Raw genomic sequence first — 115,343 nt, 5'->3', positions numbered from 1 at the left:
GTTGAAGAGTGGATCAATGTGCTCCAGGATGATCCTTCTGAGCTCCAGAAGGCAGCGGCAGATGCACAGAAGATTTATGATTTTGTGCTGGACATCGAGCAAAAAATAGAACTGAAACAACAGGCTGAACAAAAGCCTGAATCTAAATTCCTGATCAAGGGTGATGAGATCAGCTACAACAATACCAGCTACAGGGTCAACGAAATACTTAAAGGTAAACAGGTGAAGATTGAGGACATGAACTCGGGTGAGCAGATCAGGCTTTCCCATAGTGATGGCCTGTATAAATCTCTGCTGGTTGCTAAAAACTACCCCCTCTTAGCTCCTGAAGTAAAAGTAGACAACAGCAAAGCGCTGGTCATCCAACAGGAAGCGGAGTCAGACTCTTTTAAAATCAAGCGATAACCGATCCCTATTTAAATCAAATGAGAAGAGAAATATTTAGAGAAGAAGAATTACCCATGGCTGAGCTTGAAAAGATAGGTCTTGCCCGTAATGGCGAGTTGTTAATGAGCGATGAGAATAGACTCGCCCTGCTATTTGGCAGAAGAACCAACTTAATCAGACTCCAGAATCTTGAAGACAAGAATGTTAAAATAGGCGAATTGGAGGCCAAAATATCTGTGGAAAGAAACCCTAAAGGAAAGCTTGAGCTCCGGGCGCATCCCATTTACCATCAGGCAGTATTTCCTGTTGATTTAACCGATGCAGAAGCGGAAATGCTCGAGCAGGGTCAAATCCCAGGTGTCTATAAAAAGCTAAAGGATGAGGACAAAAAGGAGCGTGAGTATCTTTTTGAGTATGATACCGAAACCCGTGAATATGTCAAGACAGATACCGGGAAAATCGAAGAGCCGCTACTGGTCAATAATGAGATTCTTAGCGATCAGCAACGGGAATCATTCCGCAAGGGTAAAGAGGTACAACTTTCCGATGGTGCTACCTTTCGCTACACCGGTATTGATACTTCGCCTTTTCGTGCCAATCGAATTGCACTCGCGGTATCGCTCTTACTGGATGGTGGTTTATCCTATGTGATCTACCAGGGCATTAAATCGCTGACAGGCAAATCCCAACCCGCTGAAGCTGAAGTGTTGGGTGCTGGTTTTCAAAAAAGTGTTGATAACCTCAAAAAGGCTATTGAATACCTTGAATTCAGGATAAAGGAGCAATCGGCAAATGACCAAAATAAGCTTGATCTGGGCCTTCGAAACAACAGAAGCCTCAGAAACAGGTAAAAAAATGCCTCAACTTAAGCATTCCATTAGCGCTACAGGAATGCTTAAGCGGTGGTAAATCGCAAGCAACTCACTTCAAGAGCACATCCTTTTCAACCCATCCAATGGCGCTACAGACCCATGGTATTTCTATTTCCGTCCATTTATTTGTTTTTGAGGACCAGACTTTGATACCCTGCTTATGACTCATGTCAAGTCCCCGACCACTATATTCCCCTGCAATCATTCCCTTAGTGACCTGGTAACTTTCCAGCCAATGCGTCCCCAAACTGGTTTCCCCATACCGTAACTCCATACCATTTCTACCACTGCTAAAATTTACGACAGAAAAATCATGGCCCAATCGATAGTATGGGTATTCCAAAAACCTTTTGTGGAGGGTATCAACCAGATGGTAACGTTTGGGATGACCGTTGTGGTAAATCAATTGTCCGATCCGGTCCTTCTTAAAGGTATCATTAGGATATAAGGAACCGGACTTAACCGAATCCAGTACCGCAATTACCGTGTCTTTTTTATGGCGGATATCATACAGATGTACGTCTACGCGTGATAACTCATCACGCCAACTTAAGCGATTGTATTTGGTATAGAGAAAAGAATGGTCATCTAACCAGCACGTGGTAATCTTCGGGCGTTGAAAGCCATTGGCAAAGGGTCCGGCACCCGCATCCTGTACCAGGGTTTGTTTGCCGTTTTCTGCGCTGTTTAAGTTGATTTTGTAAGGAAGTGACGACATATCGATGGTCAGACTGAGCTTCTTGTTCGGAGAAAATACCCGGTCTCTTTCCAGTCTGCTGACTGTATCGACAAATTTATAGGTACCTGCCTTTAAATTCAGGTGCAAATACCCTCTTCCTGTATATGCATTGTCACGGTAAAAAACAAGGGTATCACCACGTCCTTCGATAAAATCATCTGCAGTTTCAGTAACAAATATTTTTTTGTGCAGGTCGATTACGTTGCCAGCAGCTGAAACTACGTACCGATTGCCATAGATGAAGTTTCTTCCGAGATCAAACCTGACCGGAGGGCTTAAAGGTTCTTTTTTAAATACCACATGCCCGATAATGGTATCCTTTGAGACCAACTCCCCGTCTGAGAAATTATAAGAAACCAGATAGGTATAGTTACCGACACGCGGGGTATCAATCCTATATTCGGCAACGATAAGACACTGGTACTTTTGGGCAAAAGTCTCGCTCAGCAAGGCAATAAAGGAAATCAATAAAAATAACCTCATAGATTCGGTGTAAGCAGCAGTGCTAAAGTCTGTTTACTGATAAACAATATAGCATTATCTTCTCAGATTCTACTTAACTACCGGAGTTGCTAAAGGAAGTAACATCAATCCTTTGATTTTAATATCCTGTTCAACAGGATGTTTAACATCTTTTCCCTGCTTCTGCGTTCCCTGGCTCTCTTTTGCCTGGTATCAAAATTCCAGGCAAACCAAATCCATACCGCAAAACCAATCAAATAACCCGGCCATATGCTAGGGCTGTTCAATCCACACATAAACGATCCTGTCGAAATAAAACAGGTAAATACCAGATACACAAAAGTCTTCATCACGATAAAATTTTAAGTAAAAGATGTGATCAGGCCTGCGGAATCTGGCTTCTTCGGTTCACATTAAACCCCTTTGATTGTGACTTTTAATATACGAAAAAAGCTGGAGTTGACCAAACATTTTCAGGCTCAATTTTGCTGATGATGCCCATCACCATGCTGAGCTTTTCGTTGAATTGTTCCTGAAAAACATCCAAAAACTGTCATTTTAATAGAAAATAGCTGAGTTTTTTCTCAGTTAGTGATACAAGTAAAAAAGATTTTTTTTATGTTTATCGCCTGCTAAGTACATTTAAAGGCAGATTTATATTAATTAACTTTCAAAAAAAACATGGAAAAATTTTCAAAACTTAAAGAATTGGTAGCCTCAGTAGAAGCTGATGTAGAAAAATTTTATAATGCAAACAATGGCGCCGCTGGTACCAGAGTTCGTAAAGCAATGCAGGATTTAAAAGTATTGGCTCAGGAGATCCGTACTGAAGTTACAGAAAAGAAAAACGCGAAGTAAGCTTCAATAACCTTTTCTAAAATTAAGGAAGCCCGGCATATCCAGTGCCGGGCTTCTTGTTTTAGCGGCATCTGAAAGGTCCGCTAATTGGCTTTATGTCCAGATAAATCAATGCATTCTCCATTTTCGGATGAGGTCAGGGCGGTCTTGTTCTGTCGCGAAATGGATTCATTTCCTGTTTCATTTATGCTTCGATACAAACCATGTTAGGAATCAGGGACTCAGCTATATGATTGGGAAACAAGCTATTTCCTATTCGCAATAAACAACAAAATCTTTGCAGATTTTGCAAAGATTCCTTATATTTGACTATGTATGTTGTTCATAGGGCCAATAATGAAAAGCATTCCGTTCTTATAAAAGAACTGGAAGATCAGGATTGGAAAAAAATAACAAAAAAACAATTTGCATTTGATTGGAAAAAACTAAAGGGTACTTATAAAATTTTTAAGCTGAGTTTAGACAGTGAAGTTTTAGGATTGATTGCCCTTAACATCGTTGAGCCAGAAGAAAGGATTGAAATCGTCCTATTGGCCAGTTCCACTGAAAACACTGGCAAGAAAAAGAAATTTGACAGGATTGCGGGCACACTAATTGCATTTGCCTGTAAAGAGGCAATCAGGAACTATAACTGGGAATTTCCATGTGTATCCCTGATACCCAAAACAGAAATTAGAACGCATTACATTAAAAAATATGGCATGCTGGATGGCGGCAGGCAACTGTATCTGGAAGATGCCCCATTGCACAAAATTATAAAAGAATATTTATCATGAGCGTAAAGAAAATATTAACTGAATTGACCCCTGAAGAGATCGCAGATGCTTATGTATTACCCGCAGATCTGACTAATGAAGAGCAAAAATCAGCTAATCATGAACTTGCTTTAGCACGTGCCAAACGCAGGAATGAAATGTCTGATAATAAAAGGCTTTATAATAATCTTCTTCTGCTAAAGGAACGACTAGAAGATTATGTCAATAACTCAGCGTATAAAGCTGATTTCACGTTCGGCTATTTCCTTCAGGAATATCTTCAGTTGCAGAATAAAAAACAAAATGAATTTGCCAAAGAGATTAATGTAAATTCTACCGTACTAAACCAATATATTCACGAACATCGGGTTCCAAACGAGAACATTTTCGTCAGATTTGAAATTCATTCGGGTGAACTCATTAAAGCTGTGGATTTACTGCGGTTGGTAGACAAAGAAAAAGAATACCAGATTAGCCACGATTTAGATTTAAGGAAAAGAGAAGCTCAATATGTTTCAAAAAAACTGGAATTCGCATTCTAGCCCTTATTTAGCCAGAAAAGGAACCCAATTATCCCAAAGATGCTGTTCTGGGGAATACTGACATTAACCAGATCAACTGGAGCGGGCAAACACCCGAAAATTAAAGACCTTGATTGTTCTGATCAGGATAACAAAGATAAGAAACTCCTATAAGATCGTTCTTGTTGTCTTTGACATCAACATCTTTTCTCTTGCATCAAGACCAGCATATTGCCCAATGTTTCGGCTGTTCTTGCAAGGTTGTCTGCGGTAGATGCCAACGCAGTTGCCAGATCCTGGGGCTGGTTACCGATAGGCATCAATACATCAAAATACGCCTGTAAATTCACATTCGGTTCCAGTGGCACCTTTCCCGCGAAGGCAACCACAGGCAGTCCTTTGAGTTTGGCATGGTAGGCTACGCCGAAAGGTCCTTTTCCCTGTAAGGTTTGCTCATCAATACTCCCTTCCCCGGTAATGACCAGATCTGCCCGCTCCAGTGCCGAATTAAAATCTGTAAGTGAAAGAAAATGGTCTATCCCATTGACCAGTCTGGCATTCAGAAAAGCATATAGGCCGGCAGCTGCCCCTCCTGCTGTCCCTCCGTACTTTATTGTAGCCATATCCCTCCCTGTATGGTGTAAGGCCAGGGCCGAAAGTTTGTGGAGTGCCTGGTCCAATTTTTTCACCTGTTCGGGGGATGCACCTTTCTGGGGGCCAAATACAGCTGCAGCTCCTTGGTCACCTAACAGCATATTGTCTACATCGCACAAAACAATCACTTCACATTTCAATATTCTTTGGTCCAGTGCGGATAGGTCAACCCTAACTAATTTTCCAAGATCTTCAGGAAGGACGCTCACCTCCTTGCCGTCGGCTCCTAAGAAACGAATACCAAGGGCACGCAAAATACCGGTACCGCCATCGACAGTAGCCGAGCCGCCCATGCCAATGATCATTTTTTTGACCCCTTGGTCAAGTGCTTTTCTGATCATCTCTCCTGTGCCGAAAGAATTGCTGCGCAAGGGGTTAAGCTCTTCGGGTTTAAGTAATCTTATACCTGATGCGTCTGCCATTTCTATCACGGCAGTTGTGCCATTGTCGATCAGGCCAAATACCGCATTTATTGGTCTGCCCAGTGCATCATGTACTGCTGCATCCAACAAGGTGCCTTTACATTTTTTTATAATTAAGGTTCCTGTACCATCCCCGCCATCTGCTACCGGGAAACACTCAGTGGTCACATTGGCCTTACTTCGTCTTAAACCTTCCTCAATAGCAATCGCTGCTGCTTCGGCATTCAGACCGTGTTTAAAAGCATTGGGGGAAATCAGGATATGCATCATGTCTTCTTTAATGGTTCACTACGTTTACAGGACTTCCATTTTTATAGGCACTCAGGTTGCCGACAGCAATCTCCATTAGCCTGGCTCTCGCTTCTTTTGTTGCCCAGGCGATGTGTGGGGTGATGATGCAGTTTTTTGCACCAAAAAGCGGGTTGTCTTTTGCAGGTGGTTCAACAGAAAGCACATCCAGGCCTGCTCCGGCAATTTTATTATTGTTCAATGCTTCAGCAAGATCCTCTTCAATAATGATAGGGCCTCTTGAGGTATTCAAAAGAAAAGCGCTGCTTTTCATTCGCTGTAAGTTCTCTTTATTGATCAGTCCTTTGGTTTGGTCTGTTAAAGGGCAATGGATACTGACCACATCTGACTGTTCCAGCAGTTCGGGGATTTCTGCCCACTTAAAATTACTGCGATGAGACTGATCTGTCCGGTTCCGGCTTGTTCCGATAACTTTCATCCCAAATGCAGTGGCTACATCAGAAACCTGTCTGCCTATATCGCCAAATCCGATAATCCCTATTGTTTTTCCTGTGAGTTCAACTAACGGATAGTCCCAGAAGCAAAAGTCAGCGGCGGAAGCCCAGCGGCCGGAGGTCACTGCATCACTGTGGCGTTGCACACGCAGGCAAAGTTCCAGTAAAAGGCCAAAGGTCAGTTGTACTACAGATGGTGTGCCATAACCTGGTACATTACTTACTGTTATCCCTTTTTCCCTGGCCACTGCGGTATCCACTACATTATAACCGGTGGCCAGGACTCCAATGTATTTTAAGTCCGGAAGACTGTTTAATGCTGCTGCGTTTACCGGTGTTTTATTGGTGAATAGGACATCCGCCCCTTTTGAACGTTCAACAACTTTATCTACCGGGGTGCGCTCGTACAGAGTTACTTCACCGAATTGTTTTAACCCCTCCCAGCTCAGGTCCCCTGGATTCAGTGTATATCCGTCTAGTATTACGATTTTCATATACAATATTTAAATAAGTGATGAAGCTATCATAAACTTACATTTTTCACAAACTTATTGTTAAGTAATCTTAAAAATAAAAATCAACAGGAAAGTTAAGGGGGTAACGATACCGCTACCGGATTAATGATGAAGAATCTAAAGAATACGTTTATTTCAAAATGCCAAATACATCAGCAATAGTATTTGCTATTTCAAAGAAGTCCACACATTTTAAAAAATAGCCTAGTTTTTTAATGACATATCTATGCTGCCACTATTGTCATGTAATTTCTGAAATTTGCATGATATTTCATTCAAAATAAACAATAAACACCTGTAATGTATGAAATATCATTCATTATTTTATAAACTATATTTTTCATATATTTGAATGATATTTCATACATTAATCATTAAAATCAATCATTATGAATGATATTTCATACATACATAGTAATAGTGACATTGCTATATTAAAGCAAATCGGTCAGTTTATTAAAGAAAAAAGGATTGAAAAAAATATAAATCAGAATTCACTTGCGGATAATGCAGCGATCAGCAGATCTACATTAAGCCTTATAGAACGAGGAGATAGCATATCTTTAGTTAACTTAATAAAAATTTTGAGAATTTTGGATACTTTATATGTATTGGAACGGTTCAGAACAGAACCACAAATCAGCCCAATGCTACTGGCAAAAGAAGAACAAAAAAAGCGTAAACGAGTATTGCGAGCTAAGAATAACCCAAAAAACGAAGATTTAGGATGGTAAGAACTGCATATGTGAAATTATGGGGTGAACTGGTAGGCGCAGTTGCCTGGGAAGAGCAGCAACAAATTGCATTTTTCGAATATGATTCGAAATTTCTGCAATCTCAATTAGCAATCTCTCCTATTAAGATGCCTCTGGAAAATCGAATTTTTTCGTTCCCAGAACTCAGAGACATTCCAACTTTTAGAGGCTTACCAGGGCTACTGGCAGATGCGCTTCCTGACAGGTATGGAACCGATTTGATTAATATTTGGTTGGCACAGAACGGAAGACCTGAAGGGTCATTGAATCCGGTAGAACTACTTTGTTTTATTGGTTCAAGAGGAATGGGAGCTCTGGAGTTTGAGCCTTCCACTGCGCCAAAAACAAAAATGCACACATTAGAACTCTCTAGCTTAATTGAAACCACCCAAAAGCTTTTGAACAATAAAGAAGCATTTCGGATCCATACTGATTACGATATGAGGGACGTATTGCTTGAAGTTCTAAAAATGGGAACTTCTGCTGGTGGTGCCCGTCCTAAGGCGATCATTGCATATAATGAAAAAACTGGGAAAATAAGATCAGGACAAACATTGTCTAAAGATTTTGAACACTGGCTTCTGAAATTTGACGGAGTAAATGACACACAGTTTGGTGCAAGTCATGGCTATGGAAGAGTAGAAATGGCCTATTACCGAATGGCAACTTCAGCAGGACTGGAAATGATGGAATCACGACTAATTGAAGAAGAAGGTCGTGCCCACTTTATGACAAAACGATTCGACAGAATTGGTGGTAACCAAAAATTGCATGCACAAACCTTGTGTGCAATAGCTCATTACGATTTTAATCAGATACTAAGTTATAGCTATGAACAACTATTTCAGACTATGCGCCTACTGAAGCTGACTTATGTGGAAGCCGAACAAATGTTCCGAAGAATGGTTTTTAACGTTCTCGCTAAAAACTGTGATGATCACACTAAAAATTTTGCTTTTCTAATGCATCCAGATGGCAAATGGACTTTAGCTCCTGCATATGATATTTGTTTTGCTTACCGACCAGACAGCGAATGGGTGAGCCAACATAACCTCGGCATAAATGGCAAACGGGCAAACATAACAAGAGAAGATCTTCTGGCTGTTGCTAAACAAAACTCTATTAGAAAACCTGAACAGATAATCGATGAGGTTCAATCATCAATTAATAATTGGCTTCAGTATGCAGGTGAATTTAAAGTAGATGAAAAGCTTGCATTAGCAATTGATACTACTTTAATCAAAACCTTATAGAATACTGACGATAGGTAATTTCTAACTATTTTCCCCATTCAAGGAAACTTACAAAAGCAAATGCGATAATTCACGATCAGATTATCGCATATTGTAAAAGTAAGACTTTATAGCAGCTTCGAACTATTCAGCCGAGATGGGCCTTTGGAAAAGAATGCAGATCATTTTTTTACACACAAACACCAAGGGTATGCACTGTTTGAGACCGCAGTAATGGATCGTAAGTTGAGGATCTTTTAGGGAAAGGAATGTCTCGAGGTGTATTATTGAATCCTCAGAGTGATAAATTCAATTTATTGTATCTTTCCAGAAAAAATAAATGAAGAAAATCAAACTACTAATTCTAATCCTTTTTATTGCCAATTTCAGTTACGCACAAACCACATTAATGGATAGTTTAATCCAAAAAAACTACTCCACCTTTAAAAAAAACAATAACAACGCTTTCGAAGGTAAAGGTTGGATTACCCTGCTGGATGAAATCAGCAAAAACAATTCTGTGTTATTGGGGGAGCTACATTTCACCAATGAAGTCCCTTACTTCACAAACGCGATTGTCAATAATATTAAGTTCGACAACTATATTCTGGAAATTGATCCATATACAATCAACACAATATCAACAAAAATTAAATCCTTATCCCCTACTGAACTGGATAAATTCCGTAATGAATCAGGTTCAGCTTTGTCTTTTTTACAAGGTGAGGCTGAGTTTGATTTATTCAAAAACATAGTTCAGCAGCATATCAAACTATATGGGGCTGAGCAGATCAGTTTATTTTCAGACCGGTTACTGCTTTCGGAATTGCGTGAACAATCCAAAAATGCTAAAGCAAAAGAAATTTATAAGCAGATGATCGCTAATTCCGCTGCTTATGACACAAAAAACAACACCACTTTCTATTTGTTCTCTGAGGATTGTCTGGCAAAAATGAACACATTGAGCGCGCTGAATTTATCACCCAACGAGAAAGCGCAGCTTGAAGCACTAAAATTAAGCAGGGAACTCTATTTAAATCGAATTCATCGTTTAAGAATTCAATACCTGAAACACCTGGTTCTTGAAAAACTCCCTGAATGGAAAGACAAGAAGAATCTTTTCAAATATGGTGCTAATCACATGCCTAAAGGAGAGAGTTTAATGGAAGTATTCGATATTGGCAACCTGGTTTCCAATATTGAAGAGGCAAATTACCGGAAGTCATTACACATTATGGTCTTCGGAAAGCAAGAAGGTGAAACATTGGCTGATTTAGGTCAATATAAATCTTTCTTAACGGTCGTAAAAGACGACAATTGGTATGCCTTTGATTTAAGCCCTTTGAAGCAAGCAATCTCTAAAAAGAAGCTTAAAGTAGATGATTTGGAGCTGCAAAGAATTATCAAAGGTTACGACTATTTGGTTTTCATTCCAAATATGACTAAAACCGCAAAAACAGGTAAAATAGACCATTAAATCTGCCCAAGAGCCGGCTTTTTCAAAGCGCAAACGGCTTGCTTGTGTAATTCATACGGATCCTTTTAGCAACTTTATGTTAGAATGATGAAAAAGCCTCTGGTTTTATCACATTCTAACATCCTGTAGATGCATACCCCACCTCTGTTAAGGACACATTGCCAGTTGCAATCAGATGTATCGCTCTTTCCACTTTCAGCTGTCGCCGGTATTTGCCAAACCCCATACCAAAATATCGGTTAAAATATTTTGATACCGTAACGGGGTGTACTCCTGCTGACATGCAGTCTGCCGAAATGAGTAAGGAACCGATTTCAAACCTGATATGGTCCTTTTACGGTTTAACAACAGAATCTCCTATGAGTCTTTCGTTCTTGATCTTTTCTCTATGTTGCATGCCCCACCTGGTCATCGCCTCTACTAATTCCTCTAGCGTCTGGCTATAAGGCAAAAGTTCATATTCGATCGTTACCGGATATCCTGCAGTTACCTTTTTGATGATAAAACCATTGGCTTCCAGTTCCTTCAGTTCACTGGAAAGTACCCTGGCTGAAATCCCTGTCACCTGCCTTTGCAATTCGGTAAACCTGCTGTTGCCCCTTGCCATCGCAATGATAATCATCAATTTCCACTTCCCCCCGATCACATACAATGCATCGCTCACCGCAAGCAACACCTTGGTGCATTCTTCGGTAAATCCCTTGCCCGCTCCGGGTATCAATTTCTTTGCTGCCATAATTTGAAGTTCAAAACAATAAGTAACTAACCTTTAGGTAACGACTAATAAAAGGTTAGCAAATATACCCTAATTTTGCTGTCAACAAGAACATTTCACTTAATTACAAAAGACATGACATTAGAAAATTTGAACACCAGACAAGAACTAAGGGATTTAATCGATGCATATGCCATCCTTGGAGATGAAAGAAAAATTTCCGAACAGATGAACCTGTTCACCAAAGATGCCAACTATAAAGTCTACATGAACGGCCAGTTGTTAGCCAATACATTAGGTACCGATACCTTGGAAAAAGAATTCAGGGGACATGCTTCCCAGGTGAAAACCTATTTTACCCTGAACGGACAACATACAGTTGCACTTAAGGGAGATACAGCAACAGGTGTTTCTTTTACACAGATCAAAATGATCAGGGAAACAGAAGGGAAAGATGTACTTACCGACTATAGTGTAAGATATGATGACAACTATGTGCACCGCGATGGAAAATGGTTGATCAAAGCGCGTACTGGACATTTTATGATCATTGAGGCAAGGTCAATTTCAAATTAACAAGGCGAGCAGACCACAATGAAGCAACTACAAAAACACAGGTCCGTTACCCTTCGGTAACCGGCTTGTGTTTTTCTGGATAAGGATGAAATAACTTCTTTTTTCGCAGACCGGTTAAGTAAAAGCAACGCAATCTCTTCTCCAATTGTTGAAATTAGAGGTTTTGCCCAGCGCTCTAGCCCAGTTTTTTTAATCGGACTCCCTCTTTTGTCTGGCATCCAAACCGCATTTACACGACCATACCAAAAGAGAGGCGCTCATAGGGATCATGATATGGAATGTATTTTCCTGTACGATTTACATTTAATTGCCAATTCACTCGACAATTGAATTTTGTTTACCCTTGTATAGATGGTTCCCCTGATTTATTTCAGATTTCAGGGGAGATTGAGCCGCCAGAGTATATCGTAAAAAAATCTTTTTTGTAAACCTCTCCTAAAGGCAGTTCATTTGTGCCCATATAAATGGTATGGTGGTCGAAAGATTCTATGTGATTCTTGTTCACCACATAGGATTTGCTTACCCGCAGAAAGATCTCCTGAGGAATTTTTTGGTGAAAGGTTTTCAAGTTCATAGCAGTAATGAGCTTTTGACCAGACAGGTGGATTACAACATAGTCTTTTAATCCTTCAATAAATCTGATGTCCTCAAATTTGATCCTGTGAAACCTTCTGTCTGATTTGATCAGCAGGAAGTCCGCTGTATTACCTTCAAGAGTATTCTTTTCAGGGCTATCTGACAATAACTTTAGGTAGGATTCGACTTTTTTGATCGCTTTATCCAGCCTCCATTTGTCTATGGGTTTCAACAGGTAATCAATGGCATCCAGCTCGTAACTTTTTAAGGCATATTGTGGGTAGGCTGTTGTGAAGATAACCAATGCTGATGCAGACAATTGTGCAGCAAAATCAAGTCCGGTAACCATGGGCATTTCGATATCCAAAAAAACTAAATCGACCTTATTGGATTTCAGAAAATCAAGGGCCGTCCAGGCGTTTGAAAAAGTACCCAATATTTTGGCAGAAGATACTTCATTAATCAGTGCTTCCATTTCAGCTCTGGCCAGAGGTTCATCATCTACAATGATACAGTTCATAAGGGCAATTTTAATAGAATTAAAAATTGGTTTTCTGTGGAATTTATGGTTAAAGAATAATTCTCCTGATAGAGCAGTTCTAGTCTTCGTTTAATGTTTGCAAGTCCCAGGCCACTATTCTTTTGATCGTTAGGGGTAAACAACGGATCTTTGGAGTTTATACAGAAGAAATGAAGCTGGCTATCAACGATTAAAAATTTGATCCGTATAAAAGGCTCAGCACCACTAACATCCACACTATGTTTAACGGCATTTTCAACGAAAGTGGTAAACAAATTAGGCGGTAAAAAGATACCGTTTAAGATCCCTATGTTGTCAGGAGCGCTAATGTCAATGGAAAGCTTGTCTCTCCTGAGCATCTCCAGATTCAGGAAATTCGATAAAAAACTGATCTCAGATTTTAGCGGTGTTTTCTCTTCATTATTCTCATAAATCTGGTATCTTAAGAACTCTGAAAGATTCATAATGACAAGATTAGCTTTCTCAGGATCACTGCGCACTAATGCCTTTATGCCATTGAGCATATTGAAAAGAAAATGCGGATTGATTTGATTTCTTAGCTCGTTGAGTTCCATTCGCAAGGTAATATTTTTCAACTCGGCAATCCTTTCATTGTCTCTGGTCCACCTTTGAAATAGTTTGATCATTGTGGTGATCAGTATGATAGATATTGTTATAAAAAAGCCCTCTACCAAACCTTTATCATGTTCCATATAATTCTTTCCTTCTGGCATCAGATAAGCGTCAAATAAGCTGGATAAAAAAGTCAGACTAAGTAATACCAGGATCGAAAGAAGAGCCAGATAAAACAAGTACTTGCCGGTAAAAAAGAAAACGGGAACCAATATATACATATTGATGTAACACATGGCAATCAGTACTCCATAAACACATAGCAACCTGTAATATTTAAAAAGTCCGGAATATTCAGACTGCCAGCTGGAACAAGAAATCACCACCAGACTGGCGAGTAACAGTACTGCATGTCGCAATATCCGGTACCGGTCATTGACCATTACCTGTAATAGGTTTGTATTCTTAAGTTCCAGATCTGCTTTCATTTAATTTTCTATTGCAGCAAAGGTAAGACTATGCGCTGGCCCGCTTTGTGAAATTATACCAAATGGTCTATGTAATATACCAAATTCAGTTTTATGGTTTGGTATGGCGTTGAGGGGATCTGGTATATTAATCAGCGGGTCTGGTATAATAACAAAAAAGTGTGTTTGCATTCAGTATTTCTTTGCATCCGGATTTACCCAATCCAATCAAAATTTTAAGATAACTTATGTATAGGATTAAAAGAACCCTGGTAACATTGAGTATGCTCACGCTGGCAATCAGCGGCTTTTCTCAGACTCAAGATACGATCCCCAAAGGCAAGCGGGATAGCCTGAACTTTCCTAAAAGAGTGGCTACTTTTGCTGCTGACAAATTTGCAATAACACGTCCATTAAATATTGAGTTTACCCAAAGTGCACCATTCAACTTCAAGTCAGAGAAAGATGGAAACCGCTTGCCTGAAAGCAGGATCAACCGGTTTCAACAGGTTAAGGTGAGTGCCAATATCAACCTGATTAAACGCAAGACCTGGCTTTTCGGAACTACGCTCGGATACAGGTTAACTTCAACAGATGCGGAAATTGGTCAGACTGGGGCATCAAACATTGCTTCCAGCAATGATTTCCATTATTTATTTTCATCGCTGAATCTGACCTACTTTTCGTCTTTGTTTGGAAAACGGATGGTCTATAGTTCCAGTGTCATAGTTGATGGGAGCGACAAGCATTTTGAAAGGGTAAAGGGAATATTTACAGGAACTATGGTATTGAAAGCAAACCAACGTACAAAAATGACAGCTGGTTTGCTGATCAGTATTGACCCCAGTGCTCCGACCCCATTTGTCCCGACATTCTCTTATGAACATAAATTCAAGAATGGGCTGATAGCGGATATTGTACTTCCCCGAAGCGTGTATCTGAGGAAATTTGTTTTTAACCACAATGGGAGAATTTCATTCGGATCTGAATTGGACAGAACTGCATTTTACCTGTATCGCCTGGACGGCACTAACCAAAAATATGAGTATGGGCAAATGGACATCAATTCTGGGCTGACCTATGAGCATGCAATTGGCAGACACTTTATGCTAACGGCAAAAAGCGGAATGAAATACACGCCTTCTGGGAGAATATTTAAAAAGGAGGATTCATTTACCGATCCTGTTTACAAAGTCACACCAGATCCTACATTCTACTTTAACATAGGTATTTCATTTAATCCTTTTTCTATCCTGGGAAAGAAGAATTAGAACGCTTAATACGAAACAATCATGGTCGCAATTTTCAAAACAAATGTTAAACATCCTGCAGCTGCAATGAATGTGATTAGCCAGCTGTTGTACGTATATCCTGCGTTTCGGATTTCATTAGATCTTGAGGATGAGGATAAGATACTCAGAGTTGAAGGAAATTCCTTCCATGTGGAAGATGTAATTCTTTCTCTGTTGGGCAGTGGTTTTATCTGTATTCATCTTCCTTATGATCCTGACTGCCCAGTTTAGTATGGTATACTGAATGTATCAGTTAGAAGTTTTAACTTTGATATTGTAGTAAACCGGAAATGCTTATGAATGATGATTTGATACAAGCCTCTATAACACCATTGCTCCATTATTTCAATCATTTAATCCGCTTGAATAAGGAGGAGACGACCTTGGTTACTGAGCTTTTTAAGCCACGATTATACAGAAAAAGACAATATATTTTACAGCAGGGCGACGTTTGCTCCCAATTCAATTTCGTAGTGCGCGGTTGCTTACGTTTGTATAAGATTGATGAGAAAGGCAATACGCACATCCTGCAGTTTGCCCCAGAAAACTCCTGGCTGATGGACATTGGCAGTTTTCATGAAAGAACAGCTTCAGAATTGGATATTGATGCTCTGGAGGACACTATGGTATTGCAGATTAGTTATGACAACCTAATTAAGCTTTACACTCATCAGCCAAAATTTGACCGTATTTTTAGAGTTTTAATGGAGAACAGTTTTGTTGCACTACAAAAAAGATTGTTGCAAAACATCAGTTCAACGGCCGAAGACAGGTATTTATCATTTATCCAAACCTATCCACAGCTTACCAATCGGCTGTCACAAACTCAAATAGCCGCCTTTTTAGGCATTACTGCAGAGTTTTTAAGCCGCTTGCGAAACAAGCAGGTTAAGGTGAATTCTTAAACCAGATCAAGACTATTTCTTGATGTAGTTCATTGGAACATTCCTCCATTCCTATGCAACTTTGTGTTATCAAATAATTATAAAAACACTAAAGAAAATAGTTATGACAACATCATCAAAAGTAGCCATCATTGGCCTAGGAAATATCGGACAGGCAGTTGCTGCCAATCTTTCCAAATCAAATCGCGAATTTATCGTGGCTGATAGAAATCTGGCAAAAGCTAAAGAACTTGCTGCAAATTGGGGAGTCACATCTAAGCCAAGCGATATACCTACCGCTGTTAAAAATGCGGATATTCTTGTATTGGCCATACCATTTGAGACAATTGCAGAATTTGTAAACCATTATGCATCTGATCTGGAAGGAAAAATCATCATTGATCCTTCTAACCCTATTGCACCGGACGATAAAGGTGGTTTCAAAAAAATTATTGGCACCAACGAATCGGCAGGAGAAATAAATAGAGTTGCTCTCGGTCAAAATGCAAAACTAGTGAAAGCGCTGGGCACGCTTGGTGCGGGTTCGCTAACCGCAGCGGCTTACCAATCGCCAGAAAGATCTGTTCTATTTTATGCCAATGATGACCAGAATATAAATGAAACTGTAGAACAATTGATTAAGGATAATGGTTTCGAACCACTCCGCATTGGCGGACTTGACCAATCTATTAGAATTGAAGTTTTTGGCGATCTGCACGAATTTGGTGCACTAGGGAAAACCGTTACTATTAGTGAGGCAAAGACTCGTATTTAATCGCTTACCTAATCAAAAGCTTTTTTTAAATAGAAAAGACATGAAGATCAACCTGATTTTATTGAGCCTGCTATCAATTGCTTCCAAAAATTTGTCTGCTCAGCAGATTACTTTTAATAAAAGTCATCTTGAAGCAGTTAATGTTTTAATGTCCGTTGATAGTTTAGATGGTAAGGCAGTTGTAAAAGTGGTAAAAGACGTTACGGTAAAAAAGTTTGACGAACCTACATTTGTTAAACTAACTGAACATGATTTCACAAATGGCACAATAGAGCTTAAGGTGCTAAGTAGGCTCCTAAAGGATGCCCCGGAATTTGCCAGAGGTTTCATAGGAGTAACATTCCATATCAATAAAAACAACTCAAAATTTGAGGGTATTTATTTGCGCCCTACGAATGGAAGATCGGAAAACCAACTCAATAGAAACCATTCCATTCAATACTTTTCATTTCCTGATTTTAAGTTTGACCATAGCAGGAAAATTGCACTAGGTCAATATGAATCCTATGCCGACATGACGTTGAATGAATGGATCACAATGAAAATAGAAATAAAAGGACATCGGGCAAAATTGTTTCTAAATGGCGAGAATCATGCTTCATTAGTTGTTAATGACCTCAAACTGGGAGACAACAAAGGTGGTGCTATTGGACTCTGGGTAGATGTTGGTACAGAAGGATACTTTTCGGATATAAAGATTAGTAAAGAATAAAAAAAGACATCGCTCTTTTAATCCAAGTTTGATTCTAAGTAAATAATACGTTTAGAAACGAAAATAGCCGTTCTTCTTATCGAAAAACGGCTATTTTCGTTTGTGGTCACTAGTGCACAAATCTCGAACTTTTTCTTGTCTGATTTGGCTTTAATTGCCGATTTAGTAAAAAAAAATGTGTAGACCTTGCTACGGGTAATCTTGCATATAGTTATAGAAAGCGAACTTAAAAATGTATAATTAAAAAGAATTCAAATTATCAAATACTCATTATCAAAAACACAAAAAGTGATTTGATAAATGGAATGAGTTTATGATAATCCATTAATAAAAAAGAACGTTGGAGAGATTATACAGTCACATGACTTCACTTATTTCTTAAGTAAAGCTCCTATCGACAAACGAGGGAATTGTGAGGTTTTTAATTGGTGTGTAATTAACCATTGGCAGTGTAAGAATTTGCGTTTTTTTTTTGCAAGAACTTGTCTGCCCGCACTAACTTAATAAAAAGTGATGGACATATTTAGAGCACTTCACCCGCAATTTTTTACACCCGTGGTTAGCAGAGGGGATTTCACTTGTAGGTATGTCTTTCCTTTTGTATTCCATCGCTTTCATAAAACCTGATGTTGTGTGCTGTGGCTTTTTCTGTCCTTGGTATGCAGTCGTAAAATTATTGGAGTCGTTGATAATATATAAAGTCCAAAGATTATTTGTAAAACTATTTTATAATCATCAGAATTGCCAAATCTTTCAAATGTCAACCCGTTTGTATTTATTAGTACGTCTGAAACAATGATTAAATTAGAAATTATTAAAGCTGGAACAATACTTCTTAAAATTAAGATAATAGCTAAAAAATCTAAGAAAGTTAACGATACCCAATATATGTTTTTCCACGTAGGCACATTTTTATTAAGTATTAAGCCATGATTTAACAAGTCCAATACATGAGTAGTTGTCCCAATGGCAAAACCTAAAACATAGATTGCTAGCAATATTTTTATTGTCTTAGGATATTCTAAAAAGTCAATTTTCAATTATTTTCGTTTTTTTAGTCAAAAGCCTTAATGTCTAGTCGGTGTCGATAGTGCCATTGCACACAACTTATATATAGGTCTGGCGAGGTCAGACCTATCCACCCAACACTGGGCCTATAGGCCTAATTGAGTAGATCCTTTCAATAAATTAAATCTAAGAATAATCCTGTAAAATTACTTCTTTTAGAAAAACGGCTTTTTTGTTTGCGGGCCCAACTGGGCGTTTCTCGAATCATTTCCTATCTGAGTTATGTTAAATCGCAAATTAGGCTAAAAAGACGCCCTGATAATTTTACAGAATATTTTCATTAATATTGGTTACTTATTACTAACGGGCGAAAGATGAATGAGTTTTACAATGAGGTTTCAACTAAAGATTGTTACAAACCATACATTCAAAAATTCTGGATACTAAATAATCTGCTGAGTCCGTTAACTACGCCTGCTAGTTATGCGCTGCCTAATGGGTGTTGTACAATTGTGTTCGTTAGTGGTAACGGGGTCTCGCTAAATTTAGCAGGTAAAACAATTGAATTACCTCCGGGTGCTTATCTATCGGGTCAGATAAGTAAACGCGCTAGCATATCATTGAAGCCCTATTCGAAGGCGATCATGGCACAGGTAAAACCCTGGTTACCGCCACTCATTACAAAAATTTGTATGGATGAATTGGTGAATGATGTAGTGAGTTTGGAATATATCAATCATTCCTTACATGAACAGCTTACAGACACTGATTTAACAAACGACATCACTGTAATCCCGATGTTGTATAAGGCTTTGGATGCTTACCTGCATGTAGACCTTGACGCCCGTTTTATTCAATGGGCATATAATAGACTGAGTGTAGGCCCATCAACACCATCAAACATCGCCGCTATCGCCGTCGCCTCTGGTTATTCACAACGACGTGTTGAACAGAAATTTAAAACTTTGGTCGGCCTTACGGCCAAAGAAATTCAATCTATTTTACAACTAAGGAAATTAATAGATGATTTGAGTAATCCAGTTTACAACCGTAATTTAGGTGCGCTTGCACTCCGCTATGGTTATTATGATCAGTCTCACTTTATCAGATCCTATCGCGGCATTTTTTCGGAAGCACCTTCCAGATTTAATGTAAGCGAATACATTTTGCCGCTAACCGGACATTTCGATTTTTTACAATTATAGTACCCTCCTGTCAGCTAATTTTGTGACCTGACAAAGATTAATCATTATGAACAGATGGAAACAGATTATTATCGGAAGCCTATTATTTTGTGTTTATACGCAAATTGCTCAGGGGCAATCTAGATTTGATACCCTAACAACATCACTAGGGCAAATAGTCAAAAAAGACAGCTTAACCGGAATCTCTGTGGTGCTCGTTAATTCAAAACAAATCTTGTATGAACACAATTTTGGCTACGCTGACGTTGCAAAAAAAACCAAATACACATCGCAAACTATACAGAACATTGGTTCTGTAAGTAAAACTTTTATTGCTATTGCTTTGATGAAAGCGGTTGAGTTGGGCTATTTTAAATTAGAAACCAGTGTCAACGAAATACTCCCTTTTAAAGTAGTGAACCCCAATTATCCAATGACTGATATTACAGTAAGGCAATTGAGTAACCATACCTCCAGCATCGTGGATAATCCTGCGATTTTTCCTGACACCTATCAATTTGATGAAGGGCTTGCTGAGTATGATGTTTCTGCATACAGCGTATTACAAAATATGGGATATCGTGAGAAGATTAAGGACACCCCACTCAAAACATTCTTATATGACTACCTTTCGGGTGATGGAAAATATTACAACACAAACAATTTTGTTGGCGACAAACCAGGTAGTTCATCACATTACAGCAACATTGGTTCTGCACTCGCGGCCTATTTGATAGAGGTCAAATCAGGTATGACTTACGCTGAGTTTACAAAAAAGTATATCTTGAAACCACTTAAGATGCAAAATTCCAGCTGGTTTTTAAATGCTCAAAAATTAAATAAATACGCCAAACCCTATTATGATCTTGTTGCGTCATTCCCCTTTTATAAGCTGATCACTTATCCCGATGGGGGGCTCAGAACAAATACAGCTGACCTAAGCAAATATTTGATAGCGCTGATTAATGGTTATAACGGCAGCCAAAGTCTTTTAAGCAAAAGGTCATACCAAGCGATGTTCAGTCCGCAATTCTCAAAGGAGAACCCACCTAAAGGTATTAGTTTAGCTTATCGAAATAAAGGCATATTCTGGAATCTTTATAACAATGGTACTGTTGGTCATGACGGGGATGACCCTGGAGTGAGTTCTTTTCTTTTCTTCAATCCTGCAACCGGTCAGGGTGGAGCATTTTTGTGTAATCGGTATTTAGCCGATAAAACTGAAATCATCGCCTTACTTGTAAAATATACTAATGAGAGATCATTGTGAACAATATTGGATTTTTCGGATCAACAGCATTCCTATTTTAGAAAGCAAAACAGCCGTTCTTCTTATCGAAAAACGGCTGTTTAATTTGTGGTTGAACTGGGCGTTTCTCGAACCATTTCTTGTCTGATTTAGCTTTAATTGCCGATTTGGCTAAAACCTTAAACAACGTAATAAGTATAATTCCCATAAGAAGGTTCAAAATAGTTTAATAGAATACATCCCTCCTCTCCAAATCAATAAAACCCTTACTGTAACAATCAAATGCTTACATTAGCTTCTAAAATTATTCTATGGGTAGCATAGTTACAAAAACTATAAGCCAGTTAGCAATAAAGCCCAGAAAACTATTCATGATAGACAGTTTTGGGGCCATACTTACTGCCTTTTTTTTGTTTGTCGTATTGAGAAATTTCGATGAGTATTTTGGTATGCCTAAAAGTGTTCTGACATACCTTTCAATAACGGGTACCTTATTTTTTATCTATTCCGCTAGCTGTTTTTTTTTCTTAAAAAGTCATTGGACACCATTTATCATTGCAGTAAGTATCGCCAACTTACTTTATTCCATTTTGACAATGGGACTTTTAATAATTTACTCCCCTATGCTTACTGTTGTTGGGATAACTTACTTTTTGATGGAAATAGCAATTGTTTGCGGACTTGCATACATTGAACTTAACGTTGCGATAGCTATCAAGCAAAATAGAATTGATAATAATCGTTGAAATGAACACAAAAAAGCCATTCTTCTTATCGGAAAACGGCTTCTTTGTTTAGTGGCCCAACTAAAAGCCTCTCGAACCATTTCTTATCTGAATTAGGTTTAATCAGTGATTTGGCTAAAAAATGAATTAAATATAACTAGCCGATAAACTTAATAAAAAAGGCAATCAGTCAGACCGTGTCTGGCCAAATTGCGCATCTACTGCATAACAAACACCTGTCAATTTATACCCGATAAGGTATAAAAACTCTATTCACACCTAAAACATACCCTATCGGGTATCATTCAAATTATTTTTATTAAATTAGTACCCTAAAGGGTACAAAATGACGCCAATTACAATATTTATCAAAGAAAAAAGAAAAGCTTTAAAGCTTTCTCAAGCCGATCTTGCATTTAAATCAGGTGTGGGTCTTCGTTTCGTTCGCGAACTGGAACGAGGTAAAGCGACTATTCGATTAGATAAAGTTAATCAAGTATTAGCTCTTTTCGGTAAGCAGATTGGAATAACGGACCTTAATCACAACGAAAAGGGGGAAAACGCATGATGAACAGCGCAAAAGTATACTATGGCAAAACACTAGCTGGGTATCTTGAAAAAACTGATTCAGGTTATCGTTTTACTTATGACAGCGTTTACCTTAAACAACCAAAAGCTAAGCCCATAAGTCTTACCTTGCCAATTTCTGAGTATCCTTATAACAGCAAGATTCTATTCCCATTTTTCGATGGACTTATCCCAGAAGGATGGCTATTAAGTATTGCAAAAGAATATTGGAATTTTAAAAGTAATGATCGTTTTGAGCTACTGGCGACGCTATGCAGAGATACTATAGGAGCTGTAACTGTTATTGGAGAGGAGGAAAAAAATGATTAAATGTCCATTCTGTTATCAATCTGTAGACAAAGGCACATATCATACCAAATGTTGTAAAAAAATGTTTGGAATTACAGAGCTCCCCACCCTGACTCTAAATAAAAATTTACTTAGTGACCTTGCAAAAACAACAGTTAACAATAGAATTGCTATAACTGGTGTACAGCCGAAACTCTCGGTTGAACTTGAAGATGTAAAAGGAACTGCAAAAAGACTTACAATTGTCGGATTGTGGGGGAACTACATTTTAAAACCCCAAAATATTCATTTCGCACAAATGCCCGAAGTAGAAGATTTGACAATGCACCTGGCGGAAATATTTAAACTGAACACATGTAAACATTGTTTACTTACAGCTTCCGACGGTCAGATGGTATATATTGCTAAAAGATTTGATAGAGAAAAAGGGCAAAAAATACATATAGAGGATTTCTGCCAAATTGGGGAGTTTCAAACAGAACAAAAATATAATAGCTCCTATGAACATTGCGGAAAACTTATCACCAAGTATTGCACAAATTCTGGATTGGATTTAGTTAACTATTTCGAATTGTTGGTATTTTCCTTTCTATCGGGAAACAACGATATGCATATGAAGAATTTTTCTGTAGTCCATAAACAAGACGAAATACTCCTGTCTCCTGCTTATGATTTGATCAATAGCAATCTGATCAATCCAAAAGACAAGGAAGATGTTGCACTCAACTTAAATGGCAAAAAGAAAAAGCTTTGCAGGAAAGATTTTGAAATGCTAGCCGATGCATTAAAGATTTCAAATATAACCCTCGAAAGGATATTTGATAAGTATCACAATCATACAGATAAGGTTTTTAAACTAATAGATCAGTCATTTATGAGTGATGAATACAAAATCAATTATAAAAATATTTGGACCGAAAAACTTAGCCGATTAGCATAGCTTGTAAATAAAGAAGCCGTTCTTCTTAATCGAAAAACGGCTTCTTTATTTAGTGGCCCAAATTAGGTGCTGCTCGAACCATTTCTTATCTGATTTAGGTTTAATCGCAGATTTTTTTGAAAAACATTTTAATGATAAGATTGACGTACAGCATACTTAAAGACAATGAGGCTATTGGGGAAATGACTTCCTGGATATTTGAGTTTACAAATGCATTTAGGCTTCTACGATTTTAAGGATATAATCTTCGCCTTCTTCAAAAGCATTACTTGCCTTTAACACATCCAGCATTTGCCCCATATTCTCACCATGAATCGTCGCACTAAATAATTGTGCGCGTTGCAGCATTCGAATATAGGTATCAGGCTCTTGTTTTCGGGTAAGCAGACGTAATCCACCCAGGTAATCTTCACGAAAAACCGAAGGAATAATAATCTTGGTTTGACCTGCGAACACCAGTTCTGCATTCATCATTACGCGTGCAATTCTCCCATTACCATCATCGAAAGGGTGCACTTCGCTAATCATAAACATCATGTAAGCGGCTTTAGCAAAAGGATCACTCAACCCTAGATAAAATTCAAATGCTTGCGTTAGTGTACCATTGACCAATGTATAATCTACAAAATAGGAACTGCCTGCCTGGTTGTTTCTAGTCTTTAATAGCCCTGGATTTTTAGCCGGTCTTGCGGCCAGCAAAATAGCATGCCTGTATTGCAAAATTTCCAGCAGCTTGTCAGGAGTGGTTGGAGTTACCGACATTTCCTTTCGGTTGCTTACAAGTTGGTAGGTTCCCAAGACATCGTGTGAATCTTCATCTCTGGCAGAAACTGGCCTACCCGTTTCAACAATTTGCATGGCTTCTTCTATCGTAAATTTAGTACCTTCAATGAAGTTCGAAAAATAGGACTCAAAAAAGGCAAAGTTATGAAAAGTTAACTGGGAGGTATTTTTATCCGGAATATTTGCAAATTCACGCTGCTTCAGCTCAACAAACAATTTCTCAAATATTTGAATCCGCTTTGGATCATAAGGATGCCCAAGTGCTCTTGCAATTGCAATTGGAGAACTAAGTATATTACCTGGCTTGGTTGTAAGAATTGCACCAATCAACTTATTCAGCTTTCCAAACTCCTTTTCCATTCCAATTTCAGAACTGATCAATTTGGCCCGATCTCTAAACTCATTTAACCCTTTTTCACCCCTAGCTCTGACAATACTTTCCAAACGTTCCTCAATTTCTGGTAGGGTTAGCGTTTTAGATTTCGGCCCTGGTTTACGAGATTCCTGAAGGTTTTCCAGCATCGCCCGCTCAACTTGTGAAGCCCTCAATTCGGTATTCAAACTATCTCCGTCTATAGGAGCAGGACCTTTCATAATATTCAAAGTAATACCAGGAAATCTCACTTTTCGTTCAGAAGAAGATGTCAAAAACATATCTCCGGTACTAGTTGGCTTAAACTCCAAAGCAGTACGATGGCTTAACATAATTCCTGGGAACAAATGGCCAATGATTTTGAATAGATTTCTCCTGATAACGATCTCAGGAGGTTCGTCTATTGCCGGCGTATAAACCCTTGGTGCTATCTTTTTGATTTCTCCTGATTTCTCCAATTTAGAAATCGCCCTGCTAATTACAGAATTGCTGGAAGAAAAGATAACATCCTGTAGATGTAAAGGTGTTGATTTGTCCATAGTCAAAATGTTTATTGCAAAAAATTTAATGCTAATTAACGACAAACTGCCATTTAAGTCAAAAATCTAATGCTAATATAGCTAAATATACAAATTTCTAATGCTAATTAAAAATTTGAGAACCTAAAGTCTAATTAACAGAAAACACTTTACATCAAAAAGCAACCTAATTTGAATCCCAAAACCGCAACGCTATTTGACAATTTTTTAATGCTAACTTGAGAAAATACTCACAAAATGTCAAATTTTTAATGCTAACTCATCGATTCCTGCAAATTATCAAAGTTAGCAAACCTTTGCTTTCATATTAAATGTGATTTCAATATCTTTATTATCCTGGCCAGGACAATCAGGGCATTAAGTTTTCAGCGGTTCCCAGACCCCTGTTTCACAAATGTTCCGCAAATTATCACTGAACTGTACCGTTTGTTTACAAAGGATTCTATTTAACAGATTTTGTTGCCTGGCTACTGCTTATCTGATCTTTTTAATAGATACTATAGACCTCATCTATAATCTGATCAGTTTTTCTCCCATATTTTTAGAGAACCTTATAAGGAAAAAACCTCAGTAGTTTTCTGTACTACCGAGGTTTTTTGTGGACCCAACTGGGTGCTTCTCGAACCATTTCCTAGCTGATTTATGTTTAATTGCAGATTTGGCTAAAAAACTTGAAACTAATTAAAGGTGATTATAGTACTAAATGATTAGGTTATCTGATTTTTCCTTTAACAGTTTTCATTACGCTATACTCGCAAAGTCCATTTTCAACATATTCTATTTTATATTCTGATAGAAGTTGAGTAAGTATTTGCCTGGTAGTATTTTCATTTAGACCAAGTTTTTCTCCAAGCTCTATTTCGTTACAACGTCCATTACTTTCCTTGAAAGCATTAAAATATTGATCTTTATTTCTCATAAATTGATTGTTTTTTTTACCGCTATCATCATATGCGGGCTAAATGGTAAAAGGTAGCTATCGTTTTCAGTGATCTGAATAAGTTCCATTAAGGTCTTTCTCTTTTTCATATCCAAAAGATTCAAAAAGTAATCTTTATCCAGCCATGCCATCCCTTCAACTGCATAGGTATTTATATACGTCAAGTCCTGTTTCACAAATTCATCTTTTAACTCATTTGGTTTATGATAATATGCTTCCGCTAGAAGCCAGGGAAAATCATTTGGAGGATTATGAATGCCTGTTGTGAGTTCTTCTTTGCACATATTAAAGAAAGTACCTTTATGAATTAGTCCTTGTAAAAGCCCAACTAAAGTTGATGCAGTATAATTTATAGAAAACCCCAAAATGATACCGTCTCTTTTTACAACTCGTTTGGCTTCACGAATCGCTTTTTCTCTATCTTCTTTTTTTTGAAGATGATAAAGCGGCCCGTGTAGAATTATGATATCTGCAAAATTATCTGGGAAGTCTAAATTTCTGGCTTCTCCTAAATAAACAAAATATTTGTTTTTTAATTTACTAGCTCTATCCTTAGCTATTTGAATATGTTTAAGGACTGGTTCAATTAAGTATACCTCATGGCCCTTTTTGGCAAGCCATTCTGAATATTTACCTGTACCTCCACCAACATCAATTATTTTAGAGAATGTGGATGGAACATATTTTTCGACGAGTGATTTAATTCTTTCAAATTCAAACACTCCCATACCTTTGTTCAGTCTAGTTTCTTCGGATGCTTTATTATAAAAGAGTTCTATATCTCTACTTATTAACTGTTTACTATTCATCTTGAATATTTTTAAACTTTATCAAATTGCAGGAGATATTAATCATTTTGCAAAGTGATAAAGTAATTGATTTGATAATCAATCTCTTTTTTTATTAAAAATTGTTGGGTAAAAAATGATGTATATATTATCCGTTACATTTAGAATCAGGCGGTTCCAATGTATTAGGTCTTCAACTTAAGGAGGATCTCCTTACGAAAGTTTGAATAATATGTCAGATATAGTATAACAGATCACAAAGGTAGAAATTAAGAATGATCATTTTTTGATTTCTTATATTTTAAATGGACGTATTTGTTACATTTTATAAGATCTCCAATACTACACTATACCCGATAGGGTATATTTTAACTATAATGTTGCTTGTTATACCCTATCGGGTGTCATTCAAATTATTTTCTCAGTAGCCTAAAGAATACATTAAGGTTTTTCGTAAAAATCAAAGAAATCTTACTGACAACAATCAGTATTTAGGAATGAAAAAAGCCGCTTTTCTTATCGAAAACGGCTTTCTTGTTCTGTGGACCCAACTGGGTGCTTCTCGAACCATTTCCTATCTGATTTAGGTTTAATAGCCGATTTAGGTAAAAAAATTGCTTAGGTTATTTATAAGTAATCAAAGCTAAGATAAGCCATTAATAAAAAACAAACGGTGTTAGTGATTTTAATTTTCAACTTATTTTTTGCCTTTTCGTTGAAAGGCTGAGTATACAATAATTACACTAGTAGCCATTAAAACTGATGCAAGGAAAAATGGCGCTCCTGAAAACTTGACAGGCGCTTCATCATGTGTGAAGTAATAAAACAAGTTTGTCATGATAGGTGGGGCTATGATTGAAGTTGCACTCACTAAGGCTGTTAAGGCTCCTTGCAGTTCGCCTTGTTCATTAGGTAGAACATTTTTAGAAATTACTGATTGCAGTGCAGGGCCACAGATACCACCCAGACTGTAAGGTATAAGGAAAACAAACATCATCCATCCTTGATTTGCAAATGCAAATAATAACAATCCCACAGCATAGCATATCAGCCCATAATAAATGCTTTTCTGCTCTCCGAACTTAGGTGTTGTCCATCTTATTAAGATGCCCTGAACCAATCCTAGCAATAATCCAAGCGCCCCAAGAGAGAGACCGACCATTCGCTCAGTCCAACCAAATTTATACATGGTAAAGAAATGCCAATTGCTCTGTACAGCATGAATACCAATATAAATCAATGTCAGGGCGATGACCAAACCTGAAATTTCAGGATGCTTTCTTAAGAATTTAAAAGATCCAACTGGGTTTGCACGTTTCCAATCAAATGCCCTACGTTTGTCTTTATCTAAACTTTCTGGAAGAATAAAATATCCGTAAAGAAAATTTAACATGCATAGCCCAGCTGCAGCATAGAATGGAACTCTTGCCCCATAGTGACCTAGCAATCCTCCAATGGTTGGACCTATAATGAATCCTAGCCCCAAAGCAGCTCCAATCATACCAAAATTTTTTGCCCTATCCTTATCGGTTGAAATATCAGCTATATAAGCACTTGCAGTTGAGATACTAGCCCCCGTCAATCCGGCAATGACCCTTCCTAAGAATAGCCAACCGATAGACGGAGCAAAAGCAAGAAATATATAATCTACGGCAAATCCAAAAAGAGAAATTAAAATAATAGGGCGTCTTCCATATTTGTCACTAAGGTTCCCCACCACAGGTGAAAATATAAATTGTGTAAAAGCATAGGCAAAACCAAGCCAGCCACCATATTTGGCAGCCTCAGTAATATCACTATGAATAAGTTCTTTAATAAGTTTTGGGACCACTGGAAGTATGATTCCCCATCCAGTAATATCAATCAGCAAAGTCACAAATATGAATCCAATAGCTGCTTTTTTCGTTGAATTTTTCATGGTGTAAAAATAAACAGCGCCTGAGCGTGTTTTTTCACACATTTATGGTAGTTACATACAATTTGTAAGATACTGTAAGGTTGCTCACAATTGTTGCCTATTGCCCATTTCTAAAAACCCCTGGCGAAACTCCGGTGATTCTCTTAAAAAACCTGCAGAATAGGCTTGTTTCTCCAAAATGCAACTCATTGCTGATTTGCTTGATTGATAAACCAGAAGATTTGAGCAATGTCTTAGCATGCAATATCATGGCATGATCAACCCATTGCAAAACTGATTTTCCTGTTTTTTGCTTCAGAAAAGTAGAAAGATACTGAGGGGTCAAATGAAGTTTTTCTGCATAAAATTTAACACTCCGTTGCTGAGTTGCATACTTTGAAATCAATATGTAGAAATCGTCGATGATTTCATGTGTGCGGTTCTTCACTAAACTGTTATTGTCAGTCAGACCCGAATATGCTTCAGAAATCATATACATTAAAGCAATAACAAGATGTCGCAGCATTTCAGTTTTCCTGGGGCTCTGGCTTTTATGATAGAAGTTTTGTATAAGTTCTACCAGTTTATTCTTTAGCGTTACTTCTTCAAGTTGAAGTCTGACAACAGGTTGCCATCGAATTTGATTGTTCATTACAAACTCACGCAGGATTGGAAATGCCGTAATAAAATCTAACGAAAGGCCAATGGTCACTATTTCTGCATTTTTGCTCAGTGATTTTGTATCTATCATCAATTGTGGTTGCAAAACTGCGATGTCGCCTGCGTTAATTTCGTATTCTAAAAAATGTATTTGGGCTTTCATGGAACCTTGTATCATAAAGCCTAGCAGCAATCCATCAAATAGACGACTATGCTCTGTATACTCCTTTTCAGGGTGGTTCTGTTGATGCAGAACAACTATCCCTTCCATCTTTTTTGAAGGATCAATGTTGTACAGTTTATAGACATTGTCCAAGGTTAAGAATAGGGCCATGTTCAAATGTCGGAAAAATGCACATTTATATCAAAAATTGGCTGTCAAATGTTCAATCTCATCTCGTAAGGATCGAAAAAATCAGTCTCCATTTTCAATTAAAATTAATTTTAAGTATTCTGCTTTTGTTGAACAGCCATAGTTCAAACATAATAACTAGATGCAACATCTTGAGTTTAACATGTCCTAATATTTGATACTACAAAACTAACAGACGTTATAGAGAATAGCCTGACACATACTGGGGACCCAACTGGGCGCTTCTCGAACCATTTCCTGTCTGATTTATGTTTAATCGCTGATTTATTAAAATAAATTGAACTATTTTTTGAGGACTAACATCTCCGACCAAAATAATTCAGTGGTCAATTTTTGATTAAATGTCCAGTTATAAACTAAATTTGGTTTATAAGAATTAAATATCAAGATTTGAGTAAATATTCAAACAATGCTCCAGTGAAAAAATCTCTTTTTCTTTTCCTATCTATTGCTTTTATAGCCGTTTTAAATTTAAATACTTTCGGTCAGAGCCTTACAGAATTCAAAGAAGTAGACAAGTTTAAACTATCTAACTATAATGTAAAAGTCTATTTCAAAGATCCTTTACTTGAGCTGATCAAAACGTATCCCGATTTTGATGGCAAAGAAAATCAAATCAAACATAAACTTCTTTCAGATTACCTCTTCCACAATAGCTTATATATTTTTCAAATAAGTAAGAAAAAAGAAGTGCAAAAAAATTACGAACTATTCGGAAATCCTCAGAAGCTACGAGAGAGGAACTATTTCAATTTAAACGTACTGAAACCTGATGGAACTTTAGAAAAAAGCATTGATAAAGTTAATCTCGGCGGGAGATTCTTTGAACACATGGTCCTTTTTCAATCTGAAAGGGGTAAACAAGCAATAGGAAAAGGCGTTCAAATCTGGGGATATTTCGATAAGATTGAACCTTACGAAACGTTTAAAAATAGAATTACAGATCTAATTAAAATGGATATTGAAAATTCTATCCCTGACGATTTACTGGCAAAAAAAATGGCACAGATAGAACCCTTATTTGATTACCAAAAATTTGGTCTATCTCATGTAAAAGGCCGTAAACTTACGATTACGGTCCTTCAATATGACTCTTTGGGCAATGTGAAAAACAAATATCCAAGAATAGAAAGCGATGAAAATCTCTATTTATCTTCCACCAGTAAAGAACTGATCTGGGTAATGGCCTTTCCCTTCTTTTCCGCTCAGGACAGCAGTATCCAAAATGAAAATCGAATTAAGGTAAGCAGTAAACTCGAAAATATAAATCATTATCTCAAAGACATCAATGTGACGATTAATCCGACAACCAAACAAGTTGAAAGAATATTAGGCAAGTTAATTATTCATAGCTACTCTAGTGAGGGACATTCCACTTCAGATGTGCTTTATCAAGCTGAATTTGCTGCTATAGGTGAATTTACATTACCTAAAACGATTAAATACTGCGCTTTGGATGACAAGGAGTTTAAAAGACCTACATTAACTATTGAAGTTGAATATGAATTAAAATAAATCAATGTTAAATCAAATAAAAAGCCGCTTTTCTTATCGAAAAACGGCTTTTTATTTTGTGGACCCAACTGGGATCGAACCGACAACAAAAAAGTAGTAGCCGTATATCGAATAACCCCGAACAGAGATTGCATTATTTGAGGGATGTATTTTTTTTTATAAACAAGCGGACCTTAACTCCTCTAGGTAGCTTGGTGCTGAATTTGATGCTTTGGGGACCACCAGAAGTTTAACCTACTGAATACTGAAGATAGTAATGGTTTGCTTTCTCAGATGGTTACCACTAATCTTTTTCCGCCAGAAAGTGCTGTATCCCAAATTTTTTCAATGTCTTTCAGCTCCACACTTACCGTCTCCACTTTTAATTTATGTGCTGCCGCCAACTGGAACATTTGCGGAATGATTTCAGTCATCAGTATTTGCATTTCTGGTTTGCTCCAGCTACCCAAACCAGAACCTGAAAGCTGCAAATCAACGCTTCTGAGCATTTGTGAGGAAAGGCTGATCTTATCCCCCGTTAAAGAGCCGATAGCAATGAAACGTGTTTTATGCGTAAAGGCACCCTTACCCTTTAATGCTGCTAAGATCAGTTCTGCGGTTTCCCCCCATAGGTAGTCCAGGACAATGTCAATGGGTGTTTGCTGATGAATGTTTCTGATTTGGGTTACAAAACTCTCCCCGTCTTGCGCAATGGACACAATTTCGTCGGCACCTAGGGCCAGCAGAGATTGGAAAGTCTGTTCATTTCTCCCGGTAACGATGATTTTTCCAGCTCTATATAATTTGGCGATCTGAACAGCGATTTTTCCCGTAAAGCCGGTTGCGCCATTGATCAGTATTGTTTCGCCGCCTTTCATTTCTGCCCTGAAACGCAGGGCCATGGCAGAACCTGCCACTGCATTTGGAAGGGCCGCGGCGATAGAATCATCGAGGTCGTTAGGGACTTTTATCATTTTACTTTTTTCCACCACTGCCTTTTCAGCCAGCATCCCCGTAATCCCGAGCGCATAGACCCTGGTCCCATCGGGCAACAAACCTACACCATCGCCTCCAGGTACTTTTGCGCTAGGGATAGCTCCCGTTGAAGTATAATGTTCACCCTTTGCACTGGACTTGTCCAAATGCTTAATGGCCGTGGCTTTTACGGACATGATCAGCTGGTCTTCACTACCGGCAACCGGTTCGGGAAAACCATCGATAAACTGGGGTATTTTTCCCCCTTCAAATAGTACTGCTGCTTTCATTTTGATGAATTTGATGCAGCAAAATTAGCTCCCCGGATTAGGGTAAACGATAACATTTGTTATTAAATCCTAGGACTGAACCTGATTAAAAAATGAAATCATTTGTTCCAGTCCTGCCGCTGAGAACATCCTTTCGGTATTTTCTAAAGTGTCTTTTGTGGCTGCTGCGCCTCTTGTAATCATGTCTTTTTCAAAATGAGCAATTGCGGTTTTGATGTCTGCAAATTTAGTACTGGTCAAAACTTCCGCCAGTTCAAATGAATCCTGCATGGCCACATTCGCTCCTTCGCCTGCAAATGGCGGCATACGGTGCGCTGCATCACCAATCATGGTCAGGTTTTCCTGGGTTTCCCAAGTTTGATTGAAGGGAAAATAATACTGCGGACGAGGGATAAAATGCACTTCATCGTTTGTAAAGAATTCCTGCCAATCCTCACTCCAACCGGCGAATTCTTTTTTGAAAAATGCCAATACCTGTGCTTTATTTTTGAAATCAATATCGCTTTCTTTAAGCCAGTTTTCCTGACATTTGAAACAAGCCACAAACATAATAGAATCGTCTGCTTTTGTGCCATATCCTATGAATTGCTCATTGTCGAATGCCATTACTTTTCCGCCTTTTGCAAATCCAAAAAGGTTTGGTGTATTTTTATGCGCCTGGTAAATGTTTCCCTCGATCAATGTTATTCCCGAGTAGATGGGTTTGATGTCGCTGAGATAGGGACGGATTTTAGAATTTGCGCCGTCGGCAGCAATCACCAGGTCGGCATAAACTGATTTTCCGTTTTTGAAATGCAGCAACCAACCATGGTCTTTTTTTTCCATTTCCACAAAATGGCTGTCCCAAACCACAGTGTCGGGTTCTAGGGAGTTCAGCAAGATATTTCGCAAGGGAGCTCGGTCAATTTCGGGCCTGCCTTCTGCTGTGATTTCTGCAAAGTTATGGTCATCAAACTTTATGTTGAGTCCTTTGTCCACCAATTGCATTTTACTGGCAAGGGGACGGTGATGCTGGTAAAATTCACCAAGTAAACCTGCGCGTTTCATCGCTTCAAGACCTGTGCCTTCGTGCAAGTCCAAAGTAGAGCCCTGGACACGAACATTCCGGTCAACATCTCTTTCGTAAACTTTTACCTCTGCATTTTGCATTTGTAATAATCTACCCAGGGTCAAGCCTGCAGGTCCGCCGCCGACAATGGCGATTTTTTTATTTTGTATTAGCATAATTTTAAATATTACGCTACAAAATTATTTCTTGTTCGTGATTAAAAATTGTAAAAATCGGCGGTTTTCGTTTTTGAACAATTCTTTTGGAGAAGCGCCCGAATGCTTTTTGATTTCCTTGATGAAATGCGACTGGTCATAATAGTTGAGCTGTGGAAACAATTTGCCTTCTTTGATATGTGAAAGTGAGGCCTGAAAACGCAAAATGCTGCAATATGTCTTTAAGGAAATTCCCAGTTGCTGATTAAAATATTGATTGATCTGACGTGCGCTCCAGGCCAGGCGTTCTGAAAGTTCTTTTACCGCTATTTCTCCATTGCTTTCAAAAACAAGCGCAAACAATTTACGTTTTCGTTTGTCAATTTCCTTTGGCAAAAGTGATTGTATCTTTTGTGTCGCTTTTTCGCAGAACGCATCAAAATCGTTCAAATCATCCATGCTAAAATCCCAGAAATCATTAGGCAAGGGCTTCCCTTTATCCAAAATGTCTGCAACAGACTGGCGTAAAACATATTCTACAGCAAGTGGATTAAAATTAATCGCAAAAAAAGTGGAGATTTCTTGTCCTGGTATCATTTTAGGTTTTGTTTCCAGCCCCAGCAGCGAAATATGAAATTGACCGTCTGAGGTTTTGTAGAAGGACATGTCAATCCTTCCGTTGGGAATGATCACCCCTTCACTGATGCCTGACAGGTTTTGGATTGACGAAAAGCAATAGACAAAATCAGAGATAGACTGGTCGGGCTTAACGAGTGCATGTTGAGGAGTATCGTTCATTTTTCTTTCAGTAATTTACTTTTTATACGGCTTAGGTGGACTTTTGTGATGCCTAAAAAAGAAGCGATATAATGCTGGGGGATGCGCTGGATAATTTGTGGTTTCTCCCTGATCAAGTTGAGGTAACGCTCCTGGGGCGTGTCTTTTATAAAGGAAAAGAAATGCTTCATGTAATCAAAAGTGCGCTCAAATAGGGTATCGATAAATAGGTCGCGTAATGCAGGAATATCTTTTATTTCCTCAATTATTCTTTCCAGGTCCTTTTTGTGTATCCACCAGATGATACTTGGCTCAATGGTCTCCACAGTGACGGGACTTGGGATGTGTTTTCTGAAACTCTCAATAGAAGAAACCATATTGTTTTCGAAAAAGAACTGGGTGGTAATGTCTTTTCCGTTGTTGTTGAACCATACACGGATGCAGCCTTTTTCGATCAGAAACATTTTTTTTGAAATTTCATCTTCGTTTAAAAGTACAGTTTTTGCAGGGACTTCCATGCGTTTAAAACAACTGATATAGTCGTTCCATTTGTCATCCTTAAGCGGGATTTTAGCTCTGAACTGTTCGAACATTCGTTTTTTTGCTTTAGTAAAATTATTAATCTAAAAATAAAACACAACAAAATTCACATCCTATGATAAAAATGAAAGCAAAGCAGCTAAAATCAACTGGTTGCTGCCTGTAAATTTGATCTGCCGGCGGTATAGTTATGGTGCAATCCAATACCTCTTTTTTCCATTCTGCTAAACATTTAGAATGATCGCAGTGCACTATTTTTTTTGTTTTATCTTAGCTCCCTTAAAAAATAGTAATCGATAACACGACATGTATTCAACAATATTAGCCCTACATTCTCTGGTCCGCTGGTTTGTCTTGGTAAGTTTACTTTTCGCCATTTTCCGTGCCTTTAGTGGTTGTTTTTCCAGTAGAAAGTTCTCGCGCCTGGACAATGCCATCAGACATTGGACAGCTACCATTGCACATGTCCAGCTGATTTTTGGACTGGTACTTTACTTCATCAGTCCTATTGTCAATTATTTTTTACACAATTTCAGTGATGCAGTTCATCGCAGGGAGATCCGTTTTTTTGGGATGGAGCACAGTCTGATGATGATGACCGCAGTTGTCGTGATCACCATTGGATCGGCCAAAGCAAAACGTAAACAGACAGACCTTGAAAAGTTTAAGACCATGGCGTTGTGGTATGGTATCGGTCTTTTAATTATCCTCTCCTCTATTCCCTGGGCATTTTCACCATTGACAAGCCGTCCCTCTTTCAGACCATTTTAATGCCTTTACGATGAAGGATCCTGATCTTGTTTGGGCTAGGCAATGAACTTTACCTAATATTGAGATTTCGGATATCAACCGCGATTCATTTAGCCTACAGCTGGGTTTGGTATTGCTGGACAACCAGCAATACCTGGTTGTCTTTGATTTTCAGGTAACCCTGGTCAAAACAAAAATGATAAACGTCGCCCTTTTTTGTGGTTTGATAGCTGGTCTGATAATGGAAATTAAATCCCAGGTCTATCAAGTACTGTTCTCTTACAATGGTTTTGCCATTGGTGTTTAGCTTGCGCAGGATCTGATGGTTATTGGTCAGGATCCTGCTGATCTTTTTTATGAACTCGGGATCCTCCCCCCGCTTCTCCATTTTTACCTTATTGTTGTAATCTATGCGACAAGCTTCTGTACAATAGATCTTATCGGTTCTGCCAAAAATAATTTTTTCACTGCAGTTCCGGCATTCTTTTGGATTGGGGATGATGCTGTTGGTCACGAGGCATTAATTTAATTAGCGGCGTAATCAAAGTTATGTATTTCAGTTGGTTAAGACTAAATTTTGCGTCCATTTTATCCGTGTAATTTTCATGTACATGGATAAACACGGGTTTTATTCGAATAATTTTCGGTTAAAATTTTTAAGGTTTCGAGCTTTGAGCTGAATAAATCCAAAAATTATGAGATCAGAAATTCTAGAAAGCGAAAACTTTGGTAATGGTAAAAGAACTTACTTCCTTGACTTTGCAAGGGCTATTAACCATCGCAACTACATTAAGATCAGCCAATCAGACAGGCAAGAGGATGGCAGCTACAAAAGGAGTTCGGTACATGTCTTTGAGCAGGATTTCTATTTTCTCATTGAAGGCCTGACTGCGCTTTTTACCAACATGGGCCATAGGGAATCCGGTTCAGGCACAGCACGGGAGTACGCCCCTATTCCAAAACCTGAGTTTAAACCGCGCGGAATTAAGAGTTGGCCTGCTGAAATGCGTCCCCGTGAAAAATACCTCGCCGCAGGCGCCCAAGCTTTATCAGATGCTGAACTATTGGCCCTGCTCATCGGTTCTGGCACCGCCAAACAAAGCGCTGTAGATTTGGCTGAGTGTATCCTCAAATCCCTGAATGGTGATTTGGACGCACTTTGCCGATGCTCAGCCAAAACATTGTCTAAATTTCCTGGAATTGGTGATACCAAGGCGGTCACCATTATGGCTGCCATTGAACTATTTAAACGGGCTAAACAATTGCAGGTGCCTTTCAATTTAAAAACAATAAACTGACAATTACCTAATAGGTACTTGTTTATATCACCACTCTGAAAGTCAGGTTTAACCTGGCTTTCATCGGTTTGCTGGACTTGGCAATCCGATGCTCCCAATCTACCTGCAAATCGCCCTTCATGACCATCAGCGCTCCACTCTCCAATTTAATTGAATACCGCTGCCTGTGGTCTTGTTTCTTACGGATATCAAAACACCTCAGCTGACCGAAACTCACCGATGCAATCACAGGATGGGTACCCAGAGCCCGCTCATTGTCGCTGTGCCAGGCCACCGAATCATTGCCATCCCGGTAATAATTTAACAATACACTGTTAAACTTAAGCCCGACTATCGCTTCTACCCTATTCTTTATCAGCAGCAAATCAGGTGTCCAGGTGTTAGGTACAGATCTTCGCAAAGAAGTATAATCGTAGGTCTCTGGATCTGCATACCATGCCGTTAACCGTGGTGTGAGTACTTGCTTATCATACATTTTTACCACACGTTGTTGCCATGGAGATTCTCGAATCAGTTTCTGGAGTATAAGCTCGCTTTCCGTTTCAGTAAACAAACCAGGATGGTAATCCAATAAGGTTGCAGGTAAACCCGGAGATTGTCCCTGTTCTGCAAAAAGGCTCAGCTGTTCCATCTCTATTTAGCTGTAAAAACCCGATTGGCAACAAGCTCAAAATCATCCGACATCCCTGCATTATATACGCGAAAAAGGATCTGCCATTCATCCTTGATCAATAATCCAATGGAGGTCCTAAATAGCTTCTCAAAACTTTCAAAACAAATCCCTGGCTTGCAAATCACCATATATTCCAGGTCACTGAGCATGATTACCTCCTGAAGGTAGGCTTCCCAATGCATTTTAATGTCCGAAGGTAAATGATGGAAATGTTGCTGCTCAATCAGTTTGACAATCCCCTTAAGTAAACCCGCTGGCACTTCTGTTTCTGCACGCAGATTCCACATTCCCTGCTTTTTCTCCACCTTGCCGATCAACTCATTTCCCAGCACAATCTGCCATGGCTCCCCTGGTTTAGACTGAATCACCTGGTAGAGGCCTTTCTCTTGCTTTTCTTCTAAAAAATAAGTCAGTTCAATCATCAATAATATTTAGCATGGAAAAATAAAACACAAACCTAATTAAACAAATTTATGCTAATATTTTTAGTAATTCAAATTTGTTCAGTTTTATATTTTAGTACAAAGCCTGATAATTCTTTAAAGTAGGACTCTGCGGATTCCATTTATTTTTCTATTTTCGGCGCACATCTATATTTGAACCCATATGCTTACTGATTTCAGCTCCTTGTTTTGTACAGAAAATCACTCATCCTACAACCAGAAAGTCGACTTTCTTCATTAATTACAATGCTGAAGCCCATTTTTCTGGAAAACGACAAGCTCCTGATCCATCCTTTCCGACCTGAAGACCTGCAAAGGTTCGAACAATTGACCCAGGACATTTTCAGTATTCTGTCAGATGACCATACCCTGAAATTCATCCCCGGTAAAAGACTGCATAGCCTGGAAGAAGCTGCCGCTTTTTTAAAAACGATGGTCATCAATTACCATGCAGGTCTGAACTACATTCATTTCATCACCGATAAACAATTAAATAAAGTTGTTGGCATCATTGACCTCATTTCCCCCACAGTAGCCAAAGCCCATTACCAGATTGATCACTATCCCTTTTTTATTGAATTTTACCTCAGTGGATTTGCCAGTGGCTGTTACATCATGACTGAAATCCTGCCGGCAGTCATAGACAATTTACTCCGGCAAGGCATACCCAGTATCGGAGCTGTAGTCAACCGTAAAAACATTGCTGCCAGAAAAGTATTGGAAAGAGCCCAGTTTACTTATAAGGAGCCTTTTGATGCAGTGCAGGACTTTTATGAAACGACATAACATCAGTTTATACGCCTGATATCCGGACCAGGGTAAATAAAATAGCTAAACAGGAATACTCCTTTCTAATCTCAATTAACGGGGTCTGTATATTTCGCGAAAATCGGAGAACAAGCTAAAAGCCGGGTCTTTTATTTTGAATAAACCTTAATCTTTACTGCTGCCGGATCGCCTGGAATGCTAAGCTGGATGTATTGTATGCTACGCCCCAGCACCTGGGCACCAGTCATATAAGTAGTAAGGCTGATTTCTGTAGCTTCAGGATTGATCTTCCCAGCTTCAGTCCAATTCTTTCCATCGGAAGATGTCTTTACGATAATCTGATTTTTACTTCCATAAATTCCTATACCTGTAACCTTAAATTTCTCTTTCAGATCGATCGTATACCTATTCATTTTCCAATCCCTTGCATGGATGTCAAAGTCTCTTATCACTGTACCGTATTCTACTCCATCAAAAACGGAATGATTTGCCGAACTTAAAATTCTTGATATTGGTTTTTTCATCAGCAATTCAATAATTGTGGCTATGCTGTCTGGATTAACAGGTGCACTAAACTCCCACTTCCCTTTTTTGTTTTCATAACCGGCCTTGCCTTCAATGTTTAAGTACTTTGCGCTCAAAATCGAATTCCCTGCAATCTCAGGCAAATTAACCTTACCATCTTTCCAGTCGTAAACATACAGATATACTTTGTTTCCTTTGTAAGTAGCGCCACCCCACTTACCGGGCATCCAGGGTCCTCCTTTAGTTTCATAAAAAGCTTGACCATATTTTTTCAGCCAGCTACCCATGTCAAGCAATAAGGTCTTTTGAGCCGGATCAAATCTACCATCCCAATGAGCGCCCCAACTCAACAGTACATTACCGTTTCCCTGAGCGGAAGAAAACAGATCCCTTAGCAGTTGCTTTTTTGACAGGTTTGGTAATGCAGAGTACGCCCAGTTGCCGTTTAGGGTAAGGGCACTTTCCCAGGGACGGGTTTGATAACGACCAACCTCTTGTTCTGGCGTATCAAAATCACCGGGAATACTGGTTCTGTTATTGATAATAATGTTCGGCTGTAATTTACGCATCATCCGTGTCAGCTGCTCTGCATCCCACATATCAGCGGTAAACATCCCTCCCCACCAGGCAGCATCAAACCAGAAAAGATCAATTTTGCCATATTTTGTGCATAGCTCTCTGACTACATTACGCTGGTATTCCAGGTATTGTTTGTGGGTAGCTCCAGGAACTGCATTCCCTCCTTTCAGCGATTTCCACACTAAACCATCCTGGCTGTTTACGGTCTTTGAAGTATCTACTGGAGCATAATCCGGATGATGCCAATCACGTTGAGAATAATAGATTCCGAATGGCATGCTTATTTTATGACAGGCATCTGCAATCTCTCTCAGATAATCACGGCCAAATGGGGTATTGGTAATTTTAAAATCAGAAAATTTAGTATCCCACATGTGAAAACCATCGTGATGTTTCGCAATCACCACCACATATTTCATCCCTGCATCCTTTGCAATCTGAACCCATTCATCGGCGTTGAAGTTTTCGAGCTTGAATTTTGATGGCCAGCTTTTCCATACGCTATCAGGATATGCCCCGTGCCCCATGTCTGGTGCTTTACGGGTTTCGCAAATCTCCCAGCTGATGTCTTTATCCACATACGCTGACAAACCAAAATGAATAAACATACCGTAACGGGCATTGGTAAACCATTTCATTTGTTCCGGACTTGCGAAATTACTGCTATCCCAGTCCTGTTTAGTAAAACGCTGATACTTAAATGCGGTTTGTTTGGGAATTTGGTCTGTATTCAAGACCGACCACTGGGCCTTTAATCCTGTACAATAGATGATGAAACATGTGGTAACTATGTAAAATATTTTATTCATTTATGCTCCCTTGTATTTAAGTTAATTCCTGGAATAATCTAATCCATCCAGGGAGTTGAAGTTATCACCATTAACCGAAAAAAGAAATAGAGTATTGGGTTATAAAGCTGGATTAAACGATTCATAAATGAAGCAGGTGCTGTCTTTGATCCAATGCTGCTGATCAAAATTCTTAAACCTAAGAAAATCGGCTAAACTATTTTTTAATATCAGGCTATAGACGGAAAGCCCAAACGACAAATAAATTCAAGACGAAGACGATATGGTTCTTCCCCAGGCCTATCTTTGAGGTAAGCATTAATGAACGGAAAGATTTTTTGATCCAAAAAAACTTAATTGATTGCCAATATGATTTATTTCTGCTGCTGTTTATCTTCTAAATTTGTTAATCACATAACTGAACAAACCAAATAAAACATGAACAAAAAACTATTGTGGGGCTTGATGCTAATCCTGCTAGCCACCTCAGCCGTACAGGCTCAAAAGAAAATTGGCAATGAAACCGATGAGCAAAAAGCCAAAAGAATGGAATGGTGGAAAGATGCCAGATTTGGGATGTTTATCCATTGGGGATTGTATGCTTTGCCTGCTCGCCACGAATGGGTAAAAAGTAATGAACACATTACCAACGAAGGTTACCAGAAATATTTCAATCAATTTAATCCTGATCATTTTCAGCCTAAACTATGGGCAAAAAAAGCGAAAGCCGCAGGAATGAAATACGTTGTACTCACCACTAAACATCACGAAGGGTTTACGTTGTTTGACAGTAAGTTTACCGATTACAAGGCGACCAATACTTTGGCTAAAAGAGATTTAGTAAAAGAATTTGTCGATGCTTTTAGAGCTGAAGGCTTAAAAATTGGTTTTTATTACTCTCTAATAGATTGGCATCACCCGGATTTCACGGTCGATGACTACCATCCTTTAAAACCTGCAAACAATGACGAAAATCAATATTTAGCCTTGAATAAAGGTAGAAATATGGCCAATTACCGTAAATACCTAAGCAATCAGGTCAACGAGATCTTAACTAAGTATGGAAAAATTGATGTGCTCTGGCTTGACTTTTCATATCCGGGTAAGCATGGTAAAGGAAAAGAAGACTGGGCATCTGTTGAGCTGTTAAAGCAAATCAGAAAACTACAGCCCGGTATCATTGTAGATAACAGACTTGATTTAGATGAGTATAGTGATGGTGCAGATTTTGAAACGCCAGAACAGGTGAGTACCGAAGCTTTAGCTAAATTTAAAGGCAAAACCTGGGAGACATGTCAGACTTTTTCAGGCTCCTGGGGTTATTACAGGGATGAAAATACCTGGAAAACGAATAAACAATTGCTGAGTTTATTGATTACCTCAGTAGCCAATGGCGGTAATTTACTGTTAAACGTTGGGCCGACTGCCAGGGGAGAATTTGACAACAGGGCAAATACTGCACTGGATAGCCTTGGGCTTTGGATGCATGCCAATTCCAGTTCAATTTACGGATGCACGTTTGCTCCGGATAAATATAAAGCTGCCCCGGGAACCCAGCTTACCTACAACAAAACTGGCAAAAAACTGTACGTTCATCTTTTTGAGTATCCTAAAGATGGCAAAATAGTGCTGGATGGATATGGTGATGATGTCATTTATGCGCAGTTTCTACATGACAATTCAGAGCTCTTAACTGATAAAGACAAATCGACTTCCGGTAGTCTGGTCTTGAAATTACCAACTAAAAAACCTGATTTTCAAATTCCGGTCATTGAGTTGAGTTTGAAATAACATATTTTGTTGTCTCGCAGTTGTTGCTGTGAGACAATAATTTTCTATTGGTGTAGTTCTACCTAGCAGCCTAGGGTCTGCGATCACAATTGCTTTTTTAAAACTCATCTTGCTTTCTAAGGTCTTTTGCAGGGCGCTTTAAATCCTAACGCAAATCCTGCTCCCTGAATATTGCCTTTTTCAGGGCATTTCAGACCTACTATCAGGAAGGTTTTCTGGCTGGAACGAGTTTGGGAATGAATATCTGTCATCTGCAATAGCAAATCCAGCGTTCCCCATTGCTCCCCTCTGGCTTGAGGGGTATAAAAAGAAAGAGATAGACCTTTCGATCTACCCCTTAAATTAACGCTCTCACTACAAAGATATGAAATGTTCTACATAATCCAAATAAACACCGCAAATAATCGCCACGAGTTTTAAGTATAGTTTACACCAACTTCTTACACAGCAAATCAAGAACCCCTGCATGAGCTGTCCCGATATTGAGAAAATATTCAGCCTGCCAGCTTTGTGTCGTCTCTGCCTGCTTGTTGCTGACTTTATCCCAGGGTGGATAAACCCGAATGCCTCGCTTTCCCTCCCGCTGACCGTTTGAAATGATCCCATGCTTAAGAAGCGCAGTTTCTGGAAAAATAAACTGACCAAAATTATCAGCATCTCGGATACTGATGACCATAAAGTCTATCTCATCTGTATCTTCAAATGGCTGTGTAATTCCCTGCTCATTCCTTTTCCAAATGGCGACAAACTGCCCAGTTTTCTTAGGGGTCAATTTAGCAACCCTGAACAAAATCGTCTTTCCATCCAGCTTAAAGCAACAGGCCCCGTAGGCCTTTCCCTCTTCTAGCTTTAATTCCCTAAGTTCAAAACCGCATTTATCGTAGAGGTTTTTCTTAGTGAAATGCCAATCCTGATGAAAATCCGCTGCCGACGCTATCTCTTTTTTTTCCATGCTGTCCTTTTTTGCTTCCCGCTAGAGAAAGCATACAATAATGCTTATTATTTTTCTGGAAACACCCTTGAATATCAAACCTTGTTATTTTTAATCCAGATTGTCCAGCGGCTCCCATGCTCCCTTTTTGAAAAACATATTACCAAATTTAGGGGAGTTAAACACAAGGTAAAAGCTCCAGGTATCTCTGTAAATTGTTGGATCGCCATCCATGATGTGGTGTGTGGGTAATTTCATATTTATGGCTAGTTGTTCTGAGCGGTAGTTCTTTACTGTTCTGATAGATCCAGTGAAGGTTTTTATAGGTTCATTTTTATGCGTGACATACAAATAAATCGAATCGTTCTCCTTTATTTCAAAATGATAATTGTCCTATTGCCAATCTGCTTGTTTACCTCGAAAGAAACATCTGTCAATAATATAGTGATGACTGATGCAGAAAAACTTTTCGTGCCTATCCTAACCACAAATACCCATCATAAGCGCCTTTTGGAAAAATTCCTGGTAAGGAACACAGCTATGCCAATTGCAAATGCTACAAAGCTGGAGCTGATTTAATGCTCATAGATCACGGGTTATTTAAGGGTATCAACTTCGATAGGCAATTCCAGCGTTGAAGAAATAACCCCAATCCTTTGGGAGAGGGATTGTTTAACCAGATGCCTGTTAGCTGATCAGTGGAGCCATTCTTCTGCCGCCTTGAGTACCAAATCTGTATCAGAGTCTGACTTTACCATAACATCAGGAATGATTTTTTTTGAGTATATTTTTTTATTGGTATCGCTCACAAATCCAGTAGCAAGCAACAAAGTTGCGCCATCAGCAAGCCAGAAGATCGAGTTTGAAGTCACATATCCGCCACTTGGTTCGCCAAACAACCTGGTATTATGTGCCCCGATAAAAGAAATGGCCACCATCTCCCCGCTACTGCAGGTGCTGTTACCAATCAAAACCGCTATCCTATTTTTGTTGTTTTTTAATTTGTAACAGGGGTTTACTCTAACATTTGTACCTTTCTCTATCCCCTCTCTGCCCTGCTCGTAATACCACCGCTGCCGTTTTCCGTCTTCCTTGATAAAATAACCTAAATCGCCTTCTCTGAGCAGTGGGCCCAGGCCAGCAATCATAGGATGCATATTCCCTCCTGTATTTGTTCTTAAATCTACAATCCATCCCTTGATATCGTTTTCTTCATCAAGTTTTTTGATTTGACTTTGGATCGTTGTCGAAAAATCTAAAATCGATGGATAATGAGCTGATGAAAAGCCTGGTACCATAATATAACCAATGCCGTTTTCCAGTAATTTTGACATCGGTTTTTCCGGACTTGCCCCTGTAGCACTGGTTTGAGTTTGTGTTTTGTTCTGAATAAAGGAGTGGTTATCCCCTGCCTTTCTCAGTTCTCTGATCATGTAGTCCGTCAGCACGCGGGTATCACTTATCGTTTGAAGTCCGTTCGAAAGTGCCGCAATATCTCTACTGATTTTTTTCCAATCCAATGAGTCTTTGTAGATGGAATTTTTCTTAATAAATCCATTGAAATCATTGATATACTTTAGCACCGCTGCAGAAGGCGGTATGCTCATGGTCTGCAGCTCTTCCACCTGAAAATCATCGAACCAGGCCAATCCATTACCCATAAGGAAGCCAGCCACAACTATTTTTTTTGCCCCTTCAAGTGCGGTTATGCTTAATGTATATTTTTTCCAGTCAGTTGTCCCCTGAATCACGATATGCTGCGTGTCAAAACTTTCAAACCCTATCACTTTATCTTTCTCATCCCACACCTGGCACCATACACCAATTTTTGTCATCACATCAGTCGTTTTGATATAACAAGAGACTGATTTCTTCTGTACGCTGCTTCCATTTACATTGATCTCCTGCGAAAAAGATTGAAACTGCCCGGCATCAACTTTATCACCAGATACCTTTAATGAAAAATTACCTTCAAATTTGTCCTTATCATCTAGACTGACTTTAAATCCAGGTTTTGCTTTAAAGTACCAACCGGGAAGTGAATCAGGATATGCGGTATTTCTAGATTCAAAGCCTGTATTTTTCATCTGGCCGTATCCTAAAAACCCAGTCAAGATACATAGGCAAAGAAGTACAAATTTGAACATAGATAAAACACTTAAATTGAGTAGACTAAGTCCCTAAGATAACTCAATAGTTTTTCCCATCAAATACAATAATGGTTTCTTGTTTTATGATAGGAAGCTATTTTTTGGGTTTTATTGTTAAAAAGTGGCATTTATTGATCTTTAATGTCATCATGAGCTACCAGGATAATTAATTTGAGCCATATAGATAAGCTGAATCCTGATCGAAGGCTGATCTTTGTATCATGACAACGATCAAAAAAATACAATTGGGCCAAAATGGCCCCCTCGTGTCCAAACTTGGTTTGGGCTGTATGCGCATGTCTTCCGTATGGGGAAGCCCAAAACCAGATGAAACCGAAAGCATAGCTACCATACAGGCTGCTCTTGACAGGGGCATCAATTTTTTAAATACCGGTGACTTTTATGGTGCAGGGCACAATGAACTGTTAGTCGGGAAAGCCATTAAAGGCCGTAGGGATGATGCCTTCATCAGCGTCAAATTTGGTGCTTTTTTTCATAATGGCCAGTGGCTGGGCCTGGATCTTCGCCCTGTGGCTATTAAGAATTTCATCAATTATTCACTTACCCGCCTAGGGATTGACACAATAGACCTGTATCAGCCTTGCCGGATGGACGGCAGCGTACCTGTGGAAGATATTATAGGTACCGTAGCCGATCTGATCAAAGAAGGTAAAGTGCGCTACATTGGTGTTTCGGAGATTACGGCTGATCAACTGCGTGAGGCAAACCGGATTCATCCGATAAGTGCACTGGAAATTGGCTATTCACTGGCAGACCGACAAATAGAAAGCGAATTGTTGCCCGCAGCCAAAGAAATGGGTATTGCAGTAGCTGCTTTTGCCAACACTGCCGAAGGTCTGTTGACTGGTGACATGAAAGCGCCGCTTGCGGACGATGACCATCACCTGCACTTCTCGCGCTTTCAGGGCGATAACCTGGTCAAAAACCTGGAAAAAGTGGAAGTGTTGAAAGCCTTAGCTAAAGAGAAACAGCTTACGCCTACACAAATTGCCATCGCCTGGGTAAATGCGCAAGGTGACCATATTATGCCATTGGTGAGCATGAGCCGCCGTTCAAGGTTGCCGGAAAATATCGCTGCCATGAGCATTGAATTTACGACCGCTGAAATGGAATTATTAAATACTACTTTTGCACCGGGCGCCATTTTAGGCGGCACTTATTTACAAAGATAAATGACCAACCCAACTGAAATACTTCCCGGTATGATTTTCTATTCCTATCTCTCTGCAGAACGGAAAGAGAAAGTATGCTTCTGGAACCATCATACGCTGGTATTGATGGTTTCCGGGCAACTTCATTTAGAAACGGCTGACCAGCGCCTGGAGCTCAAAGCAGGCGAAATGTTGCTGGTAGGTAAAAATCAGCTGGGTACGCTGACTAAAACACCGCCTCCCGGTCAGGGTTATGAGAGCATCGTGATCTGTCTTCAGGATGATCTGTTGCGTAAAATAGCACTGGAAGAACAGATCGACACCGGTCCTAAATATCTTGGTCCATCTAACGTACCCGTTCCGCCCGATCCATTTCTTCTTGGCTATTTTCAATCCATTATTCCTTATGCGCACGCCATAGCAGGGACGCTTACAGAAGATATGGGTGTCCTCAAAGTAAAAGAGGGTGTTAAACTGTTATTACATAGCCTGCCCAAATTGAGGTCATATTTATTCGATTTTGCAGAACCTCATAAGATTGATCTGGAGCGGTTTATGATGGCCAATTTTCATTTTAACGTCCCGGTTGAAAGATTTGCTCGGCTCACCGGACGGAGCCTGGCAGGCTTTAAACGCGATTTTGCAAAAACGTTTGGCATACCTCCCCGTCAATGGTTGTTAGATAAACGCCTTAAAGCTGCAAAGCACTTGATCGAGCAGAAACATCAAAAGCCATCGGCCATTTATTTAGATCTCGGCTTCGAAAGTCTGCCCCATTTTTCACGTTCGTTTAAACAAAAATTCGGTAAAGCACCGTCACTGATTTGATCATGTTACCTGGCGATTGTGATCTGATGACCTTTGCGGCTGACCAATTATTTTATTGTGTATACTACAAATTTAGCGAGCCTTTGTTGAGTATTGGTTAGGGTCTTGATTTCTTAAGATAAGCACTTTACCTGGAAACGAAAAACTGAGCGTTTGGGTTGCTTCGAATGTATTTTGCATAGGTCGCCATTGCGACTTACATTACTTCTTTTTAAAACAGCTAGGCTTAGCTGTTCTGATACCTTTCATAATTCGATCGGTTTTGTCCATAAGCAGGCAAGCTAAAATACTGCGCTGTTGATTTTCTATGTTCAGCTCCTCATCTAATTCGATTCGCATCTCGAATACCTCTGCGAGCCTGCTGCTTTCATTAAATAGTTCCTCTACATTTCTCAATGCAATAGCCCTCCTCACCTCAGCTCCTACCTCATCTTGATGAATATATACATACGCCTGATCTAGAAGGGTGCTCATTGACTTCCGGCTGAGGTCAAAGAATCCATCGATATCATCAATTGATGTGTACGGCAAGTCAGAGATCAAACTCTTAAAATTTCCCAGGCCTTCCTGAAGAAGAACTAAGTCCCCGCTATTGCTCATAGTTAATAGGTGTTATCAGCGTAAATCTACCATTTCAAATTGAACAACAAACATGATTTTCTGGTCAATTATTTACATAGCTTGCCGAATGGTAACGAACAATAGGTTTATAGCGCGGTAGCTTAAACTGGAGATTATTCCATATATGGTCACTCTTTCACGGACCCTGGCTCTTTAGTATTTCATTAGTGATCTTTTGTCTGATCCCGGAAAATGGATTTTTAATGTCATTTTATATGAAAATCCAGGTGATAAGTAGACCTGAATTTTTCACTACTGATGTCAGTAATTTTACTCACATAAAAATTAACCGGAACACCGTAATCTGTGTTGGAATAGCTTCCAGATGCAGCTAAAGCCTTGGTAAACAATTGAACCCGATTATAACCATTGGCAACTTGAATTTTATCAACCTCCCCTGCCTTAAAGCCCTGCATGTAAACCGTAATGACCGATTTTTGGAGTAAATCTTTATCTTCAGCGCGCTCCTGGCCATTTTGCGCGTTCTGAAAAGCTGACTTAATTTGCTGGAAAGAAGCATCCGATTCGATGGCTAGGATGGCAGTACGGCCATAGGTTACATGATTGACATATAGCGGATCACCGGATACCGTTGCTGGATCAATATTGGCTTCAAAAATCCTAAAGTCACTGGCCGGAAAGTCAACCGTGACATTGAAGAGCGACAGTTCATAATTGACATAGAAACCTGTTTTCTTTTTGATGTGGCCATGATCTCCAGGCTGCTTGATTACCAAAGCCGAAAAATCCCAATTCTTCCTGGTCGCCATAGAAATCTCACTATAGTTGCTGAATTCCGTACCATTGCTATAGCTGACGCTCTCTATTTGTTTTCCATCAGTATTTAAGGCATTTTTAATAAAATCAGTTGTGCCCTTCAACGAAGGGATGAGCGTTGTCGAAAATGGATCGAAACTCGGTGAGGTACTGTAAATGACCAGCGGATGCTGTTTATAGCCATTGGGCACAAAGGGCTGATAAAGCATGTTCCTGATACTGCCACCCTGAAGCAGGGCTCCTGGAAATACCGAGCTGTTTACCGCTCCCTGAAAAGATAACGCGGCATCGGTAAAATCTTCCGCCACCTGCACCTTAAAAGAGATACCTGCACTATCTGCCCAAATACTATCAGATACCACGGTATAACCTGGGTTTTTACGAACAGCCGATCTTATCGAATCAATTTTAAAAGCTTTGGCGCTCACCTGAGGCTTCACAATAACTGGAGGGGTAACAGTTGGTGGCACTATAGGTTCAGACTTGTCAATCTTTTTACAGGCAATAAAAACGGAGAAAAAAAATAAAAAAAAGAGGAAATAACGGTTCATAGAAAGCGTGTAGATGTTTAACATTAGGATAGATAGCGTCAAAGATATCATAAATGAATTACAAAAGGTGATTGAAAGCTTATCAATCAGGGATCAAAAAAAATCACCTCTTAACTCCGCAAAATGCAGCGCTGGTCATCATCGACTATCAACCTGTTCAGGTGAATTCAATAACCTCTATAGACAGACAGTTATTGGTAAACAACATTGTCGGCGTAACGAAAATAGCAAAGCTTTATAGGCTACCAATCATTCTTCCAACTGTCAACCTGAAAACTGCCCTAAACGCCGAAACCACTCCTCAGTTGCGTAAAGAAATGACAGGCCTACCTTCTTATGACCGCAGCACCGTTAACTAATGCTCAATCTTTAAATGTGAGTACGAACCTTACCCCTTCGTTAATTTTGCTTTCTACTTGAATTTGCCCTCCTAAACTATTAATGTGATTGTATATCAAAAAAAGGCCAATCCCTTTACTATCCGGATGATTGTGAAATGTCTGGTGCAGCCCGAATACTTTATGCTTCACTTTTTCCATGTCAAAGCCCAGGCCCTTATCTGAAAAGATCAATTGCTGACTACCATTTGTTCTTTTTGTAACAATAGAAATATCCGGATGAGATCCCGGTTTTGCATACTTAATGGAATTAGTGATCAGGTTAAGAAATATACTCTCCATATAAACCTTATTAAAGTTGAGGGTGTCAAATTCAGAGAAATCAATATGGAGAACTGCTCTGGAGCCTAGTACCAAGGAATTGATAGAATGAAGCACTCCATCCAGAGATTGATGAAGATTCAAGTTTTCTGTTGGAACATGCAAACTTTTTTTCTGACAGGCTGCCTCCAGATAATAATTTAAAGTAACATTTAACCCCTCTGTTGTTGACTGTAGTATGTTAATCAGGTTTCTAGTTTCTTCGTCCTGAATGGTTTCCATATCTAAAAGACTAAATATCGCAAGTAAATTACTTACAGGTGCCCTCAAATCGTGTGAGGCCATATGCGTTAAATGGTGGAGTTCTTCATTTATCCTTGAAAGGCTGACCAAAAGTTTGTTCCGTTCCTCCTCCAGTTTCTTTGTATGCGTTACATTCTTGGCAACAGCGTAGACCAGCTTCGATTCTGGAACAGGAATTGACGTCCAGGAGAGCCATACAATTTCACCATTTTTAGTCTGGTAACGATTTTCAAAATTCAACAACGGAACATTTTCCCTGAGGTTGTTTCGGTGTTCATCTGTAATCCCCTTGTCATCCTCATAGACAAAATCATTGATGGGCCTTGAAAACAACTCTTCTTGGGTATATCCCAGGAGTTTGGATACTGCCGGATTGATTCTTTTAAAATAGCCATCAAATCCAGCCATGCACATCAGATCCTGAGAAACTTCAAAAAAAGGTTCGCTATCAAAGCGCTCCTGAGCAACTCCATTTTGAATATTTACTGTAGGTATCATAAGATCCAGGGTTGATTTCTTATCGTGCAATTAACTAATGCACGCTACTAAATCTACTAAAGTTTCACTGCTTATTCATTTTGTTCAGTGATAAATTAGCTCATTTCATTCCCTGCCTGTAGGAAATTCGTGCTTATTTGTTTGATAATCATCAGGTTCTTCCAATAAAAATAATTTGATAATGATTGCATTAATTTTATGGTTCGAGATACTTTTATTAAGCTAAGCGTTTTTCCAGACGGCAAAGCTCCTTCAGGTGAGATCTTATCAGCGTGCCGAGGATTTAAATTAATCCGCTACTGCCTTAACGTTAGGGCTATCCTTTCCTTCAGCCAGACCCGCAGACAGTAATAATTTAAAACAATGGTAACACATGAGGAATATGTTGTTGGCATGTATTGCATAGATTTGAATATGAGTATATTAATATTTACAAATAGCGAACATGAAGAAAAAGTACTAGTTGCTTTTCTTGACAGTTTAAACTATAAATATCAATCTGCCATTGAGGAGGACCAGATAAATTTGGCCCTTATAGAATACTATACCAAAGATATTGAAAAAGCGAGTTTAGAAATGAAAGCGGGCAATCATATTAACCATAAAGATGTTAAAGAGCTGCTTCAGCTGAGAAAAAAAATCCGTCAGTAATTTAGGCCAGAACATGAAAATAAAATGGAATAAACTGGCCGTAAAACAACTGATTGATGCCATTGACTATCTGGACAACAACCAGCTATCCTCCTACGCTGAAAAAATTGAAAAGAGGATCCTTTTGAAGATATCCGCGCTTGGGAACGAGCAGTATTTACAGACAGAGCAACAGCAGGAAAATACCCCTAAAAACGTCAGGATTCTTCAGGTGGATCGATACCTTATCGCTTATCGAAAAACCTTAAATTCAATAAAGATTTTAAGGTTTTTCAGCAACTAATGAAATATATCAGCGAATCAAACCGTTTCTTTTTTATACGAACCTTAAAAATGAGCCCTATTTTCCTTAATTATTTTAGCTATGACTTCCAATTCACTTCCCCTTCAAACTGAGCTGTGTCCTTGTGGTAAAACCCCAAAAATTGACTTGACACGTATCCCCAGAACTCCATTTATGAAAACTTTTTTGTGGTGGTTACCCATCAAAAGATATAAATGCTACAGTTGCATGCGTGTAAAATGGATAAAAGGCTGATAATTCTACAGCGCAGGAAATCCATTAGGTGATACAATCAGGTTAACCGTTTAACAGGTTTCTTTTTTTGTTATAGTATAGCAGATAGCTTCTTTTAAGTGTATCACTAAGAGTGTTCTCTGGTGAAACTGAAGGAGAAGTAACCGTCCAGATTTGTGTTCCATCTCTTTTGATTTTCTGTTTTATCGAAAAATGAAAGGTAGGCCTTATTGGCAAACAAACAGCGTATACAGCAGTCCAGTAGGCAATGATAGCGGGCAGATTGTCGGTAATGATTCTGTAAAAATGCGCTGTTCCGGGCTGCTCATCACCAAGGTGATTGTTATTGACATCTTCCTTCATCATACATACAATTCCTTTCACTTCTGCATCTTCGAGCAAATTAGTGAGTTGACATTCATACCATATCCCATCCGCAAAAAGAACCTGTTTTTACACGCTTCTTCATTTTTGACAATCATTTTATTCAACACCAGCGCAAATTTATTTTTATGATCTTCGGAAATGACGGTTTGAAGTTTGTTTCCAATAATCCGTTCAGCTGCCTTTGGATTTTTGTATAGGATGGTTGGCTTATGGTCAATTATGATGGCCAGGTCACTGGTTTTAGCCAAAAACTGAAAAAATCCACTCTCAGGATTTATCCTTTCTCTGTTCACTTGTGCTGCTGACATTTGCGGAGCTCATTAGTGCTGTAGGTTGATGATTTATAGATAAAAAATAGCAATTTCCGCAGGTCTACCAAAGTCAAAAAAACTATGGTGTTGTAACTTTTAAAACAACACTGGTTCTGTTTACATCGGCTTCTGGATTTATCCCTATCGTCATCAGGAAATCTCCCGAGTAGACCTTTTGGCTGTCAATTGGTGATTTTGTAGCTGGATAAAGGTTGAGCTCTTCAATCTTATATCTTTTGTCCGGATCAAGTCCTTTGAGCTTTATTGGAATAGCGTTTTTGGCATTGTAAAGTGTAGAAACATAGTAATTGAAGACTATAGCCGTATCTTTTGTCTCACTTACATAGGATATGGCAGCTACTTTGTTTTCGTATGGATCCTGAAGTCGGTACTGCTGACCATGCCATATAATGTCCTTAATGCCATTATACGTTTTAATCGCATTTTGACTGAAAAGCAAGTCTTTTTCTTCCAGCTCATTCACTTTAACATCATACCCCAATTTACCCATCATGGCCACATCTGTTTTAAATTTAATAGGCTGCGACCCCATGTCTGTAACATGGTTGTCTATAGCTACTGAAGGGAAGTAATAAGAATACTCCCACTGTATAAAAATGCGGTCAAATGGATTGGTGTTATCGCTTGGCCAGAATTCGGTGAAGTATTTTAATGCTGCATAGTCCACTCTTGTACCTCCACCGGCACATAGCATCATCGGTATTTTTGGGTATTTCTTTCTTATTCGTTCCAGCACACTGTTTAAACCTTTGACATATTCCAGGTAAAAATGATCCTGATTTTTTAATGTTGGAGAATTGGCGTTATAAATTAACGAATTGCAATCCCACTTGATAAAAGCCAGATCAGGTACTTGCTTAAAAACATCGTTTACAGTGTTGAATATAAAGTCCTGAACTTGTGGGTTACTGAGATCCAAAACCAATTGGTTGCGCATGTAATATTCCTTTCTTTCCGGCTGTCGGATGATCCAATCCGGATGGTTTTCATAAAGTTCACTTTTAGGGTTAACCATTTCCGGTTCCAACCAAATACCGAACTTTACACCGTTTGCAGTTGCTTCCTTACCTAAAGCGCTAATCCCATTGGTTAGTTTCTGTTTATTAAACTGCCAGTCACCCAAACCGGCACTGGAGTTATTTCTGGGATATTTGTTTCCAAACCATCCGTCATCCAGTAAAAATACATCCACGCCTAGTTTTTTGGTATCTTGAATAAGGTGATTCAATTGCTCATCGTTAAAATCGAAATAGGTTGTCTCCCAATTGTTCAGCAGTGTTGCTCGCGCTCCCTTGCCTTCCAATAACTGGTATTTCCTTGCCCAATTTTGCAGGTTTCTACTGGCGGTTCCTTTTCCATTTGCCGAATAGGTGTAAACAAAACGTGGGGTTATAAACGCTTCTCCAGGTCTTAAGGTATAGTTCGAGGAAAAGTTGTTGATTCCGGCAGTAAGTCTTAAGTAATATTCATCAAACGTTTCAAAATCCAGCCTGAAATTCCCGGTCCATTCCAAAGAACCTGCAATAACTTCGCCCATATCTTCAGTAGCGGGTTGGTCAATTGAAATCATGAAAGAAGAGGAATTTAAGAGGTTATTCCTGGTCCCAAGCTTTGAGTCAATCGTTTTTATTCCATGTAAAAGCTGTTGTTCCTCTGAACGCATTTCACGTCCCCAGCCACTATAATGGTTCTTCAGAAAAAATTTCTTCCCACTAAGCGTTAGATTTGCTGAAGCATATTTATTTAAGACCACATTTCCTTTTTCCTGATGAACAATTTGCACCCATTGTTCTATTACGTCTTCATTAAAGTAAGACAAATAGTGTAAGCTAACCTCAAAGTTGTATTTGGCATCTTTGAGTACGATACTGGTTAGCTTTCTATTTTGATCTATCTGCTTTTCTTCGACCCTTGAAAATGTAAGTACGGTAGATTTGTTGCCATCGGCGTGGGTCACCGTCAATGCTGGTTCCAGCAAATTCAAGGAACCAGAAGCGATGTATGCCTCTCGTTTATTAAAGAGGTCATCGGAACCCGGCTTGTATTTATCCAGAGCTTGAATGGTTGGATATTCTCCAGCATTTCTGAGCTTCCTGCCGATGTAACTCAACAGTAAGGAATTGTCCTTGTCCGTTTCCAAAACAAGTACATTGTTTTTTGTAGTGATCTCCACTATTTTCTGAGCAAAGTTACTTTGTCCTATGGTCATAAATATTAAGAAAAGTGGTATGGATTTTTCGAATCTCATTTTTTGTATAAGTAAAGCAATTTAGTTTTCATTCCTGATAAAAGCATAAATGGGGAGATTCCCGGGCTTTTATAATCACTCGAATTACTCCGCTTTTCATCTGTTAATAAACCGATCGGCTAATGTTACTGTATTTATCGACATATACCCTCGGTGATTGTCCGATTACACTCTTAAATACCCTATTGAAATTGGTAATACTGCTGAATCCTGCACGATAAGCTACATTTGATATACAGTCAGTTTTTTGGTTGGAAATTAGGGTTTTACAAGCATCTGTTACCCGTATTTCGTTGAGAAAGGAGACAAAAGTGTGCCCGGTATGCTTTTTAAAATACCTGCAAAATGCTTGTCGGGTCATGCAGGCCTCATTAGCCACGTCCTCCAGAGAAATCTGACTACTGTAATTCTCGGTGATGTAACTGATAATTTTACTCAAACGTATCCCTTCGTTTTCACTGACGTTTGAAGAGTAGGAATCTGAACAAAGGGGTTCCACATTATCCTTCAAATTGCTAAGGCCAATCATCAGCTTTAGGAAATTTAGCAAAACTTCCATGCCCGAGGCCTCATGCACGCTAAAAATTTCTGAAACAAGGGAATCGGCTCCATGCTCAGGGACTTTGAATCCGTGTTTATTTTTCAACAGAAAAGCGCTCGCTAACTTCATTTCTGGAAGATTGAATATTGGAGCAAGCCGTACATCCATGTTAAAATAGATAGAGCAGGCTTTAATATATTGCTTGGTGTCGGGCAGAAAATACTCGGGATTGCTTTTGAAAAGATGGGGAAGCTTTGCACCGATCACAAAGATATCGCCAGGCTGAAAACTATGCATATCACTACCGGCAATTAAGGTTCCTTCCCCTTCTTGTATGTAGGTAATCTGCCATTCATCGTGTCGGTGAAGGAATGGATAAAAATGTGGTTGCTGAATGTGTTCTGATGTCACACTTTTATCATCAGGCACTAATATCGTAAATGGTAAAACTTTCATAACAATGAGTTTAACATCATTAATGTAAATATATTAACCCGAAAAAAATCAAACTAAATCACTTAGGGTTAATATAATACCAACACTTGCAAATATACAAGCAATATTTGCCTAATTCTTCCCAATCTGTCTATCGATCTACAGTAAATGGACTTAAATTTAAATCCGTCTGTTCTCCCGAAATGATCTGACTCACCAACAGCCCTGTTGCCGGAGCCAGGCTCAGTCCCATCATCCCATGTCCGGTGGCGAAGACCAGATTGTGGTGCTTCCGGCTTCTGCCAATATAAGGTAAACCATCTGGCGATGAGGGCCTAAATCCATACCAGATGTCCTTTTCTGAAGGAATTAAAGGATTCAGATCAGGAAAATAATCGGGTACAGATTCTACAATTCCTTTTACCCTTGCTATATTTACCCTACTATTGATTTGATCTAACTCCATCGTTCCTCCATACCTTATTTTGCCATCCATAGGGGTTATCGCTACCCTTGCTTCACATAAAAGCGCCGGTATCGTTAACCTGTTTTGGGGTTCTAACTCCATAAATGAATAACCTTTACCCGGCATAATCGACAACTCGATATTCGCCATCCTGGCTAATGCCGGCGACCAGGAACCGGCGGCAATTACATATTCATCTGCCTCCCAGGCAGTATCACCTGCAATAACTTTTGTAATGCGGTTGCCGGAAAACACGATGTCCTCAACTAATGTATTTTTAATAATCTGAACTCCATTTTCATTTAAATATCTCAATAAGCCATTCATGAGCTGGGTTGGGTAGAGATGGGCATCGCAGCGATAGTGGACCGCTCCCAGGACATTGAGTTCCAAATCTGGCTGTAAAGCCTTGCATTCCTCAGCATTCAAAACCGCCATATCTAAGCCCAGTTCAATGGCTTTTTTTGCGAGTTCGGCTTCCTCTTCAGCTGCTTTTTCTGTTTTATAAAAAGCGAGAATGCCGTTGGTAGTCAATTCAAAATTAAGGTCTGGGTTTTTGGCCAAATCCTGATAAAGTTTTTTGCTGAGTAATGACAGATCGCGAAGTGGTATGGCAGACTGTTCTACATGTTTGGCACTGGCATGTTTAACGAATTTCACTCCCCAACGCATCAAATTCATATTGAAGGATGGACGTACGTAAAAGGGGCTTTTGCTGTTGAACATCCATCGGATACCTTGTTTAATCATCCCCGGAGCGGCTAAGGGTACAAAATGACTGGGTACAATCATGCCTGCATTTCCAAATGAACAACTATCGCTGATAGCTCCTTTATCCAGAATTGTCACTTCATGACCCTTTTTCCTTAAATAATATGCGGTGCATAAACCCACAACTCCCCCTCCTATAACGATTACTTTTGACATGCTTAATTTCTATTGATCGTGATTAATTCTTAGTGCTTAAATTACCTGAAAACCATGTGCATAGGGGTCATCTTCGGCGTCAATCTTAATTGTATTGTAGCCAAATACCTTAGCCCATCCTTCTACACTGGGTATGATGGCCTTTATGCCATTCAAATCTACTTCCTGCTCTACCCTACCCGTAAACTTGCTTCCAATAAAACTCTCATGTACAAAATCTTCCCCTTTTTTCAATTTGCCTTTGGCATGCCATTGAGCCATACGGGCTGAGGTTCCGGTTCCACATGGTGACCTGTCAATGGCTTTGTCGCCATAAAAAACTGCGTTCCTGGCGGCAGCCGCCGGATCTATTGTTTTCCCCGTCCATAACACATGACTGCATCCATTTATGGTTGGATCGGCAGGATGTACAAAAGTGTATTGTTCATTGATCAGCTTCCTAATGGTCTGGCTCCAGGTAATTAACTGGCTGGCGGTATAATGCTCCAAACCTTCAAAGTTGGGTTGAGGATCAACAATTGCATAAAAGTTACCTCCATAAGCCACATCAAATGTCAACATCCCCAGGTCAGGACACCTTACCTGAAGATCCTGAGCGGCCAGATAGGAAGCGACATTGGTTAGCTTAACAGAGGTCACTTTCTTTCCCTCCTGCTTATACTCAATCCATACCAGGCCTGCTGGAGCCTCCATCCTGATTACCCCAGGTATTTTGGGTTGGATGAGGCCTTCTTCTATAGCAATAGTGATGGTTCCAATCGTACCATGACCACACATGGGCAGGCAACCGCTTGTTTCGATAAAAAGAACTGCTACATCATTATTGGGGTCATGAGGTGAATAGAGAATGCTTCCTGACATCATATCGTGGCCGCGGGGCTCGAACATCAAACCAGTTCTGATCCAATCAAATTCCTTTAAAAAATGTTGCCGCTTTTCACTCATGTTGGCGCCAACTAATTCAGGTCCTCCGCCGGCAACTAACCTTACCGGGTTGCCGCAGGTATGCGCATCTATACAGAAAAAAGTCTTACTCATGATTTTGTTATTTTTTGGTTAACGGTTCTAAAAATTTCCAATGGATTTTCATCTTTAAGTTCATCGGGCAATAATTCCTGTTCCCAATCCTGGTAGGCCAACGGTCTTACAAATCTGTTTATGGCGGCAGAACCCACGGAAGTAAACCGACTATCATTGGTTGCCGGAAACGGTCCTCCATGCTGCATTGCCCCACATACCTCGACGCCCGTGGGCACTCCATTAAAGATGATTCTTCCTGTTTTTTCGCTTAGTGCATCAACTAAGGTCTGGTGCTGCTGAACTTCAGGTTTACTTGCCATTATAGTGACAGTGAGTTGTCCTTTTAACACCGCCACTACCTCCATTAGTTCAGAAATGTCTCTTGCGATAACAAGCATGGAGTAAGGGCCAAATACCTCTTCCTGTAAACTTGGGTTTTGAATAAAATCAATAGCATTGACTTCGGCTACTGTAGCTTCTGATTGATTTTGCAGGCTTTTGTCTTTATTTTTTGAAACAGATAAAAGCCTTACTCCTTCCAGCTGGGTAACCTCGGTAGTTAACTTTTTATAGTTTTCTGCTATGCCTTTAGTCAGCATGGTAGCAGATGGGATATCGGCTATGGATGCTGCCAATACCCGCTTGAATTGCTCCAGAGCAGGGGATTGAATCCCCAATAGCAGTCCTGGATTGGTACAAAACTGACCTGCACCCAAACTGATCGATGCAGCATACTTTTTAGCCAAATCACCTGCACTTTTTTCTAGGGCCTCGGGTAAGAAAACTACAGGATTTATGCTGCCCATTTCTGCAAATACGGGAATGGGTTCTGTACGTTGCTGTGCCAGCCTGATCAGTGCCATACCACCGGAATAAGATCCTGTAAAAGTTATTGCTTTTGTAAGCTCATGTTGAACTAAACATTGGCCAATAGAGTATCCATCGTCATAAAGAAGTGAAAAAATACCTTTAGGCATCCCTGTTTTTTTAATTGCATTTACAATTGCCGCACCGACCAAAGCACTGGTTCCATAATGACCTGGATGTGCTTTGACTATTACCGGACAGCCGGCAGCCAGGGCTGATGCGGTATCTCCACCAGCTACTGAAAAAGCCAGGGGGAAATTGCTTGCCCCAAAAACAACTACCGGGCCAATAGGCACAAGCATACTCCTCAGGTCTGGCCGGGCTAAGGGCTTTCGATCAGGCAATTCAGTATCAATAACTGCATTAACCCAGGAACCTTCAGAAACAAGATTTGCAAACAACCTGAGTTGTCCGGTAGTCCTGCCTAGTTCGCCTTGCAAACGGGCCAATGGCAGACCGCTTTCTGCTGATGCCCGTTCGACCAATGGTCCGGAAATTTGCTCAATTTCACTGGCTATGGCATTCAAAAAACTTGCCTTGACATCTTTATTCATTTTCCGATAATCACGGAAAGCTGCTGTTGCCGATCTTAAGGCGCTTGCTACTTCGGTGCTGCTGGATTTAAAAAAATCGCCTGCTAATGGCAATCCGGTAGCCGGATTAGTTGCAATCAGGATTCCTTCATTTGCATCAACAAAAGTGGCCGCTACAATATTTCTTCCGTCCATAGCGCTACTTCCCCCAACTTCCAACAGGCAATTCTGGTCGGACAGCCAATGCATCATTTATGATTTTAAGCACCCTTTCACGTTCAATTCCCTTAATCGGTAATCGTGGCGCACGAACAGTTTCCGTACCTAGCCCCGTTGCCACTTCTGCCAACTTGATGTACTGAACCAGTTTTGGATGAATATCCAGTTCAAGAACAGGTAAAAACCAACGGTAAATGGTTAAGGCTTCGGCAATACGATTTTCTTTGATCAGTCTGAAAATAGCTACTGTTTCTTTTGGGAAGGCATCAACTAGTCCGGCAACCCAGCCATGTGCGCCCATTACAATACTTTCCATTGCCAAAGGATCTACACCGGTAAAGATTTTGAAACGATCCCCGAAACGGTTGATTAAACGGGTAACATTGGAAACATCTCTGGTGGATTCTTTAATGGCTTGTATGTTTTCATGCTTGGCTAGCTCCTCAAACATGTCTAAGGTAACCTCTATTTTATAGTCAACAGGGTTATTGTAAATCATGATGGGTAGCTTGGTGCTTTCCGCAATAGCGCTGAAGTAATCAAGTGCTTCTTCAGATGATGCGTAGTAACGCATTGGGGGCAATAGCATTAATCCGCTTGCCCCTAAGGCTTCCGCTCTTGTTGCTGCTGCTATCCCTTTTTTAGTGGTAGCTTCTGCAATGTTCAATAAAACCGGTACACGGCCATCAACTATGGCGATGGTATGCGATAGCAGATCGAACTTTTCTTCATCCGTAAGCACACTGGCTTCACCTAGCGAGCCTCCTAAAATAATTCCTTCGGCACCGGCCTCCAGCTGGGCTTCAATGTTCTTATCGAATGCTTCAAAATCCAACTCATCATTGGGCGTAAATTTGGTTGTTACAGCGGGAAATACTCCCGTCCATTTTATACTCATTGTTTCTAAATTAATATGATTTAACAAATCCGGAACTGCAGATAACTCACTAAATGTCAGCTACTACAACCCTGGGTTAAATCAAAATTAAGCTAAGAACAGCTTTCGAAATGTTTGGATGTTAACCAATACCAACTGTAAATACACCGTTTTACATTAAACAGAAGATCGGATGGTCTCGATTTCGGAAACAGTTAAGGACAAATGTTTACCCAACATTCGGCTGTTGTTTTCGGTGATCAAAAAGTCATCTTCTATTCTAATGCCGGTAAACTCTCTAAATTGTTCCAATCTTTCATAGTTGATGTATTCCTTAAACCTGTTATCAGCTTTCCATTGGTCGATAAGTTCGGGAATAATATAGATGCCGGGTTCAACAGTCAGTACATATCCGGGCTGAAGTTCTTTTCCCAACCTTAAAGATTTTAGACCAAATTGCGTAGTGTTTTTGATCAACTGATCAGTGTATCCTACATACTGTTCTCCAAGATCTTCCATATCGTGAACATCCAATCCCATCATATGTCCGGTTCCACATTGAAAAAACATCGCATGGGCACCTGCATTTACTGCATCCTCCACAGTCCCTCTCATCAGACCAATGTCTTTTAGACCTTGGGTTAAGGTCCGGCATGCGGTAAGATGGACATCCAAATACCGAATGCCTGGTGCCAGGAGATCTTTTGCATCAGTGTAGGCCTGAAGCACAATTTCATAGATATCCTTTTGAACCGGAGTAAATTGCCTGCCAACTGGAAATGTGCGGGTTAGGTCTCCGGCATAGCCAAGTTCCGTTTCCAGGCCAGAGTCATTTAATACCATTTGGCCTTCCTGAAGTTGATTTCCATAATAATGGTTATGAAGGATCTGACCGTGGACGGTCAAAATTGCCGGATAGGCCAACTGACCGCCGGAGGCCATCGCTGCCTGATGTATTTTAGCGACAATTTCCCGTTCATACATTCCCGGCCTTGCCGCTTGCATCACCACCTGATGCATATCTGCTGAAAGCGAAGCCGCCAGATCGAGTTGAACAATTTCTTCCGCTGATTTTACGGACCGTTGCGCCACGACAGCCTTGATGAGGTCTATGGAGGCCCTGTTTGATATTTCGGAAACTGACAGTCCAAACCATGAGGAAATTTTGGTCTTATTCTCTGCCCGGTAAGGTGGCAGATAATGGACTTTCTGTTTTTTTGTGATGTAACTACTGATGTATTGATGGAGCTCCTTAGCCGGTAAAACTCTTTCTATAGCGGCGTCTGATGCTTTTTCTGTTAGTGTCTTTTGTCTGCCCATCCATACAATGTCATCAATACTCATTTCATCACCAAAGAGAATGGTTTCATCTCCATCAAGATCTATAACTGCGGCCAAAGCTGGTTCCTTTATGCCAAAGTAGTATAAAAAGGTACTGTCTTGTCTAAAATGATAAGCATTGTCCTTATAATTCATTGGGCTTTCCTCATTTCCAAGGAATAATAAAATCCCTGATCCAAGCGACTTTTTGAGTTGTGCTCTCCTATTGGCGTAAATGTGTTTTTCAAACATAATGGTGTGCATTGATTAAAGGCTATTCCAGCTTATCGGCGTTACGTTCAATAAATATCGGATAAAAAAATCTCTTTTTTTACGTCTTCCATAAGCGCCTCCATCCGTATGGCCAGCGCCTGGAATGGCTAAAAATTCAAAATCCTTATTCGATTTTATCAAAGCATCGGCAACTCTATAGGTTGATTCCGGTGGTACATTCGCATCATTCTCTCCAACAATGAGCATTAGCCTCCCCTTAAGATTGGAGGCATGGGTAACATTAGATTGTTCTTCATAATGTTTCCCTACAGGATACCCCATCCATTGTTCATTCCAGGGCTGTTTGTCTATTCTGTTGTCATGACAACCGCAAGACGATACGGCTGCTTTATAAAAGTCGGAATGAAACAACAATGCACCAAGAGAATTCTGTCCGCCTGCAGAAGTTCCATAAATACCAACCCTGGCAGTATCAGCATAAGGATATTGCTTAGCCATCGCTTTAATCCATAACATCCTATCCGGTAATCCAGCATCTACCAGGTTTTTCCAGCAAAGATCATGAAAGGCTTTGGAGCGATTGGCTGTTCCCATTCCATCAATTTGTACCACGACAAAACCTAAATCAGCAGTACTTTGCATTTCACCGTAGGAAACGAAATTTTTGGGTACAAAAGAGTCATGGGGACCGGCATAAATATTTTCGATGATCGGATAGCTTTTAGTGCTATCTATATTGGAAGGAAAGCAGATTACCCCATAAATATCTGTCAGGCCATCGCGGGCTTTGGCAACAAATGGTTTCATACTTTGAACCTTATTCTTAGTCAAATAAGTAATGTCTGATTGTTCGATATTCATCAGTTTTTTGCCATCGCTGGCACGAAGTAACTTATGTACCGGTGCTACATTCACCTGTGAATATGAATCGACACCATACTTAAAATCAGGAGAATACTTTAGTTTATGATTGCCTATTTCTGGTGTAAGATCAACTAGATTTTTACCCGAAAAGCTAATTCTATAATAATGGATATTATAAGGATCTTCACCTTTATTCATTCCGGAAGCCTGAAACCAGATCTCCCTTTTTACTGCATCAACACTATCTATACCTCTTACCACCCAGTTTCCCTCGGTAATCGGTTTAATGGTTTTGTGTATTGAATTAACCAGGTAAAGATGTCTATACCCATCTTTTTCTGAGCTCCAGATCACTTCATTACTTTTCGGGAGAAATTGGGTGTAAACCCGCCACAGAAAAATAAAGGTATTGCTTTTTTCATCTACGATATCCTCTACTGTTCCGTTTGAAGCATCTCCCTGAATAATTCTAAAACGCTGGCGAGTCCGGTCCGGTCTGTTGAACAAAAATTTCTTTGAATCTGCTGTGAAATGGATTTCCGGAGGTCCTTCAAAATCAATCTTAGGCATATTCATTTTGATGACTTTATGCGCTGGACTGGTGTTGAAAACATACATTTCGCAGCTACTGTTTTCATCCCCCGGCTGGAAATAATTTCTACTGACCAATTCTCCTCTTGAGGTATTGGGCACTGAAGAAAGTACAGTATAAACATGTTTTGCAACGATGTTCTTAATTTTATAACCAATCAGATATTCACTGTTGGGTGCCCAGGTCAGCTCACCATAAGCCAATTCTGAGTTCCCATCAGTAGATAGCTGCACTGACTTCCCATTCGTTTGGTCTTTCAGATAGATGTTGTTTTCTTTTATATAGGCCAGCCATTTTCTATTAGGCGAAATACCGATTGTAGTGTCCCCCCTTTTTAAATTTCTACGATAGCTATTTTTTCTATTGTCCTGTACTTCCATTAGTTTATGTTCACGCAGATCTAGCTGATACCGCTTTCCTTTTGCCATAAATCTGACTGAAGAAAATCCCTCAGAAAAGGAAGAATCTGTGAGGACAATATCTGAGGGAATAAAATGAGCTCCGCCTAAGCCATTTGCCGCGGTCAAGAGCACACGATCGTCGAGTATCTTTGTTTTCTTTTGTGTGATGGCATCAACGCGATAGACTTCTCTTCCATCTTTAGCAGATCTGCTATACCAAAAACTGAGGTTATCTTTGCTCCACACTGGCTTGATGTCCATATTGTAAACATTTTTACTAACGGTTGAATCCAAAAATGCGATACGCTGATACGCTTTCATCTGATCTTTGGTTTCCGGCTGGTAAGGATTTTTCTCCTGTGCTTTTAATCCGGCTAAAGGGCCTAAGCATAAAAGCATACAAAAAGTAATTATTTTCATTCTGAACATCAGGTTATTATTTAAATGTAAAGATTAGCGGTATTGCTGAAAAAACAAAACATCACGCAAAGCTATCTTATTGCCCTAAATCTTGTTGTACATTGATTCACAAATAATGACCGGATTTTAACCGATTAGCAAGTCTGACACCAATTTTGAAGAATCTCCGGAATACTCGTTTAAGTAGCAAGCGAGTCATTTATGCAGCGGAGATTTTCTGTAAAAATCAAACAAAGGCAACTGTAGTCAGTTCAGGCGACCTGCACAGCTCAAAACACGAATAAAACTGCATCAAAAAAATTGGTTGTCAGCGGATACATTAAAAGCTAAAACAATTATATTTACTTACCAATCTCAACCCTATGAAAAAATTCTATGTATTCCTTGTTTTAAGTCTGATTTCAGTTCATCTTTTTGCACAAACAAAAAGCACTGCAAAGCAAGACATCATTCAAAAACTCAACGGTGAAGAAATGAAAGGAAAGGTTGTCAGAATCACTGATAGCGATGTTACCTTCATATACAACGGCGAAACAGCTGAATACATCATCAAAAAATCTGATATTGCTAAGATTGTGCACTCCAGTGGTAGAATAGAAATCATCAGCCAGCAGAGCCTTCCAGTTCAGGAACGTCAAAAGGATGAGGTGAGCATGTCAGCTACTCCGGTCGATCATCATAATAAAATAGCGATTCTCCCATTCACTTATCTGATGGACAATCAACCCGGAGCAGAGGCAATTGGTCTTAAAGCACAAGAGGACACTTATGGATTCCTCTCTCAGCATTCTGCAGGATATACAATTCTGGATCCTAGAACAACCAACGCTACATTAGCGAAAGCTGGGGTTACTAAAGATAAAATGATGAATTTTACCATGAAGGAAATCTGTGACGTCCTTGGGGTTGAATATGTTGTTGATGGTGTAGTTACCCAAAACAAAGGTTATCAGACGAGTTCTTCAAGTGAAAATTCAAATACCAAAGTGAAACGCGATGGCGACAAAGATGTAAAAGGAGTCTCTTCTTACGGTTCAACTTCAAGTAATGCTGTTCAAAGATATGATGTAGCGGTAAGCTTGCATATCTATATGGATAATAATGCCAGCATTTATAACCAAACCCATAAAGCCTTTTTAAGCAACACCGATGGTTCCTATAATAGCCCTCTGGAGTATCTGCTAAAAAGATGTCCTCTGTACAGAAAATAATAATCACTCCATAATTAACAATTAACAGCTTATGAACCGCATTTTTTTTGCACTAGTATTTCTTTTTATTTTCCCGTTAGTTTCCATGGCTCAGAAAGGCAGCAATTTCCTTCAGGTATCCGGACAGGCTGCAATACCCACAGGAGCTATTTCAGATGTTGTCAAAACCGGTTTTGGTGGAGCCGTTAAGGGGATTTATGGCTTCAGCCGGAATCCACAGTATCTCACCCTGGAAGCAGGCTACAATAGATTTGCAGCTAAGAATATGCCTGCTGGTGCTTCTGCACATTATTCCGCGTTGCCAATTTACCTAGGCTACAGAGCCAACCTGAGTGGGGTCGTTCTCGAATCACAGGGAGGGGTTTCATTTAACCGAATTGCAGGTTCGGGCCCTGGAGGTTCAGCTAGTGCTAACCAAACTGCATTTGGCTGGGCCATTAGTGCAGGCTATACCTTCAAAGACCTTGAGTTAGCTGTAAGGTATCAGAGTTCCGAAGGAAATAACGACGTTCAGATTATCAGATTTATTGGTATCCGTTTGGGATACAATTTCGGACTATAAACAGCTTGACAACAATTAATATGACTGTCAGGTCAAATGTTGACCTGACAGTCATATTAATTGTTAGATCTTCTTGTAATTCGAATATTCAGAAATCGTCTCCATTGGTGCCAGCTGCCCCAAAAATTTCACGATCAGATTCAGGTCCTCGTTTTCAGTGAAGTAGCGCTTTTCCTGCTCGTTGTAAATATATTTAACCACAAGGTCAAGCTTTTCAGCATTAAAAATTTTAATTTTTAGTGTTTTTTCATTTAAGGATTGTAGCTTTTCCAGTCTTTTCGTATTCAAGTTTATAGTCATGTACAGGCGACAATCTTTCATAAATGAGGCTTCGGAGGGAATTGACGAAGGATCCTGTTTGTAGCTGATCAACAATAAGTCTGTACTCTCCTTCTCGATCTTATAGGTGCTATCATCTACCTTGCCCGCCACAGGTTGAGGCTTACTGTGGTTTTTACGAAAGGTTTTTATTTCGGATGAACTCGGAGTTTTCCCTTTCACCGAAATCACGGTCCAACGGTCCGCTTCAGGTTTGGAGGGGTCAAAAGTCGCCAGTGTTACAGTCTCCTTGTTGTTGGCTATCGAAGTGTATTTGTAATCAAATGCATAATTTTCAGGTCGCTGCTTGATCTCGGCTTCTAATAAAGCAGGATCAATACCATGTTTGGCAAATGCATCAAGAACTAAAGATTTTTGCGCGAAAGACAAAAGAACCGACAGGTTTAAAAGGGCGAACAGTAATAGTTTTTTCATATAGTAGGAATTTTAGTTTTTTAGCCAGGAATGTTTCAGTTGAAGTTTTGATTGGTCTGAAAACCGGAAACCCGGCTCTTCAGTGTAGTTTAGTTTTACGGTACCATTGCGTATTATTTTTTTTCCGTCACGCAACACCTCTATGCTTACAGGAGCGCCCTCCTTTAGCCCATAACCCAGCATAAGCGCAGAAGATCCGTCCTCTGCATTAAATTGCAATCCATTCATACGGAGTAATACGTCCTTATCTTTCAAACCAAGATTGGTGAAGAACTTATTCTGATCGTCTGGTTGAGCCACGACCACCTGTTTTTTATCCTCATCAATATTGATATACAATTGATCATTGGATACAAATACAATGGGTTCAGCAACAGGCACAGTGCTTTGCGAAAGACCCATGCGCTTCAGATAAGTAGCATAATCAATCGGTTCTCCTCCCACTACATGCAGTTTTAGAAACGCGGCAACAGCGGGAAAGGTCATCTCTGAAATGGTCTGTATAAATTCTTCGTCCTTGAATGGCTGATCAGCTCCATACTTAGCCACCAGCTCTCCCATAAGAGATAGGATTCCTTTTTTACCGGCACTGTGTTCTCTTAGCAGGATGTCCATACACATCGCAATCAATGCCCCCTTTTGGTAGACATTAGGATATTCCCGCTTCATGCTATCCTGTAAAACATTCTTACTCATTGTGGTAAAGGACAAAGCGTCATTGTAGTCCAATGAAGCTTTAATCTTAGCCGTCATCAGGTCATAAAATTTATTTTCAGAAATCAGCCCCTGATTTACCTGGAACAGATTGGCAAAGTATTCAGTTACGCCTTCATAAAACCAAAGGTGACGGCTCATTTTCGGATGTTCAAAATCAAAGTACCTGATTTCTTCTGAATGTACCTTTAGTGGTGTCACCGTATGAAAGAATTCATGACTGATCACATTAATCAGATCCTGACTGGTCATCGACTCCCGGAATACAGCTGTTGTCGAATTGTTATGTTCCAAAGCACCAATACCTTTTGCATCACCATCAGCAGAAGTGGTCAGGTAAGCCAATACCGCATATTTTTTTGTGGTATTAAGTTTACCCAAGAACGTTTTCTGAGCGATGATCATTTTCTGAAGGTCCGGTTTAAGCTGCATGGCACTAACATTTCCATGCGGAGCATAAACGCTCAGCAAAACATCCATGTCATTAACCCGAAACATAGCAGTATCCGGCTTGGAGTACATCACCGGGTTGTCCACCGCCTCGGCGAAACGTTTAAATGAAAAGCGATCACTTGTAGCTGAAGTGTCATTGTCAGATGCAGCCGTAGCAGCAAAAAGATCAATCGGATGTTGTATAGCGATGCGGTATGGCAGCTCCTGCAAGCCGTTAAAATACCCTACAAAGCCACACCAATTGATCCAGAATTGTTTCCCTTCTAAAATATTTGTTCCGGAAGGTGAAAATATGACCTTTTCCTTTGATCCGAAAACATCGGCCCCAGACTCAGCGTCAAAAGTGTCATTTACCAAATAGGACAAACGCCCGAGTTCTTTTGCATTGGCAATTACCACGGTATTGGAGTCTCGAAGTTGTACAGGAAGCGCTTTACCCTGATGCGTATATGCACGGATATCTTCAATAAAACGACCATAGTCCGCTACTGCATAGGTGCCTGGAATAATGCTGGCAAAATGATAAACGATTGTATCACTGTTGATCTTTGGAGGTTTGATTTCTACACGCACCTTATCATTGGGAACATTTATCAAATCCACATTAACTGAAATAAAATGCTGCGCTATTGATTGTCTTTGTTTGGGTACTGAGCAGGATAAGACAAAAAGTACCGCTGACAATAATATTAAGGATGCGATATATTTTCTAATTACTGACAAATCAGATCGTCCAAAAAGTTTAAATTTAGTAGCGCGCAAATGGTTTCAGTTTTTTTTCAAAGTTAAAATTAATTACAATTTTCAACTGTAAAAACAATAAATTTATTGCTGAATTCATTTAGATCATAACCCATGAAAATCAAGATTTTTAGCCTCCTGTTAATTGCTGTTAGCTGCATATTTAGTTCATTTAAGCCTGAGGAAACCGGTCAGGTTTATTTTCTTCGTTCTACAAATAAAGTTGGATCGTTGCTTGCTTATAAGGTTTATATAGATGATGAACTTGTTTGCCATTTAAAAAACAACCGATATTCTTTACATAATGTACCGGCAGGAGAACATACTGTATCTATACAAGGTACCGGACTAGGGAGCCATGCCAAATCAAGGCCACTAAAAATAACAGTTCTTCCCGATAAAAGTAATTACCTGGTGGTAATAAACGGCACTGAATTATACATGCAGGAAGCAGTGGAGTCATCTGCGCAAGAGTTGTTAAAACGCGTAGCTGTAACCCGGGAATGCCTGCCAGAAAAGAAAGATAAATAGGGATACTCCCTCCTGTTTTACACAAATGTTTCAATCATCATTACTGGAATTTAGATTATGGATTTAAAACTACAAGGGAAAACTGCCTTTATCAGTGGTTCCACAGCAGGGATAGGCTTTGCTATTGCCTACAGTTTATTAAAGGAAGGCGTAAAAGTGATTATTAACGGTCGTACGAAACAAGGTATTGCCTCAGCCGTGGAGAAACTGAAGAATCTGGTCAAAGACGCAGATGTTTCAGGGCTGGCTGCCGACTTTGGGAATGCTGAAGAAGTCAACACCTTAATCAATAGTCTTCCTGATATTGACATCCTGATTAACAACGCCGGTATTTTTGAGCCCAAACCTTTCGAGGAAATACCCGATGAAGACTGGTTCAGGTTTTTTGAAGTAAACGTCATGAGTGGGATCAGACTTTCCCGACGTATATTTCCAAAAATGCTAAAGAAAGACTGGGGCCGAATTATATTTATCTCCAGCGAATCAGCAGTTTTCATTCCGGATGAGATGATCCATTACGGTATGACAAAAACAGCACAGCTAGCCATTAGTCGGGGTCTTGCAGAATTAAGTAAAAACACGGGTGTAACCGTAAATAGTGTCCTCCCAGGCCCGACTAAATCCCAGGGGGTTGGGACTTTTATTGAAGATTTAGCAAAAGCAGGAAACATCTCCGTTGCTGAAGTAGAAGTTGATTTTTTTAAGAATATGCGTCCAAGCTCTTTACTGCAAAGATTTCTTTCAGTTGAAGAAATTGCCAGTACAGTTAGCTACTATGCAAGTCCATTGGCCTCTGGTACAAATGGAGCAGCAATTCGTGTAGATGGTGGACTTCTAAGGTCAATCTTGTAATCTTAAAAGGACTCCACATCTGTATCCAGGGAACCGCGAAAGGCATAAAAGATTTCCTCATTTTTATTAAAAACATATTGCCTTTTTAATTAAATCTCTTTCAAAAAAGATAAAATTCCTTCTAAATGTTCTAATGAAGATGCTTGATCTTACTTAAGGAAATAACCAAATTAGGACAGAATTTCTGATGAAATTCTCATGCATTGTATTGAATTTTTAAAAAAGCATAGAGATAAGGTGCGAGGTCATATCAGCTCGGGCGTGTAAATTGTATATTTCACCAAAACTGACGAAGAACCATGTTCTGCTAAAGAGGTGGCCCTCATCTGGAATAATCCCCAATAGTGAATTGGGTGAAAAATTGTTCAAAACTCAACACCTGATTATTGAGGCAATGCCTCAAAAAAAATAGCCATGCAGAATTAGCAAGAATGTCAGGGATTTCTGTATCATCACTTTTTCCTGTTCAGTTTCGCACATAACTGTTCGCTTATGAACAGTTATGTTTTTCGCAATACCAATAAGTAGTTTGATTGTGCTGCTAAAGCTCTTTTTTAGGTTGGCACAATGAATGGTCTTGTCATAAAATATATCTTAATACAGAGGCCCAAAAAATATAGGCCAATAACAGATACAAACACCTAAACTTTAAAATTATGAAATCCTTCTACACAGCTCTTTTGCTTACAATAGCACAAATCGCACACAGTCAAACACCACAAGGACATTATGAAGGTGCTTTGACACGGGATGGGTCTGTTCAATTAATTTCATTTGATTTTCATATAGATAAAACAACTTACGATATCCCTGAAATTGGTTATATGGACGTGGTGACAGAAAAAATATCTCAGCGCAAAGACACTTTGAATGTAAAGATATTCTACGGAGATTTCTATTGTTTCTTAGACCCCAAAACAGGAGATATAACGGGTTTAAGCAAGGATATAAATCCTAAAATGCGGATTCATCTGAAAAAGGCATTAGCGAAAGAAAAGAGCTTTTCAGAAGAAGAAATTAAATTTACTAATGCAGATGTTTCGCTTGCAGGAGTTTTGTTTAAACCCAAAAATATAGAAAAGTCTATTCCTTATGTGATTTTAGTACATCGATCCGGATGGGAAGACAGGGACACGCCTTGGTATCATTCTTTAGCTTATAGTCTGGCAAGCAAGGGGATTGGAGTTTTGCTTTATGATAAACGTGGAACGGGTAAATCAACAGGTAATTTTTCATCAGCAGATTTTAACGTTTTGGCAGATGATGCTGTTTCTGCTTTTAATTATATAAAAGAAAGAAAAGATTTGAATTACACCAAAATAGGCTTTCTAGGCGCAAGCCAGGGAGGATGGATTACACCACTTGCAGCGAATAAAGTCTCGAACTGTGGCTTCGCAATTTTAATAGTAGGGCCTGCAGTGTCTCTTTATGAGCAAGATATTAATCGTGTTCAATATACGTTGATTGATGAAGGGTATTCAAAAAAATCCATTGATTCTGCACTTCATTATTCGGGACTTTTTTTCAAATATATTCAGACTAATAATACGAAAGATTGGGAAGCACTTAAAACATATGCTTCGAAAATTAAAGATAAAAAATGGATAGATTATCTTGATATACCTCAATCGAAAACTGGAGATGATGTATTATGGTGGAGAAAAAACAGGTATGACCCTAAAGAGGCTTTAAATAAAATAAAATGTCCTGTATTAAGTATTTTTGGGGAGAATGATGTATTAGTGCCACCAGCCGAAAATAAAAACAAAATGGAAACTTATCTTAAAAATGCAGGCGTGGACTATAAAACTGTTACCATAAAAGATTGCGGGCACGACATGATAACAAAGGGTAAGCTGAATGGTGCTGATTGGGATTGGCCTTATACTTATTGGCAATGGCAAAGACAACCTCAGGAATTTTTCAGTTCAATATTTGAGTTTATAAAAAAATAAAACAAAAGCCATACATCAAAATGCAATAGATAACTACCGTTCGGCATTAAGGCAGCTCTTTTGGAATTAAATACTGAGTTAGGGCCTTACTGCAAGTGGATCAACTTCTTCATGCTTGCAGTATGTCCTCTTCATTTAACTATCGATATAAAAACACTTTGATCAGTCATCTGTCTAATCTGTAGCTATAATATGGAAACTTGGTACTAGACATCGTCCTAGTCACGATCTTGCAGTATCACAAGATTTCGTTGAGCTATGCGCTCCCCATTAACCTTGATATTTCCTTTGCAGATTGCAATCTTCTTTAAGGGATATACTTTAAGGATGGTTGCAAGCGCCTCATTATTGTTTGTAGCTATCCAACGAGCCCCAGATTTGTAAACGATCAAACAAGATCTTAATTTTTGAGCTTGCGCTACAAAATTTTCTCTGCAACTAGCTGCCGAACATTCTTTCGCCCGGGCCGCACTAAATCCGAATTGCGTAAGTGTATCTGTTCTGAATTTTGTTTCCGCCTTACTGGAATGAGGGTTTGGAATGTTTAAAAACAACAAATTTGAAACAGCTAAAACAGATACTATAATTTTTGTGATCATATTGTATAATATTAAACTTAACTACTGAAAATATAAACTACTGGCTTATTGATTTCGCAATTGGTCTAAATCGCTAGCATTCCATGTGAACATGCTGGCTGAGCTGTTACAAGATAACTAAAATTTTAAATCTGATTGTTTTTTATCTGTAAAGACCTGAAGACATAGCTTTGCTTAGCCGGTTGTCGTTTCTTAAAGAAATAATCTTCAAAAGGATCACGATATCCTGAGGCCGCATACCTTTTTTGCTTTCCTACTTTAAAGCTTCACGATAATTCTCGATTCGTGAATTTGATATTATGCTGTTGCGGAAATACAAGGTATTTATACCCCAGGAACTCCTATGATTATGATTGAACAATCTTTAAAATTAGCGATCAAATCATATGTTTTTGAAGCCAACGATGGAAACACATGGGTAACGATCAGTAGCATGGTCAACAACTTCCTTTGTAACTTATGGAAACAAGGTGCCCTGGCAGGTGAAGCTCCAGAACAAGCTTACAATGTTCAGATTGGATTGGGGAGCACCATGACCCCTAATGATATAATAGCCGCAATTATGCGCATTACTGTAATCTTGGCTATTGTTCGTCCCGCTGAATTTATTGTGTTAACAATCCAGCAACAGCAACAACAATCTTAACTTTCAGGACACCACAGCATGTTCTCAATTGTCAGCCCGTTAAAATGTATCATACATTCCTACTTCTGTATAAGTACCGAACAGTCCATTCACCCTAATTTTGGACATCATTAAATAGAAAGAAAAATGAAAAAGACAATTTTAATAACAGGAGCTTCCCGAGGTTTTGGAAGAATATGGGCAGAAGCATTTTTGAAACGTGGTGATAACGTCATTGCAACAGCAAGAAATATCGAATCCTTAAATGATTTGGTGAACTCATATGGCAGTTCAATACTTCCACTCCAGCTTGATGTAACCAACAGAACACAGAGCTTTGAGGTCATCAATAAAGCGCATCAGCATTTTGGACAATTAGATGTAGTGATCAATAATGCAGGATATGGGCTATTTGGCACCATTGAAGAAGCAAGTGAACAGGAAGCCCGTGATCAATTTGAAGCCAATGTTTTTGGTACACTGTGGGTTAGTCAGGCAGCGATTCCTTTAATGAGAACGCAGGGAAACGGACACATCATTCAGGTGTCAAGTGTATTGGGTATAGCTGCAATACCTAATTTAGGTCTTTACAATGCCTCCAAATGGGCTGTTGAAGCCATTAGTGAGTCGATGGCGGCAGAAATTAAAGGTTTCGGAATACATACCACCCTGGTGGAGCCGATAGGTTATAGCACTGATTGGGCAGGCCCATCTGCAGTACATAGTACAACTATTCCCGCCTATGATGAACTGCGTGCTGTTGTGTATGAGCAACTGCAAAACATGCCGTTTGGTAATCCGGATGCCACAGCAGAAGCAATCCTGAAAGTAGTAGATGCTGAAAATCCCCCACTTCGTATTTTCCTTGGTAAAACGGCACTACCATGGGTAAATCAGGTTTATTCGGATCGGTTAGCGCAATGGGGACAATGGAACGACGTATCGGTGGCTGCCCACGGATAACACATATTAAACTAAACCTATTGAGAAGAATCTATGTGTTAATCACATAGGTTTTTCTTATTTTGTAAAACAAGCAGTATGAAACATTTTAAAACCATCAGTGAACTGTACAAATTAAATGGCTTTCCGCAACCGGAAAATCCCTTGCTTAGCCTGATTACCTGTTCTCAGCTAAATAGTTGTACACTTGCCTATACAGAGTTTAGCAGCGACTTCTATATGATCGCTTTAAAAAAAATGAAGTCAGGCACGTTTTTATACGGTAAAACAAAGTACGACCATGACAATGGTTCCATGTCCTTTATCAAGCCCAGACAGCTGATCAAGCTTGAAAACATCGAATTGGAAGAAGAGGGATTTATCATTTACATACATGAGGATTTCTTGCTGAACCATGCACTTCATTCTGAGATCAAGAAATATGGTTACTTCGACTACGAAGTAAATGAAGCTTTGCATTTGTCGCCCAAAGAGGAAGAAATCATATGGGATTTGTACCATAAGATTCAGACCGAGTACAACAACAATCAGGATGAATACTCCAAAGACATCATGATGACCCACATTGACTCTATCTTAAAATATGCGCAAAGGTTTTATAAGCGACAATTTTTAAACCGTGATGTATTGTCAGGAACAATCACTTCCAAATTTTTGGCCATACTGAATACTTATTTTGAAAGTGGACAACTCAAAAATGAGGGTTTGCCTAGCGTAAAATATATGGCCGATCAATTGAACACTTCTGCAAGGTATTTGAGTGACTTACTCAAACAGGAAACAGGTAAAACTGCTTTAGATCACATCCATATCTTTCTGATTGAGGAAGCCAAAAATTTACTCATGAGCAGTGACAGCACCATTGCTGAAACGGCCTATCAATTGGGATTCGAAAATCCTCCTTATTTTACCCGCCTGTTCAAAAAAGAAGTAGGGCTTACCCCAATGGAATACAAAGAAAAATTCCTGAATTAGCAACTCATAATATCGATTTGGTAAGGGAACTCCCAGTCTTCCCGTTTCTTTAAGCCTAACTAGATTTATAAAAATGAGTATTACCCACCTATTGATGAATGCACCTATTAAACTGGCGTTATGCCTGTTGTGTAGTCAATGATAACGAAAAATGGATCAAGGAATACCAAAGAATGAAATGTTTTAATACTGATCAGGTGAAATTAATCTGAAATAATTAAGTACAGGCTCTGCGACGGGTAACCTGCCTAGCATCGCAGCTTCAGCAGTCTGGTAATCCTCTTCTGTCAGTTCAAAAGCCTCATCCTTCTTCCAATTCAAATACCACATGTCCAGCATAGCTATTTCTTCTTCCGTAGCTAAACCTTCCTGGTATTTCTTTAACAAAGCAAGCGCGTCTTTCTGTTGCATGTCCTTATCGCAGGTTTTATTCTCTGCTCATAATGATGTAGACAGCTGAAAACTTCCCAGGGGGGATACAAAAATTAATTATTTTTATTTTGATGTGATTTACAGAGCTTCACCTAGTATCCATACACTAAAAAAGCAGTTGAGACGATGAGATAGACTTGTTTGTAAGCTGCAAAAGTGATTATATTTATCTCTGACGTTTTTTACGGGCTAAAAACAGAGAAAATAAATAAGCCCCGGACGCGGCCGAGGCTAAAACTTTGACTTAGTTACGTTTCCTTTTGGAAAGAGGCTTTACTAAGCATAACACTACAAATATAACTATTAATAAAAAAAATAAAATAAAATTGAATTACTCAAAGCTCGAATATTACGTTTCCCAAGCCCGTTTGAACCGATTCCTTCGTGCCTGTGGAGGCTCAAAAACCAAAGCCCAAAAGCTATACAAGATCAATCTCAGGGTAGCCCAGGCTTTTTATCCCTTGCTAAATCTTTTTATGCTTTTTGTATCAAAACTAGGCCGGTATCCGCCGGCCTTTGTTTAATTATTAACTAACTCACAGGAATAGAGAATTCAACGGTTTCAGGCGGCAAACATTGCTGCTCATTGCAAACCATAAACTCAAGGATACCTTTTATCCGGACCTTTGCTCCTGTTAGCTTTACCTTCTGCTGGAAAACAACAGCTTTCTCGAAATAGCTGACATTCATTTCAAATGATTTTTCAAATTTGGTTATCGCCTTTGGCTCTAAAGTTTTTCCGATCAATTTATAATCTTTAGCCTGATTAAAACTGAAACTTGTTTTTAAAGGTCCTCCTTCTGCTATACTTTGTGAATAAATGTGCCAGCCATCCCCTATGGTGGCTTTAAGGTATAAGATAGCTTCTGTTTTAGAGGTTCTTTTTGCTGCGTAACTCCATTTCACAGGATTAAGGATTTGGCTGCTGGCCGAAAGGCTTAACAAAAGCGCAAAGGTAAATACGAATAGATGTTTCATCTTTTATGTGTGTAATTGGTTAATAAGTGTAATGTTTTTCAATCAGTCGCAGTATCACAAACGTTGGAATAACGAGGGTCGTTGTTCTGCTGGAACGTGCGATATTAATGCCACAGAAACGATTCTTAATGTCAAAAACCGGCCCGCCGCATTCTTCAGGTTTAATTTTGGCATCATGGCAAAATACTTGTGTAAATCCATCACGTCTTATGCTTTTACCACCTGGAAACAGCTCAGCAGGATGATTAGTCAAAGGCGGTTTAAATACATCCAAAGTCAGATTTTTAGTATAGAAATTGGCTAAGCGTCTTATTTTAAAGTTAAGCTGATCGTAAGGCCACAACTTTGTAAGCTCAGTCCCATAATCTTCGGGTTTATTAATATCTATGCCATTTATACTTACTACCTGATCGCCTACCTCGATCCCGCTTACTCCTGCCGGTGAGTCTGCTTGAACTGCTGTAATCACAATATTGTTGTCTTTTAATGTAGCCATAGCACCGAGGTATCCGATGCTAAATCTTTTTGGAGATTTAAAATACATACTTCCAATAATACTGATCTGATTGTGCTGATCTGGCAATGGAGAAAGCAGGAATTTACCCAGTTCCTCAAAGGATAAGCTATCTGTTCTGAACTGTTTTAATGGTATCCCTCCCTTAACTTTGGATAATGGCTCCAATAGAACAAGGTCATTTTCAGGATCACGCGAGATCACTTTAAGGACAATGGATTCATTTTGGGCAAATAACACAGGATGATCGCCAACCAGGGAATTTTTACTGATCACAAGACTATTGACCTTTTCCTTACCGGCAGCGCCTGCCGGTAAGGAAAATAATGTTCCATTGACTTGTTGCTCTTTGCCTTTGATCATACTGCGAATAAACAAACAACTTTCCCTTAACTGAGTAGGTAATGAGGTAAAGCCAGATTGCGGATTCTTGAGGGCTGGAATACTGAGAATCGTGGATTGATGTGGGTCAATACCAATGGCATCCTCAGTTGAAGGGAGTACCCCATAGGTTTTAGGGATATTCAAGGCAGTCCAGTACTTTCGGTAAAGATCTACCGGGATTTCATAATTTTCATCTTCAGCAATTCCAATCGCACTGTGTAACGCGATTACCCGTCCGAAATGATCGAATAAAGGGCCTCCTGAGTCTCCCGGTTCCATGATACAGGTCGATTGGATGAATCCATACTGATTCTTCAGGTCTGTAATTCGGCCAAATCTAATGGTTGGCAATGTTTGATTTAATGTCTCGGGGTAGGCAATACTTAAACAAGGTTCATCTATTTTTAAGGAAGACGACCAGCTCATTTCGGCATAAGGCCAAACGCCTTTTTCGATGATTTTCATCATGGCAACATCCGGAAACATCTTGTTTACGGTAAATTCAATTTCACCAAGTCCACTTGCTATATACGATTTACCATCAGGGAAGTTGATTAGATAGGTATTACCCGGCTGATTTACATGGGCGGCTGTTAGGATATGACCCTCAGCAGTAACAACTACTCCAGTAAACTGAGCACTTGTCTGAACCTTTTTCAGCGTATCAAATCCCCATATCCTTACACTGGCACCATAGGCTTTTTTTATAGCTATAGCTAGTGTTTTTTCTAACTTTTCAGGATGAAATTTCTGACTAAAAGATTGGGCAGAAATCAGCAGCAACAGCAGAAATAGAGCTGTTTTAAATGTATTTTTAATAAAGGTCATTTACAATTTTTTAAGACACCGTTGCTTTCCGCTCATTTGAGCATTACTGCCCCGGTAATGCAATAAAGCAATTTGTCGGGGCAGTATGCTTGACAGAAATTTTGATTAATTCAGTAATTCAGACAGCTTTTTGTTTAGCGCCTCACCCATCAGGTGATTGCCAATAATTTTTCCATCAGCACTAATCAGGAAGTTGGCAGGAACACCAGAAATGCCGTATACTTTTCGGGCATCATTATCCCAACCTTTGAGATCAGATACTTGGGTCCAGGTTAGCCCGTCTTTCTTTATCGCATCCAACCATTTAGCTTTATCACTATCTACTGAAACACCGAGGATTTCAAAACCTTTATCTTTAAAAGCAGCATATTGTTTAAGCAGGTTTGGGCTTTCTGCGCGGCACGGAGAACACCAGCTGGCCCAGAATTCTACCAAAACCAGTTTCCCTTTATAATCTGACAGTGAAACGGATTTTCCATTTACATCTTTCAGCGTAAAATTTGGAGCAATAGCACCAATAGCAGTAACAGTGTGTGCATTTAAAAGCTTGTAAAGTCCTTGTCCTCCATACGACAGACGAAGTTCTTCGCTAAGCTTATTAAAGATTGGCATAGCGATCTCTGACTTTAGATTATAACCACTTACCGATTCTGCTAATGCCTGTAGGGCGAAATATGAATTAGGGTTGGCTTTGGCAAATTCGAGCATCTTTTCTCCCCGTGATTTTCTAAAAGCTTGCACCTGCTTGTCCAATACTTTAAAGTACATGGTGTCTTTTTGCTGTTCAGGCGTAGCCCTATTGATTGTCGCATTGGCATTGTGGTGCACGGTCATTACCGTAGGCCCCACCTGCTGATCAAAAGCTTTCATTTCATTGTAAACCTTTGACCCTGTCCATTTTGCATTGTACAATGAATCTTGAGATGTAATACTGATATTCTCCTTACCAAAGTAAACATAGATAACATCACCTACCCCCTTTGAACCATAGATTTCTTTGTCTTTAATGCCTTCACGGGAAAGTGTTATCCTCGAAGAAGCAATACCCGAAATATTTCCGGAAAATTTAAAGTTACCATCAACCAACTCCACAGAATCGGTACGGCCGTTACCCTCTGCACTATAATCCAGATAGATCTTTGCCGGTTTATTTAAGTTACCTATTTTTCCTGCGATGGTAAAATCAGGCGTTTGTGCGGCCACTGCTATAGGGGCCAGTGCTGCGAGAATTAAGAATTTTAGTTTCATATGTTTTTTAAGTTATATTTATCGTGTTGCCACATCTACTGGTGAGCCTGGTATTCCTTCAATCTTTTTGATGAATGTTCCCAGTTTTCCAGTAGAGATATCCAGATAGTAAATGCTACCTGCTACTCCCACCATAATGGTTTCTTCATTTTCAGAAAGTCTGATCATCGTTACTTCAGTTCCACCAAGATCAGTTGAGAGTTCTCTTAGATCTTCGTTGATTGGATTGTATCTATATACTTTAGATCCTGAAGCGAGATAGATAATCCCGTTCTTAGCTCCTTGCCATTTGGTTTTCTCTGTAATGAGTTCCTGACGAATAAAAAGACGTTTTTTTAATGGAGTGAAGGTGAAAGGGCCAGTAAATTTCACATTGAAAAATAGCTCATAGACTTTTCCGTCACTAGCCTTGCAATAGGCAAAGCAGTCGCTGCCGTTAAGCTGCTCCATATGAATGAGGTCCATGCCCACATTTTTTGGATCAAATATCGCAGTCGATTCGGAATCATACTGCGTCCCAAAATAGGTAGGTCCATTATATACATTAAGCCGAACAAACTGTTTTAAATTGCGTTCGAATCCGATAAAATAGGTTCCCTGGTTTTGATTAAAATTCATGATAAATGAAGGTGCGAGCTGATACTCTCCTTCGGCCGCACTGAACATGCCATAAGTAGGTGATTGATCCCAGGTATTGGTTGTTCCATAGGTTAATGCATTGCTGATGACACCGGCTAATATTCCCTGAGGGTGCTGTTTGAGTTGGCCAACCACTAAATTATCGGGGGCTGCAAAAAAGTTATCAGCAATGGTGTTGGGATATTTTGGATCTTCCTGCATGGTATTGGCATTTAAACGTATTCCACCACCTTTGGTGATGATCCAATAGCCAAGGAGTGTACCACCTGCAGTGGTATTTTTCATCAGGAAAAGATTCATAGGTTCTTTTGGGAGGTCTTTTCCTTGCATAGCCTGGTAAAGGCGTGCCTGCACTTCTCCCCCCGGTTTGATAAAAGAGAACTGTGTAGTGCCGTTTTCCAGGCTCAATACAGCAGTACCCGAACCGAATTCCGTACCGCCATCTACAAAGAAATCATGGAAATATTTCATTCCGTTTGTTTTGTTGTGAACAGTAAGGCGTGCCGCATACCTTTGGGCTTCAAGACCAAATATGATTTTAAGTGCAGGTCCGGTAAATTTGACATCATTACCAGTCATCACACTGATGCGCCATTGCAGTTCTATGTCATCTCCATTAGTGTTTTTTATAGTGGGTTTGATGATTAGGCTATCTCCAACTATGGCAGTATAAACGGTATCAAGATTTACTACATCCGGTGTAGCGGGCATATTGATCTCGTAATCGCCTAAATCCTTATGACAGGCAGATAGGGTAATTATGCTCAATGCCACTAATCCTATTAATTTTCTAAGGCTCATCTCTATATTTTTAAATAACTTCTTTTCCATTTTCATCAATGAAGTAATATTTTCCGGTCTGTGTATTTTTCCTCAACAGCGTTTTTTTACTAGGATTTGCAGTATTGAAAAAGTAATAACTGTCGGTATTTCCAGCCGTTACTTCTTGCAATACATACCCTTTAGCCACATTCTTGGTAACCCAGTTAAAAGGGTTGTTCATCATGATGGTGAGCAACCCGGTATAGTATAGGTTTTTAGGTGCATCCAAACCGCCTTGTGAACCAGTGGTCATGGAGGTTTGACCGGTTGTGATGAAAAACAATTCGTGCTTGGTTCTCGAATAATTGGTTAGCCACATATCCCACCAATCTGGTTTTTCCAACTTAGCAGAAAACACTATTTTGGCACGGATCATTGTAGGATTGTTTACGCCAAAGTCATCAGAAGCAATAAGTTTTATAATGATAGAAACAGATTTTTCTTCAAGAGCCTTATCCTTATTGTACATAATGACCGGGATGTAGGCCTTACCTTCATCAGCCGGCATGGTGTAGGTGCTTTTTAGTGGCTGGTAGTGTTGTTCTGGAATCGCTGTGGATGAATCCAGTTCTACCCGTACGTTGTACCTCCGGTCAGCAGTTGTTCTAATTCCGGCAAGTCGGACAGGTAAATACAAGGTGTCCTGAGCTTTAGTAGGTGTATAAGCAAAGGTTCTGACAAGGCTATCTTTATCGCCATTATATATATCGAAATATACGTTAGCATTACTACTAAATACCATCTCTTCCGCTTTTTTGCAGGAAGCAATGGACAAAAGTGCCAGAATGATGATGATATATGATTTTATAGTTCTCATAATTATGTTCTTATAAATTATCTGCCTCCGTAAACAATTTCATCATTAGGGAGAGGCAATACGAATATTTTATCTGAAGGAGGAATTGCAGTTCCTGTTGGCGCAGCAATAGCTTTATTAAGGCGCTTGTACATGTAAAACATCTGTCCTTCAGCAAGCCATTCTTTACGCGCTTCCTTTAATAGTTCATTAACAAGGCCATCTTCTGAAGGTACCGTTAGCTGATTTTGGAAGCCTCTGGCAGCCCGTACTTCATTAAAATATTGCAGGGATTGTGTAGGGTTTGTTGCATAGCTAGATTCGGCAGCAATGTAATAGATCTCACTTAGCCTTATCGCAGGTGCCATCTGGTAATGTAAGTTGGCATTTGCCTCTGTACTGAGCGAATTTCTATTGTACTTTACAATATCGTACCACCTGCTGTTTACATCTGCCATTAGCGTAACCCATTGTTTAAAGCGTAGGTCCTCTGCCCCAACTGTACCTGCTTCATAAATTAACCTTGCATCATCTTCTAAAAGGAAGAAGCCTCTGGTACCACTTTTAAACCAGTTCTCTTTGATGTCTTTTGTAGAATTTGGGATATACCAGCCAAATAACAACTCTTTATAAAGAATACGGTCTTTTTTCGCTTCATCAAAGGCGATAAAATCGCTTTGTGAAGTCCATGGGAATTTCTTTGAATCAATAACTTCCTTGGCATTTTTTAATGCATTGACTTTATCATTTTTATAAAGATAAACCCGGGCCAGGGTTCCGCAAACTGCATAATAGTTCAGGTGATGCCTTCTGTTCTGCAGAAACAAGAAAGGAGAATTCTCCTCTGTATTTTTGGTAGTATCTGTAACCAGTGGATAGTTAATCTTGTATCCGGCGCTGCGAATCGGATCATTTACCATTAAGGTTTTAGCCTCTTCTAGATCCTGAATCAACATATTCATTACTTCGGTCACCGACGACATTGGAGTAACCTCTTTGGTGTATTTTTTTGCAAATGGTATTCCCGGAGCTGTTGGATTTTTGAGATAAGAAGGCGCGAACAATCGCAAAAGGTCAAAATGTAAATAGGCCCTTAGCGCTAGTGTTTCACCTTTGATTAACTCATAATTTGAGCCGGTAAATACATTTTTACGCGCATCGATATTACTCAGTATCAAATTGCAATTGACGATAGCACTATACAGGCCACTCCATATTTTGTCTTTACGTTCAATGAATTTTCCATTTGTATAGTTGTACAGGGAAGTTTGTCTGTAGTCCTGTCCATCAGTGCCAATAGAAAAATTTTGGGCTAGCGCTTCAGTAGTTCCAAATGTCAGTTCCTTTCCATATAGGTCATGACTGGTACTCTTGATGTATACTCCATTTAAAGCTTCCATGAAACCGTTTTCGGTACTGAAAAGAATCGGGGCAGATATTTCTGATTCGGGCTGAACCTCCAGCCATTTTTTACAGGAACTCAATGAGCCTGCAAATAAAATAAGACCGATTAACAACTTAATGTTCATATTTTTATATTTTATCTGTTAAATAATGAGACCTAAAAAGTAGCGTTGATCGAAAAAGTGATGCTTCGGGCAAAAGGATAGTCAATCCCTCGCTCCTGCTTAATTGAAGACCATCTTGCCACATCATTGGCAGTTAGTGCAAAACGCAGGTTAGACATAGACAGTTTTTTCGCATATTTCTGATCTACATCGTATGATAAGTAGAGCGACTGCAGATTAAGCAGGTTGTCTTTTTGAACAAATCTTGAGTTTACTTCTGTGGTTCCTATATCTGCAATGTTTTTATAAAATGTCAGATCACCGGATTGTTTCCATTTCCCTTCAAATACCCGTTTGTCTACATTGTACTTTGCGTCTGCGTTTTCTACACGATCCACCAGCGTTTGGTTGTACGTATCGCCGCCAAAATAGGTCTCGAAATTAGCCGTAAGATTAAAGCGTTTATAGGTGAATGTTCCACCGAAATATCCATTGACTTTGGGGTCAGCGTTACCCACGACTACGATGTCTCTTTTGTCGTAATCATAGGTCTGTGTTCCATCTCTTTTTACATAAAGCTCACGACCATTTTCAGGGTCTATTCCTAATGAACGAACTGCATAGATGGCATTGATTGACTGACCTTCGTTGTACCTCAACAAGGGTATTCCTTTAAAACCCCCATCCTTTTGATCCACCGATTGAAGTTCATCGGCTTTGTCGTTGTATTTCTTTAGGGCGTTCGAAATTCTGACAATACGATTTCTATTCGCCACCATGTTTGCGGTAAGGTTTACAGACCACTCTTTCCTGCGTATAGCATCCCATCTGATTCCCAATTCGGCTCCTTTGTTTTCCATATCTCCAAGGTTCTCTTTGTAAGAAAGAAAACCAGTTGATGGAGGGAGTGTGATGTCTGCAAGGATATCTTTAGTAAACTTCCTATAGATTTTAGGAGAGATGGTCAAACGGTCTTTAAATAAGCCTAAATCTATACTAATGTCCGTCATTAAGGTTTTTTGCCAGGAAAGATTTTCGTTACCATAATTGTTCACAATAGCACCGATACCAGTTGAATACCAGTTATCAGATGAGTAATTGTACGTAGTTCTGGATAAATATGGATCAAACAATACGGAACCTGTTAATCCTGTTGATACCCTCAGCCTAAGCTGACTGATGACGTTATTATCTTTAAGGAAATTTTCGTTGTGAAGATTCCAGCCGAGTCCAAATGACCAGAAGGGTGCCAATTTATTGTCTACCCCAAACTTAGAAGAACCATCGACCCTTACAGTGGCATCCATTAGATATCTGTTATCATAGGAATAGTTCATGCTCATGAATGAACCTAATAATCTGGACCTCTCCAATCTACTGTAAGGCCTTCCATTTTCTGCGTATCCTTTTGCAAATCCGATATTTGAAAACCGGTCATTGGCAAAGCCAAAAGCAGTGTATTCCTTGGAATCAGAAAGCTCAGTACGTACGTTTACGCCCGCCATTACGTTAAAATAGTTTTTGGCTATTTGTTTTAGCCAGGTTAAGCGAATATTTCCGTCCCAATAGGTTTCTTTCCTATTCTTGTTTGTATATTCTCCCTTTTCATCGATTTTTGCAGTTTCATAAAGGTAATACCTATTAGCAAGAGGAGAAATGAAGATATCATCTGTATTTGAACGGCTTGTTAAACTCATCTGCCCTCTTAGTTTAAGGTCTTTCATCAGCTCCAGTTCAGCAGAAAGGTTGTCGATAATCTCCGTATAGGATGCTTTGTTAAAACTACTCAGCTGCGCATCGTATAGCGGGTTAAATGTGTAGGATTTCTCACGTGCTGAATTTTCCCAGATATCTATCACCCTGGTTATATTTCCATTCGCATCGGTCATCGAGTAGTAAGGATTTGTTTTTACATAGTCCGAGAAATTACCATACGGAGATTCATTTCCGGTTACCTGAGTAATGGAAAGGTCGTTCCTGAATTGAAGTTTGTTGACGTTATAAGTAAAATTCATACCACCAGAATACTGATCCCTTGAGGAACCTTTCATGACTCCTGGTCTGGTTTGATATCTGAGGTCTACACCATAACGGAATGCCTGTGAACCACCTTCAAGATATACAGAATGTTTCTGCCCAGCCGTAGTACGTACAGGTTGTGACAACCAGTAGGTGTTTACCCCTCCAATGACGTTTGCTAACTTATGATAATACAGCTCATCTAACTGATCCTGAGGGATACTCTCGTGACGAGAGTCGTACAAGCCGGCAAGTACCTCATATTTCAGTTTATCTTCCGCATTTAACACCTGATAATCGCTCAGGTCCGCTCCGGTAACATTCAGTTCGTAATTATAATTAACACGTAGTTTTCCCTCTTTTGGGGCCTTGGTCACAATGACCAACACACCGTTAGCGGCTCTGGCTCCGTAGATGGCTGTAGCTGCTGCATCTTTTAACAGCGTAACCGATGCGATTCGATTCACATCCAAATCAAAAACTTTTTGCACATCAACCTCATAGCCGTCCAGGATAAATGCCGGCATATTCACTCCACCAGAAATCGCATCCCTTCTCAATACCTCCCCATCACCACTTGGCAATGCCGAAGATCCACGTACATTGATGGAAGGTATCCTATTTGGATTTGAACCTACAAGATTATTTTGTGCCAGCCTAAAGGATGGATCAAAAGCACCTATACTCTGTAAAAGATTTTGAGGATTTATGGTCTTTAGCTGATCTCCGGAGATGGCAATAGCAGTACCCGTAAAACTGTCTTTTTTGATCGTTTGATAACCGGTGATGACTACATCATTCATCTGGGTCACCTCATCTTCAAGTTCTACGTTCAGGAATTTCTTGTCTCCTACTTTGATTTCCTTTATCTGGTAGCCAACGTAGCTGAATAAGAGTAAATCGTCCCCTTGGGCAGCAATCCTGAATTCTCCGGCTGCATTGGTCTGCGTCCGAATATTGGAATTAGATTTTAGAGAGACATTTACTCCCGGGATTGGTAACTTACTTTTGCTGTCTGTAACCTGGCCCGTGATCTCTATAAAGTTGTTCTTTGTGCTTTCCAGCGTTTTATTGCTCATCTGGTTCCTGATGACAATGGTATTGTTTACGATATTGAAGGTAAATCCCTGCTGCTGGAGAACAGCGGCCAGCGCTTCGTCAAGTGGTACATTTTTGAGTTGAACATTAATTTTTACACGGCTAACATTGACTTCCTCACTGTAGAAAAATAAATAGCCTGTTTGCTTTTTAATGTCTTGAAATACAGTCTCGAGTGTCGTATTCCGCCTGGAAACACTTATTTTTTGCGAATAACTTGCGGCAGACAAATGCATGGCGCCGATCAGTAATAAAATAGCAGTTAATTTCATCACTATAAGGAATTTATACTTTACCCTCCACATATCGCATGCGGGGTTGTAAAGAAAAGTTAATTTCATACTTTTGGAATAGAATTAAGTGAATAAATAACAGCCTGGCTTCAACATCTGGCTGTTGACCTTTTTTTTGGCCGGAAGTGGTGAGACACTTTCGGCTTTTTTCGTCCTTCGGTTCCTAGTGGTGGTGGTGTAGTTTTCTTATCATCTGATAATGGTTTGTGGTTAAAAATTCGGTTAGTTTAGTTGATTATAGTGGTTTAGAATTATTCATTACCGGAAGGGTCATAGGACACATATACAGTTTTTCCCTTTAGGCTAAGTTTTACCTGGTTCAGCTCAAGAATTTTAAATACTTCAGAAAGCTTGCTGTTTCTGGATATGCCCCCGAAGAACTTCTTGTCCGGGATAGTTCCAGTATATACGGTAGTAATGTTATACCACCTGGAAATTTCACTCATTACAGATTTCAAGTTATCCCCGTCAAAAATAAACAGGTCATTGGTCCATGCCGTCTCTTTATCTAGATTCACTTCGGCCTTAGTAATGGAACCGACATTTTCCCTGCTTACCAAAGCCTGCTGCCCTGGACTGATGATGGAATGGTTCTTTCCAACAACAACTTTAACGGAGCCCTCAACCAGGGTAGTTTTGATTGTGCGTTCATCTGCATAGGCCTCCACATTAAAATGTGTTCCCAGGACCTCTACCGTCTGTAATCCAGAGGTGACTTTAAAAGTATGTTGAGCATTTTTTGCGACTTCAAAATAAGCTTCACCCTGAAGGTCAACAACGCGCTCGGTTCCTTTGAATGAAGTCGGAAAGCTTAAGGAAGAGGCCGCATTAAGTTTGACCCTGGAGCCGTCGGAGAGTACAATGGTATATTGACCACCATTTGGCGTCGAAATGGTATTTATTGTAGTTTCCTCAGTTAAATTTGGACTAGCTGATACTTGATAGATCAGTTCTCCATTATTTTTTTTAGAGATACGGATCCCCGACTGATGTGCAATCACTCCTGTCTTAACCTCGTTCAATACAATTTTACTCCCATTAGCCAGTGTAAGCACTGCTTTATTGCCGCCTGGACTAATACTACGATCCATTTGTGCCACCAGACTATTTTTTTGTTGGTAAGAAACCAGGTAAATTGAAAGCGAAACAAGTAGAACTGCAGCAGCAGCAGCTCCGTATTTAATCCAGTCAGAACTTAGTTTCCTGATCTTCGGACCCGCAATTCGCTCATCAATATTTGCTTTGATGTCATTTTTCAATTCCGCAAACTCAGACTCATTTTCATCATCAATAAGCCCTTGCTTAACCTCAAACATATTGTAATAAGATTCAAGGAATTTTGTTTCCTCAGAACTGGCTGTTTGTTGTCTGTATTTTTTAAGAATTTCTCTGAAATAGTTTTTGTAGGCGCTTTTCATAATTCGGTTTATACCTATATGAGTCAGGATATAAAAAATAGCCCACGCTATATGAAAATTTTTATTTTTTTAAGCCAGATTAATAAAAATTGCTTTTCTATTTTGGTTGACAGTATAGCATAATCGCATAAAATAGCATCAGGGAAGTTCTAAGCGTATTTAAGGCCTTTCCCAATTGATTTCTTACCGTTTTCGGGGAAATTTCCAGTCTATCCGCAATTTCCTGACTACTTAGATCTTCTTCAAAGCGCATCTTAAAGATTATGCGCTGCTGTGTGGGAAGTTTCTCTATCAACTGATGAAAGGCTTCTAGGAACTCCGAATGTAGTATTTTCGCGTCGGCATCACCCTGGGTGCCCTCCAGCTCAGCTGCCGTATCAGGAAGTGCAGCATACCTACCCTCCTTCTCCAGATGTTTAAACACCCCATTTCTGGCAGACACATTTAAATAAGCAGGCAGGTTTTTAATTAAAGCTTTGGTTCCACTGGCCCAAAGCTGAACAAATACATCCTGAGCAATATCCTGAGAACGCTCCATGTCATTCAACCTTTTAAAGGCGGTATTAAAAACCAGCTTCCAGTAGCGGTTGTATAAAACATCAAAGGCATACTTACTCCCCTCACTCAATTGAAGCAAGAGCTCACGATCTTCAATACTATCTGAATTTCCCTTGTATGTCATCACCTTTATCAATCAAATCTATAAATATTTATGGTATTACCTATTTTGTTTCATCTTTACTCCTATTTCGACCTATATTTTTAAACTATCCAGCACAAGCTTTATATTATTAGCGTTTTGCGTGTATTTTTTACTTGAAAAACACAAAAACTAGTTCTTTAAACTGCTATTACTGCAATAAATGCGCTGAATCTAATTTTCAGACAATCTTTTTAAAACAGAATCTCACAATATGAAGGCGAAGATCAAAATTCATTAATCTATTTTGTCAGAATGATTTTTTTATTTAATTATTTTTGGGCAATCGTTATTCTGACCTCTTGCAAAGCCTTAACTCTCCTTGTTTCGCCAGGAATGCTTCCAGCGTTATCAAATTTTCTGTATCAGTTTTAACCGAGGCTACACCCCCCCGTCAGTTTTGCGAGCTTGTTCATATTTTTTTATTCGTTGATTATCTATTGGCTATTTAATGCTAAGTTGCAGATCCGACTAAAGCTGTATAACTGCTTTTATCTGGCCGATAGCGTAAACATAACAGATTAAAAATAAAGTCACAAATAAACACTACTAAAATAGTATACTTTATTTATTTTTGTTGAACAATCAATTGATCCTAAAGATTAATCATGATTTATTTAAAGTTAAACCGCACGATTAGTGTGTTTAAATCAGGTGGTTTACTTATTTGCAACCCGATTTTAAGTTCTGTCTTGTACTGGTTTAATGACAAGCTATAGCAATACAATTTGATATAAATCTACTTTTTAATCTCACCAAATTCATAAAGATGGTTTTGATCTTTCGCAGAAATCCTGTCTAATCAATTGAGAAATATTTCCCTGCTACTTCATCTCTGGCGAAATCCGATCCAAATGGCTCTTCAAGTAAATGAATAAAACTATCATCAAGGTTTAATACCACGCCAATTGAAACGTATTGGAGATTTGTTGAATCATCAACATACTCCTGAGTTTCTTCATCACTCATCATTGTCCATCCCGAATAATCTTCATATTCTCCTTCCTCACGATATAATCTACCCACTTTAAACCCTTCTTTAAGGATATGATTAGATACAAAGCATTTTTGATTACATTTTTCAATTAGCTCAGCTAGCGGATCATCAACATCCAATTCATCAAGTGTGTCGTACTGAATAATATGTTCTTTCTTAAAACTAATCTGATCCCCGGCTTTTAAATCCTTAATATAAAATGGAGTATTATCTAAAATTCCGACATAATCCCCATATTCATCAACTGATTCCATGAGCACCCACATTCGTTCCGCATTTAAAGCCTCCGGATCATCCGATTCGATTAAAAATATCAGCTGAACGGTCGTTTCTCCTGGAATCAGTTGATCAATTATTTCGTCAGATGGTTTATAGAAAGTATAAGGCGCTTCCATTCTAATTTCATCAGCATTTTCTAATTTCCAGCTAGGCATAAATAGTCATTTTGATCTTACCCTCTAAAGTACTATTCAAATGGCTATTTAGCAATTCAAATGAACAAACAAAGTTAATACTAAACATATTAGTGTTTGTAAAAATATCAATAGAAGAATAATTAAAAAATGAATAGTAGCTAATAACAGCCGTGATTTATCAAAAAAAGTTATGTAATTTTACATAACTACATTTATTAATCATTAATAATGCATATATTTGATTTGTAATATTACTTACATAGCACAATGAACGACCAAGGTTTTATAAACGAATTCTACAAATTACTTCTTCCAGCAGATCCCTGGACAGGCGAAAATGGGAGTTTAAAGACTCTTTTCGAGTCTAAGCTTCAGCAGTATGGTTTGACTACCAATCAGGCTGAAAAACTACTATCTATGCAAAAGCGAACATTAGAGGGTATTCTGGATAAGTCAGCCAAACGCGTGGATGTAGTAAATCTTTTAAAGCTGGGACAGTTTCTGGGCTTGAATACTGAAGCCTTGTTTAAGATTTACCTTAACGAAGCTTCCCATGACATCATTGGAGAACTTGAAGATGCTAAAAAGAAAAGTTATATCGTTGCTAATTTCGACCTAAAAAATCTATACAAAGCAGGATTTATTCAATCAAAAACAGATTTTGATGAGATTGAGAACAGAATCATTAACTTTTTTGGATTGGGCTCAATTTACGAATACGCCACTAAAAGCTATATTCCAGCTTTCAGTCGAACTAAAAGAAGTGGTAATCTGCTTATGAAGGAATTTTGGGTTCGGTCAGCATATACTCATTTTGAGAAAATCAATAATCCCAATCCCTTTAACCGCGAAGCCCTTGTCGACCTGATCCCAAAGATAAGACCTTACACAATGAATGTTGAGTCCGGACTGAAAATCGTTAGCCAGGCACTATTCAATGCCGGGGTTACTGTTATTTATCAGCCTCACCTACCAACGACCCAAGTCAGAGGGGCGACTTTCTGCATAAATAGTAAACCCTGTATCGTTTTGACTGATCTTAACCAGCGCTATGCGAGCATCTGGTTTGCATTGATGCATGAATTATATCACGTGTTGTACGATTTGGAGGAAATTGAAAAGCAAGTATTTCACCTGACTGGGGAACCTGACCTGTTTCTGTTACAGGAAGACCAAGCCAATGAGTTCTCCAGGGAATACCTTTTTGGAAAAGACAAAGTCAAATATATCGGCGTCTACATTGACAACCCGATGCTGGTTAAAGAGTATGCAAAAAAAAGCCAGGTAGACCCCTCGCTGGTTTACACTTACTATTGCTTCGATACAGAAGCAGAAGGCAAAGGGAGCTACTGGGCAAAATACCATTCTTATCAGCCCGATGTAAAAACAGCGCTTCGCGAACTGAACGTCAACACCTTTGATAAGGATAGTATTGACGATACCATTACCTATTTAAATCAACATGTTTTTAATATCTAGTTATGGCAAAGAAAGACAAGAACACACCACAGGAAAAAACCAAGGTCGAACTGGCCAGAGATGAAGAAAAACTAAGGATCCTGGCAAAGACAGATGAAACTAAAGGTGAACAATTGGTTTTTACGCCAGAAGGCGAAACCAAGTCTCAGCCTGAGCTCAAAGATTTCTCACTGGTCAATATCGAAAACCCGGAACATAAGTTTGATCTTTACTATAAGGGCATCCAACGGCTTTTAGTTGGTCACCTTCCTAAGGGCAAGCAACATGAAAAATCCAGAAAATACATCTATGAGGAAAAAAACACATACCTCACAAGGGGAAAAAGGATCAATGAAAAAGGAATCCGCGGCGCTGACGGAAGAATGGGTTACATCACCGATGCAGAAGAAATGCTACAGCTGGTAATGGACTGGATCATGCAAAACGGTACCATGGTCGAACTCTACAACACCCTTAGAGATCTCAATGTGAAAAAAGGCTACGGCACTACCCAGCTTTAAATAGTATTACAAAATTTCAAAACATTCTCTGGCCTTTCTTCAGGCCAGGGACAATTGTAATTGCAACAAGTCTTAAAATTGGTTAATTCCTAAAAATCCAATTTGTCTCAAAACTGCCCGCTGACATCAGTGGTTAGATAACCCCATTTCTAGTGTATTTAGGGGCATTTAGATGCATTTAAGTGTAATTAAGATACATTAAGTGTTTAAAACGAACCGCTATTTCATCAGGAGAAAACACTTTATGATCAACCCAAAATCTGGTGTCATCCAACAACGCCTTTAACTCAACGGCGACCCTCCACCTGTCAACACCAATGTTTTTATTTGTTTTCCGAAAATCTCCTGCCCAGGCCCATACATTTCTATACATTCGCTTATGTACATCTTTGATAAAAGCTTCTGTGACTAAACTATTCCGTTTAAAATTTCTACCCAAACTCCATTGTATCGCTTATTCTATATTTTGTTGTTCAAATTCATCAAGCTATTCTCGGGTGGCAATAGTTAGGATGAGTAAGCCCTCCTTTTCCTCTTCATCCAATGGCGATTGTCCGTCAATATAAATGATATCTAATTCCATAAAATTTTAGGCATTTTGTTTTTAATGTCTTCAGCTCTCTCTTGAATCGCTTTTTCAATTCTTTCTTTAGAATTCTCCTGGTCTTCTGACTTCGTGGTGTTGGATGTGTGTAAAACGATTTTTGAAGCCAGTTCCAATGCCTTTTTCTCTATTAAGGCCTCTAATGAACCATCTTTTGGTACAAAGCCATAGACCAATTCCATATCTAATACCCTTCCCAACTCTCTTAAGGATTTTAGGGTGATTGATCCATCCTTTTCTCTTTTTTCGATATCCAGAATACCTTGCTTGGTAACCGACAATTTGTTTCCCAGTTGCTGCATTGACATCCCTAAAGTAGTGCGGATGGCCTTAATCCAACCACTGGGTGGAACAGCAATCTGTCTTTAGACATCAAAGCTAAGCAGCTTTTTATTTAATTGTTGGATCATTAATGATTGTTCCCCCACATAAGTAAAGGTTTAACTTGACAAACCATAAGCAAAAGTAAAGTTATAACTTTACAAAACTTACAACTGAAGTAAATGAAAGCTAATAATTCCTACTACAACACGACTCCTGCCAAATCACTGATTCTTGCTTGAACATTTACGATAATATTCTTCTGGTATTTTTAAATAAGTATATCTGTCTTCTGCGATCTAAAATTGCTTAAAGCATGCCTTCTACATTCAATTTTAAATTACAATGAAGAAGTATAATACCCAAAACTGGTCTGAAAAACCTTACCCTTAGTGATGCTAACTATATGCTCTAAATGCTCTTGGGTGAGATTAGGAATTAGATACATAGAAAAAGTAACCCCTGTTTTCATTGTCGAAATTTCTTCTGGAATATCCCCCACATTTGTTCCCGAAAACATAACTTCCCTGATACTTTTCAAGGGGATAATTTGCTTTGGAAATGTTTTGAGCTGTGTTTGGCTTAGCTTCAGGGTTTCCAGTGCATCAAGCTCACCAAATGACTCCGGTAAAACTTCAATTTTCGACATATCCAATACTATCTCTTTCAACTTTTTCAGGTTTCCAAAACTTTTAGGTAAAGTCTTAAGTTCCGTAGATGATGCATTAAAATAAGTAAGAGATGAAAGATTCCCAAAACTCTCAGGAAGTGTTGTAGCGTAACCACCCAAAAACAAAAAGTTAAGTTTCTTTAAATCCCCAAAGCTATTTGGAATTTTATTATAGGCCCCATAGATACTAAAATCTTCAAGATTGGCCAGGTTTCCAATATTTTCGGGAATAGACTGTAAATTTAGCGCAGAAATCTTCAATATTTTCAATGCCGGTAATGCTGAAAGTGTTGCGGGAAGCTCTCTTAGTTTATTTGAAGTGATGTCAAGGAATTCCAGGTTTTTGAGGTCGCCAATTTTCGATGAAAGCTTCACCGTACCTGACCCCGTTTCATAGAAGTATACTCTTGCAAATTTCAGGGATCGGCATTCACTAAAACGCTCTGGGAAACTGGCATTCTCTACAAATACATCTATTTCCTGCAGTTGTTTTAAGTCACCTATATTTTCCGGGAGGGTTGCAACCGTAGTTTTCAGGCTTTTTAAGCTGGTTAATTCTCCAAGGGTGCCGTTAAAATCAAGCTTCATTGACTTTGTTGTAAAATACTCAAGTGCTTTCAAATTAGCAAACGACTTCGGCAATACTACCGTAGTCCGTCCATCATCACTAAATCGCGGATTTACAATCAAGGTCTTGAGTTTACGTAAGTTACCAAAGCTCTCAGGAAATACCAGATTTTCTCCCACTCCATCCAGGTCCAAATCTTCCAGATCCGGATAATAATCGCCAAATATGGTAGAAATCTGAGTTAAACTTGATCCTCCCAAAATTAACTTCCTTATTTTTTTAAACGCCTGCAATGCAGGATAGGTATTTGGCTCATTAAATATCCAGGCAATGCCCGATGCCTGTAAATTGAGTTCAAGAACGTTCCCCAGATTATCTTTTATAACCCTCTCGCTCCCACCGGAAAGCTGCAGTTCAAACAAGCCTTCCTCTTGTGCGTAGTCGCCGGTTTTAATAACTTTTTTAAACTGATAATCTTTCCCGGCATACGTATAAGTATAAGTTGCGGTATAATTTGTATTTGCATAACCATGCAATTCTATACTTGGTTTTTTTTCAGGAGGCTCAGCGTAACCATCATAATATCTTGAATTCAGATAGCCATAAGGACTATCAAAACTCCAGGTACCTTTGTATTTTGGGTCTACCACTAAGGTCTTAATCGTTTCAAAACCTGTCCCTGTTATATCTGTAATTTCAATTACCAGCTCCGGTATTTTCACTTTAGTCTGCACCGCACTTGTTTTCCCCCCTGATGTCTGGCGCTTCCATTCCAGTGTATATTCCTCACCGGGTATTCCTTTAAACCGGGTAAAAGGATTAGCCTTATCTTCAAAATAAACATATTCCTCTACAATGGGGCCACTCAAAATTTTCCATTGCCCACTCTCACCAACTTGTAAGGCACTTGCATTTAAAGTGACAATAAAATCTTCGCCGGTAAATTCGGCTTCCTTAGCAACAGGCTCGTATTCTTCTTTTAATACTTTTACAAATTCCTCTTTAGAACAGGAGTTTAAGCCAAATAGAATAATTAAAAGAAACAAGAAACTATAGTTCTTAAGCATCGTTTGGTCAGTTAGGGGTTTGTAGTAAATGAGAACAGGTCAGAAGATATTTCTTTGCCGGATGCATTTTTAACATAAATCTGGTAGTAATAGGTTGTATTTGGCGTTAAAGAATTAAAAAAAATGCCATACCTGCTTGAACTTACCTGATTCGCAATGATCAGGGTAAAACCGTCTTTTTGATACCATTTGCTTTTATTGGCACCCAATTTTACCCCAACTTCTTTATAAGGAAATTCCTGAAGTGTAAATTGTAAGCTATTAACACCCTGAACCTGTTTTATTTCTGCATTCAAATCGGAAAATGCGTCGACAGATACTTCAACAACATCCTTTTTGCATCCCATCAATACCAGCAAACAGATGGCAAATAGTGGCATTTTTAACGACTTAACGTCCTTTAACAATCGAGAATTCATAAGTATATCCATCAGCTGTGAAGTGTAATTTATTATTATAATCAAAAAAGCCCCCTAAATACATACGGTCAATTCCATTTCTCAAACCCACCTGATAAAGTTTCATCTCAGCAGGATCAAATAACTTAAAATCATCTACCGCTACAGAAATCAGTATTTTTTGATCATACGCTACCACATTTTTTGGAAAAAAAGTCAAAGGATTCTTTACCGTGCCCCCTCTGTAAACCTCGTTTGATTTAAAATTATCATCAACCTTAAACACAGCAAATGTTGCACTAACCTTAAAACCCTGATCAAAAACAGGAACTAAGCCCAGCAGATACAATTGATTGTTCAAAGAAACAAAGTGATAATTAATGATTTCAGTATCCAATTTGGCTTTTTCTTCAAACTGTTCCGTAAGCTTATTGTAGTGGTAAATAAAATTATCTGCTCTTTTAGGCACAGCGGGGTACCCACCTGCATCATCAGCTAAACTGTAAACCAGGTACAACTCATTTTTATGAATAAAATAATTGCTGTTTAAAACGTAACGACCCTTCACAGTGCTATGCACTTTGAAGGGATAGGCAGTCCATTTGTCAGTAGCAGGAAGGTAAGAATAGCCTTCAGGATAATTATTAATAACCGAAGGATCATTTTCTGACAGGTGTGAATTTCCGGTAGCCGGAAAAAACAACTGCCCATTAAACTGAATACCAGCTCCCCCCAGATAGACCGTCCCACGTTGCAAATTAGCTATAACTGATAAACGCTGATCAGCAGCATTCCATTTAAAGATCTGGTCTTCTGAAAAAGAATAAATTTCATTATTCAACACAGAAGGATAAAAAATGCGCGGCAAGCTTGTTGGTTGATAAGTAAGCCAATAACCTTCTCCACCAAACACAAAATTGGCTGTTTGAAAAAATATCTCCCTTCCCTTATAATAGCCCTGGATAGCATAATTTTGGTTAACGGCATTTACCTTTCCCTTTATGTTAATTTTATACTTGTTATCCTGCAGCTTAACGGGGTAGCCAACAGTTACCCGATTAAGGTTAACCTTTATGTCTAATTCTGATAAATTTAGGTTAACCAGATTGTCACCCTCAATATCAACGCTAAAATTTCCATCTACATCACACTCAATGTTTGCTTCTCTGATTATAAGATTATATTTAGCCAGTTCCGTCGATAAGGTTTTTACATTATACTCTTTGTCGTTTATTTTCTGCTCATCATTCTGCTTATAAAATACCTTAAATACATATTCTGTATTGGGTTCCAAACTCTGTAAAGACAATTTTAGTCTATCATCCTCTCTAAATGCATTTACAACTTTAACTGCTGTAGGATTACTTTTTTTGTAATACGAAACACCGGTTTCCTGATAGCCCAGATGTGAAAGTTTATAGCTGATACTAACCAGATTTGAATCTATGGATTCCACATAAAGATTTTCAACAATAATTTCGGGATCTGTTGCCTCAGTTTTTTTGCACGACCAAAAGGCACAAATTATTACACCTAACACCAGCCACTTACAATTTCCCATCGCTATCGGTTTTAATGAAAATAAAATTTGAGTTATCATAAGTATAGGTCTGCATGTAATCTAAAAAGATATTATAGGAACCATCCAAATTGGTGGTTATCCCCCTTGCAATATGTGGAGGTATATCAGCGTATACATTTTTCGTTTTTATGTTCATGTCTTTATCAAAAACATAAATTCCCAGAAAGGTATTTAGCCCCCCTTTATCTACTTGTCCCGTAACTACGATTTCACCTTTATTATTAAAAAATGCTCCCCGTACCCATAAATGTTCCGGGTTTTCGTCATTCTTAAGCAACTTACCATCTGCACTGAATTTAACGTAGTTCAAGCGATAAAAAGATGAATTACCTCCAAACAGATAAAAATTGTCTTGTCCATCAATAAGCATCGATGTCATATCCCCGCCCAAATCCCCTCCATCAGGCAAAGCGCCATCAAACGAGAACTCTTTCAGAAATTCACCTTTCGCATTACATTTATGAACCCTGATTTTGGAATAATTATCGTTAAGTTCTCTAAGGATGTAACAGATATTCTTTTTAGAATCGAGATTAATCGCCATAATTAATCCCGACTTGCTTACTTTAGTGTGAAGCCAGTTCAGGCTCAAGTCTACAGGGTTAACAGACAATAAACTTCCCTGTTCGCAGCCAATAATGAGCTCGTTTGGTGTAGCATAAATAGTTCTAAAAATCTCTCCATTTAAGTTATCTTTATACCGCTTTTTTAATAGAATCTCGCCATTACTTGTCGTAATTTTAATTACATAATCCTGTAAAACTATTAAGCCTTCCTTCTCCTGATTATGTGTGGCTAAAAGAATTTCACTGCTTTGTAAGTCTGCATACCCCATAGACGACAATAGTCTATACCACAACATATTGCCGGTTTTATCGGTTCTTAACACGATAATCTTAAAAGTCCCTTCAGCAAAATAATCCGGATGCTGCAAGAAACGAACAATCAGGTGCCCGCCATCAGACAGCTTTTGCAAACCTACATTACCACTCATCCACGAATAGCTGTGTATACCATACTCCTGATAAACACGTCCATCGGAGGTTGGCGATAAAGTGGTGCCACTTACAGTTTGCTCAATCTCCTTTCCCTCTTTTGTTGAGGCCTTTATTTTAAAAGTATAGGATTGTCCAGGGTTTAGATTAATGAACCTATATTTGGTTGTAGCTAAGCCATCAACGATTTTTTGATCATCTAAATATATGGTGTAAGTAACTGCTTTGAAATGGGTATTGGTAACCTGCGTCCACTGAACCTCTAAAAACTGATTTCCTGCTGCCGATACTTCGGCTTTTAATTCTGATAACTGCTCAGGCTGCTCAATAAAATTATCCTCATTTTTAATCACGTTATCCTTTTTGCAGGCAAAAAGAAAAAACAAGGTAAGCCATAGAAAAGCGATTCGGGTATTATTGAACATATTTGAGCGTTAATAAATAATTAGGATAAACAATTATCGTTAACAAAAATAGATAAATAATTGTAACTTTTATCCTCGGGGTAAATGGGTATGTTATAATACACTATTCATACCTCATCCTTTCTCGCTGACTATCCTGTAATAGTTTGATTTGCGCTCTTTTAGTAGATTTTGACATCAGTTCTATCGGAGCAAGAAGAGGGATTCGAATCTATAGATTGTTCGTGTATATTTACGCCAAGTTCTTCATAATCCACATCTCAAAACAAATGGTTTAGCATTGCAATACCGCAATCGTCCCTTCAGAAAGAAAACTATTTTCACTCAAATAGATTGTCGGTTGGCTTAGAAGCGAAGCATATGATAATAATTTGTTCACGCAACGTGAACAATCAAATTTAGTGAACAATTCCTATTTTAAGGAGCCTTCCTTTATTGTATCATAAAACAATAAGGATGATTGGGGCTATTCACTTAAAATCCACCGTGAGCCGCATGACAATATTTTACTGAACAAATGAATAAGTGTGCCGGTAATACATTGATTTTTTGAAAAGTTATTTGCATGAAATTTAGTCAAAAATCAAGCAAAATGTTACTGTTGATTCTTAACTTTGTTTCGAAAGAGAAAATCAGCCAAAAATACTTGAAAAGGTCTTAAAAAAAGCGATGAGCTTAGATAAGGATTCCTTAGAGTATGCCCTTGAGAAATATGGTACACCAAGAATAAAAAAACTATTGGCCACGGCCTAGCCCCTATCTGCACAAATATTTAAGTACAACATTCCTCCATTATATTTGAAAATAATAACAGTCATCTTAAAACAATGCAGTATTAAGAGTAATTGAAAATAATCATGCCAACATTATGAGACATTATTTAAATATTTTGAAGGATATTGAAAAATATATGAATGATAATCATCTAAGCCAAGATTTAGAAAACTTGCATGATTGGCAGAATGATTTTACTGGTGAGGCAGAATTTTGTTCAACAACAGCGACCTGGCTCTATACGTTCCAGGTCTACTCCATACATTACGAAACGCTAATGGGCCTGATTGATGAGTTTGGTTCTTATTGCCGCTCAAAGGGTATAAATTTCACGTAAATACTTTTTCCGGTATAAGGTGTATAAGCGTTCCTCTTGTAAGTTGTCAATTTAAGGGGGGAAATTAAGATAAATGTGAATGGATTTATAGGGCGGTTCTATTTGGGCACATAAATATCACAGACACTAAGGGATTGACGCTGGCTAAGCCATTATTTAATTTATATCAACAACCATTTCCTTTTCAGCAGTTCATCTACGTGTGTTGACGAATTATAGGGTATACAAATGGATTCAAAACATGAATCAATTACGACACCCTGTTTCACCCTGGTATCTGCTTGTTTACCCAATAAATCGAAGTATTCCTTTTTTAGGTTGTCAAACCTGATCAGACCATTAGGGCCAGAATTACTAGCAGAGTGGGCTTAGAGTAATCCATAAGCTTTACGGACGCTATCTGTCTGCAATCCCTTAAGAACCTTAATTATTCGTGTACGGAATTTTTTTCCAGCAGATACAACTTCTTGGATTTCGATGAGACCATCAGCAAATTCTTTATAAACTATGAGAATACAGTTTTTCCAAGCGAACAATATCTTGATCAAATGTCTGTTCAGTTGTTGCGAAAAGAGCCCTTGGAATTATAAAATCCTTGTCTTTGGCAATAATTCCTAGTTATTTTTTTTTGATTTCATTAATTTTTGTAATGTTTTAACATCGGTAATGTCTTGTCTGCGTCCAGAGGACTGTTTATTCTTTACAAGATCATTAAGACCGATATAATTAATCACAAGATCATTCTCTAGTTCTATCCTTTGCATATTTAACTTCGCCTCACTAAATTTAACTCCATCAATTAGATTCAGGACATCAATCCGTAATGGTGGGTATCCTATTTGGCTAATTAATCCTTCAGTTAGAAAATCTTCCTTCTGAAAGCCCAGAGATTGTAACCCAAAATCACTAACTACCTTGAGCATTCGAGCTGCATTTTCTTCGGAAACATTGATCCAAATATCAAGATCACCTGTGTGACGAGGCTTGCCGTGAAATGCCAATGCATAGCCTCCAACAACCATATACTCTACATTGTGTTGATTCAGCAACTTAACGAAATCTTCAAAATCTTCGGCTAAGGTCATGCGTACATTCTTTTCTTTATTAGCTTAGTTTTATCCATTCTTTGCCCCTTCTTTAAAGATTGTGAAATGATTGAAGTAACAGCTGCAGCACGCTCTTTTACTGGTCTGCTCAACCAATATTCCAGATCATGTTGCTCATCATTTGAATCTTTCATCATCACCCTCCTTAATACGGGTGCTATTTTTCTAATCCGAGGTTCAGGAGTGAGTTTAGGCTTTAAAATAATATTTTTACGTTCGATTCGGATTTCTTGATTTTCATAAGCAATTTTAGCTTTACTCAAATAATTACTTATAGTGTTATAATTGAACTTTGGATAGCTTAGGCAAAAGTTTTTTAGATTAGAAAACACTTCAAAAGGATTCTCTATATTATTTTTCCAAAAAACAATGACTACTCTCTTTTCCTGAATACTTAGCGCTTCCATACTTCAAATATAACAAATATCATGATAATATTAGTCAATCGAGGATAAAATTATTTTTGTTGAAATTTATAAATCTCTGATTTTCTTTATAGACACCATATTGCGAGATATAACCACTAACGTTTTTTAATCATTCGACAAGAGTTCAATGCTCCGCGTGGATAAACCAATTTAATTGACCTCGTTTCACCAATTTAATTGTCCCCGAAACAAACTGGTTATCAGAAAGTAATCAATAATTTGCTTTTGATGAAGAGGGGTCAATAGGTTCCTGTTTTTCCACCGTATATGCTTTTTAAAAAATCTTTTAAAGAAATCGGACTTCTGCCTAGTAATTGTTTTACATCACTTTTGCTGGTTTCGAACTCTCCTCTGGCTATCGCTCCAGCGAACCTTGATAGATACGCTGCATCATCGTCAGGAACGCCTTGCTGTACAAGCTGCGCAACATAGGACGGTATGCCTGTTTGGTTATAAGCTACCGTTGTCCCTGTGATTTCTGATATTAGGTCAGCAATCTCCGCGAAAGAGACAGCTTTCTCTGCAGCGATGATATATTCTTTGGTTTCATGCCCGGACGTAGTCAGTACAACTGCTATTGCTTCAGCCATTTCTGTTATCGGTAAAAAAGGTGTCTTACCGTTTCCGGCAGGGATGGAAATACCTTCATCTAATATATTATTTCCTGAAATAATAGGAATCAGGTCAGCATACAGCGTGTTATTCATCAAAGTATAAGGCACAGCTATCTGTTTTAGGTAATCACTTGTATCTGCATGGTACTGAACATCTCCGGCCATTATACTTTGACGCAAATCTTTCATATCAAAACTGGTGTAAATGACATGATTAACTCCAGATTCCTTGGCAGCATTAATTACGTTTTTATGTTGCCCAAACCTTTGGGCTATTTCCGCTGAAGAAGATATCAACAATAGCTTGTCTACATTATGGAAGGCGCTTTTTAAAGAGTCAATATCCTGATAGTCACCAATCCTCACCTGGATGCCTTTTGATTTAAATTCTGCCGATTTGGATTCATCTCTTACTAGTGCGGCAATATTGTTTGCGGATATGCCTTTATTCAATAAAGAATTAATGGTGGCCTTGCCTAAATTACCAGTTGCACCTGTTACTAAAATCATAGTTTTTGTTTTAAGATAAATAATCAATTACTTTTGTTAGGCAAAGGAACTGAAATCGATGCTATAAAATACCCTACCTCGTTGTTAACAAAATAAAAAGTGGTAACCTTAAAGTAACAAATGGAAAATAACTTAAACCATGCTTACTGTCCTGCTATAGAAACGATAGCGCTGATCGGAGGACGTTGGAAAGTGATTATTTTGCATGTGCTTTCCAAGCATGCCAGGCGTTTTGGGGAAATTAATGTTCGGGTACCCTCTATCTCAAGAAAAGTACTAACCGAACAATTAAAAGAACTTGAAGCCGATGGCTTAATCAGCAGGAAAGAGTACAAGGAGCTTCCACGAAAGGTAGAGTATGCACTCACAGAATATGGGGAAAGCCTTTGCCCATTGTTAGCATATATAGCAGCATGGAACAAAGAAAAAGTTTAGGATGATTAACTCAAACTACTATAACAATCTCCGGTTCAAGATTTCTTTTCTATAACAAAAGCTTTCAATTCCGCGATTTTTCCATTTTCGAAGCGCCAGACGTCACAATAATCATAGTGTCTTGTTCTTTCAATAGTGGATAATCAATGTAACCAAGTTTACCGCCGCCATACATTGTTGCCCTGTCCAACTCACTAAGTGCAGCATTTTTTTCAAACCGTTCGGGCAGATCTGGGTTTGCGATGTACAGCTTGCCAAAGGAAATGAGCTTTGCAATACCTTTTTCAAGTTCTGCTTCGGCAGAAGCCTTATCATACCCTGCATTAGCAATAACTGTCTGGCGAATCTTCCTGCCAAAGAATTCAATCTCATTTTCAGCTGCACAATGTCCAGGCGAAGGGTGATTGGGGCTGCGCCTCATGAGTTCTACATAAGCAAAGTCCAGTTTGTTCAGTTCTTCAATCAGGTGGGTATAGGTAAGGGCAGGGTCATTCAGTACTATATCGCCATAGGGATGGAAAGGAGATAGTTTAATACCAACCTTTTCACTTCCCACTGCGCTGATTAATTCCTCCATCACTTCCACCACGAAGCGTATTCTGTTAGGGATGCTGCCACCGTAATCATCCGTTCTTTGGTTGGCACTTTCTGCTAAGAACTGGTTGGGCAGATAGCCATTGGCACCGTGAAGCTGAACTCCGTCGAACCCTGCCGTTATGGCATTTTTTGCGGCCTGGCCATAGTCTTCAATGGTTTGCTTGATTTCCTGGATTGTCATTTCATTGGGTATCTCGTAGTCCTTCACACCCTGAGAGGTAAAATGTTGCATTCCCCGGATAGGCAAGGGTGATGGTGCAAACGGGAGCTTGCCGTTCCTGTCTACAGAATGCGCCACGCGGCCTGTATGCCAAAGCTGGGCTATAATCACACCCCCTTTCTCGTGTACCGCCGTTGTAACCTTTGTCCATGCCTGGATTTGTTGATCCGTGAAAATACCTGGAGTGAGCGGACTGCCGGTAGCTTCTTCACTAATCCTGATGGCTTCGGAAAGTAGCAAACCTGTGCATGCCCTCTGGGCATAGTACTCTACTGTCATCTCACCAACCATACCATTGATGTCTGCACGGCCTCTGGTCATCGCTGCCATGACCATTCTATTTTTTAGGTTGACATTGCCTAACTGTATTCTTTCTAAAAGTTTCATATTGCTTTTCTTAAAATGCCAAGCACTCCTATTGGGCATAAAGGTTTCTGCGAATTGCAGTTTCACGACATTTCTTTTCTCTGGGCCATAGCCTTGGCAATGATGCTGGCGGCAATCAACTGCAGGGCATGGTAGATCATGAGTGGCAACAATATGATGCCGGTGATGGTACTGTGCTGAAAGAGTACCTTTGACATGACCGTGCCGTGTACCAATGATTTTTTAGATCCACAGAATAAGACCGTAATACGATCTTCAGCCGAAAAGCCAAACAAACGACTGAGCAGTCCTACACAAAAGAATACGGCAAAAAACAAGAGCATCATCCCTGCTGCGAGCCCCGCAAGTTCAAGGGTGCTGAAGCTTTCAAAAAGATGTTCGGAGAACGATTTACAAAAAGACGTGTAAATGATGGTAAGGATGATTGCCTGATCGAAATATTTGAGTTGTTTCTTATATTTTTCGGCAGTGGCGCCAAAACGGGAGTTGAGGCTGATGCCGATGATAACCGGCAACAGGACTTGGAGAACCAATTTGATGACGATGGCAGTGACATCAAAATCGCCTGTTGCAGAAGCAATGAACAGCCCGACCCAGAGCGGGGTAACCACTACGCCGATCAGACTTGAAATGCTTGCATTGAAAATGGCTCCGGGAATATTGCCCTTGGCGATGGAAACCATGACCACCGATGAGGAAACTGTGGATGGTAAAGCTGCCAGAAAAAACACGCCCAACCAAAGCAGCTCGAAATCGGTGTTAACGAACAAGGGACGGGATGCCAAAACCAGGAGCGGGAAAAACAAAAAGGTGGTCAACTGGACTACAATGTGCATTTTCCAGTTGGCAAGCCCGGATTTTAGTTTCTGAACACTCAGTCGCAGGCCGTAAAACAAGAAAATCAACGACACGCCTACACCCGCAATCTCCTCCAGGGAAACAGGTTCTTTGACCATGCCTGGCTGGGGCAAAAAATAGGCCAACAGGATCATGATGCCTATCATTAACAAAAAACCGTCGAGACCTGCTTTACCTAATACTTCTAATAACTTCTTCAATGTACTCTTAATATATTCCTAACCTGCAAACTCTTTACGGATGATTTCCGCTCCTGCGCTTAAAGCACTTAACTTACCTCTGGCTACTTCTCGCGACAAGGGAGCCATACCACAGTTTGTACTCGGGTAAATATTTTCGATATCAACAAACTCAAGCGTTTTACGTAGGGTATCTGCTACTTCTTCGGGGGTTTCAATCGCATTACTTGCCACATCAATGGCGCCAACCATTACTTTCTTTCCACGAACGAGTTCAATTAAATTTAAAGGCACATTTGAGTTGTGGCATTCTAATGAAACAATATTAATATTAGATTTTTGGATTTTCGGGAAAATTTCTTCGTATTGGCGCCACTCTGAGCCCAATGTCTTTTTCCAGTCGTTATTCGCTTTTATTCCATAGCCGTAGCATACATGTAACGCAGTTTCGCAGGTTAGACCTTCAATGGCTCTTTCCAATGCTGCCATTCCCCAATCGTTAACTTCATCAAAGAACACATTAAATGCAGGTTCATCAAACTGGATAATATCCACCCCAGCATCTTGAAGTTCTCTTGCCTCTTGATTTAGTGCTTTAGCAAATACCCAGGCTAGTTTTTCCCGGCTTTTGTAATGGTTATCGTAAAGCGTATCTACCATGGTCATTGGTCCTGGTAATGCCCATTTGATGGGTTGATTAGTTTGTTTGCGTAAAAATTTGGCATCATCAACAAAAACTGCTTTTTGACGTGCAACCTCATCTACAACAATGGGAACACTCGCATTATAACGGTCACGGATTTTTACGATTTTTCGGTTTTCAAAATCCACACCACTTAAATGCTCGATAAAAGTAGTTACGAAATGCTGGCGTGTCTGTTCACCATCACAAATGATATCCACACCGGCCAATTGCTGTTCATGCAAAGAAATGCGTAAAGCATCTTGTTTCCCTTCTAATAACTGATCGCCTTCTAATTTCCAGGGCGACCATAGTTTTTCCGGTGGTGCAAGCCAAGCAGGTTTGGGTAAACTTCCCACAATGGAAGTGGGCAATAATATATTCTTCATAAAATAATTTTAAGGTGTTGTATGATTAAAGAGCGGAATTTGCAGACCACTGTTCGAGAATATCCTGGTAAGGTTTGATGAAATGCTCTTCAGCATATTTACCCTGTTCAACAGCCAGTCGGCTACGCTCAACGCGGTCATATTCCACGCGGGTCAGTGAATAATCTTCGTGTTTAAGATTAGGTTGATAAATTTGCCCAGCTACTGAATTTGCATTGTAAATTTCAGGACGATAAATCTTCTGGAATGTCTCCATCGTGCTGATTGAGCTGATCAGTCCAAGATCAGTATAATCGGTAAGTAGATCTCCGGAATGATAAAAAGCCATCGGTGCCACACTGTTCTGAGGCATGAAGAAACGAACCTTTAAGCCCATTTTAGAGAAATATTCGTCAGTGATAGAATACTGGTCCTGTAGATACTCAAAACCCAGAACCGGATGCTGATACTCAGTGCGAGTATAAGTTTTGTTGCTCGATATACTTAGACAAATAATTGGTGACATCTTAAAATGCTCTTTATAAGTGTCTGAACTCACAAAGCTTTTATAAAGTTTTCCGTGCAAATCACCAAAATTTTCAGGAACAGTAAAACTAGATTTATTTTTATTGTACTCGATCAATAAAACACTGAAATCGTAATCACGCACATATGAAGAAAAATTATTTCCGGCAATACCTTCGATATGCTGGTTAGTCTGACGATCAAAAATATTCGTTTTTAAAACTTCAATCATCGGCAGATCGTTACTACCGTTCTTTTTATCAATACTCAACGTTACTGTGATGATTTCAAGCTCTACCAGGTAACGATCACCTTTTGGATTATCCAAATGGGCCAATGCATTGAATCGATTGTTAATCATATTTAAGGCATTGCGTAAGTTTTGTTGGCGATTATCTCCTCTGGCCAGGTTTGCAAAATTTGTTGTCAGACGCGTTTGACTTGCGGGGTGATAATTTTCATCTAAACAAGTGCTATTTAGCGTAAAGACCAAATCATTCTTGATGGTATCTTGGATATTTTCCATGTATTTGTTTTCGTTAATTCTTGGCGCTTCTACTATGGTTACTCTCAACAACTAACTGTAGTTGTTTTGTCTTGCAAATTTTTAAATAAAAGATGAATTAAATTGATTTTGATTTAAAATCAGATAATTTATCTTTTAATTTGCTTTTGTAAGATGATTATGCTTTTTTACGGTGTAAAAACTTATAAAAACAGAAAATTTTTCTCTAAAAATCCAGACATAATTGATTTGGCGTTGATCAATTACATTCAAAAAGATATTAAATTCACTACCGAAGAAATAGTAAATAACCTCCCTGTTTACAAATTGGCTTTTCAGAAATACAAGGCTATTTTAGCAATTTACTGAACTGTCTTGTTATTGAAATTAAGATAAATTATCTTCTTCAGACATGAATCAGCGTTTAAAAATCTGTAACTTTGTATAGTTGGTCATAAATAGAATGAAATGCTACAATGAATTTAGACGAGATTGATTTAAGGCTCTTGAAAATACTGGGGGAGAACTCTAAATACACTACCAAGGAGCTTGCTTCCATGGTCAATCTTTCAGCTTCGCCTGTTTATGAACGCATAAGGCGACTGGAAAACGAGGGTTATATCAGAAAGTATATCGCAGTATTGGATGCTGAAAAATTCAATCAGGGATTTATCGTATTCTGTAATATCAAGCTTAAACAGCACGACAGGAATATCGGCAATAACTTTGTTAAGGATATTTTGCAGATAGATGAAGTTACCGAATGTTTCAATGTATCTGGCGACTATGATTTTATTTTAAAAGTTTACGTTAAAGATATGAAGAGTTACCAGGATTTTGTTTTCAACAAGTTGGGATCGCTTGAGAGTATTGGAAGTACACATAGCACTTTTGTGATGGCCGAAATCAAAAACACGCACAATATTAGTTTCTAACTGAAACTGGCCTACTGTCCTCATCGATGGCGACCAGTGTAAAAGAACCACATACTACCTGTTCGCGAAAATCTTCCCTCATCTTTTCAAGATTGACCGAAACTTCAATAGTGATGCATGAAAACTACAATAATTTCTATTTTTACTTTACAGCAGGTAAAAACGGGGAAAATGATCAAAAGAATAACCTACTAAAAGGCTATTCTATCAATGACTTTAACGGTGTAGAAGTCTCATTTGAAAATCAATTAAAAACAGGGATGAAAGGAAAGAATCTCTTAAAAATCATCGATAAAAAGGATATCATTGGAGATATAGCATTAAAATATTCCAATACCATCGAAATTAAAAACCCTGTTTATAAAATCAATTTAATATTTGATGACAACAAGTTGTTTTCAAGTATGTACGTGCTAAAGAAAGAATAATTTAGATCGTGTAATCATAACCACCAATGAAAAGAATAACCTGCCCCCTGCTATCGAGGAAAAGGTCAATCCAGATGAACCCAGTACCCCCACTCCCGTCCATCACCTGCCCTGTCATTTTTCCGTAAACCCCAAAGCGAGAACCAAAGGTTTCCCAGGTCACAAATGTGGGCAAGCCGATTAAGAGAGAATCCCCCAACGAGCATGACTCACTGCTATATCTTTTGAATACTTTACTATTAATGACGCGCGTTACTCCAGCGCTTTACCCACTTTAGCGTGAAATCCTGAGTGGAATATAGGCTCTATCTTAGAATGAATCGTTTGTAGGTATCACCAACATAATGAGAGACTGTACGAAAATTATTATTGATGCCAGGGGCTATCCAAAGGATGGTAAAGCTGAAATGGAATGAGCCGGATATATTGACAAAAACAGGATACCCTAACCCATAATGAGTCCCGGTTTGTAACCAGTCCGGAGCTGATGAAGTGTAGTATTGTGACTGATTCAATAAAAGCAATTTAAATGTTTCAAAGGATTTCCTACTGGTCATAATGTGTAAAGTATAACTGCTAAAGGCGTTTATAATTACGGAAGATTAGCGTTAGCTTTGAACTTATTTTTATACTTTAGGTAGTTTATCCATCCTGATGTCAATATTTATATAATTTCTTGGTCTTTGTTATTGGGGCTAGACTCTCTCAAAAAAAGGAAAACATATAATGGCAATGGTTCCGTTCTGATTTGCACCAGGCTCGATGGTAAAACTAGCCTTTTTACCAATCTGCTGTTTGTTGATCATATCAATCCTTTCCTGGATAGAAGCCAGGCCCATCGACATTTCCTTAACACCGCCCATTAGATTTTTATTTGCAGGTTTCCCAATTCCTACGCCATTATCTTCCACTGTAATACGAATTTCATCTTCCTTTCTTTGAATTGTCACAGCCAGATGAGCGTCTGCTTTTGGCTCTATAATCAGTCCGTGTAAAATGGCATTTTCAATTAATGGCTGGATCAACATGGGTGGCAGGTATAAGGTTTTTAACTGAATATTATCAGCTACCGTAAATGAATAAGTAAAAGTGTCATCATAACGCATGGCTTCCAGCTCCGTATATAACATTAAAGCTTTCCATTCTTTGTCTCCGCTTACTAAACTTCTTGTTGAATTTTCCAGGATCAGTCTGCTCAATGCGGCAAATTTTTGAATAAGGCGAGAGGCCTTCCTTTTCTCATTATCCATTACATAGGCTTCAATGGAATTGAGCACATTGAATATGAAATGTGGATTCATTTGCGCTCTGATGGCCTTTAACTCGCTCTCAGAAAGTTGGTGTTGATGATGCTGAAGTTCGTTTTTATATTTCAATCGTCTAATCCTGTAAAGGTTTAACAGGTAAACCAATACGGACATTAAAACAACCAGTGCTAAAATCCAATACAACCACAATTGCTTTAATTCTAACTTGTTTAATTTTTGTTGCTGTGAAAGTGCACTTACTTTACTGGCCTGTAACTTCTCCTTATTTCTGGCGATGATGAGCTGTTTTTCTTTTTCTTCAGATTGGAGCTTTTCATTTTGTAACTGTACGGTTTGTAAATCTCTAAACTGTAGGCCCTTTTGCAATTCGACGTGATTTAAAGCCAATTGTAACTGCTGTTGTTTGAGTTGTGCTCCTGTCAATAATTCCTTCTGCTTATAGGATAATTCCTTCTTATCAAAATCAAACTGGATACCCATTCTGGTAATTTCATTTTTCTTTTTGTCGTTACTAATGGTATCTGCAAATTTGGTGTATTGTTTATGGTAGATCAGGGCACTATCGGGCATCTTCATCGCATCATAAAGTTCACTCAGGCCTAAACTGGCATCCCGTTTAAGCTCTGTAATATTTAGTTCATTGCCTGTTTGTAGTGCTTTAAGTCCGTATGATTTAGCTTCTTGATAGTTAACCTTGCCTAGATAGGCTGCAGATACGTTTTGCATGTTAATACCCAAGCTCCTTTTGTTATTGGTCTTGGTGTTAATTTCCATAGCTTTCAATCCATATGTTAAAGCTAAATCATGGTTTTTTAGTTCGTTGTAATATGCCGAGAGATTTCCGTTGTCTCTCGCAGTTGCGCGTAAATCAGCTATAGAATCAGCAATTTTAAGGGACTTCTGGCTATAATTTATGGCTTCGGAAATGTTTTTGGTTTTAAATTGTATGATGCCGATGTTTGCTAAGACACTCGATTGACCAACATAATTTTTTAGTTTCTGGTGTAATGCAAGTGATTTTTGATAATATTTCATTGCTTCTGTAAAATCTCCCATTTCGGTGTATACTATTCCAATTGTGCCTAAATCATTTGCCGCTTGTTGCTCATTTTTGTTTTTTTCAAACGATTTTAGCGCATCTAGTAAATATTTTAAGGCCTCTGGAAATTTAGACTGTACCAGATAGACGGTACCGATATTAGATAAGGCCGCTCCGATTTGTAAATCATTTTTTAATTGGATAGATAGGCTGAGTGCTTTGTTTAAAGAAGTCAATGCTTCTGGATACATGGCTAAATGAACATGAATAACCCCCTTGATCCGATGGGTAGCAGAAACAATGTTTTTATCTTTAACCTTGTTTTCGAAAGATAAAATTTCTTCTGGATACTTTAAGGCAGATTTTGGATTGTGTGGTAGCGTCTGCGTTGTCAGGTCAAACAGAATTTTCGCTCTTACATCATCTTGTTTTGTATGGGATGCAGCACATCTGAGCAGGGAATCAATTTTTTTAGTCTGTGCTAAAACTGTATCAAAATTAGTCAGGAAAAAGATAAGTATTAATATATAGCTCGATAATTTTTGTTTAAAAGACATCTGTTGTTTTTATAGACTTGTATATGCCCGGTTCGTTCATCTCTGTTTTCTTTGTTGATTATCAACAAGATAACTCAGGTTTCCAAATATAAAAATTCCCGTGTGAATAACTCTTCTTCTTCCCTAATGCTAAAGATGAATTCACTCATTATATAACCTGTTTCAATCATCAGCCTGAAATACTATGGGTTGAGCACATAAGTTTGGTTAAGCAAATCGGAAATTCTTTTAAAAAACATCATTATGAAAACGAATATCATGAACTTATTTAAGACTAGTATAGTAGTTTGTCTGCTAATTATTTGCAGTTTAAATGCCGATGCCCAATTGGGTAAAAAGCCAAAATCCGCAACATCTCGTAAATTAACTCCTTCTATTACATCGCCTTCTGGTGGTTCTGCAATAAATGGCCCATTTGTACTGTTAGGCAAGGCTGAGCCAAATACTACGGCTAATGTTACGATTTCGCCAATTTACATCATGCCTAAAAGGACCGATGGAAAGCCCATTTTAAGAGTGAGCACACCATTGCACGAAACGCAGGAGTTTACCGCTAAAGCAGACGCCAATGGTATATGGCAAAGTCGCGTAGTAGAAGTACTTTACGACCCAAAGGCAACCGGTAGGAGAATTTTTGCATCGGTGTCTCAAATATGGGGTAACGAAAACCTGCAAAGTCGCAATACGGAGTACTTTGTTCCTCACAAACGCTTTAAAAAATTAAACTAGTAGATAGACCATAGAAGAATAAACAAATGAAAACGGCACTACCTTTAACGCTAACATCAGCCCTATTGTGGTTAGCTGGTGTGGCACAACAATTACCTGCTCATATTCAAAACCTGAACAGAAAAACTGATTTAACAACTGTAAATTTCGAAAGAATGTTGAAGCCTAACGGCGGGCGAACGGTTTATGAGTTTTCGGTAACTAGCAAATCGCAATGCATTCACTGCGAACGCGGTACAACCTTTTACGATGAAAATGGCAACACTGTAGCATATTTTATGATGAGCAGTGGGCCGAGTGCTTTTGTAGCAGATGGCTATACTTTAGCAGAATTTGGTAAGTCAGACGCCCAAAGGGTGAGGTACGGAGTTAAAAGAGAAGACTTACCCAACCAGATTGCTAAAGTGATGGCTAAAAACGACTCGCTTAACAAGGCTGGTGTAAAACAAATTGTACAGGTAAAAATGCGTGATCAGATATTCTATAGTTTTGAGCATAAATTGAACCCTAAACTGCCAAATTGTAAAGACTGCCCCATAACTATGGTATTTTATAATGCCAATTACCAACCCGAAGTTACTTTTCAGGTGGGCGGTATAGCTGGCATTATAGCCAATAATGGATATAAGGCTACAGATTATCATAGTAGGCAAAAGCTATGGATATTGTGGAATGCAAACTAGCATTTTCTCTTAAGTAAACACCCGACAATTACTAAACTTAAAAACCATATACAGATGAAAATCCTAAAAAACACCCTAAAATATGGGATGATACTTTGCGTCGCTCTGTTTGCTTCTTGTAAGAAAGATGATGTTGAAGCAAAAGATGAAACGCAAATTGATTTGGCAAATTATTATATCATCGGCAGAAAACCCGCCCAGCTCTCCAACGGGCAAACGGTACAAGTACCTTACCTCATTAATTTTGATGAATATGGAAAAGCTAATTTCTTAAGAGAGAGTGCTAAGTCATTTACCTTTAAAGATGGCAAAATTAAAATTGACGGCTTACGAAGATGTTATAAAACGCTATCCCTTTACCACTTCTAAATGAAATCGCCTAACGACTTTTATTCATATTATAAGACCTTCCAGTGACTACCTTTCGCTGACCCCACCCGAAAGATAAAACCATTTTCCTGAAGATACTTGGTGTTATTTTGAACAGATGTATCAGAAGTCCCTAATGTCTTTGTGGATTCTGTTTGGCTAATTTTACTATTTTCACGCATGCCTCAACAATCAAATGTTGAGTTTCACCCAACTTTTCACCCAACTCACGATTAGTCATCTCTTCTGAATTGGAGTATACCGTTAGGCCTGTAAAAAAGATCCACCAGACAAAACTCAGTTCCCGATCGATTTCCATTCCGAATCAGCACAGGTACAAACAGCCACACGTGTATACATCAATTTTACATATTTATGGTGTTTCACAAATTTGCCATTTTTTACTTTGCACCCTTACATCTCCACCAGCGTAAGCCAAACCCGATGAACCAGCAATTATCGCAGACCCAAGTCCGAATGCAGTTATATTTCCGCTTTGCTTAGGCGCCTGACTAGAAAATTGTTTATCTACATTTTTATTGGAAACCAAAACAAAAGTAGCGGGCGCACAAATGCAGATTTCAGTTTGCCAATCCTTAAGTGCCGAAGCAAATACGGGTGTTTGGTAATAATAAGTGATCGCACAGCCCAATATGGAAACCGTATATGCTGAAGCTTTCCAATGATAATCTTTGGTTACTTTTAGGCTTCGGCTATCCAAGGGATACCTGCCAGGTATGTTAAAGTTGTCAACCGTTATCCCAGCTTGGGTATGGCTACCCCAGGGACCTAAAGTATTTGCTAAACATACAATTGTATTTGCCAATGAACCTGTACTGGAGGCATAATACATGCTACTGGAAACTCCTACACCTGCTTTCTGTTCATCAAAAATGGCCTTGGCAGTAGTGTTGTCATTTACACAAATAAAAGGATTGGGATCGTCTGGTTTATTGATTATCGGTGGAGTTGTGGGGTTTTCAGTCTGTACTGGCGTATAAGGTGCTACAGGTTTATTTACTTCATATTGAAAGGTAAGGAACTCACCAAACTTGATTTTTTTCTTTACCTCATCGGGAAACACTTCCCGAATTTTTTCCTGATAATAAGGTTCATCTATTTCGG

General features: G+C 39.0%; 114 protein-coding genes (2 of these 114 cut by a window edge). 47 read left to right on the top strand and 67 right to left on the bottom strand.

Annotated features, from left to right (window positions below; genetic code table 11):
- Both HQN83_RS02345 and HQN83_RS02340 read left to right on the top strand, forming a co-directional pair.
- On the top strand, positions 1-405 hold the end of the coding sequence (locus HQN83_RS02345) for an ArdC family protein (protein WP_173088206.1). It extends 798 nt beyond the left edge of the window; 405 of the gene's 1,203 nt are visible here — the last part of the coding sequence; its start codon lies beyond the left edge, outside the window; the stop codon is at positions 403-405.
- A 20-nt stretch (positions 406-425) separates the two neighbouring features.
- Positions 426-1,238, top strand: a complete 813-nt coding sequence (locus tag HQN83_RS02340) for a DUF4099 domain-containing protein (RefSeq protein WP_173088204.1) — start codon at positions 426-428, stop codon at positions 1,236-1,238.
- A gap of 70 nt (positions 1,239-1,308) precedes the next feature.
- Here the strand turns inward: HQN83_RS02340 and HQN83_RS02335 are convergent, their stop codons facing one another.
- Together HQN83_RS02335 and HQN83_RS02330 are read right to left on the bottom strand one after the other, a co-directional pair.
- Positions 1,309-2,481, bottom strand: a complete 1,173-nt coding sequence (locus tag HQN83_RS02335) for a hypothetical protein (RefSeq protein ID WP_173088202.1) — start codon at positions 2,479-2,481, stop codon at positions 1,309-1,311.
- 104 nt (positions 2,482-2,585) lie between these two features.
- Positions 2,586-2,810: a hypothetical protein gene (locus tag HQN83_RS02330; RefSeq protein ID WP_173088200.1), complete on the bottom strand. Its 225-nt coding sequence runs from the start codon at positions 2,808-2,810 to the stop codon at positions 2,586-2,588.
- Between the two features lie 331 nt (positions 2,811-3,141).
- Here HQN83_RS02330 and HQN83_RS02325 point away from each other — a divergent pair, with 331 nt between their 5' ends.
- The 3 genes from HQN83_RS02325 (at position 3,142) to HQN83_RS02315 (ending at position 4,615) form a co-directional block, all read left to right on the top strand.
- The gene (locus tag HQN83_RS02325; RefSeq protein WP_173088198.1) at positions 3,142-3,318 is read left to right on the top strand and encodes a histone H1; all 177 of its coding nucleotides are present in this window, start codon (positions 3,142-3,144) and stop codon (positions 3,316-3,318) included.
- A 311-nt stretch (positions 3,319-3,629) separates the two neighbouring features.
- On the top strand, positions 3,630-4,094 hold the full coding sequence (locus tag HQN83_RS02320) for an N-acetyltransferase (protein ID WP_173088196.1): 465 nt from the start codon (positions 3,630-3,632) through the stop codon (positions 4,092-4,094).
- The gene (locus HQN83_RS02315; protein WP_173088194.1) at positions 4,091-4,615 is read left to right on the top strand and encodes a hypothetical protein; all 525 of its coding nucleotides are present in this window, start codon (positions 4,091-4,093) and stop codon (positions 4,613-4,615) included. The genes HQN83_RS02320 and HQN83_RS02315 overlap by 4 nt, the downstream gene beginning before the upstream one ends.
- A gap of 176 nt (positions 4,616-4,791) precedes the next feature.
- Here HQN83_RS02315 and HQN83_RS02310 read toward each other — a convergent pair whose 3' ends face one another.
- Positions 4,792-5,940 carry a glycerate kinase gene (locus HQN83_RS02310; RefSeq protein ID WP_217277292.1) on the bottom strand — a complete coding sequence of 383 codons (1,149 nt, stop codon included), beginning with the start codon at positions 5,938-5,940 and terminating at the stop codon, positions 4,792-4,794.
- A gap of 7 nt (positions 5,941-5,947) precedes the next feature.
- On the bottom strand, positions 5,948-6,907 hold the full coding sequence (locus HQN83_RS02305) for a D-2-hydroxyacid dehydrogenase (protein WP_173088192.1): 960 nt from the start codon (positions 6,905-6,907) through the stop codon (positions 5,948-5,950).
- A gap of 410 nt (positions 6,908-7,317) precedes the next feature.
- Between HQN83_RS02305 and HQN83_RS02300 the strand changes: the two genes are divergently transcribed.
- From HQN83_RS02300 to HQN83_RS02290, 3 genes are all read left to right on the top strand, one after another.
- Positions 7,318-7,662, top strand: coding sequence for a helix-turn-helix domain-containing protein (locus tag HQN83_RS02300; RefSeq protein WP_173088190.1), 345 nt, complete (start codon positions 7,318-7,320; stop codon positions 7,660-7,662).
- A complete protein-coding gene (locus HQN83_RS02295; protein WP_173088188.1) occupies positions 7,656-8,936 on the top strand; it encodes a type II toxin-antitoxin system HipA family toxin in 1,281 nt (426 codons plus the stop codon). The genes HQN83_RS02300 and HQN83_RS02295 overlap by 7 nt, the downstream gene beginning before the upstream one ends.
- Positions 8,937-9,255: 319 nt before the next feature.
- Positions 9,256-10,392 (top strand): hypothetical protein, encoded by a 1,137-nt coding sequence (locus HQN83_RS02290; protein ID WP_173088186.1) that lies wholly within the window; start codon positions 9,256-9,258, stop codon positions 10,390-10,392.
- Between the two features lie 334 nt (positions 10,393-10,726).
- On the opposite strand, the gene HQN83_RS02280 is transcribed toward HQN83_RS02290, so the two are convergent.
- The gene (locus HQN83_RS02280) at positions 10,727-11,128 is read right to left on the bottom strand and encodes a winged helix-turn-helix transcriptional regulator (RefSeq protein WP_173088182.1); all 402 of its coding nucleotides are present in this window, start codon (positions 11,126-11,128) and stop codon (positions 10,727-10,729) included.
- 114 nt (positions 11,129-11,242) lie between these two features.
- Here HQN83_RS02280 and HQN83_RS02275 point away from each other — a divergent pair, with 114 nt between their 5' ends.
- Positions 11,243-11,683: a nuclear transport factor 2 family protein gene (locus HQN83_RS02275; RefSeq protein WP_173088180.1), complete on the top strand. Its 441-nt coding sequence runs from the start codon at positions 11,243-11,245 to the stop codon at positions 11,681-11,683.
- Between the two features lie 370 nt (positions 11,684-12,053).
- On the opposite strand, the gene HQN83_RS02270 is transcribed toward HQN83_RS02275, so the two are convergent.
- Both HQN83_RS02270 and HQN83_RS02265 read right to left on the bottom strand, forming a co-directional pair.
- Positions 12,054-12,779: a LytR/AlgR family response regulator transcription factor gene (locus HQN83_RS02270; protein WP_173088178.1), complete on the bottom strand. Its 726-nt coding sequence runs from the start codon at positions 12,777-12,779 to the stop codon at positions 12,054-12,056.
- Positions 12,776-13,840, bottom strand: coding sequence for a sensor histidine kinase (locus HQN83_RS02265; protein ID WP_173088176.1), 1,065 nt, complete (start codon positions 13,838-13,840; stop codon positions 12,776-12,778). Before HQN83_RS02265 ends, HQN83_RS02270 begins: the two co-directional genes overlap by 4 nt.
- 227 nt (positions 13,841-14,067) lie before the next feature.
- Between HQN83_RS02265 and HQN83_RS02260 the strand changes: the two genes are divergently transcribed.
- From HQN83_RS02260 to HQN83_RS02240, 5 genes are all read left to right on the top strand, one after another.
- On the top strand, positions 14,068-15,090 hold the full coding sequence (locus tag HQN83_RS02260) for a hypothetical protein (RefSeq protein WP_173088174.1): 1,023 nt from the start codon (positions 14,068-14,070) through the stop codon (positions 15,088-15,090).
- 21 nt (positions 15,091-15,111) lie between these two features.
- Positions 15,112-15,342 (top strand): methyltransferase type 11, encoded by a 231-nt coding sequence (locus tag HQN83_RS02255; protein ID WP_173088173.1) that lies wholly within the window; start codon positions 15,112-15,114, stop codon positions 15,340-15,342.
- A 65-nt stretch (positions 15,343-15,407) separates the two neighbouring features.
- Entirely contained in the window at positions 15,408-16,016 is a 609-nt protein-coding gene (locus HQN83_RS02250) for a Crp/Fnr family transcriptional regulator (RefSeq protein WP_173088171.1), read from the top strand.
- Positions 16,017-16,119: 103 nt separating this feature from the next.
- The gene (locus HQN83_RS02245; RefSeq protein ID WP_173088169.1) at positions 16,120-16,770 is read left to right on the top strand and encodes an NADPH-dependent F420 reductase; all 651 of its coding nucleotides are present in this window, start codon (positions 16,120-16,122) and stop codon (positions 16,768-16,770) included.
- A 40-nt stretch (positions 16,771-16,810) separates the two neighbouring features.
- Complete coding sequence (locus HQN83_RS02240) at positions 16,811-17,482, top strand: family 16 glycoside hydrolase (RefSeq protein WP_173088167.1); 672 nt, start codon at positions 16,811-16,813, stop codon at positions 17,480-17,482.
- A gap of 614 nt (positions 17,483-18,096) precedes the next feature.
- Here the strand turns inward: HQN83_RS02240 and HQN83_RS02235 are convergent.
- The gene (locus tag HQN83_RS02235; protein WP_173088165.1) at positions 18,097-18,522 is read right to left on the bottom strand and encodes a hypothetical protein; all 426 of its coding nucleotides are present in this window, start codon (positions 18,520-18,522) and stop codon (positions 18,097-18,099) included.
- 342 nt (positions 18,523-18,864) lie between these two features.
- Between HQN83_RS02235 and HQN83_RS02230 the strand changes: the two genes are divergently transcribed.
- The 6 genes from HQN83_RS02230 (at position 18,865) to HQN83_RS02205 (ending at position 23,464) form a co-directional block, all read left to right on the top strand.
- Positions 18,865-19,695, top strand: coding sequence for a helix-turn-helix domain-containing protein (locus tag HQN83_RS02230; protein WP_173088163.1), 831 nt, complete (start codon positions 18,865-18,867; stop codon positions 19,693-19,695).
- Positions 19,696-19,741: 46 nt separating this feature from the next.
- Positions 19,742-20,944 carry a serine hydrolase domain-containing protein gene (locus HQN83_RS02225; protein WP_173088161.1) on the top strand — a complete coding sequence of 401 codons (1,203 nt, stop codon included), beginning with the start codon at positions 19,742-19,744 and terminating at the stop codon, positions 20,942-20,944.
- Between the two features lie 290 nt (positions 20,945-21,234).
- Positions 21,235-21,669 (top strand): hypothetical protein, encoded by a 435-nt coding sequence (locus tag HQN83_RS02220; RefSeq protein ID WP_173088159.1) that lies wholly within the window; start codon positions 21,235-21,237, stop codon positions 21,667-21,669.
- A 325-nt stretch (positions 21,670-21,994) separates the two neighbouring features.
- Positions 21,995-22,216: a helix-turn-helix transcriptional regulator gene (locus tag HQN83_RS02215; protein ID WP_173088157.1), complete on the top strand. Its 222-nt coding sequence runs from the start codon at positions 21,995-21,997 to the stop codon at positions 22,214-22,216.
- Positions 22,213-22,545, top strand: a complete 333-nt coding sequence (locus HQN83_RS02210) for a HipA N-terminal domain-containing protein (RefSeq protein ID WP_173088155.1) — start codon at positions 22,213-22,215, stop codon at positions 22,543-22,545. The genes HQN83_RS02215 and HQN83_RS02210 overlap by 4 nt, the downstream gene beginning before the upstream one ends.
- A gap of 61 nt (positions 22,546-22,606) precedes the next feature.
- Positions 22,607-23,464, top strand: a complete 858-nt coding sequence (locus tag HQN83_RS02205) for a HipA domain-containing protein (RefSeq protein WP_246254177.1) — start codon at positions 22,607-22,609, stop codon at positions 23,462-23,464.
- 216 nt (positions 23,465-23,680) lie between these two features.
- Here HQN83_RS02205 and HQN83_RS02200 read toward each other — a convergent pair whose 3' ends face one another.
- From HQN83_RS02200 to HQN83_RS02180, 5 genes are all read right to left on the bottom strand, one after another.
- A complete protein-coding gene (locus HQN83_RS02200; protein WP_173088151.1) occupies positions 23,681-25,159 on the bottom strand; it encodes a Fic family protein in 1,479 nt (492 codons plus the stop codon).
- 712 nt (positions 25,160-25,871) lie between these two features.
- Positions 25,872-26,078 carry a helix-turn-helix domain-containing protein gene (locus HQN83_RS02195; protein WP_173088149.1) on the bottom strand — a complete coding sequence of 69 codons (207 nt, stop codon included), beginning with the start codon at positions 26,076-26,078 and terminating at the stop codon, positions 25,872-25,874.
- Positions 26,075-26,908 carry a class I SAM-dependent methyltransferase gene (locus tag HQN83_RS02190; RefSeq protein WP_173088147.1) on the bottom strand — a complete coding sequence of 278 codons (834 nt, stop codon included), beginning with the start codon at positions 26,906-26,908 and terminating at the stop codon, positions 26,075-26,077. The genes HQN83_RS02195 and HQN83_RS02190 overlap by 4 nt, the downstream gene beginning before the upstream one ends.
- Positions 26,909-27,584: 676 nt before the next feature.
- Positions 27,585-28,805: a TCR/Tet family MFS transporter gene (locus tag HQN83_RS02185; RefSeq protein WP_173088145.1), complete on the bottom strand. Its 1,221-nt coding sequence runs from the start codon at positions 28,803-28,805 to the stop codon at positions 27,585-27,587.
- 97 nt (positions 28,806-28,902) lie between these two features.
- Complete coding sequence (locus tag HQN83_RS02180; RefSeq protein WP_173088143.1) at positions 28,903-29,778, bottom strand: helix-turn-helix domain-containing protein; 876 nt, start codon at positions 29,776-29,778, stop codon at positions 28,903-28,905.
- Between the two features lie 429 nt (positions 29,779-30,207).
- Here HQN83_RS02180 and HQN83_RS02175 point away from each other — a divergent pair, with 429 nt between their 5' ends.
- Complete coding sequence (locus tag HQN83_RS02175; protein ID WP_173088141.1) at positions 30,208-31,332, top strand: hypothetical protein; 1,125 nt, start codon at positions 30,208-30,210, stop codon at positions 31,330-31,332.
- Positions 31,333-31,601: 269 nt separating this feature from the next.
- Here HQN83_RS02175 and HQN83_RS02170 read toward each other — a convergent pair whose 3' ends face one another.
- The 4 genes from HQN83_RS02170 to HQN83_RS02155 all read right to left on the bottom strand — a co-directional run bounded on the left by HQN83_RS02170 (position 31,602) and on the right by HQN83_RS02155 (position 35,149).
- Positions 31,602-32,576, bottom strand: a complete 975-nt coding sequence (locus HQN83_RS02170) for a quinone oxidoreductase family protein (RefSeq protein ID WP_173088138.1) — start codon at positions 32,574-32,576, stop codon at positions 31,602-31,604.
- 69 nt (positions 32,577-32,645) lie between these two features.
- Complete coding sequence (locus tag HQN83_RS02165; protein WP_173088136.1) at positions 32,646-33,800, bottom strand: FAD-dependent oxidoreductase; 1,155 nt, start codon at positions 33,798-33,800, stop codon at positions 32,646-32,648.
- A gap of 24 nt (positions 33,801-33,824) precedes the next feature.
- Entirely contained in the window at positions 33,825-34,577 is a 753-nt protein-coding gene (locus HQN83_RS02160; RefSeq protein ID WP_173088134.1) for a helix-turn-helix domain-containing protein, read from the bottom strand.
- Positions 34,574-35,149, bottom strand: coding sequence for a Crp/Fnr family transcriptional regulator (locus tag HQN83_RS02155; protein WP_173088132.1), 576 nt, complete (start codon positions 35,147-35,149; stop codon positions 34,574-34,576). The genes HQN83_RS02160 and HQN83_RS02155 overlap by 4 nt, the downstream gene beginning before the upstream one ends.
- 253 nt (positions 35,150-35,402) lie before the next feature.
- On the opposite strand from HQN83_RS02155, the gene HQN83_RS02150 reads away from it, so the two are divergent.
- Positions 35,403-35,867, top strand: coding sequence for a hypothetical protein (locus HQN83_RS02150; protein WP_173088130.1), 465 nt, complete (start codon positions 35,403-35,405; stop codon positions 35,865-35,867).
- Between the two features lie 94 nt (positions 35,868-35,961).
- On the opposite strand, the gene HQN83_RS02145 is transcribed toward HQN83_RS02150, so the two are convergent.
- A complete protein-coding gene (locus HQN83_RS02145) occupies positions 35,962-36,360 on the bottom strand; it encodes a hypothetical protein (RefSeq protein WP_173088128.1) in 399 nt (132 codons plus the stop codon).
- A gap of 181 nt (positions 36,361-36,541) precedes the next feature.
- Between HQN83_RS02145 and HQN83_RS02140 the strand changes: the two genes are divergently transcribed.
- Positions 36,542-37,144, top strand: a complete 603-nt coding sequence (locus tag HQN83_RS02140) for a UPF0758 domain-containing protein (protein WP_173088126.1) — start codon at positions 36,542-36,544, stop codon at positions 37,142-37,144.
- Between the two features lie 22 nt (positions 37,145-37,166).
- Here the strand turns inward: HQN83_RS02140 and HQN83_RS02135 are convergent, their stop codons facing one another.
- The gene (locus HQN83_RS02135; RefSeq protein WP_173088124.1) at positions 37,167-37,775 is read right to left on the bottom strand and encodes an alpha-ketoglutarate-dependent dioxygenase AlkB family protein; all 609 of its coding nucleotides are present in this window, start codon (positions 37,773-37,775) and stop codon (positions 37,167-37,169) included.
- Between the two features lie 2 nt (positions 37,776-37,777).
- A complete protein-coding gene (locus tag HQN83_RS02130; RefSeq protein ID WP_173088122.1) occupies positions 37,778-38,239 on the bottom strand; it encodes a hypothetical protein in 462 nt (153 codons plus the stop codon).
- Between the two features lie 267 nt (positions 38,240-38,506).
- On the opposite strand from HQN83_RS02130, the gene HQN83_RS02125 reads away from it, so the two are divergent.
- Entirely contained in the window at positions 38,507-39,046 is a 540-nt protein-coding gene (locus tag HQN83_RS02125) for a GNAT family N-acetyltransferase (RefSeq protein ID WP_173088120.1), read from the top strand.
- A 131-nt stretch (positions 39,047-39,177) separates the two neighbouring features.
- Here HQN83_RS02125 and HQN83_RS02120 read toward each other — a convergent pair whose 3' ends face one another.
- A complete protein-coding gene (locus HQN83_RS02120; protein WP_173088118.1) occupies positions 39,178-40,941 on the bottom strand; it encodes an alpha-L-fucosidase in 1,764 nt (587 codons plus the stop codon).
- Positions 40,942-41,358: 417 nt separating this feature from the next.
- Here HQN83_RS02120 and HQN83_RS02115 point away from each other — a divergent pair, with 417 nt between their 5' ends.
- A complete protein-coding gene (locus tag HQN83_RS02115) occupies positions 41,359-42,711 on the top strand; it encodes an alpha-L-fucosidase (RefSeq protein WP_173088116.1) in 1,353 nt (450 codons plus the stop codon).
- 427 nt (positions 42,712-43,138) lie between these two features.
- Here HQN83_RS02115 and HQN83_RS02110 read toward each other — a convergent pair whose 3' ends face one another.
- The 3 genes from HQN83_RS02110 to HQN83_RS02100 all read right to left on the bottom strand — a co-directional run bounded on the left by HQN83_RS02110 (position 43,139) and on the right by HQN83_RS02100 (position 45,789).
- Positions 43,139-43,663 (bottom strand): MepB family protein, encoded by a 525-nt coding sequence (locus HQN83_RS02110; RefSeq protein WP_173088114.1) that lies wholly within the window; start codon positions 43,661-43,663, stop codon positions 43,139-43,141.
- Positions 43,664-43,753: 90 nt separating this feature from the next.
- Entirely contained in the window at positions 43,754-43,900 is a 147-nt protein-coding gene (locus tag HQN83_RS02105) for a hypothetical protein (RefSeq protein ID WP_173088112.1), read from the bottom strand.
- Between the two features lie 437 nt (positions 43,901-44,337).
- A complete protein-coding gene (locus HQN83_RS02100; RefSeq protein ID WP_173088110.1) occupies positions 44,338-45,789 on the bottom strand; it encodes a S41 family peptidase in 1,452 nt (483 codons plus the stop codon).
- A 224-nt stretch (positions 45,790-46,013) separates the two neighbouring features.
- On the opposite strand from HQN83_RS02100, the gene HQN83_RS02095 reads away from it, so the two are divergent.
- The gene (locus HQN83_RS02095) at positions 46,014-46,985 is read left to right on the top strand and encodes an aldo/keto reductase (protein WP_173088108.1); all 972 of its coding nucleotides are present in this window, start codon (positions 46,014-46,016) and stop codon (positions 46,983-46,985) included.
- On the top strand, positions 46,986-47,792 hold the full coding sequence (locus HQN83_RS02090; protein ID WP_173088106.1) for a helix-turn-helix domain-containing protein: 807 nt from the start codon (positions 46,986-46,988) through the stop codon (positions 47,790-47,792).
- A 201-nt stretch (positions 47,793-47,993) separates the two neighbouring features.
- Here the strand turns inward: HQN83_RS02090 and HQN83_RS02085 are convergent, their stop codons facing one another.
- Together HQN83_RS02085 and HQN83_RS02080 are read right to left on the bottom strand one after the other, a co-directional pair.
- Entirely contained in the window at positions 47,994-48,266 is a 273-nt protein-coding gene (locus tag HQN83_RS02085; protein WP_173088104.1) for a hypothetical protein, read from the bottom strand.
- A gap of 353 nt (positions 48,267-48,619) precedes the next feature.
- Positions 48,620-49,741: a thiol-activated cytolysin family protein gene (locus HQN83_RS02080; RefSeq protein ID WP_173088102.1), complete on the bottom strand. Its 1,122-nt coding sequence runs from the start codon at positions 49,739-49,741 to the stop codon at positions 48,620-48,622.
- Positions 49,742-49,812: 71 nt separating this feature from the next.
- On the opposite strand from HQN83_RS02080, the gene HQN83_RS02075 reads away from it, so the two are divergent.
- Positions 49,813-50,100, top strand: a complete 288-nt coding sequence (locus HQN83_RS02075; RefSeq protein WP_173088100.1) for a cysteine hydrolase family protein — start codon at positions 49,813-49,815, stop codon at positions 50,098-50,100.
- 3 nt (positions 50,101-50,103) lie between these two features.
- Here HQN83_RS02075 and HQN83_RS02070 read toward each other — a convergent pair whose 3' ends face one another.
- Positions 50,104-51,201 (bottom strand): PAS domain-containing sensor histidine kinase, encoded by a 1,098-nt coding sequence (locus HQN83_RS02070; protein WP_173088098.1) that lies wholly within the window; start codon positions 51,199-51,201, stop codon positions 50,104-50,106.
- A gap of 363 nt (positions 51,202-51,564) precedes the next feature.
- Between HQN83_RS02070 and HQN83_RS02065 the strand changes: the two genes are divergently transcribed.
- A complete protein-coding gene (locus HQN83_RS02065; protein WP_173088096.1) occupies positions 51,565-51,852 on the top strand; it encodes a hypothetical protein in 288 nt (95 codons plus the stop codon).
- A gap of 13 nt (positions 51,853-51,865) precedes the next feature.
- The gene (locus HQN83_RS02060) at positions 51,866-52,135 is read left to right on the top strand and encodes a type II toxin-antitoxin system RelE/ParE family toxin (RefSeq protein WP_173088094.1); all 270 of its coding nucleotides are present in this window, start codon (positions 51,866-51,868) and stop codon (positions 52,133-52,135) included.
- 297 nt (positions 52,136-52,432) lie between these two features.
- Here HQN83_RS02060 and HQN83_RS02055 read toward each other — a convergent pair whose 3' ends face one another.
- The 10 genes from HQN83_RS02055 to HQN83_RS02010 form a co-directional block, all read right to left on the bottom strand.
- A complete protein-coding gene (locus HQN83_RS02055) occupies positions 52,433-52,771 on the bottom strand; it encodes a hypothetical protein (protein ID WP_173088092.1) in 339 nt (112 codons plus the stop codon).
- Positions 52,750-53,064, bottom strand: a complete 315-nt coding sequence (locus HQN83_RS02050; RefSeq protein WP_173088090.1) for a hypothetical protein — start codon at positions 53,062-53,064, stop codon at positions 52,750-52,752. Before HQN83_RS02050 ends, HQN83_RS02055 begins: the two co-directional genes overlap by 22 nt.
- An 82-nt stretch (positions 53,065-53,146) precedes the next feature.
- Entirely contained in the window at positions 53,147-55,336 is a 2,190-nt protein-coding gene (locus tag HQN83_RS02045; RefSeq protein ID WP_173088088.1) for an alpha-galactosidase, read from the bottom strand.
- 103 nt (positions 55,337-55,439) lie between these two features.
- Positions 55,440-56,333, bottom strand: coding sequence for an AraC family transcriptional regulator (locus HQN83_RS02040; RefSeq protein ID WP_173088086.1), 894 nt, complete (start codon positions 56,331-56,333; stop codon positions 55,440-55,442).
- A 130-nt stretch (positions 56,334-56,463) separates the two neighbouring features.
- A complete protein-coding gene (locus HQN83_RS02035; RefSeq protein ID WP_173088084.1) occupies positions 56,464-57,705 on the bottom strand; it encodes an NAD(P)/FAD-dependent oxidoreductase in 1,242 nt (413 codons plus the stop codon).
- 36 nt (positions 57,706-57,741) lie between these two features.
- A complete protein-coding gene (locus tag HQN83_RS02030) occupies positions 57,742-58,743 on the bottom strand; it encodes a 4-hydroxyproline epimerase (protein ID WP_173088082.1) in 1,002 nt (333 codons plus the stop codon).
- A complete protein-coding gene (locus HQN83_RS02025; protein ID WP_246254174.1) occupies positions 58,740-60,377 on the bottom strand; it encodes an aldehyde dehydrogenase (NADP(+)) in 1,638 nt (545 codons plus the stop codon). Before HQN83_RS02025 ends, HQN83_RS02030 begins: the two co-directional genes overlap by 4 nt.
- Complete coding sequence (locus HQN83_RS02020) at positions 60,325-61,242, bottom strand: dihydrodipicolinate synthase family protein (RefSeq protein WP_173088080.1); 918 nt, start codon at positions 61,240-61,242, stop codon at positions 60,325-60,327. Before HQN83_RS02020 ends, HQN83_RS02025 begins: the two co-directional genes overlap by 53 nt.
- Before the next feature lie 156 nt (positions 61,243-61,398).
- Positions 61,399-62,793, bottom strand: a complete 1,395-nt coding sequence (locus HQN83_RS02015; protein ID WP_173088078.1) for an aminopeptidase P family protein — start codon at positions 62,791-62,793, stop codon at positions 61,399-61,401.
- 15 nt (positions 62,794-62,808) lie between these two features.
- Positions 62,809-65,052, bottom strand: a complete 2,244-nt coding sequence (locus tag HQN83_RS02010) for a S9 family peptidase (RefSeq protein WP_173088076.1) — start codon at positions 65,050-65,052, stop codon at positions 62,809-62,811.
- A gap of 362 nt (positions 65,053-65,414) precedes the next feature.
- Between HQN83_RS02010 and HQN83_RS02005 the strand changes: the two genes are divergently transcribed.
- Positions 65,415-66,263: a hypothetical protein gene (locus HQN83_RS02005; RefSeq protein ID WP_173088074.1), complete on the top strand. Its 849-nt coding sequence runs from the start codon at positions 65,415-65,417 to the stop codon at positions 66,261-66,263.
- A 31-nt stretch (positions 66,264-66,294) separates the two neighbouring features.
- Positions 66,295-66,825, top strand: a complete 531-nt coding sequence (locus tag HQN83_RS02000) for an outer membrane beta-barrel protein (protein WP_173088073.1) — start codon at positions 66,295-66,297, stop codon at positions 66,823-66,825.
- A 63-nt stretch (positions 66,826-66,888) separates the two neighbouring features.
- Here HQN83_RS02000 and HQN83_RS01995 read toward each other — a convergent pair whose 3' ends face one another.
- Positions 66,889-67,578 carry a hypothetical protein gene (locus tag HQN83_RS01995; RefSeq protein ID WP_173088071.1) on the bottom strand — a complete coding sequence of 230 codons (690 nt, stop codon included), beginning with the start codon at positions 67,576-67,578 and terminating at the stop codon, positions 66,889-66,891.
- Between the two features lie 12 nt (positions 67,579-67,590).
- Positions 67,591-69,348 carry a M61 family metallopeptidase gene (locus tag HQN83_RS01990; RefSeq protein ID WP_173088069.1) on the bottom strand — a complete coding sequence of 586 codons (1,758 nt, stop codon included), beginning with the start codon at positions 69,346-69,348 and terminating at the stop codon, positions 67,591-67,593.
- A gap of 252 nt (positions 69,349-69,600) precedes the next feature.
- Here HQN83_RS01990 and HQN83_RS01985 point away from each other — a divergent pair, with 252 nt between their 5' ends.
- The 3 genes from HQN83_RS01985 (at position 69,601) to HQN83_RS01975 (ending at position 72,824) form a co-directional block, all read left to right on the top strand.
- Positions 69,601-70,017: a DUF2846 domain-containing protein gene (locus HQN83_RS01985; protein WP_173088067.1), complete on the top strand. Its 417-nt coding sequence runs from the start codon at positions 69,601-69,603 to the stop codon at positions 70,015-70,017.
- A gap of 57 nt (positions 70,018-70,074) precedes the next feature.
- Positions 70,075-70,869: an SDR family NAD(P)-dependent oxidoreductase gene (locus HQN83_RS01980; protein WP_173088065.1), complete on the top strand. Its 795-nt coding sequence runs from the start codon at positions 70,075-70,077 to the stop codon at positions 70,867-70,869.
- Between the two features lie 680 nt (positions 70,870-71,549).
- Positions 71,550-72,824, top strand: coding sequence for an alpha/beta hydrolase family protein (locus HQN83_RS01975; RefSeq protein ID WP_173088063.1), 1,275 nt, complete (start codon positions 71,550-71,552; stop codon positions 72,822-72,824).
- Positions 72,825-73,042: 218 nt separating this feature from the next.
- Here HQN83_RS01975 and HQN83_RS01970 read toward each other — a convergent pair whose 3' ends face one another.
- Entirely contained in the window at positions 73,043-73,423 is a 381-nt protein-coding gene (locus HQN83_RS01970; RefSeq protein ID WP_173088061.1) for a hypothetical protein, read from the bottom strand.
- A 349-nt stretch (positions 73,424-73,772) separates the two neighbouring features.
- Here HQN83_RS01970 and HQN83_RS01965 point away from each other — a divergent pair, with 349 nt between their 5' ends.
- The 3 genes from HQN83_RS01965 to HQN83_RS01955 all read left to right on the top strand — a co-directional run bounded on the left by HQN83_RS01965 (position 73,773) and on the right by HQN83_RS01955 (position 75,986).
- A complete protein-coding gene (locus HQN83_RS01965; protein ID WP_217277291.1) occupies positions 73,773-74,069 on the top strand; it encodes a phage tail sheath C-terminal domain-containing protein in 297 nt (98 codons plus the stop codon).
- 126 nt (positions 74,070-74,195) lie between these two features.
- Positions 74,196-75,011: an SDR family NAD(P)-dependent oxidoreductase gene (locus HQN83_RS01960; RefSeq protein ID WP_173088058.1), complete on the top strand. Its 816-nt coding sequence runs from the start codon at positions 74,196-74,198 to the stop codon at positions 75,009-75,011.
- Positions 75,012-75,089: 78 nt separating this feature from the next.
- Entirely contained in the window at positions 75,090-75,986 is an 897-nt protein-coding gene (locus tag HQN83_RS01955) for a helix-turn-helix domain-containing protein (protein ID WP_173088056.1), read from the top strand.
- Between the two features lie 183 nt (positions 75,987-76,169).
- On the opposite strand, the gene HQN83_RS01950 is transcribed toward HQN83_RS01955, so the two are convergent.
- The 11 genes from HQN83_RS01950 to HQN83_RS01900 all read right to left on the bottom strand — a co-directional run bounded on the left by HQN83_RS01950 (position 76,170) and on the right by HQN83_RS01900 (position 91,094).
- Positions 76,170-76,397 carry a hypothetical protein gene (locus tag HQN83_RS01950; RefSeq protein WP_173088054.1) on the bottom strand — a complete coding sequence of 76 codons (228 nt, stop codon included), beginning with the start codon at positions 76,395-76,397 and terminating at the stop codon, positions 76,170-76,172.
- A 552-nt stretch (positions 76,398-76,949) separates the two neighbouring features.
- Positions 76,950-77,396, bottom strand: coding sequence for a protein-disulfide reductase DsbD N-terminal domain-containing protein (locus tag HQN83_RS01945; RefSeq protein ID WP_173088052.1), 447 nt, complete (start codon positions 77,394-77,396; stop codon positions 76,950-76,952).
- 19 nt (positions 77,397-77,415) lie between these two features.
- Positions 77,416-79,122 carry a trypsin-like peptidase domain-containing protein gene (locus HQN83_RS01940; protein ID WP_173088050.1) on the bottom strand — a complete coding sequence of 569 codons (1,707 nt, stop codon included), beginning with the start codon at positions 79,120-79,122 and terminating at the stop codon, positions 77,416-77,418.
- A gap of 105 nt (positions 79,123-79,227) precedes the next feature.
- Entirely contained in the window at positions 79,228-80,370 is a 1,143-nt protein-coding gene (locus HQN83_RS01935; RefSeq protein ID WP_173088048.1) for a TlpA disulfide reductase family protein, read from the bottom strand.
- A gap of 18 nt (positions 80,371-80,388) precedes the next feature.
- The gene (locus HQN83_RS01930; protein ID WP_173088046.1) at positions 80,389-81,810 is read right to left on the bottom strand and encodes a PKD-like family lipoprotein; all 1,422 of its coding nucleotides are present in this window, start codon (positions 81,808-81,810) and stop codon (positions 80,389-80,391) included.
- Positions 81,811-81,820: 10 nt separating this feature from the next.
- Entirely contained in the window at positions 81,821-82,648 is an 828-nt protein-coding gene (locus tag HQN83_RS01925) for a DUF4843 domain-containing protein (RefSeq protein WP_173088044.1), read from the bottom strand.
- A 17-nt stretch (positions 82,649-82,665) separates the two neighbouring features.
- Positions 82,666-84,156, bottom strand: a complete 1,491-nt coding sequence (locus HQN83_RS01920; protein WP_173088042.1) for a RagB/SusD family nutrient uptake outer membrane protein — start codon at positions 84,154-84,156, stop codon at positions 82,666-82,668.
- A gap of 32 nt (positions 84,157-84,188) precedes the next feature.
- Complete coding sequence (locus HQN83_RS01915) at positions 84,189-87,593, bottom strand: SusC/RagA family TonB-linked outer membrane protein (RefSeq protein ID WP_246254171.1); 3,405 nt, start codon at positions 87,591-87,593, stop codon at positions 84,189-84,191.
- Positions 87,594-87,796: 203 nt separating this feature from the next.
- Positions 87,797-88,963: a FecR family protein gene (locus HQN83_RS01910; RefSeq protein WP_173088040.1), complete on the bottom strand. Its 1,167-nt coding sequence runs from the start codon at positions 88,961-88,963 to the stop codon at positions 87,797-87,799.
- Positions 88,964-89,060: 97 nt separating this feature from the next.
- Positions 89,061-89,645 carry an RNA polymerase sigma factor gene (locus HQN83_RS01905; RefSeq protein ID WP_173088038.1) on the bottom strand — a complete coding sequence of 195 codons (585 nt, stop codon included), beginning with the start codon at positions 89,643-89,645 and terminating at the stop codon, positions 89,061-89,063.
- Between the two features lie 816 nt (positions 89,646-90,461).
- Entirely contained in the window at positions 90,462-91,094 is a 633-nt protein-coding gene (locus HQN83_RS01900; protein WP_173088036.1) for an immunity protein Imm33 domain-containing protein, read from the bottom strand.
- A gap of 249 nt (positions 91,095-91,343) precedes the next feature.
- Between HQN83_RS01900 and HQN83_RS01895 the strand changes: the two genes are divergently transcribed.
- Both HQN83_RS01895 and HQN83_RS01890 read left to right on the top strand, forming a co-directional pair.
- A complete protein-coding gene (locus tag HQN83_RS01895; protein ID WP_173088034.1) occupies positions 91,344-92,555 on the top strand; it encodes an ImmA/IrrE family metallo-endopeptidase in 1,212 nt (403 codons plus the stop codon).
- A gap of 2 nt (positions 92,556-92,557) precedes the next feature.
- Complete coding sequence (locus tag HQN83_RS01890) at positions 92,558-93,055, top strand: hypothetical protein (RefSeq protein WP_173088032.1); 498 nt, start codon at positions 92,558-92,560, stop codon at positions 93,053-93,055.
- A 178-nt stretch (positions 93,056-93,233) separates the two neighbouring features.
- Here the strand turns inward: HQN83_RS01890 and HQN83_RS01885 are convergent, their stop codons facing one another.
- The 6 genes from HQN83_RS01885 to HQN83_RS01860 all read right to left on the bottom strand — a co-directional run bounded on the left by HQN83_RS01885 (position 93,234) and on the right by HQN83_RS01860 (position 99,685).
- The gene (locus tag HQN83_RS01885) at positions 93,234-93,428 is read right to left on the bottom strand and encodes a hypothetical protein (protein WP_173088030.1); all 195 of its coding nucleotides are present in this window, start codon (positions 93,426-93,428) and stop codon (positions 93,234-93,236) included.
- A gap of 200 nt (positions 93,429-93,628) precedes the next feature.
- Entirely contained in the window at positions 93,629-93,985 is a 357-nt protein-coding gene (locus tag HQN83_RS01880) for a helix-turn-helix domain-containing protein (protein WP_394353491.1), read from the bottom strand.
- A gap of 335 nt (positions 93,986-94,320) precedes the next feature.
- A complete protein-coding gene (locus HQN83_RS01875) occupies positions 94,321-96,285 on the bottom strand; it encodes a leucine-rich repeat domain-containing protein (protein ID WP_173088028.1) in 1,965 nt (654 codons plus the stop codon).
- An 11-nt stretch (positions 96,286-96,296) separates the two neighbouring features.
- A complete protein-coding gene (locus HQN83_RS01870; protein WP_173088027.1) occupies positions 96,297-96,665 on the bottom strand; it encodes a fibronectin type III domain-containing protein in 369 nt (122 codons plus the stop codon).
- 10 nt (positions 96,666-96,675) lie between these two features.
- Complete coding sequence (locus tag HQN83_RS01865; protein WP_173088024.1) at positions 96,676-98,244, bottom strand: hypothetical protein; 1,569 nt, start codon at positions 98,242-98,244, stop codon at positions 96,676-96,678.
- Positions 98,231-99,685 carry a fibronectin type III domain-containing protein gene (locus HQN83_RS01860; RefSeq protein WP_173088022.1) on the bottom strand — a complete coding sequence of 485 codons (1,455 nt, stop codon included), beginning with the start codon at positions 99,683-99,685 and terminating at the stop codon, positions 98,231-98,233. Before HQN83_RS01860 ends, HQN83_RS01865 begins: the two co-directional genes overlap by 14 nt.
- An 868-nt stretch (positions 99,686-100,553) precedes the next feature.
- On the opposite strand from HQN83_RS01860, the gene HQN83_RS01855 reads away from it, so the two are divergent.
- A complete protein-coding gene (locus HQN83_RS01855; RefSeq protein WP_173088020.1) occupies positions 100,554-100,796 on the top strand; it encodes a hypothetical protein in 243 nt (80 codons plus the stop codon).
- 614 nt (positions 100,797-101,410) lie between these two features.
- On the opposite strand, the gene HQN83_RS01850 is transcribed toward HQN83_RS01855, so the two are convergent.
- The 3 genes from HQN83_RS01850 to HQN83_RS01840 form a co-directional block, all read right to left on the bottom strand.
- The gene (locus HQN83_RS01850) at positions 101,411-101,881 is read right to left on the bottom strand and encodes a nucleotidyltransferase (protein WP_173088018.1); all 471 of its coding nucleotides are present in this window, start codon (positions 101,879-101,881) and stop codon (positions 101,411-101,413) included.
- A complete protein-coding gene (locus HQN83_RS01845; RefSeq protein ID WP_173088016.1) occupies positions 101,878-102,309 on the bottom strand; it encodes a hypothetical protein in 432 nt (143 codons plus the stop codon). Before HQN83_RS01845 ends, HQN83_RS01850 begins: the two co-directional genes overlap by 4 nt.
- 260 nt (positions 102,310-102,569) lie before the next feature.
- Complete coding sequence (locus HQN83_RS01840; protein ID WP_173088014.1) at positions 102,570-103,454, bottom strand: SDR family oxidoreductase; 885 nt, start codon at positions 103,452-103,454, stop codon at positions 102,570-102,572.
- A gap of 120 nt (positions 103,455-103,574) precedes the next feature.
- Between HQN83_RS01840 and HQN83_RS01835 the strand changes: the two genes are divergently transcribed.
- Positions 103,575-103,889 (top strand): winged helix-turn-helix transcriptional regulator, encoded by a 315-nt coding sequence (locus HQN83_RS01835; RefSeq protein WP_173088012.1) that lies wholly within the window; start codon positions 103,575-103,577, stop codon positions 103,887-103,889.
- 64 nt (positions 103,890-103,953) lie between these two features.
- On the opposite strand, the gene HQN83_RS01830 is transcribed toward HQN83_RS01835, so the two are convergent.
- The 4 genes from HQN83_RS01830 to HQN83_RS01815 all read right to left on the bottom strand — a co-directional run bounded on the left by HQN83_RS01830 (position 103,954) and on the right by HQN83_RS01815 (position 108,279).
- Positions 103,954-105,093, bottom strand: a complete 1,140-nt coding sequence (locus tag HQN83_RS01830; protein ID WP_173088010.1) for an alkene reductase — start codon at positions 105,091-105,093, stop codon at positions 103,954-103,956.
- Positions 105,094-105,155: 62 nt separating this feature from the next.
- Entirely contained in the window at positions 105,156-106,151 is a 996-nt protein-coding gene (locus HQN83_RS01825) for a bile acid:sodium symporter family protein (RefSeq protein WP_173088008.1), read from the bottom strand.
- Between the two features lie 18 nt (positions 106,152-106,169).
- Positions 106,170-107,201 carry a methionine synthase gene (locus tag HQN83_RS01820; protein ID WP_173088006.1) on the bottom strand — a complete coding sequence of 344 codons (1,032 nt, stop codon included), beginning with the start codon at positions 107,199-107,201 and terminating at the stop codon, positions 106,170-106,172.
- A 25-nt stretch (positions 107,202-107,226) separates the two neighbouring features.
- Positions 107,227-108,279: a DUF1852 domain-containing protein gene (locus HQN83_RS01815; RefSeq protein WP_246254169.1), complete on the bottom strand. Its 1,053-nt coding sequence runs from the start codon at positions 108,277-108,279 to the stop codon at positions 107,227-107,229.
- A gap of 407 nt (positions 108,280-108,686) precedes the next feature.
- Between HQN83_RS01815 and HQN83_RS01810 the strand changes: the two genes are divergently transcribed.
- Both HQN83_RS01810 and HQN83_RS01805 read left to right on the top strand, forming a co-directional pair.
- Entirely contained in the window at positions 108,687-109,145 is a 459-nt protein-coding gene (locus tag HQN83_RS01810) for an Lrp/AsnC family transcriptional regulator (RefSeq protein ID WP_173088004.1), read from the top strand.
- A gap of 26 nt (positions 109,146-109,171) precedes the next feature.
- Entirely contained in the window at positions 109,172-109,573 is a 402-nt protein-coding gene (locus HQN83_RS01805) for a hypothetical protein (protein ID WP_173088002.1), read from the top strand.
- 1 nt (position 109,574) lies between these two features.
- Here HQN83_RS01805 and HQN83_RS01800 read toward each other — a convergent pair whose 3' ends face one another.
- Entirely contained in the window at positions 109,575-109,748 is a 174-nt protein-coding gene (locus HQN83_RS01800; RefSeq protein WP_173088000.1) for a hypothetical protein, read from the bottom strand.
- Between the two features lie 520 nt (positions 109,749-110,268).
- Positions 110,269-112,437: a tetratricopeptide repeat-containing sensor histidine kinase gene (locus tag HQN83_RS01795; RefSeq protein ID WP_173087998.1), complete on the bottom strand. Its 2,169-nt coding sequence runs from the start codon at positions 112,435-112,437 to the stop codon at positions 110,269-110,271.
- 243 nt (positions 112,438-112,680) lie between these two features.
- Between HQN83_RS01795 and HQN83_RS01790 the strand changes: the two genes are divergently transcribed.
- The 3 genes from HQN83_RS01790 to HQN83_RS01780 are packed head-to-tail and all read left to right on the top strand — an operon-like array spanning position 112,681 to position 114,218.
- Entirely contained in the window at positions 112,681-113,166 is a 486-nt protein-coding gene (locus HQN83_RS01790; RefSeq protein ID WP_173087996.1) for a hypothetical protein, read from the top strand.
- Between the two features lie 26 nt (positions 113,167-113,192).
- Complete coding sequence (locus HQN83_RS01785) at positions 113,193-113,849, top strand: hypothetical protein (RefSeq protein WP_173087994.1); 657 nt, start codon at positions 113,193-113,195, stop codon at positions 113,847-113,849.
- Positions 113,850-113,903: 54 nt separating this feature from the next.
- Positions 113,904-114,218, top strand: coding sequence for a hypothetical protein (locus HQN83_RS01780; protein WP_173087992.1), 315 nt, complete (start codon positions 113,904-113,906; stop codon positions 114,216-114,218).
- 373 nt (positions 114,219-114,591) lie between these two features.
- Here the strand turns inward: HQN83_RS01780 and HQN83_RS01775 are convergent, their stop codons facing one another.
- Positions 114,592-115,343 carry the 3' portion of a hypothetical protein gene (locus tag HQN83_RS01775; RefSeq protein ID WP_173087990.1) on the bottom strand. The gene runs 346 nt beyond the window's last position, so only the last 752 of its 1,098 coding nucleotides appear in the window; its start codon lies beyond the right edge, outside the window; it ends in the stop codon at positions 114,592-114,594.

Source organism: Pedobacter foliorum (genome assembly GCF_013266735.1).
In the GTDB taxonomy this organism is placed as follows: Bacteria; Bacteroidota; Bacteroidia; order Sphingobacteriales; family Sphingobacteriaceae; genus Pedobacter; species Pedobacter foliorum.
This window is presented reverse-complemented; position numbering and strand designations above follow the sequence as displayed.

Bases quoted from the DNA above. Each gene is read 5' to 3' on its own strand.
- HQN83_RS01970 (WP_173088061.1), bottom strand. From the start codon at position 73,423: ATGATCACAAAAATTATAGTATCTGTTTTAGCTGTTTCAAATTTGTTG.
- HQN83_RS01965 (WP_217277291.1), top strand. From the start codon at position 73,773: ATGATTGAACAATCTTTAAAATTAGCGATCAAATCATATGTTTTTGAA.
- HQN83_RS02105 (WP_173088112.1), bottom strand. From the start codon at position 43,900: ATGAAATTACCCACACACCACATCATGGATGGCGATCCAACAATTTAC.
- HQN83_RS02305 (WP_173088192.1), bottom strand. From the start codon at position 6,907: ATGAAAATCGTAATACTAGACGGATATACACTGAATCCAGGGGACCTG.
- HQN83_RS01805 (WP_173088002.1), top strand. From the start codon at position 109,172: ATGGCGACCAGTGTAAAAGAACCACATACTACCTGTTCGCGAAAATCT.
- HQN83_RS01925 (WP_173088044.1), bottom strand. From the start codon at position 82,648: ATGAGAACTATAAAATCATATATCATCATCATTCTGGCACTTTTGTCC.
- HQN83_RS02335 (WP_173088202.1), bottom strand. From the start codon at position 2,481: ATGAGGTTATTTTTATTGATTTCCTTTATTGCCTTGCTGAGCGAGACT.
- HQN83_RS01950 (WP_173088054.1), bottom strand. From the start codon at position 76,397: ATGCAACAGAAAGACGCGCTTGCTTTGTTAAAGAAATACCAGGAAGGT.
- HQN83_RS02315 (WP_173088194.1), top strand. From the start codon at position 4,091: ATGAGCGTAAAGAAAATATTAACTGAATTGACCCCTGAAGAGATCGCA.
- HQN83_RS02140 (WP_173088126.1), top strand. From the start codon at position 36,542: ATGAGATCAGAAATTCTAGAAAGCGAAAACTTTGGTAATGGTAAAAGA.
- HQN83_RS01865 (WP_173088024.1), bottom strand. From the start codon at position 98,244: ATGGGAAATTGTAAGTGGCTGGTGTTAGGTGTAATAATTTGTGCCTTT.
- HQN83_RS02245 (WP_173088169.1), top strand. From the start codon at position 16,120: ATGACAACATCATCAAAAGTAGCCATCATTGGCCTAGGAAATATCGGA.
- HQN83_RS02310 (WP_217277292.1), bottom strand. From the start codon at position 5,940: ATGATGCATATCCTGATTTCCCCCAATGCTTTTAAACACGGTCTGAAT.
- HQN83_RS01885 (WP_173088030.1), bottom strand. From the start codon at position 93,428: ATGTATAGAAATGTATGGGCCTGGGCAGGAGATTTTCGGAAAACAAAT.
- HQN83_RS02230 (WP_173088163.1), top strand. From the start codon at position 18,865: ATGAATGAGTTTTACAATGAGGTTTCAACTAAAGATTGTTACAAACCA.
- HQN83_RS01910 (WP_173088040.1), bottom strand. From the start codon at position 88,963: ATGAAAAGCGCCTACAAAAACTATTTCAGAGAAATTCTTAAAAAATAC.
- HQN83_RS02260 (WP_173088174.1), top strand. From the start codon at position 14,068: ATGTATAGGATTAAAAGAACCCTGGTAACATTGAGTATGCTCACGCTG.
- HQN83_RS02065 (WP_173088096.1), top strand. From the start codon at position 51,565: ATGGTAACACATGAGGAATATGTTGTTGGCATGTATTGCATAGATTTG.
- HQN83_RS01940 (WP_173088050.1), bottom strand. From the start codon at position 79,122: ATGACCTTTATTAAAAATACATTTAAAACAGCTCTATTTCTGCTGTTG.
- HQN83_RS01895 (WP_173088034.1), top strand. From the start codon at position 91,344: ATGAACGACCAAGGTTTTATAAACGAATTCTACAAATTACTTCTTCCA.
- HQN83_RS02170 (WP_173088138.1), bottom strand. From the start codon at position 32,576: ATGAAAGCAGCAGTACTATTTGAAGGGGGAAAAATACCCCAGTTTATC.
- HQN83_RS01830 (WP_173088010.1), bottom strand. From the start codon at position 105,093: ATGAAACTTTTAGAAAGAATACAGTTAGGCAATGTCAACCTAAAAAAT.
- HQN83_RS02155 (WP_173088132.1), bottom strand. From the start codon at position 35,149: ATGTTCGAACAGTTCAGAGCTAAAATCCCGCTTAAGGATGACAAATGG.
- HQN83_RS01905 (WP_173088038.1), bottom strand. From the start codon at position 89,645: ATGACATACAAGGGAAATTCAGATAGTATTGAAGATCGTGAGCTCTTG.
- HQN83_RS02045 (WP_173088088.1), bottom strand. From the start codon at position 55,336: ATGAGATTCGAAAAATCCATACCACTTTTCTTAATATTTATGACCATA.
- HQN83_RS02050 (WP_173088090.1), bottom strand. From the start codon at position 53,064: ATGTCAGCAGCACAAGTGAACAGAGAAAGGATAAATCCTGAGAGTGGA.
- HQN83_RS02200 (WP_173088151.1), bottom strand. From the start codon at position 25,159: ATGGACAAATCAACACCTTTACATCTACAGGATGTTATCTTTTCTTCC.
- HQN83_RS02005 (WP_173088074.1), top strand. From the start codon at position 65,415: ATGAAAAAATTCTATGTATTCCTTGTTTTAAGTCTGATTTCAGTTCAT.
- HQN83_RS01875 (WP_173088028.1), bottom strand. From the start codon at position 96,285: ATGCTTAAGAACTATAGTTTCTTGTTTCTTTTAATTATTCTATTTGGC.
- HQN83_RS01955 (WP_173088056.1), top strand. From the start codon at position 75,090: ATGAAACATTTTAAAACCATCAGTGAACTGTACAAATTAAATGGCTTT.
- HQN83_RS02115 (WP_173088116.1), top strand. From the start codon at position 41,359: ATGAACAAAAAACTATTGTGGGGCTTGATGCTAATCCTGCTAGCCACC.
- HQN83_RS01920 (WP_173088042.1), bottom strand. From the start codon at position 84,156: ATGAACATTAAGTTGTTAATCGGTCTTATTTTATTTGCAGGCTCATTG.
- HQN83_RS02220 (WP_173088159.1), top strand. From the start codon at position 21,235: ATGGGTAGCATAGTTACAAAAACTATAAGCCAGTTAGCAATAAAGCCC.
- HQN83_RS02000 (WP_173088073.1), top strand. From the start codon at position 66,295: ATGAACCGCATTTTTTTTGCACTAGTATTTCTTTTTATTTTCCCGTTA.
- HQN83_RS02035 (WP_173088084.1), bottom strand. From the start codon at position 57,705: ATGTCAAAAGTAATCGTTATAGGAGGGGGAGTTGTGGGTTTATGCACC.
- HQN83_RS02030 (WP_173088082.1), bottom strand. From the start codon at position 58,743: ATGAGTAAGACTTTTTTCTGTATAGATGCGCATACCTGCGGCAACCCG.
- HQN83_RS02095 (WP_173088108.1), top strand. From the start codon at position 46,014: ATGACAACGATCAAAAAAATACAATTGGGCCAAAATGGCCCCCTCGTG.
- HQN83_RS02150 (WP_173088130.1), top strand. From the start codon at position 35,403: ATGTATTCAACAATATTAGCCCTACATTCTCTGGTCCGCTGGTTTGTC.
- HQN83_RS02160 (WP_173088134.1), bottom strand. From the start codon at position 34,577: ATGAACGATACTCCTCAACATGCACTCGTTAAGCCCGACCAGTCTATC.
- HQN83_RS02270 (WP_173088178.1), bottom strand. From the start codon at position 12,779: ATGAACTGTATCATTGTAGATGATGAACCTCTGGCCAGAGCTGAAATG.
- HQN83_RS02020 (WP_173088080.1), bottom strand. From the start codon at position 61,242: ATGAGTATAAAATGGACGGGAGTATTTCCCGCTGTAACAACCAAATTT.
- HQN83_RS02185 (WP_173088145.1), bottom strand. From the start codon at position 28,805: ATGAAAAATTCAACGAAAAAAGCAGCTATTGGATTCATATTTGTGACT.
- HQN83_RS02135 (WP_173088124.1), bottom strand. From the start codon at position 37,775: ATGGAACAGCTGAGCCTTTTTGCAGAACAGGGACAATCTCCGGGTTTA.
- HQN83_RS01915 (WP_246254171.1), bottom strand. From the start codon at position 87,593: ATGAAATTAACTTTTCTTTACAACCCCGCATGCGATATGTGGAGGGTA.
- HQN83_RS02040 (WP_173088086.1), bottom strand. From the start codon at position 56,333: ATGAAAGTTTTACCATTTACGATATTAGTGCCTGATGATAAAAGTGTG.
- HQN83_RS02090 (WP_173088106.1), top strand. From the start codon at position 46,986: ATGACCAACCCAACTGAAATACTTCCCGGTATGATTTTCTATTCCTAT.
- HQN83_RS01930 (WP_173088046.1), bottom strand. From the start codon at position 81,810: ATGAGCCTTAGAAAATTAATAGGATTAGTGGCATTGAGCATAATTACC.
- HQN83_RS01820 (WP_173088006.1), bottom strand. From the start codon at position 107,201: ATGAAGAATATATTATTGCCCACTTCCATTGTGGGAAGTTTACCCAAA.
- HQN83_RS02240 (WP_173088167.1), top strand. From the start codon at position 16,811: ATGAAGATCAACCTGATTTTATTGAGCCTGCTATCAATTGCTTCCAAA.
- HQN83_RS02320 (WP_173088196.1), top strand. From the start codon at position 3,630: ATGTATGTTGTTCATAGGGCCAATAATGAAAAGCATTCCGTTCTTATA.
- HQN83_RS02295 (WP_173088188.1), top strand. From the start codon at position 7,656: ATGGTAAGAACTGCATATGTGAAATTATGGGGTGAACTGGTAGGCGCA.
- HQN83_RS02100 (WP_173088110.1), bottom strand. From the start codon at position 45,789: ATGTTCAAATTTGTACTTCTTTGCCTATGTATCTTGACTGGGTTTTTA.
- HQN83_RS02210 (WP_173088155.1), top strand. From the start codon at position 22,213: ATGATGAACAGCGCAAAAGTATACTATGGCAAAACACTAGCTGGGTAT.
- HQN83_RS01935 (WP_173088048.1), bottom strand. From the start codon at position 80,370: ATGAAACTAAAATTCTTAATTCTCGCAGCACTGGCCCCTATAGCAGTG.
- HQN83_RS01890 (WP_173088032.1), top strand. From the start codon at position 92,558: ATGGCAAAGAAAGACAAGAACACACCACAGGAAAAAACCAAGGTCGAA.
- HQN83_RS02340 (WP_173088204.1), top strand. From the start codon at position 426: ATGAGAAGAGAAATATTTAGAGAAGAAGAATTACCCATGGCTGAGCTT.
- HQN83_RS02130 (WP_173088122.1), bottom strand. From the start codon at position 38,239: ATGATTGAACTGACTTATTTTTTAGAAGAAAAGCAAGAGAAAGGCCTC.
- HQN83_RS02070 (WP_173088098.1), bottom strand. From the start codon at position 51,201: ATGATACCTACAGTAAATATTCAAAATGGAGTTGCTCAGGAGCGCTTT.
- HQN83_RS01960 (WP_173088058.1), top strand. From the start codon at position 74,196: ATGAAAAAGACAATTTTAATAACAGGAGCTTCCCGAGGTTTTGGAAGA.
- HQN83_RS02010 (WP_173088076.1), bottom strand. From the start codon at position 65,052: ATGAAAATAATTACTTTTTGTATGCTTTTATGCTTAGGCCCTTTAGCC.
- HQN83_RS01855 (WP_173088020.1), top strand. From the start codon at position 100,554: ATGAGACATTATTTAAATATTTTGAAGGATATTGAAAAATATATGAAT.
- HQN83_RS02255 (WP_173088173.1), top strand. From the start codon at position 15,112: ATGGTCGCAATTTTCAAAACAAATGTTAAACATCCTGCAGCTGCAATG.
- HQN83_RS02195 (WP_173088149.1), bottom strand. From the start codon at position 26,078: ATGAGAAATAAAGATCAATATTTTAATGCTTTCAAGGAAAGTAATGGA.
- HQN83_RS02085 (WP_173088104.1), bottom strand. From the start codon at position 48,266: ATGAGCACCCTTCTAGATCAGGCGTATGTATATATTCATCAAGATGAG.
- HQN83_RS02300 (WP_173088190.1), top strand. From the start codon at position 7,318: ATGAATGATATTTCATACATACATAGTAATAGTGACATTGCTATATTA.
- HQN83_RS02190 (WP_173088147.1), bottom strand. From the start codon at position 26,908: ATGAATAGTAAACAGTTAATAAGTAGAGATATAGAACTCTTTTATAAT.
- HQN83_RS02180 (WP_173088143.1), bottom strand. From the start codon at position 29,778: ATGGCCCTATTCTTAACCTTGGACAATGTCTATAAACTGTACAACATT.
- HQN83_RS01845 (WP_173088016.1), bottom strand. From the start codon at position 102,309: ATGGAAGCGCTAAGTATTCAGGAAAAGAGAGTAGTCATTGTTTTTTGG.
- HQN83_RS02120 (WP_173088118.1), bottom strand. From the start codon at position 40,941: ATGAATAAAATATTTTACATAGTTACCACATGTTTCATCATCTATTGT.
- HQN83_RS01945 (WP_173088052.1), bottom strand. From the start codon at position 77,396: ATGAAACATCTATTCGTATTTACCTTTGCGCTTTTGTTAAGCCTTTCG.
- HQN83_RS02325 (WP_173088198.1), top strand. From the start codon at position 3,142: ATGGAAAAATTTTCAAAACTTAAAGAATTGGTAGCCTCAGTAGAAGCT.
- HQN83_RS01785 (WP_173087994.1), top strand. From the start codon at position 113,193: ATGAAAACGGCACTACCTTTAACGCTAACATCAGCCCTATTGTGGTTA.
- HQN83_RS02125 (WP_173088120.1), top strand. From the start codon at position 38,507: ATGCTGAAGCCCATTTTTCTGGAAAACGACAAGCTCCTGATCCATCCT.
- HQN83_RS01810 (WP_173088004.1), top strand. From the start codon at position 108,687: ATGAATTTAGACGAGATTGATTTAAGGCTCTTGAAAATACTGGGGGAG.
- HQN83_RS01985 (WP_173088067.1), top strand. From the start codon at position 69,601: ATGAAAATCAAGATTTTTAGCCTCCTGTTAATTGCTGTTAGCTGCATA.
- HQN83_RS01795 (WP_173087998.1), bottom strand. From the start codon at position 112,437: ATGTCTTTTAAACAAAAATTATCGAGCTATATATTAATACTTATCTTT.
- HQN83_RS02225 (WP_173088161.1), top strand. From the start codon at position 19,742: ATGAACAGATGGAAACAGATTATTATCGGAAGCCTATTATTTTGTGTT.
- HQN83_RS02060 (WP_173088094.1), top strand. From the start codon at position 51,866: ATGAAAATAAAATGGAATAAACTGGCCGTAAAACAACTGATTGATGCC.
- HQN83_RS02080 (WP_173088102.1), bottom strand. From the start codon at position 49,741: ATGAACCGTTATTTCCTCTTTTTTTTATTTTTTTTCTCCGTTTTTATT.
- HQN83_RS01840 (WP_173088014.1), bottom strand. From the start codon at position 103,454: ATGATTTTAGTAACAGGTGCAACTGGTAATTTAGGCAAGGCCACCATT.
- HQN83_RS01870 (WP_173088027.1), bottom strand. From the start codon at position 96,665: ATGCCACTATTTGCCATCTGTTTGCTGGTATTGATGGGATGCAAAAAG.
- HQN83_RS01780 (WP_173087992.1), top strand. From the start codon at position 113,904: ATGAAAATCCTAAAAAACACCCTAAAATATGGGATGATACTTTGCGTC.
- HQN83_RS01860 (WP_173088022.1), bottom strand. From the start codon at position 99,685: ATGTTCAATAATACCCGAATCGCTTTTCTATGGCTTACCTTGTTTTTT.
- HQN83_RS01900 (WP_173088036.1), bottom strand. From the start codon at position 91,094: ATGCCTAGCTGGAAATTAGAAAATGCTGATGAAATTAGAATGGAAGCG.
- HQN83_RS02165 (WP_173088136.1), bottom strand. From the start codon at position 33,800: ATGCTAATACAAAATAAAAAAATCGCCATTGTCGGCGGCGGACCTGCA.
- HQN83_RS01835 (WP_173088012.1), top strand. From the start codon at position 103,575: ATGGAAAATAACTTAAACCATGCTTACTGTCCTGCTATAGAAACGATA.
- HQN83_RS02330 (WP_173088200.1), bottom strand. From the start codon at position 2,810: ATGAAGACTTTTGTGTATCTGGTATTTACCTGTTTTATTTCGACAGGA.
- HQN83_RS02025 (WP_246254174.1), bottom strand. From the start codon at position 60,377: ATGATGCATTGGCTGTCCGACCAGAATTGCCTGTTGGAAGTTGGGGGA.
- HQN83_RS01790 (WP_173087996.1), top strand. From the start codon at position 112,681: ATGAAAACGAATATCATGAACTTATTTAAGACTAGTATAGTAGTTTGT.
- HQN83_RS02265 (WP_173088176.1), bottom strand. From the start codon at position 13,840: ATGAAAGCAGATCTGGAACTTAAGAATACAAACCTATTACAGGTAATG.
- HQN83_RS02015 (WP_173088078.1), bottom strand. From the start codon at position 62,793: ATGTTTGAAAAACACATTTACGCCAATAGGAGAGCACAACTCAAAAAG.
- HQN83_RS01995 (WP_173088071.1), bottom strand. From the start codon at position 67,578: ATGAAAAAACTATTACTGTTCGCCCTTTTAAACCTGTCGGTTCTTTTG.
- HQN83_RS01980 (WP_173088065.1), top strand. From the start codon at position 70,075: ATGGATTTAAAACTACAAGGGAAAACTGCCTTTATCAGTGGTTCCACA.
- HQN83_RS02110 (WP_173088114.1), bottom strand. From the start codon at position 43,663: ATGGAAAAAAAAGAGATAGCGTCGGCAGCGGATTTTCATCAGGATTGG.
- HQN83_RS02290 (WP_173088186.1), top strand. From the start codon at position 9,256: ATGAAGAAAATCAAACTACTAATTCTAATCCTTTTTATTGCCAATTTC.
- HQN83_RS02275 (WP_173088180.1), top strand. From the start codon at position 11,243: ATGACATTAGAAAATTTGAACACCAGACAAGAACTAAGGGATTTAATC.
- HQN83_RS02280 (WP_173088182.1), bottom strand. From the start codon at position 11,128: ATGGCAGCAAAGAAATTGATACCCGGAGCGGGCAAGGGATTTACCGAA.
- HQN83_RS02205 (WP_246254177.1), top strand. From the start codon at position 22,607: ATGTTTGGAATTACAGAGCTCCCCACCCTGACTCTAAATAAAAATTTA.
- HQN83_RS02250 (WP_173088171.1), top strand. From the start codon at position 15,408: ATGAATGATGATTTGATACAAGCCTCTATAACACCATTGCTCCATTAT.
- HQN83_RS01850 (WP_173088018.1), bottom strand. From the start codon at position 101,881: ATGACCTTAGCCGAAGATTTTGAAGATTTCGTTAAGTTGCTGAATCAA.
- HQN83_RS02215 (WP_173088157.1), top strand. From the start codon at position 21,995: ATGACGCCAATTACAATATTTATCAAAGAAAAAAGAAAAGCTTTAAAG.